We start from the raw sequence: 102,413 nt of genomic DNA, 5'->3' as shown, positions 1-102,413 counted from the left end.
TTGTACCGCCTATTTGGCCATTGGTAGGTTCTATAACTATTCCTGGCGGAGCGCCAATTATGCTATAACTTAAATTACCATCGCCCCCACTGGCGAAAACCACCAAACTGCCATCTAACACATCGCCCTCAAAATTAAACTGATCGTTAAGAGCCGTTACATTGATAGGCGTATCGGGCACCTGAGAAGACACCCCTAAAATCTCTATACCATTAATCAACGGATTTTCTACCGCACCGTGAATAAATGCAATCTCTAAAAGGCCATCGGTTACTTCTACTTCTTCTACAAACAACCCTCCTACCTGGTGACCAAATTGTGCAGAAAGGTCTATAGCCCCAAGGGAAGCAGGTAACACTCCTTCTATAGAAACATCAAAAATCCTTGTACCTGCTGCTGAAGTACCCGAATAGGAATTCCCCATATATAAACGAACTGCATAGGTGCCGGGACTATCCACCGGAAAAGCATAGGTCATATTGGGTTCGCCTTTGCCCCTATCAAAACGTTCAGTGTCATAAATACTTACCGGGGTCGTAGATTGATCGACCGCTGCGGTATAACTTGTCATTCCTCCGGAAAAGGTACTGTTAAGTCCGGGGTAGCTTAAATAAGCAGAATTGTTGTTAGCAGTATCTTCTTCCCAATCCAATTTCCCATCAATCGCCGTAATGGTAGGACCCCCAGCATTTACCCGGTATAAGACCTCAGCGATAGTCTGTTCCTCTATTACATTTACAGAAAAACTCTGCTCTATATATTTAGAATCGGCATCGGTAGCACGAATGGTAATCACTGAAACTGCCGGGGAATCGGGATAGCTTAGGCTAAGGTTACTGCCCGATATGACAGCACCGACAGCCGAATTGGTATTGCCCGAAACACTGTAAGTCAGGTTCCCTACACCGGCATCATCGTCAAAATATGGTAATAGACTAATAGTTTCTATAACCGCTCCTACATTACGTTCAATGTCGGAGAGCTCTGAGGCGATGGTAGGTCCTTCAGAAGTTACATTTAGAAAATCCCAGGTGCCTTCTAACTCTACACCGGGAGTATTGGAAGTACCTATCATGCCTACGGCCAAATCAATTTCAGTATTTTGCATAGCCTGTAAAATTGATCCTTCGGCAATAATACTACCTATGCTAACCTGGGGACCTGCATCTAAAGAATATTTTAAATCTACCTCTCCATTTGTAGGGTTTACAACAAAATAGAATGACACACTACTGCTTGGCCTTTCAATCTCAGGAATATTGATATTTAATGGGGATTGGGGAATATCGTTAATTTCCTGAAGCGCTATAAACCCTGTAGGGCTAATAACAAATTTTATATAATTGCTTTGGGTACCATCTCCTATAAAAAATCCGAGTTCTCCATTTGTGGGAGAATTAGCACCATAAAGCTGCACAGGCCCATTAAAATTGGCAATACCACCTTCTACCGTAAAATTACCAGCTTTAGCATGAACCTGAATGCCATATTGAAATGCCTTTTCCTGATTATTACTTGAACCCAATGCTGTACCGGAAGTCATTTGCATAGTCATTGCTCCAATCGCACCTCCAAGAATATCATTTTCATTAGGATCGTTTGGGTCATCACGTCTATCCAACCAATTTAACCAATTAGGGTTAGGATCTCCATTATTCATCAAACCGGTTAAACCAAGTCCCTTGTACCCTCCCAATTGGGTGTTACTGGTAAAAAGTTCATTAAATACCGGAAGCAAAAAAGCATCGCTTCCCGATTGCTTGGGGTTTCCTAATTGAAATACATCGCTTTCATCGGGTATACCGTCTGCGTCATCATCCAAATCATTTAAATCTGATAAATTATCTCCGGTATCAGACTTATCAAAATCGTTTGGCTGTGAGCCACCATTACAGGGGTCGGTACCATTATCTTCCTCATCCTGATTCTTATAACCGTCAAAATCATAGTCGGCATTCGCATCATAACCGGGATCTCCGGGTAATTTACACTCTCCAAAATCCTGAGGTTCCAAAACTATAAGTTTACCGTTCAAGGTAACTACCCATATGGTGCCCGGAAATATTTCATTATCGCTATTACAGGTAACACCCAAAGCGTCCCCTCCTAATCCTGATACAAAAGATGGAGTAAGTTTGTTAAGACTGCCATCGAGATTAAGTTCTACTCTTCTTAATTCGCCAGTATTTACACCAGCTATAAGATTCCCCTTCATCGTACCGTTAAAATTGCTGGCGGTGTATTCATCTATGCCGTTTGTATTGGTTCCCCAAATAGTTACTAGATCATCTACGGGCCCGTCGGGGTTTGCCAGGCCGGGTCCTCTCCAATCACCTTCAATAGGATTGGCAACCGTAACCGGGGGCCAGTCGGCCGGAAGCGCAACATCAGGATTATTTGTAAAGTCGCCGGAATTCTTCAATGGATGGTACTTTTTAGTTCTAAAAACAGCACCGGTAGTACCATTTTTAGAAGGATTTGTATATAATCCTGCTCCTAGCGGGTTAGCTCTAATTGGCGTGGGATGCCCTCCATAAAAGCTTCCGAAGTTATAATTTTGAATATCTGTGGTTACTAAGTGCAAATGATCTTCATTATTTATCTTTTCCCCTCCAGAGGAAACCGTGCTTCCAGGCTCATTCGGATCATAATCATTGGTTACTGCTCCTCCTCCTTCATTAAACGGAAAACCTCCCCAACCTCCGTTCGAGCCATTTTCTGTGACATATAAAGCTCCGGTTTCAGTTAAAACAAGGTCATAAGAATTTCTGTAGCCGGGAGAAAGAATTTGTACCGGTCCGCCGGGCACTATTTTAGCCTGATTTAAACCATCATTTCCTCCAAAAGGATCATTAACATCTATCCCATCATAACCAGCTGCATCGGGATTAGAAATACCATTTATATTTGGCCTTGTTGGGTCATCTACGGTAGGAAGATCGTATATGTATTTTCTGCCATTATCGGTTTTTACCGGCATACTATTTATCATATCTAAATTAACCGCCAGGATAGCCGCCGATAGAGCATATTCTGTAGTGTATGCGAAATTGACTGAAGGTGCACCCGCATTTGTGTGACCACCCTGCGCTACAATAAGATAATTTACACCATTTATATTTGCCAATTCCATCCCATTAGTAGCATGATTTTCTTCTGAACGCGGAAGACCACGAACAAGATCAACTACGTCCCAGGAATTTCCGTTCCAGCTAAACCGGGTAATAATACCTGAATTGGTATCTAGATTTGTATCTCCACTTCCGCCTCCACCACCTCCACCAATTCTAAAATCGCTGGAGGCTACATAAATTATAGGATTTGCTGCGGTACCTCCTACTGTAAGCCCGGTTGTTTCCCTAAAACTTGAGCTGTAAAGACTACCGTCGTCATTATGATCCTGAATGGTTGATATCCCCAAAAGGGTCTCCATATCAAGTACTTTATAATCTGTTACCGATATGCGCTCAATAGTTAAAATTTTGATAGCACCTGTATATTCAGCTACATATAGTCGCCCATCTGGTCCAAACATCAATGAAGTTCCATTAGATATAGAGCCATTTCCATTAAAGTCTAGGTTGCTTTGGGAAAAGCTTTGCGCATATAGACTAAGGTTAAAAAAACCTGCCCAGGATATTGCGAATAAAATAAAGGTACATCCCCTTAGAAAGTTATTATTTTTCATCCCTTTATATATTTAGTCAAAAAATTGATTCCAATAAATCACGATAGGTGCTAAATGGTCATTACTAAGGGGCAGATCTATATGGGTTACATGATATTAAGTCTTACGAATTACAAGAAGTTGTATAACTGTAAATTTCAAGACAAAAATTATTTGGGGATAGCAAATAAAACATTGTACCATTCAATAAAAAGCATACAAAATTTAAGAACTGTAATATTATGTGTTGGGGATAATCTGGGGAGAAAATTCTATACTAAATTTAGTGAAAAATTATTATTTAAAAAAATTATTGAGCTTCTCCCAAAAGGGTCAAGTAAAATATTGCTATAACACCTAGTCTGGTTTTTAGAATTGGCCAAGTCAATTTATTCAAAAATCTGAATATAACTATTGCGAAATCACCTTAAAACAGGTAACAATTTCTACTTTTAGTAAACCATCTCATGGAAAGCCTTCGGCAACGCATCCTTATTTTTGAGTAAATATATCCGGTTAATTGCTCGGTATACAATTATAGTTTAAAAGTAGTTTTAAAACTCTACAGCATAGAAATTCTATTATTTCATATGGATTCTTTAGTAAGCATATTTAAATAAACCTATCTTTCTTTGTTTAAACCTGTTTTATATGAAGCCTAAAATCATAATTTTTGATGTAAATCATACCCTTTTAAATATGTTTACTTTAAAAGAAGAGGTAAATGCTGCCCTGGAAAATGAAATGGGCTTTGAGATTTGGTTTCCTAAGTTATTGCATTATTCTTTGGTAGAAACCACTACCAAAAATTACAGGAATTTTACCGAAATAGCTCTGGAGACCTTTAGAATGATTTCAGATAAATTTGATAAATCCTTTACCAATTCGGAAGTAGCGAATATAATTTCAGAAATCACTAAACTCCCTCCCTTCCCAGATGTAAAACCGGGACTTGAGGAATTAAAAAACTCAGGTTACAGGCTTATCGCTTTCAGTAATGGTAAACCCGATGTTTTACAATCTCAACTGAAATTTGCTGAACTAAATTCTATTTTTGATGGAATTCATAGTGTTGAAGAAGTAAAAAAATATAAGCCACACCCTCGTAGCTATCAATATATTTTAAATAAGTATCGCGTTACAGCCCAAAAAGCATTAATGGTCGCTGCTCATCCCTGGGATATTCTCGGAGCAAAACGGGCTGGCCTTAAAACTTGTTTTATAGAAAGACCGGGAGAAATTTTTTATCAATTAGCGGATAAACCGGATCTAAGACTTAACGGGATTGATAAAATTTTACAAAACTTATAGAGGTTAAAACTCTAGAGAGATTAGGAGATCCTGAACTATAGTTTTCCCGTCTTTATCTAGCAAAACTCAAGTACGTATCAAATACTTCCTGTAACGTTAAATCCATTTAAAAATAATAGGATAATTCTTCTTTCTTCTTTGGGATGTTTATTTTTAGGAAAAAAGAAAGATGGAGAAAGTTAATTTAGGAAATTCAGGAATAAAATCTGCACCAATTATTTTTGGTGGAAATGTGTTTGGTTGGACATTAGATGAAAAAGAGTCATTTAAAATGCTCGATGAACTTTTTGAACTGGGTTTTACCACCATTGATACTGCCGATGTTTATTCTCGTTGGGCAGATGGCGTACCTCACGGGACTTCAGAGAGAATTATTGGTAAATGGATAAAAACCCGTAAAATAAGGGATAAAGTCACGCTTATTACCAAAGGTGGCTCTTGTTTGCAGCCCGGCGGACCAAAAAATAATTCCAGAGATTATCTTACCGGTGCGGCAAAAGATTCCCTTTTAAGACTTCAAACCGATTATATTGATCTTTATTTTACTCATTATGATGATAAAGAAACCCCTGTGGAAGAGGCCCTGGAAGCTTACCAGAGTTTTATATCAAGTGGCGAAATAAAGCATATTGGGGCTTCAAATTTTTCTGCGGAAAGATTACAAAAATCCCTTAGCATCGCTGCAGAAAAAGACCTGCCCCCTTATGAGGTTTTTCAACCGGAATATAATTTAATGGTACGCGACAAATTTGAAGGAGAAACAGAAGAAATTTGTTCTAAAAACCAATTAGGAGTCGTTCCTTATTTTTCTCTCGCCAGCGGATTTCTTACGGGAAAATATCGTAAAAAAGAAGATTTTGAAGGAAAAGACAGGAAAATATTTACAGAAAAGTTTTTAAACCCACGCGGAGAAAAAATCCTAAAAAGCCTGGACCAAATTTCTGAAAAACATCAGGTTTCTCAAGCCGGCATTGCGCTTGCCTGGTTAATGAAAAGACCCGGGGTGAGCGCACCAATTGCCAGTGCTACCAAATCTTCTCACCTTAAGTCCTTTATTGAGGCTATTGAAGTAAACCTATCTCAAGAAGATATGCAGGTTTTAAATAAAGCGAGTGAAACCCAGGATTAATATCCACCTATAAATTGAAATAAAAAAATAGTCCCGAAGAAATAGTTCCCCGGGACTGTTTTTATTGAAAATTAAATTCAGTTGTATTGAAACCGCCTGAAAGTATTTAGAATAAGAAAAACTTCTAATCTTAGCTATTAATTCTGCAAAAACAGTTTCTTAAACTATAATTAACTACCTCGGGATATTACACCCTTTGGCGGTGCCAATAAACGCTTAGGCTAGAGCCGAAACCAGTTCGGCAAAATCTACTTTTTGTTGCTCGCCTGTTTTCATATTTTTAAGGGTAAACTTCTTTGATTCTATTTCTTCTGCCCCTGCCAGAATCACAAAAGGTATTTCGCGCTTATTGGCGTAATTCATTTGCTTTTTCATCTTCGCCGCATCCGGAAACAACTCGGCAGTAATATTTTCACTTCTTAGTTTATTTACAGCCTTTAATGCATATAGCGCCTCGTTATCACCAAAGTTGATAAAAAGAGCCCTGGTGTTTTGGGTTACTGCTTTGGGAAAAAGATCAAGCTCCTCCAGAACAAGATAAATACGATCCAGGCCAAATGAAATTCCAACACCACTCATATCTTTTAGACCAAAAATTCCGGTTAAGTCATCGTATCTACCGCCACCACCAATAGAACCCATTTTTACATTTTCAGGTGCAGAAACTTCAAAAATAGCCCCGGTATAGTAGTTAAGTCCGCGGGCCAGGGTCACATTTAAATCAAGTTTCGCTGTCTTTAATGGCATTTCAGCCATTGCTTTTTCAATAAATTCCAATTCCTTAATACCTTCTTTTCCGGTTTCAGAATCAGCCAATATTTCTTTAATTCCAACAATTTTTTCAGTAAAAGAACCTTTTAGACTAAAGATTGGCTGAATTTTTTCAATGGCGTTTTCAGAAATTCCTTTTTGCAACATTTCTTTCTTTACGCCTTCTTCGCCTATCTTATCCAGTTTATCCAGCGCCACTGTAAAATCGATAAGTTTATCCTTTTCGCCAATAACTTCAGCAAAGCCAGAAAGTACCTTTCTATTATTAATTTTAATAGTAACACCTTCTAATTTTAAAGCTGAAAAAACGGCATCGTATAATTGTACGAACTCCACTTCCTGCCAAAGGCTTTTACTGCCAACTACATCTGCATCACATTGAAAAAACTCTCTAAAACGTCCTTTTTGTGGCCTATCGGCACGCCATACCGGTTGAATTTGGTAGCGTTTAAAAGGAAAATCTATTTCATTTTGATGTTGTACCACATAGCGGGCAAAAGGTACGGTAAGATCATATCGTAAGGCTTTTTCACTAATGGAAGAAGTAATCTTTAAACTGTCTTTAGCCTGATAAGCTTCAGCATTAGCCTTCTTTAGAAAATCGCCCGAATTCAAAATTTTAAAAATTAATCGATCTCCTTCTTCCCCATATTTTCCCATAAGGGTATCAGAGTTCTCAAAACTTGGGGTTTCTATTGGTTGAAAACCAAATTTTTTAAATTCGGTTTTAATTTTATCGAAAATAAAATTTCTTTTAGCAACTTCGGCCGGGTTAAAATCTCGAGTTCCCTTTGGGATAGAAGGTTTTTGTGCCATAAAATATGTAAGGTATAAGTACTTTTTTAGTTTAATTTGAACGCTACAATGCGCTTTAAACAGCGCTGCAAATATCTTAAATTTTAAATGAACCCAAACAAATTTCAGATTTTAAGTAACATTCTCCCACTTATGAAGTCTAACTAAATAGCACTGAAAACAATTTCTATGTTTGGGTTATTTAAGGAAAATGTAAGTATCGCTTTTAATTCAATTAAAAGTCAACTATTACGAACCATACTTACCGTATTAATTATCGCTATTGGCATCACAGCTTTGGTAGGGATTTTAAGTGCGGTAACTGCTTTAGAAAATACCATTAGTAGTGATTTTGCTTCTATGGGAGCCAACACCTTCAATATACAACGTTATGAATTTAATTCCCAACGTCGTGGCGGTGGTGAGATAGAAAAAGTAAACCCAATAATAAGCTATCGGGAAGTTAGAAAGTTTGAAGAGAATTATCAATATCCAAAAGCACAAACTGCAGTATCATTTACCGGAACTACAGTTGCCGAAGTAAAATATCTTAACGAAAAAACCGATCCCGAGGTAAGAGTGCTTGGTGTAAATGAGAACTTTCTTGAGAACTCTGGGCTAAACCTGGAAACCGGACGTGAATTTAATATTTTTGATATTCAAAACAATAATAATGTAGTAATTCTGGGCTCTGATTTTGCTAAACCCGAAGGCCTTTTTAAAGGAGAAGACCCTATAGACAAAGTAATTAGCATTAGAGGGGCGAAATTTAGGGTTATTGGAATACTTGAATCTAAAGGTTCTACTTTCGGGAATAATCAAGATCTAAGGGTTTTAATGCCTATACAGGTAGCACGCTCTATGTTTACCCAACCTCAAATTAACTATGCAGTAAGTGTAAAAGTTGATGATAAAGAGTTATTAGAAGGTGCGCAAGATGAGGCGATATTAACCTTTAGAAATATCAGGAAACTCAACCCTATAGAAGAAAATAATTTTGGGCTGGAACGAAGTGACGATCTCATTAATCGAATTTTTTCCATTACCAGCTATCTAAATTACGCTGCATGGATTATTTCTATCATCACCATATTTGGTTCTTCTATTGCCTTAATGAATATTATGTTGGTGAGTGTTACCGAAAGAACACGTGAAATTGGGGTTCGAAAAGCCCTGGGAGCAAAAAGACGAACAATTGCAACCCAATTTTTTATGGAAACCCTTATTATTGGACAATTAGGCGGTATCCTTGGAATTATTTTGGGTATATTAATTGGAATGGGGGTTTCGGCAGCAGCCGATTTTGATTTCACCACCCCCTGGGTTGCTATTCTTTGGGCCACCGCTATTACTATTTTGGTGGCTATTCTCGCCGGAAGTTACCCGGCAGCTAAAGCTGCAAAACAAGATCCTATAGAGTCACTTAGGTATGAATAAAGTTGAAATTAATACATTATTGAGAACTACCGGTTTTCTTCCCCCTCTAGTCCCATAAGTCGTTTTTGCCCAAAATTTTCTTACGTAACATACTTTTTTGCGTCACCAATAGATACTGCCATTAATGGCAGCAAATTCTCGGGAATTTCACCAAGTGGCCGACCTGGTTTGTGCTATTTCAAGATATTTTGATCTGATATTTATAAATCTCTTTTTGGGTCTAAGAGTTACTTAATTTCTAAAAATAGTCATTTCAAATTTTAAATGGTATTCTCTTTAAGAAAGGTTACACTGCCACCATAAATACCCTTTTAAAAAATTAGTTGGAAAAGAATTTCCTCTAAAAAAACTTGATGAAGCTTTTGAAGCGGCCAATAGCGGTAAATATTATAGAATAGGTATAAATCAAGATAATTAGAATTATAAAACTTCTGAAAATCAACAGCTCTTTTTGATTCTCAATTGCTGTAAAACATCAGCAAAGAATTCTGTTTCTATTTGGTATGTATTAACTAATTACTTGAAAAAAGATGCTCTTATGCTGAGCATCTTTTTTTGTATATAAGAATTCATCCAATTTTATGATGCCGGATAAAGATAATTCGCTTCAAAACTCAATGGAATTCCCAGCCACCAATAAACTAAAAGAAAAATAGTCCAGGCCACTAAAAAGATAGCCGAAAAAGGTAGCATCATAGATATTAGGGTTCCTATTCCCATACCTTTAACATAGCGCTGGCCAAAGACAACCACTAATGGAAAATAAGGTAAAAGAGGAGTAATAATATTAGACACCGAATCCCCTACTCTATAAGCCGCCTGAGTAAGGTCGGGCGAAATCCCCAATTGCATGAGCATAGGTACAAAAATAGGTGCTATAAGTGCCCATTTGGCCGATGCAGAACCCACCATTAAATTTACAAACGCACTTAAAATTACAATACCAACTATAGTTACCTGCCCCGGCAAATCTAATGCCTGAAGAAAATTAGCTCCTTTTATAGCTATTAAAAGCCCAATATTTGAACGAGAAAAAGCATCTATAAAAAGTGCCACAAAAAAGGCCATAACAATATAATAGCCCATGCTTTCCATAGATTTTGTCATACTCTTTATTAAATCTCCTGAAGATTTATACTTTCCAGATACAAAGCCAAAAACCAATCCGGGAATCAATAGTAATACAAATATTAAGGGAACTATTGCTTTCATTAAAGGTGCATGGAATGAAGTAAGAGATTTAGTCTCGGGATCAACCATTCCGGGACCTCTTAAAGCTGAATCTTCAGGATATGCCCATAGAAACAAACCAACCAATCCGAGAACCATTGCCAGGAACCCCAACCAAAAAGCTTTACTTTCTTTAGCCGAGACCTTTTCCATTTTTGGCATTTGATCTTCATCTCCATCTATTTTCACTTTGGCAAGCCTTGGTTCTACTATTTTATCGGTTATCCACCAACCCACAAGTACTATTAATAAAGTTGAAGCAGAGGTAAAATACCAATTATTTAATGGATTTAAATTAATATTAGGATCCATAATTCTGGCGGCTTCCAAAGTAAAGCTCATAATAAGCGGGTCTATAGCCGAAGGGATAAAATTTGCAGAAAAACCTCCAGACACCCCTGCAAAGGCAGCGGCAATACCAGCTAAAGGATGGCGCCCGGCTGCGTAAAAAATAACACCTCCCAATGGAATTACCAACACATAACCGGCATCTGCAGCGGTATGACTCACAATGGCTATTAAAATAAGCATTGGAGTTAGTAATTTCTTGGGTGTGAAATTTAGTAGCTTTTTAAGGCCAGCATCAATCCAGCCCGAATGTTCTGCCACCCCTACACCCAGCATAGCTACCAAGACTATTCCCAGAGGAGCAAAAAGCACAAAAGTATCTACCATATTGGCAAGAAATTCGGCTAATTGATTTCCGGTAAGTAAATTTTGAACATTAAGGCTATCACCGGTCATTGGATGAGTTTCCCCAAAATCAAAAGGAGATAGAAAAGCCGATAAAACCCATATAAAAATGAGTAAATAAAAAAATAAAATTGCGGGATCTGGTAATTTATTCCCCATCTTTTCAACTAAGTCAAGAGCCTTATTTAACATGCCCTTTTTAGGAGAATTAACTGCGTCTGCCATAATTTAAATTAGATAGAATGTTAATGAAGTGCTAAAATAGAAAATTATTAAAGAAGTATTCAGCAATCCTTAAGTGAAATCATAGAGGAAGCCTTCTTTATACCTTGGCCATTTCTATAACCTGATTTTTGTGCCAAAAATTAATTATAGCCCATTAGCCAAATTAAAAGAATAATGCTTTCTTTTTTTGGAGTTGCTTTACGTAGTTTATTTTTTAGTACAATGCCTTATTGAATCCAAAACAACAATTACATCCGAAACACGATAAACTAAAATACCTCGTTGCAAACCAACGAGGCATTAAATGGATTTTTTTTGTATTTCGAGTCAAGCCCCGGAAGATCCTATACTATCGGGATAAAACTTGGATGGTTCCGTAGAATCCAAGCTAATTAAATATTTCTCTTAAAGGCCCGGGATATCTTTCATCTTCCCATTTTCAGATTTTCCCAATACAACAACCTCTTTACTTTCTTTGTACTCCTCAATTGCTAATAACAATTGTTCCCTGGTGTCCCTTCGAATTTTTATTCCGGTTCGTTGGTTTTTATTGCGGACTTCAATATAATATCCATCTCTTAAATCTTTAGGTTTCGTAGAAGGTCTTCCCATAATTAACGTTTAAATATACTATAGTATTTAATCTTAAAACTGCTTTTTTATCCAAAACAATAAGATAAATCAGGAGATCATTTTTCTTAATTTTATTAGTTTCACCAACCTATAGTGAAAGGCAAAATCTCCTTATTAAAGCTTTTATCAATTTTTAGAATAAAAAAATAATCTCATAATTTTATAATTGGGTAACATACGAAAAAGAAATTATAAAACCTACTACCAAGCTTTCCTCCTACTTATTAAAGCCTTATAAAAGCGATTTATAAGAAATTTTTAACAAATTAGCATCCTTGTCTCTAAAACTCTATACATAGATAAGCTAAAACTAGTCTTGATTATTAACTACCTCTTTATCCATTTCATCCAGCAAGTCTATTAATGTTTCCAGTTTTATAGGTTTTACCACATAATTGTTCACATTATTAAAATGCCTTGCTTTCTCTCTATCGGCTTCATTAATGCTGCTGGTAAGTATATAAATAGTTATTTTAGATTGAATAGGAATGTCTTTAAATTTTTCTAGAAACTGCCAACCATCCCAAATGGGCATATTTAAATCCAGAAGAATCAACTCGGGAAGTATCTCTCCCGAAGTAAAGATAGCTTGAAGCTTATCATAAGCTTCTTTCCCGTTTTGGCAAATCATTATATTTTCAATTCTTCCGGTCATTTCCAGGTATTTCTTAGAAAGGAAAATATGAATTGGATCGTCTTCAATTAAGCAAGCTAAGTTAATTTTTTTCATAAGGTAGTTTTACTATAAATTTTGTTCCTACGTCAACTTTACTTTCAACCTCGATTTTCCCGTTCATAGTTTCAACTTGAGTTTTGGTGAGGAATAAGCCAATTCCGCGTGCGTCTTTATGATCGTGAAAAGTTTTGTACATTTTAAAGAGTCGTTCCCCGTGTAAATTCAAATCTATACCCAAACCATTATCCTCAAAAGTGATATTAATGGTTTGCGCAATATGATCTTTCTTGGCGTCTATATGAATAAAACTTTCTCTATTAGATGATTTATATTTTATTCCGTTGGTTATAAAATTAATAACAATACTCTCAAGATAAGATCTTAAACCATAAATCTCAATATCTTCGGGGATATTTGCCTGAATACTTACATTTTCTGACTCTAATTGTGCATAAACACTCTCAATCATTCTCGAAACTGTGGTTTTTAAGTTTACAAACTGAAAGTTTTGCTGCCCGGATATATTAACCTCAACTATCTCATTTAAATCCTGTATAGTAGTATCTAAATTTCGAGAAGCATTTTTTAAATGGGTAAACGATTCATCTTCATCAAGAAACTTATGTGAATCAAGCAGAAATTCTAACAACAAAGTAATACCACTGGAATGTGATCTTAAGTTGTGTGAAACAATATGGGCAAAATTCTTGAGCCTTTCATTTTGACTTTCTGTAATATTAAAAAGATTTTCAATACGAGCAAGTCTCTCTTCCTTTATTTTTTCATCATGCTTTCTTTCTGAAATATCTTCTACAAAGCTCCATATTCTCTTTTTTCCGGTTGCATCATACGTAAGCACTCCCTTTAACAATACAGGATACCTGGTTCCGTCTTTTTTAATATATTCCTTCTCATAGGGACCATAAAACCCAACTTTATCTAGTTGTTGTATTTGTTCTTTTTCAGAATTTGCATATTCCTCGGGAGTGAGATCCCAATAGCTTAAATTTATAAATTCTTTTTTAGTATAGCCTGTAGGTGCCACTAATTTTGAATTAACCTCCAGGAATTTTCCGGTTTCATAATCGTTCAGCGCAATTCCTAGAGGAGAAAGCTGATATAGTGCATCTAATAAATTTTGGCGATAAAGAGTCTCAAATTCTTTATCCTTTTTTGCTGTAACATCCTGATGTAAGCCATACATTTTAATAGGCCTGTTTCTTGCTCCCCAGGTAAAAACCTTTCCCTGACTGGAAATCCATATCCATTTACCTGTTTGATGCTTAAAACGAAATTCACAACTAAATATCTTTTCATCTCCATTAAAATGATCGTTAAGCCGTTGTTGTACCGTTTCTACATCGTCTGGATGCACCAGGCTCTTCCAAAATTTTATTCCCTTACCTTTAAAATAATCTTGCTGATAGCCTGATAGTTTTTGCCAAACATTGTTGAACTCAAGTTTATCTTTTTTAATGCTCCATTCAAAAGTAGCTGTCTCTGTACCTTTAGTAACGTACTGATACTTCTTTCTCTCTTGTATTAGGCTATCATTTAAGCGTTCTAACTCTAATGTTTTTCGCTTTAGTTCTAAAGATTTCATCACCTGGTTAGAGAGCTTTTTAAGCCGCTCTTGTTGTAAAGCACTTAGTTTTCCGGGTTTACTATCTATAGCACATAAAGTACCAACAGCAAAACCCCGCTCATTGATAAGCGGAACTCCAGAGTAAAAAATTACCGGATTCTCTCCAGTTACAAAAACATTATCTTTAAATCGTTCATCTTTTCTGGCATCTTCTACAATGGTAACTTCCTCTAAATTCGCTATGGTATAATTGCAGAAAGTAAACTCCCGTGGAAATTGCCTTACATCTAAGTCCATCCCATGCGTAGCTTTAATCCATTGTGTATCTTCTGCTATTAGTGAAACAAGGGCGCTTTGGGTTTTGCATATTTCAGCTGCCATGCTACTTAGAAACTTTAAGTCCTCCTCATCAATATTGGTAGATAAATCATAACGGTTTACTTCTTTAACACGTTGGGGATCGTGATTAAACAAAATATCTGTACTCATAAAACATGTAGGGTTTGGGGTATTAGCGCTTGAATATAACGTAAGTTCTACAACTAAACAACTACAAGTTAAAGCACCGTATAAAGTGCATACAACAACAAACTGAAATACAGTATAATGCAAATTTATTTTAGAAAATAAATTAAAGAACAAACAACCTAAAGAAACGAAGGTTTTTCTAAAAATAGTAATGAGACAATTTTTTTAAGCAATAAAGATGAAGAATAATTGACTATAAAAAACAAGATCCAAAAATATTGATGAGTTTTTAAGAGATTTGAAATGAGTTTCTAAAAATTAGATTTTAATAATGGACAAAAAAAACCACCGGATATCCGGTGGTTTTTATAGCTTATTTAAAGTTTAATTACTGTAATCTAGCTTTAAGTGCTTTAGCTTTCTCATCTTCTCCTAATTGGTTGTAGATGTTTATGGCTGTTCTTATAACATTAGTGTTTTCCGGGTCGGCTTCAATCACCTTTTCAAGGTAAGGAACAGCTTGTTTATATATTTTATTTCGTTCTTCTTCAAGCTCCTCATAACGTTTATTGTCTTCCTTACTCATTCCCAGACCGTTCATTTCGTCAATAATACTACGCTCCTTAGCAAGGATAGCAACTACAATATTCATCCTGGCATTGGTCATATCAGGATCTATCTCAAGTGCTTTTTTATAATACTCAATGGCTTTTTCGTTATCTCCCAATTCAGCAGCAGTTACACCAAGGTTGTAGTATATATTTGGATCATTAGGGTTTTTCTTAACCATTTCCTGCATCAACTCATTATACTTTTCTTTATCCCCCATTCGGTAATAAACGTCGGCTTCAGCTTGCAATAGTGCAACATTGTCAGGATTTTCTTCTTTAGCGTCCTTAATGGCAGCAATTGCTTTTTCGTCTTCACCTTCCTGAATGTAAATTAGAGCAATGTTCTTGGCTATCTCTCCCTTTTTAGATGGAATTTTTTGATCTCTAGGATCTTTATATTCACCTGTCTTAAGCATTAACTCTCTCTGTTCTTTATTCATTACCTCTTCCTCACCAGTTTCTACATTAGTGGCAAGATATTCTACACCAGAACCATCAAAACCTAACTCTTTTAATGTTTCATAATATTCTAATGCCGTAGTATAATCTTGCGCATTTAAAGAATTGGCTGCTGCATAATATAAATAAAGAGTATCCTGCTTATTTAACTGGTAACTATAATGTAGCTTGTCTGCTGCATTCTTATAGTTCTCTGTGTTTTGATCGTTAATAGCACTTTGCACCAAAGCATTTCTTACCTGATCAAATCCCTGAACAGCTTCATCACTATTTCCTAAATCCTGAGCCTGTTTAAAAGCTTCGGCGGCGATTTCCAAATCTTCAAGGGAAGCGTTTTCCCCGCTTCCTAAATAAGCCTGACCTTTATAGAGGTAGAACCTTTCCGTCCACTTCTCATTAGCTTCAGAAAGCAATGATTCAGCGGTTTTTAATTGAGTTTTAGCTTCAGCATATTTACCATCATCTATGGCATCACCAGCATCTTTAATTTCACTTTTTTGAGCAACCGCAGCCACTGATAAAAGTGACAAGGCTACAGTAAAAATATTACTTTTCATCTTGTTTTGGTTTTTATTTTAGTTATTCTTCACTATCGTTTACAATAGTTGTGCCATTCGAATTTTCTTCAGTATCTACAGTCTTTTCTGCATCATCCATTAAGTCTACATCATCTTCATCATGCATTACTTTTGCAACAGCAGCTATGGCGTCATTTCCTTTAAGGTTAATTAATCTAACACCCTGGGTTGCACGCCCCATAACTCTAAGATTAGCAACTTCCATTCTTATTACAATGCCAGATTTGTTGATAATCATAATATCCTCTTTATCCGAAACATTTTTAATAGCAACCAGGTTTCCGGTTTTTTCGGTAATAGATATTGTTTTCACACCTTTTCCACCACGGTTGGTTATTCTATAATCTTCCAGACTGGATCTTTTTCCGTATCCATTTTCAGAAACTACAAGAATATCAGAATCGAAATCTTCAACAGAAACCATTCCTACCACTTCATCCTTATCATCGGCCAGAGTAATACCTCTTACTCCTGAAGCGTTTCTTCCCATTGGTCTGGTTTTTCCTTCTTCAAACCTAATAGCCTTACCACTCCTTACGGCAAGCATTACCTGGCTATCACCATTGGTTAATTTTGCTTCTAGCAATTCATCATCTTCCTTAATGGTAATTGCATTAATACCATTGGTTCTAGGCCTTGAATATTGTTCTAAAGAGGTTTTCTTAACCTGGCCTTTCTTAGTGGCCATAATTACATAATGCTTATTGATGTAATCTTCATCTTTAAGATCTTGTGTACATATAAATGCTTTTACACGATCATCGGGGTCTATATTAATAAGGTTTTGAATAGCTCTACCCTTAGATGCTTTACTTCCTTCAGGAATTTCATAAACCCTCATCCAGAAACATTTTCCTTTTTGGGTAAAGAACAGCATATACTGATGATTTGTTCCAGAGAAAAGGTATTCCAGGAAGTCCTCATTTCTTGTATTAGAGCCTTTTTGACCAACTCCACCCCTATTTTGGGTTTTGTATTCGTTTAATGAAGTCCTTTTAATATATCCGGCGTGGGAAATAGTAATTACAACACGCTCATCTGGAATCATATCTTCAATACTTAAATCGCCACCTGAATATTCTATAGTAGAGCGTCTTTCGTCCCCATATTTTTCCTTAATTTCCAGAAGTTCGTCCTTAATTACTTGCATTCTGCGTTCCTTTCGCGCCAGAATGTCTTTAAGGTCTTCAATGGTTTTCATAATTTCATCATACTCGGCACGCAGTTTATCCTGCTCCAGGCCGGTAAGCTGGCGCAAACGCATTTCAACAATTGCTTTTGCCTGTACCTCTGTTAGCTCAAAACGTTCTATTAATTTGTTTCGGGCTTCTTCTGCATTGCTGGAAGAACGTATTAATGCAATAACTTCATCTATATTATCTGAAGCAATAATTAAGCCCTCCAGGATGTGTGCGCGATCTTCGGCTTTTTTAAGTTCAAACTCGGTTCTTCTTACAACCACTTCATGCCTATGCTCTACAAAATGATAAATAATATCTTTAAGATTAAGCATCTCTGGTCTACCGTTTACAAGCGCAATATTATTTACACTAAAAGAAGTTTGTAAAGCAGTATGTTTATAAAGAGTATTTAAAACAATATTAGGAATGGCGTCTCTTTTTAATTGATATACGATTCGCATTCCATTCCTATCAGACTCGTCCCTGATAAGACTAATTCCTTCAATTTTCTTTTCATTAACAAGGTCGGCAGTCTTTTTAATCATATCTGCCTTGTTTACCTGATAAGGGATTTCGGTAACAACAATAAATTCTTTACCATTAATCTCCTCCAGGCTAGACTTGGCTCGCATTACAATACGGCCTCTTCCTGTTTTAAAAGCTTCCCGAACCCCATCGTAACCATAAATTATTCCTCCGGTAGGAAAATCGGGAGCTTTAATATGCTCCATAAGCTCCTCTACCTCTATATCGTGATTATCTATATAGGCAACTGTACCGTCTATTACTTCCGAAATATTATGGGGAGCCATATTAGTTGCCATCCCAACGGCAATACCACTGGCACCATTTACAAGCAAATTGGGAATACGAGTTGGTAGTACAACCGGTTCGTTTATAGAATCATCAAAGTTCAGTTGCGTATCTACCGTTTCTTTATCTATATCGGCAAGCATATCCTCACTAATCTTACGCATCCTGGCCTCGGTATAACGCATTGCTGCAGGGCTGTCACCATCTACAGATCCAAAGTTACCCTGCCCATCTACCAGCATATACCGCATACTCCAATGCTGCGCCATACGTACCATGGTATCGTAAACCGAAGAATCACCATGAGGGTGAAACTTACCTAAAACTTCCCCAACTATCCTGGCAGATTTTTTATAGGAACGATTAGAAAGTACCCCCAGTTCATACATCCCATATAAAACCCGGCGATGCACCGGTTTTAAGCCGTCACGAACATCTGGTAAAGCACGTGACACAATGACCGACATTGAATAATCAATGTAGGCCGATTTCATTTCATCTTCAATATTTATAGGAATAAGCTTTTCTCCTTCAGCCATATTGTAAAATTTAATTTAGTTCACAAATCTAACGTGCCAATTTACATATTTTATAGCAGCTAACCCCCTGTTTGACGTATTGTTTAACCAGATTTTATTAACAAAAATTTAGTGCGCTATCGTTAATAAGTTCCTTATTTTAACCTTTGATTATTGAAAGTAATTTTGTCAATTAGCTAATATCATTGGATTAGGTACAATTTTTGAAATATTTGTACTGAATAAATCATAGAGAGAAAGGAAGATAAAGATGGATGATAATTTTTCACCAAGAGTAAAAGATGTAATCGCGTACAGCAAGGAAGAAGCATTGCGTTTAGGCCACGATTTTATTGGCACTGAACATCTTATGCTTGGCTTGCTTAGAGACGGAGATGGCAAGGCAATAGATATTTTAAATGCCTTAGACATAGACTTAAGTCATTTAAGGCGTAAAGTAGAAATTCTTAGCCCTGCTAATCCTGAATCTACCGTAATTTCTAACGAGAAAAGGAATTTACACCTTACCCGCCAGGCAGAGAGAGCCTTAAAAACAACATTTTTAGAAGCTAAGCTTTTTCAAAGCTCAAATATCAATACAGCGCATTTATTGCTTTGCATATTAAGAAACGAAAACGACCCTACCACTAAACTACTAAATAAGCTAAAAGTAGATTATGATGGCGTTAAAGATCAGTTTAAATATATGACCGCAAGCGATGAAAATGATTTTCAAGACAGCCCAACAGCCGAATCGTTTTCAGATGATGACAGCAATACAGGTGATGCAACAAAAGACAATCCGTTTAGCGGTGGTGGCAGTGGCCCGGGAAAAACTTCTAAAAAATCAAAAACTCCTGTTTTAGATAACTTTGGAAGGGATTTAACCGCCATGGCCGAAAATGATAAGCTCGACCCTGTTGTTGGAAGGGAAAAAGAGATTGAAAGGGTTTCGCAAATTTTAAGCAGAAGAAAGAAAAATAACCCATTATTAATCGGTGAACCCGGGGTAGGTAAATCGGCTATTGCCGAAGGACTGGCACTTAGAATCGTACAGCGAAAAGTTTCCAGAATACTTTTTGACAAACGCGTGGTAACTTTAGATCTTGCCAGTTTAGTAGCAGGAACAAAGTACCGTGGCCAGTTTGAAGAACGCATGAAAGCCGTGATGAACGAGCTTGAAAAGAACGATGACATTATTCTTTTTGTAGATGAAATTCATACCATTGTAGGTGCCGGTGGTGCCACAGGCAGCTTAGATGCGAGCAATATGTTTAAACCTGCGCTGGCTAGGGGAGAAATACAATGCATTGGTGCCACAACTTTAGATGAGTATCGCCAGTATATTGAAAAAGATGGTGCGCTTGAAAGAAGGTTTCAAAAGGTAATTGTAGAACCTACTTCGGTAGAAGAAACCATCGAAATTTTAAATAATATTAAAGACAAATACGAAGAACATCATAACGTTTCCTATACCGACGAGGCTATTGAAGCCTGTGTTAAACTAACTAACAGGTATTTAACCGATCGATTCTTACCAGATAAAGCTATAGATGCTTTAGATGAAGCCGGATCTCGCGTGCATATTACCAATATAGATGTTCCCAAGCAAATTTTAGACCTTGAGCGGAAACTTGAAGAGGTTCGCGCTAATAAAAACTCAGTTGTTAAAAAGCAGAAATATGAAGAAGCTGCCAAGCTTAGGGACGATGAGAAAAATCTTGAAAAAGAGCTTCAGGTAGCACAGGAGAAATGGGAAGAAGAATCTAAAAAGCATAAAGAAACGGTAGATGAAAACAGCGTTGCCGATGTGGTTTCAATGATGACTGGAGTGCCTGTAAACCGTATTGCCCAAACTGAAAGCAATAAATTGGTGGAACTTCCCCATAAAATTAAAGGTAAGGTTATTGGGCAGGATGATGCAGTTAGTAAAGTTGTAAAAGCTATTCAGAGAAACCGTGCAGGACTTAAAGATCCTAATAAACCCATTGGTTCATTCATATTTTTAGGCCAAACAGGGGTAGGTAAAACGCAATTAGCAAAGGTTTTAGCACGGGAATTATTTGATAATGACGATTCTCTTATACGAATAGACATGAGTGAGTATATGGAGAAATTTGCTATCTCCAGGTTAATTGGTGCACCTCCCGGATACGTTGGTTATGAAGAAGGTGGGCAACTAACGGAAAAGGTGCGCAGAAAGCCTTACGCAGTAATTTTGCTGGATGAAGTTGAAAAAGCACACCCAGATGTATTTAACATGCTCCTTCAGGTATTAGATGATGGGTATTTAACCGATAGCCTTGGAAGAAAAATAGATTTCCGAAATACTATTATTATCATGACCTCTAATATTGGAGCAAGAAAATTAAAAGATTTTGGACAGGGAGTAGGATTTGGTACTGCCTCCCAGCGTTCACAAGCCGATGAAAATGCCAAAGGCGTAATTGAAAACGCGCTAAAGAAAGCTTTTGCTCCAGAATTTTTGAACCGAATTGATGATGTAGTAATCTTTAACAGTCTTGAACGAGAAGATATTCATAAAATTATTGATATTGAATTAGTTAAATTATTCAGCAGGATAGGAAGTCTTGGATACAACCTCAGCTTAAGTGATAAAGCCAAAGATTTTATCGCTGAAAAAGGATTTGATAAACAGTATGGCGCAAGACCTTTAAACAGAGCTATTCAAAAATATATTGAAGATGCCCTGGCCGAAGAAATAATTACTTCTAAATTGAAAGAAGGAGACAGTATTTTTATGGATCTGGATGAAGATAAAAATGAATTGACCATAAAAATTGATAAAAAAATTGAAGAGCCGGAATCATAGGTTTTTTAAATATTAATACTTTTTATAGAGGTTATCTGAAGATTTATTTTCAGATAACCTTTTTTTATCAAATTCATTGAAAAATATTAAATTCGCACCCTATTAATCCCTACATTAATGATTACAGAAACTCTGGAATTAGAGTTTGGGCAGGTTCATATCCTGTCAAATATTCTAATCGCCGAATTAAAAGAAGGCGTTCTTTTTAATGCCGAAAACAACGCTAAATTATTAGAAATTGGCAAAGAAGTTTTTCAAAATAAACCTTATGGTTATATCTCACTAAGAAAGAACTCCTATGCAGTAGACCCACTCGTCTATAGGCACTCTGCCCTTGAAAAAAATTTAAAAGCTATTGCAGTGGTGAGTGAAAATGAGCTTATTAAACTGAATGCTAACAATGTAGAACGCCAATTCTACAACGATCCTGATTCTTTTGGGGTATTCGATAGTTTAGACCAGGCCATTAACTGGATACAGTTTAGAATCTAATCAAAAATATTTTCAGTAAAATTAAAATTGTTAAGATATCGCCTGGAAGCTTGTATATGGGGTGCCATAGTTACATCTGTATGTAATACGGGCACCACCTTTCTAAATCCGGCCAAAACTTCACTCAAAATTACTGAGGTTTTTGCCGGTTCTCTAAAGTGCATCGCCTGGGAAGCATTAAAAAGTTCTATAGCCAAAACACTGTTTAGGTTCTCCACCACTTTTAGAAGTTTTGTAGCGCTATTAGCCCCCATACTTACGTGATCTTCCTGCCCATTTGACGAAACAATAGAATCTACACTGGCAGGAACAGCAAGTTGCTTATTTTGGCTTACTATACTCGCAGCCGTATACTGCGGAATCATAAATCCGCTATTCAAACCCGGATTTTCTACTAGAAATGCCGGTAAGCCCCGAAGTCCCGAAACTAGTTGGTAAGTTCTTCTTTCTGAAATATTAGCCAATTCTGCCATCGCAATTGCCAGGTAATCTAACGCAAGTGCCAATGGTTGACCGTGAAAATTCCCCCCTGATATAATCTTATCTTTCTCAATAAATATATTGGGGTTATCGGTAACCGAATTAATCTCGGTTTTAATAGTTTTCCTTACAAAACTTAAGGTATCCTTACTTGCCCCGTGTACTTGTGGTATACATCTAAAACTGTAAGGATCCTGCACATTATCTTTTTCGCTTTTGGCAATTTGGCTATCGTCTAAAAATTTTCGAATCCGTTCAGCCGTTTTAATTTGCCCTCTATGCGGTCTGGCTAGATGCACCAATTCGTCAAATGGTGATAAATTACAATCAAAAGCATCTATAGATATAGAACCAATTAGATCGGCCAGATAAGATAGCTTAAAAGATTTAAGCAATGCATACACCCCATGGGCACTCATAAACTGTGTACCGTTAAGCAAAGCTAAGCCCTCCTTAGATTGTAACTTTAAAGCTTCCCAATTTTGAATTTTTAATAATTCAGACCCGCTTATTATTTTATCTTCAAAATAAACTTCTCCTTCTCCAATTAAAGGCAAGGCCAAATGCGCCAGCGGAGCAAGATCTCCGGAAGCTCCCAACGAACCCTGTTCGTAAACCACCGGTAAAATATCAAGATTGTAAAAATCTATTAGCCTTAAAACGGTTTCTAATGCAACACCCGAATTCCCATAACTTAAAGATTGAATTTTAAGCAAAAGCATTAATCTCACAATATCTTTATTCACTTTATCACCTGTACCGCAAGCGTGAGATTTAACCAAATTCTCCTGGAGCTCGGTTAATTTACCCGAACTTATTTTTACGTTACACAAAGCACCAAAACCGGTATTTATTCCATACACAGGAGTGTCGCTCTCGGTAATTTTTTTGTTTAAGTATATTCGGGACTTCTTAATGTTAGATTCGGCTTCTTCACTAAGTGCCAATTTTTTTCTATTCACCAAAATATCTTCAATTATTTCTAAGTCTAAAATGGCTGAACTGATATAATGATGAGATTGCATAAATTGTGGTTTTAAACACCATGACTTAACCTTAAGCCATTACAGTAGCAATAATAGCTGGCTAAACCCGGTTTTATAAGGATTGTTTATTTAATTATAAAAATAGAAAGTGTATAAAAGTTTTTAACTTCTTACAATTCTCTAAGATCTCTGCCAAAATTCTTATTTCTACTAATGTAATCCAAATTTAAAGCAGAATATTTAAGAATTTTTAAAAATAAAAGACCTAAACATTTATAAATATAACTAGCCTCTTTTCTCATCTTTCATTAAAGCCAAAAAAGCCTGTCCCAGATTATCGTTAATATCACCGGAGAGCATGGCTTCGTAACCAAGCTTTTTCACACAAATATCTCCTGAAAGCCCATGCAAATAAACGCCTAAAATAGCTGCTACCAAAGGTTCATATTTTTGTGACATTAAGCCCGCGATTATTCCTGAAAGCACATCGCCACTCCCGGCGGTAGCCATACCAGGGTTTCCTGAGTTATTGATATAAATATGCTTGCCGCTAAAAACAAAGCTATGGGCGCCTTTTAAAACCAGGATCACTTTATACTTTTTTGTAAAAGTTTCGATCTTTTTCATCTTATCAAAATCATCTTCCCACTCACCTATTAAGCGCTTAAGTTCTTTTGGATGCGGCGTTAAAACCGAGTTTTTAGGAAGCAATGCCAGTAATTCTTTATTTTCAGAAAGCATATTTAAACCGTCAGCGTCAATTAGCATAGAGCTTTTGGTTTGCCCCAACAAAGTTTTAAAAGCTTTCACCGTATTGGCCGATTTTCCTGCCCCCATTCCAAAACAAATAACATCTGGCTCAAAATCTGTTTCAATATTGGTGAGTTCGTGCTCACTTTTATCGGTAATTACCATCGCTTCCGGCAGCGTGGTTTGCAAAATGGTATAGCCGCATTTAGGTGAAAAAATACTGCACAAGCCTGCTCCGGCTCTTAAGCTTGCTCTGGCCGAAAGTGAAATGCTCCCTATTTTACCATAACTTCCACCTACCACAAGACAATGCCCATAGTCTCCTTTATGGGTATTCTTAGAGCGTGCTTTATAAAGTTGTCTTGCCTCACGTTTACCTATTAACTGGGCAAGCGGTTTAACTGCTTTTAAAAAAGTGCGGTCCAATCCAATATCCAAAACCTGTACTTCGCCAGCAAAATGCATTGTTTGCGGTAAATGAAAAACAAGCTTGGGAGTTTGAAAAGTAAGTGTATAATTCGCTTTAATAACTGCAGCATCCTTAGCGGGAGCTTTATCCGGAAACAAGCCCGAAGGCATATCTATTGCCAAACAAAAAGCACCAGACTGATTAATATGTCTCAGTAATTCTGCCAGCCAACCTTCGGCAGGGCGGTTTAAACCAATTCCAAAAATCGCGTCTACCACAAAATCACCCGGGGAAATTTCAGGGAAATCTTCGGCTCTTTTTATAAGGTTTGGCCATGTATTGCTTTCCTTTTTATATCTATCATAATTCACCAGAAAATCATCAGAGCGCTTATCGCTATAATTCACCACATACACGCTCACTTTATAGCCATATTTATGCAGCAAACGCGCAACTACAAGTCCGTCGCCACCATTGTTTCCTATTCCGCAGAAAATTTTAATAGCAATATCCGCACCCTCCAGCCTCTCATGAATTTCACCAAAAACCATACTTGCCGCTCGCTCCATTAAACGCGTACTGGAAATCCCTTCGGTTTCCATAGTAATTTTATCGGCTTCATTTAATTGTGCTGCAGATAATATTTTCATAATTAGATTGCTTGAATTTTACTTTAGATTTATCCCAATACGTATTTATCATGACTGCCTAGGGATAAAGAATCTTTCGACTTAATGATTTTTTGGGCTTGCCACGAGCTTACTTACTGTTATAAAATTACAAATTAAACACAGAAAGCTACTTTTTAAAAGACCAAACTTCAGCCACTGTAAACTAACACATTTAATTTTAAGCAATTGGAAACTAATTTTTCACCATTCATTGTAAGTATATCAGCATTTATTTTTAGTTGCAATAGATGCTTATAAAAGCTACTAATTTATAGTACAATCGTTAGTTTAATTTGTATTTAATGATTCTTCACAAAAACCCCATTTTAATATTATATTCAAACCGAAATCAATAAATTAGCGCAAATTTTAAAGAAAATGAAAGAGATTGCCCTAGCCGCAAGGCATAAAGAACTTAATGCCAAGATGATACCTTTTGCCGGTTACAATATGCCGGTTTCTTATGAAGGTGTGAATATTGAACATCAAAATGTTCGAGAAAATTTAGGTGTTTTTGATGTGTCACACATGGGAGAATTTCTCATTACCGGGGAGCACGCTTTAGAGCTTATTCAAAAAGTAACTACTAATGATGCATCAAAATTGGTAGATGGGAAAGCACAATACACTGTAATGCCCAACGAAAAAGGCGGGATTGTAGACGATTTAATTATTTATAGAATTAATGCCGAAAAGTATTTACTGGTAGTAAACGCTTCAAATATAGATAAAGACTGGAACTGGATTGCGCAACATAACACGATGGATGCTACTATGCGTGATATTTCAGACGAGTTTTCCCTACTGGCTATCCAGGGCCCAAAAGCCGCCGAAGCCATGCAAAAACTCACTGATGTAGATCTTAGCAATATGAAGTTCTACACTTTTGAAGTTGCCGAGTTTGCCGGAATTGACAAGGTAATTATTTCGGCTACGGGCTATACCGGTAGCGGCGGATTTGAAATTTATTTTAAAAATGAAGATGCCGAGCAAATTTGGGATCGCGTAATGGAAGCCGGAAAAGATTTTGGAATAAAACCAATTGGACTTGCCGCGCGTGATACTTTAAGGTTAGAGATGGGCTTTTGTCTTTATGGAAACGATATAGATGAAACTACCTCCCCTATTGAGGCAAAATTAGGATGGGTCACTAAATTTACCAAAGACTTTATTAGTGCTGAAATCTTAAAAAAAGAAAAGGAAGAAGGGCCAAAACGCAAGCTAATAGCTTTTGAATTGGAAGAACGCGGAATACCACGCCAGGGTTACGAAATTGAAGATGAAAATGGCAAGGTTATTGGCAAAGTAACATCTGGGACAATGTCACCTTCACTGGAAAAAGGAATTGGTTTAGGTTATGTAACTACCGAACTTGCTAAATTTGGCAACAAGATTTTTATAAAAGTCAGAAAAAAATCCATTCCTGCCGTACAGGTGAAATTACCCTTTTATAAAGGCTAATTTTTTTGGAACGAATATTAATTTTAGGAGCAAGCGGCTTTATAGGCAATGCCTTATATAAAGAGCTATGCTCCTTTTTTGATACACACGGCACCTACCATACACCCAACACAGGATTTGAAGAAAACCATCAGTTTCATCAATACGATATGGAAACTGAAAACATTGAAATCCTCCTGCAAAACTTAAAACCTACGGTAATAATTTCTGCCGTTCGGGGGAGCTTCGATGCTCAAATTAATACACATTTCGAGATTATAAATTACATCTTAACCCATCATTGTAAACTCTTATTTATCTCGTCGGCAAACGTATTTGATGCATTTACCAACTTCCCATCTTACGAATATGATAAAACCCTTTCGCAAAGTATCTATGGTAGGTTTAAAATTAAGATTGAAAATGCCTTATTAAGATTGCCTAACCATAAATACAATATTTTACGCCTCCCTATGGTGTTTGGGCATAATTCCCCACGTTTAAAATTAATTAAGTCGCAAATTGAATTTGGGCAGGCCCTGGAGGTTTTTCCCAATGTTGTTATTAATGTTACCGAAATTAAAAAACTAACCCAGCAAATACACTATATCATCAATAGAAAAAGACAGGGTGTTTTTCATTTGGGCAGCTCAGATTTAGTACATCAAAAAGATTTTATCGAAGAGGTTTGCGAGGTATTGGGGTATAAAAATTTAGTTTTCAAAAACATTTACAACTCTAATTTCGATAGGTTTTTAGCCGTTTTACCTAAAGAGAATTTACTTCCTGAAAATTTACAGGTTTCGGTACATCAAGTTGCTAAAGCTTCTGTAAAGCAATAGGTGTTAATCTTGTACTAAAAATAATTTAGATTAAAAATTCAGGTTTTAGTTGCTTAAATTTAAAGATGAATCATAAAAATAACTCTCATGACTAAACTAAGTGAAGAAGAAATCAACAAAAAACTGAAAAATCTTGAGGGTTGGGTTTACAATAATAACGCAATTCATACCTCTTTTCAGTTTGCAAATTTTAAAGAGGCATTTACGGTAATGACGCGAATAGCCTTTGAAGCTGAAGCACAACAACACCATCCTAATTGGGGCAATGTGTATAACGAATTAGAAATTTCGCTCACATCCCATGATGCCAACGGTGTTACCGAGAAAGATTTTAAACTGGCAAAAGCTATTGAAGAAATCGTAGAAGCATCAGCCTAAACACAGAAAAAAGTACATTAAAATTTAAAGCTTTCATTTTTTAAATTGAATTGGAAGCTTTTTTTTTATTTTTGTCTCAATTTTTTATTCAGAATAAATGGGAAGAGCATTTGAATTTAGAAAGGCACGTAAAATGAAACGTTGGTCTGCAATGGCCAAAGCCTTTACCCGCATTGGAAAAGATATTGTGATGGCCGTTAAAGAAGGCGGCCCTGATCCTGATACCAATGCTAAACTAAGGGCAGTTATCCAAAACGCGAAAAGTGTAAATATGCCCAAGGATAATATTGAACGTGCCATTAAAAGGGCAAGTGATAAAAACCAGGGGGATTATAAAATAGTACTTTTTGAAGGTTATGCACCGCACGGAATCGCTGTATTGGTGGAAACTGCCACAGATAATAACAATCGTACCGTAGCCAATGTTAGATCGCATTTTAATAAATGTGACGGAAACCTGGGAACTTCAGGATCGGTTGAATTTATGTTTGATCACACCTGCAATTTCAGATTAAACCCAGAAAGTTTGGATGTGGAAGAACTGGAGCTGGAATTTATAGATTTTGGGGCCGAAGAAGTTTTTAAAGATGAAGACGGCATACATATTTATGCCCCTTTCGAATATTTTGGGGCCATTCAGAAAGAATTGGAAAACCGGGATATAGAAATTCTTTCTTCAGGATTTGAAAGAATTCCACAAGTTACAAAACCGCTTTCCCCGGAAGAAGCTGCCGATGTAGAGAAATTATTGGAAAAACTGGAAGAAGATGATGATGTACAAAATGTATATCACACCATGGAAGAAACCGAAGCTTAATCGCTTCAACCAATAGATATAAAAAAGCTGTTTGGAAGTAAACTACCTCGGGGCAAGCCCACGAGGCATTCGTTGGAAACATTTTTTTAATTTCGAGGCAAGCCTCGGGGTATTACACCCTTTGGCGGTGCCAATAAATTTCTAAAACCGTCATTCTGAATTTATTTCAGAATCTAATATGTGGATAATTAAAATATGTTAAACCCTGAAACAAGTTCAGGGTGACGAGTATAATAATTAAAACTCCTAAACAGCTTTTTATTTTAATGCTCTCCCCTATCGTGTTTGGTAGGTTCGCCTTTTCTCCGTTTCTTTTCTTCTTGTAAAAGTGAAAGCTCACGACCCGTTTGGCCTTTCACAGAAGTATTTTCCTGCGCTCTTCTTAATAAATAAGGTACTACATCCCTTACAGGGCCAAAAGGTAATAGTTTTGCAGAATTATAGCCCTTTTTAGCCAGGTTATAACTAATATGATCACTCATACCATACAACTGACTAAACCAAATACGCTTATCGTTAAAGGGCAGGCCTTTATCTTCCATACTCTGCAAAGCCAAATAGTTACTAACCTCGTTATGGGTTCCAATAAACAAGTGGATATCATCAAGATTAGCTAAACAATAAGACATGACACTGTTAAAGTTAACATCGGTAGCCTCTTTATTTTCGCAAATTGGTGAAGTATATCCATATTTCTTCGCGCGTGCATTCTCTTTTTCCATATAAGCACCCCGCACAATTTTTGCCCCAATTTTAAAGCCCTCTTTTTTGGCCTTTTCATGTAGGTTTTTCACATACTCCAATCTGTCCCAACGGTAACACTGGAAGGTGTTATAAATAAGAATCTTATCTTTATTATATTTCTTCATCATGTCTTCCATCAGTTCGTCGGCAGCAAGTTGCATCCAACTTTCCTCGGCATCAGCGTATAATCGTACATTGTTTTCGTAAGCACATTTGCATAATGTATCCACTCTTTCCTTCACCCGTTCCCATTCTTGCTTTTCATCTTCGCTTAAATTAACGCGCTCGGTAATTTTCTCCCAGATAGCAAACCTTCCAATCCCGGTTGGTTTAAATAAAGAAAAAGGCAATTCTTCACTTTTAGCCGCAAACTTTATTAGTTTCATCTTTTTGTTTAATGCGGCATCAAACTGTTCATCGGTTTCTTTTCCCTCTACCGAATAATCCAGAATACTATGCAACTTCTTAGAATACATCTCTTTGATAAGCGGCTTACAATCTTCTTCGGTAATCCCCCCACAAAACTGTTCAAAAATGGTTTTTTTAATTATACCTTCTACCGGTAAATGTAGTTTCAATGAAAACTTAGTTAACCAGGAACCCGCATCTACCAACGTTTTCCTATTCATCATGCTAAACAAAAATATAGCACGGTCCAGCTCTAAATCAGATTTCAACTTAAAAGCTGTTTTTGTATCGTTAAAGATTTTTCTCTTGATCATGGGCGTATCTTAATGGTAGCAAATATAATTATTGAAGTTTGATTTTATTATGAATATTTCTGCTTATTTTCGAAGCCATATTTTAAATACTAAAAACGTTAAAAACTATGTCCCATAGTGCAGCAAATAAAGGTCCGGTATACTTCCAGGAAGATGGTTTTATTAAATTAAATACTTTTTTAAAAGAAGAAAACCCTTCAAAAATTTTTCTTTTGGTAGATAATAATACACACCGGGATTGCCTGGCCTTTTTTTCAGAAAAAATAGAATTTCAGGAAGCTATTGAAATTTTAGAAATTGAAGCGGGAGAAATAAATAAAAATCTGGAAACCTGTTCGGGACTATGGAATGCATTGTCTGATTTAGATGCCGATCGTAAAAGCCTTATGATTAACCTTGGCGGTGGCGTGGTAACCGATTTAGGTGGTTTTGTGGCTTCTACCTTTAAAAGAGGCATAAGCTATATAAATGTTCCCACCAGCCTACTGGCTATGGTAGACGCTTCTGTAGGGGGTAAAACCGGGGTTGATTTGGGTAATCTTAAAAATCAAATTGGCGTAATTAATCATGCTGAAATGGTGCTAATTGATCCTACATTTCTAGGTACCCTACCACAAACGGAAATGCGAAGCGGACTGGCAGAAATTTTAAAACACGCTTTAATTAGTAGCGAAGATTATTGGAATAAAGTGACTAATCTAAGTGGGCTTACGCTAGAGGATCTCGATGGCATAATTAAAGAATCGGTAGAAATTAAAGCAAAAGTAGTTACTGAAGACCCCGAAGAGAATGGCCTACGCAAAACATTAAATTATGGGCATACCCTGGGGCACGCTATAGAGTCTTACTTTTTAACCCATCCTGAAAAAACAACATTGCTTCATGGTGAAGCCATTGCCATTGGAATGATTTTAGCCACCTACCTATCTAAAGAACTTCAGGAGTTCCCGGAAGATAAATTAAAAGAAATTAGCCTTAAGATTCTAGACATTTATGATAGAGTTGAATTTTCTAAAGAAGACATTCAAAAGATCATAGATTTAATGAAATATGACAAGAAGAATTCTCATGGAAATATAAATTTTGTTCTCTTAAAAGATATTGGAAACACAGTGATAGACTGTAAAGTGCCCAACGAGTTAATTTGGAATGCTTTTGAATATTACCAAAAAGCTTGATTTATTACTTAAAAATGTTATTTTTAATATACTAACTACATCCTCATAAACACTTATTTATGAAACGAATTATTGTTGATTACAAAAAACTAACTCCAGAAATACTTGGACTCCTGGTAGAAAAGTACCCTGATGGTTATGACGACGACCATATAATTTCATTTAAAAATGCAAAAAATGAAACTATTGAAGCGGTTGAAGTAAAAACCGAAGATTCTATTTACCTGGTAAAAGTAAGTACACGCCTGGAAAATACTATGGCCAAGTTTGATGAAGACGATTATGACGATTCAGATTACAATGAACCCATTGTGGAAATTCCGGAAAAAAACGATGACGATGATGACGAGAAATAATCACTTTTTCTTATTCTAATAAGTTAAAAAACAAAAGAGGTTGTCTGAAAAGTCAACCTCTTTTGTTTTTTAGTTAGACTTTTGCAATAGACTCATGGAGATTCCTAAAATTTATAGCATAAAAAAAGTCTCTCATTAAAAAATGAAAGACTTTTAAACTTTGATTAGTCGGGGTGGCAGGATTCGAACCTGCGGCCTCCTGCTCCCAAAGCAGGCGCGATAACCGGGCTACGCTACACCCCGAATGGTGTAAAGTTGTAGTGTAGTTTTTCTCGAGCGAAGTCGAAAGACTACACCCCTAAACTCAATAGCTATTGCTATCCTAAACTTCAAAATTTCAACCTGCAGCGTTTATTATCCTGCAAAGCGGGTGCAAATATAAGAAAACTTATCACTCTACAAGAAAAAGTTTAGATTTTTTATATCTTAGTTAAAAACTTGCTCATAGTGCAAGCTAAGCCAAACACAAAAATATGATGAAACGAACTTTATTATTAGTAGGTCTAACCTTTGCATTTTTCGCCTGCGGGGAAAATCAAAAATCAGATGAAAAAGCTGTGGTAGAAGAAAAAACAGAAACCACTGAACAAGAGAGTAACCCGGTTCCCGAAAAACAGCCGGAAGCAGTTTCTCCCGATAAAGAATATGAGCATGAGGTAGTAATTGGAGATATGTCCATTCCCTGGGGCTTCGACTTCCTGCCAGATGGGAGCATCCTTGTTACCGAAAAAGGTGGAGATTTATACCATTTTAAAAACGGAGAAAAAACAGAAATTTCCGGAGTTCCCGAAATATACAACCAGGGACAGGGCGGCTTATTGGATATTGCCCTTCACCCCGATTTTGAAAGTAATAAGTGGGTATATATCAGCTATTCGTCTGAGTCAGGCGATGGTGAAGGCGGAAACACAGCCTTAATTCGTGCTAAGCTGGAAAATAATCAACTAACCAATCGCGAAGATCTTTATAAAGGAAAACCCAATTCTACCAAAGGACAGCACTTTGGCTCAAGGATAGTCTTTGACAATGAAGGTCACTTATTTTTTACCATTGGAGATAGAGGAAACAGAGATGTAAATCCGCAGGATATTACCAGAGATGGTGGGAAAGTATACCGACTTAATTTAGACGGAAGCATTCCTTCAGACAATCCTTTTGTGGGAGAAGAAAATGCCAAAGAAGCGATTTACTCGTATGGACATAGAAATCCGCAGGGAATGATCTTTAACAAAGAAACCGGAGAAGTATGGGTAAACGAGCACGGCCCAAAAGGCGGCGATGAAATAAACGTAGTAAAAGCCGGAAAAAACTATGGCTGGCCTGTAGTTACCTATGGCGAAAATTATGATGGCACCACTATTACCGAAGAAAGAACAGGGCCTAAATTCCAAAATCCGCTTACTTACTGGATTCCCTCTATTGCACCCAGCGGATTTGAAAAAGTTACTTCAGATAAATATCCAGAGCTAAAAGAAAACCTCTTAATAGGCTCTCTTAAATTTCAATACCTGGAACACATGGCTTTAGAGAATCAAAAAGTAGTTAAAAGAGAGAAATTACTGGAAGGTCTTGGAAGAATACGCGATGTTCAACAGGGGCCTGATGGGTTTATTTATGTTGCAGCCGAAGGAACAGGGATAGTGAAAATGCTACCTCTTGAAGAAACAGAATAGGTTGTTTCGTGACTAGCCCAAGCTCACATTAATCCAGGTTCTTTTACTCAAAAAAATCCTAAGACCGGGCTTAGAATTAAAAAACCATATTTATTTTTAGTTTGGGGCAAATGTTTAAATTTGCCCCAAACTTTTTTAGATGCTCATTATAGGGATTACAGGTGGAACCGGCAGCGGAAAAACTACGGTAGTAAGGCAAATTATAGACGAATTAAAAAATGAAGAAGTAGATGTTATTTCTCAAGATTCCTACTATAAAGATCTTAGCCATTTAGCCAAAGAGGAAAGGGTAAAAACCAATTTTGATCATCCAAAATCTATAGATTTTGACCTCCTGGTAGAACACCTAAAAGAACTAAAAGCGGGTAACACCATTCAGCAACCTGTTTATTCGTTTAAAGAGCATAACCGCACCAAAGAGACCCTGGAAACCCAACCTAGAAAAGTAGTAATTGTTGAAGGTATTTTAATTTTTGCTCATCCCGATATTAGAGAGATGTTCGATATTAAAATCTATGTTCACGCCGATAGTGATGAGCGGTTAATTCGCCGACTGAAACGAGATATTTCTGAACGTGGGCGCGACTTAGATGAAGTTTTATGGCGTTATCAAACTACACTAAAACCCATGCACCAGCAATTTATAGAGCCTACCAAAGAATTTGCCGATCTTATTATTCCTACCAATAAATATAATAGCGTTGCCGTTAATATTGTACAAACCATAATCAAGGAACGCTTAACCTAATTTTGTATCTTTATTCCAGAAAGCTGGAAAACCTTACAACCTGCCAGGTAAAGGCATAATCTTAATTAGTTACTGAATTTAAAAGATTTGAATTTAAAAGCTTTAAAAAACAAAAAATGGTTCAAAATTATGAGCAATAAGTATGTTTTGCTTATACTCATTTTTGGAGGCTGGATGCTTTTTTTAGATAGCAACTCCTGGTTAGTTCACAATGAACTCAACCAGGAAATAAACGAACTTGAAGAAAACAGGCAGTATTATAAAAATGAAATTGCTAAAGATAAAGCAACCATAGAACAACTTCAGGATTCAGTTGAAATGGAAAAATTTGCCAGGCAGCAGTACTATATGAAACGTCCAAATGAAGAAATATTTATAATTGAATACGACACTATTCAGGAGTAAACTACCTCGGGGCAAACCCACGAGGCATTCGTTGCAAACAATTTTTTAATTTCGAGGCAAGCCTCGGGGTATTACACCCTTTGGCGGTGCCAATAAAACAGATTTAATTTTCAGAAAAACCACAGCATGAAAGATTCTCTATTTCAGGAATTTAATGAAGTTTCTGCAAAAGAATGGAAGCAAAAAATACAGTTTGATTTAAAGGGGGCCGATTATAACGAGAAACTCGTATACAAATCACTTGATGGAATTCATATCAAACCTTTTTATTGCGCTGAAGATATTCAGGAAAGTGTAAAGACACCTTCACCCAAAAACTGGAATATTTGCGAACGCCTTTATGTAGTTTCTGCAGAAAAAAGCAACAACCGGGCCCGGGAAATCTTAACAAAAGGTACCGAAAGTCTTTGGTTTATTATTCCGAATGAAGAAATTGCTATTGAGGTTTTACTAAAGGAAATTAGCCTTGAAAATACACCTATTTATTTTAGCTTCAACTTTTTTTCTGAAGCATATTTCAAACGTTTGCGAAACTTTTTAAAAGACAAAAAGAATCAGGTTTTTCTTCAGCTAGATATTGTAGGAAACCTGGCCCGTTCCGGAAATTGGCATCAAAGTTTTCAAAAAAATTACGAAAGTTTGGAGCACATCTTCAGCTATTCAAAAGATTTTAAATCGGTAATAAGTATAGATACTACCTTATATCAAAATGCCGGTGCTACTATTCCGCAGCAATTGGCCTATGCCCTGGCCCACGTAAACGAATATTTGAACCCTTTTCAGGAAAATCTAAATTTAAAAGGATTTCAACCGCAATTTTTAACGGCTTCAGGCCCAAATTATTTTTTTGAAATCGCTAAACTAAAAGCTTTAAGATGGCTTTATGCCACTTTAGCTTCCGAATATAAAATTCCGGAAAACTGTCATATCCTGGCACAACCCACCAAAAGAAATAAAACGCTGTACGACTTTAATGTAAATCTTCTTAGAACCACTACCGAAAGTATGAGTGCAGTGCTAGGAGGTGCCAATGCGATTTATAATATTCCTTATGATGCCATTTATCATAAAAATAATGAGTTTGGAGACCGAATAGCCCGAAATCAATTATTGGTAATGAAACATGAGGCCTATCTCAATAAAGTTGCCAATGCTGCCGAAGGGGCTTACTATATAGAAAGCCTCACCAAACAGTTTGCAGAAATGGCACTGGACATTTTTAAGGAAATTGAAAAGAACGGTGGATTTTTAAAACAATTAAAAGAAGGCATTATTCAGCGAAAAATTAAAGAAAGTGCTAAAAAAGAACAGGAACAATTTGATAAGGGAGAATTGGTCTTAATAGGTACCAATAAATTCGAAAATACCCAGGACAGTATGAAAGATGAACTGGAATTATATCCTTTTTTAAAGCAAAATCCGCGTAAAACTTTAATTGAACCTATCCTGGAAAGAAGATTAAGTGAGCAAATTGAGCAGGAAAGAATAAACAAGGAAAAGGCCGAATAATTAAAAAAAGAGCAATGCAAAGAAAAGAGCTTCAACATATAAAACTTAGAGTGCCAGCACCTGGAAATGAGCAAAAGGAAGATAAAAACAACACCTATAAAACCCCGGAAGAAATAAATTTGCAGCCTTCTTATTCAAAAGAAGATATTAAAGGCTTAAACCATTTAAATTTTGCAGCAGGTATTCCACCCTATTTACGAGGACCATACAGCACAATGTATGTGAGCCGGCCCTGGACTATTCGCCAATATGCCGGATTTTCTACTGCCGAGGAAAGCAATGCTTTTTACCGAAGAAACCTTGCTGCGGGACAAAAAGGATTATCGGTGGCTTTTGATTTGCCCACCCACCGCGGTTATGATAGCGATCACGAACGTGTGGTTGGCGATGTTGGTAAAGCCGGGGTAGCCATAGACTCTGTTGAGGATATGAAGATACTTTTTGATCAAATTCCACTAGACAAAATGTCGGTCTCCATGACGATGAACGGCGCAGTTTTACCCATTTTAGCCTTTTATATTGTAGCTGCCGAAGAACAGGGCGTAAAACCAGAACAGCTTTCAGGAACCATACAAAATGATATTTTAAAGGAGTTTATGGTTAGAAATACTTATATCTATCCCCCTACTCCTTCTATGAAAATTATTTCAGATATTTTTGAATACACTTCTCAAAATATGCCGAAATTCAATAGTATTAGTATTTCTGGCTACCATATGCAGGAGGCCGGTGCTACTTGTGATATTGAACTCGCCTATACGTTGGCCGACGGGTTGGAATATATTCGAAAAGGCCTGGAAGCAGGTATGGATATAGATAGTTTTGCCCCCAGACTTTCCTTTTTTTGGGGGATTGGAATGAACCACTTTATGGAAATCGCCAAAATGCGCGCAGCAAGAATGCTTTGGGCAAAACTTGTAAAACAATTCAATCCTAAAAACCCTAAATCGCTTTCACTTAGAACGCATTCGCAAACCAGCGGCTGGAGTTTAACCGAACAGGATCCTTTTAATAATGTTGCTAGAACTTGCATTGAAGCCGCAGCAGCAGCTTTCGGAGGAACCCAAAGCTTACACACCAATGCTTTAGATGAAGCCATTGCCCTACCAACCGATTTTTCTGCTAGAATAGCCAGAAACACGCAGTTACACCTTCAACAGGAAACAAAAATTACCAAAACAGTAGATCCCTGGGCGGGTAGCTATTATGTTGAAAAACTTACTGATGAAATCGCTGAAAAAGCCTGGAAATTAATAGAAGAAGTTGAAGAATTGGGCGGAATGACCAAAGCCATTGAAGCAGGAATTCCGAAAATGCGCATTGAAGAAGCTGCGGCTAAAAAGCAAGCCAGGATAGACAGCGAAACAGATATTATTGTTGGCACCAATAAATACCGTCTTGACAAAGAAGATGAACTGGTTACTTTAGAGGTAGATAACCAAACCGTAAGAAAACAACAGATAGCACGCCTTGAAAAAATAAAAAAAGAAAGAGATAACAAAAGGTGTACTGATGCACTAAATGACCTAACTGAATGCGCCAAAAAAGAAAATGGAAATTTGCTTAGCTTAGCAGTAGAAGCGGCAAGACATCGAGCTACTTTAGGTGAAATTAGCGATGCGCTAGAAGAGGTGTATGGTAGGCATAAAGCAAAAGTACAAACCTTTAGCGGTGTATATTCTAAAGAGATGAAAGAAAACACTTCGTTTAAAAAGGCCAGGGAACTGGCCAATAAATTTGCGGAACAGGACGGGAGAAGACCCAGAATTTTAATCGCAAAAATGGGTCAGGATGGTCACGATCGTGGTGCAAAAGTAGTAGCCACCGGTTATGCCGATCTTGGCTTTGATGTAGATATTGGGCCACTGTTTCAAACCCCAAAAGAAGCAGCGAAACAAGCTGTGGAGAACGATGTGCATATACTTGGAGTTTCCTCTCTGGCAGCCGGGCATAAAACCCTGGTGCCACAGGTTTTGGAAGAACTAAAAAACCTGGGGAGAGAAGATATTATGGTAATTGTAGGTGGAGTAATTCCATCTCAGGATTATCAATATTTATTTGATGCCGGTGCCGTGGCCGTTTTCGGGCCTGGAACAAAGATTAGTGATGCGGCTATTCAACTTTTAGAAATTTTAATTGAAGAGTAAAATAAGTAAAACCGACAACTCAAAACTCATAACTGAAAAACCGATAACCGATAACTAAAAAAATTATGGATTTTAATAAAAAAATGCTCCGGGACGATGCTTTAAAAGGTAAAACTATAATTGTAACCGGGGGAGGTAGTGGTCTTGGAAAAGCAATGACCAAATACTTTATGGAACTTGGCGCAAGTGTTGCCATTACCTCAAGAAACCTTGAAAAACTTCAAAATACCGCCAAACAACTTGAAGAGGAAACAGGTGGCAAATGCCTTGCTGTGCAATGCGATGTTAGGCATTATGAGCAGGTGGAGAATATGCGAGACGAAGTTTTAAAAGAATTTGGAAGCGTGGATGTGTTGCTAAACAATGCCGCAGGGAATTTTATTTCCCCAACCGAAAGGTTAAGTGCCAACGCTTTTGATACAATTATTGATATTGTAGTTAAAGGAAGTAAAAATTGTACTATGGCCCTTGGAAAACATTGGATAGATGCAAAGCAAAAAGACAAAACGGTACTTAATATTGTTACCACCTATGCTTGGACCGGTTCTGCCTATGTTGTACCAAGTGCCACGGCAAAAGCCGGAGTATTGGCCATGACGCGTTCTTTGGCCGTAGAATGGGCAAAATATGGGATTAGGTTTAATGCCATTGCCCCCGGCCCCTTCCCTACCAAAGGGGCCTGGGACAGATTACTGCCCGGTGATTTAAAAGATAAGTTTGATCTCTCTAAAAAAGTACCACTAAAACGTGTTGGAGAACACCAGGAGTTGGCAAACCTTGCTGCTTATTTGGTTTCAGATTTTTCAGCTTATGTAAATGGCGAGGTAATTACCATAGACGGAGGCGAATGGCTTAAAGGTGCCGGACAATTTAATTTACTGGAAGCAATTCCGGAGGAAATGTGGGATCAATTAGAGGCCATGATAAAGGCTAAAAAGGGAAGTTAAGCCTTGTTGTTACAACCCTTACTTCAACTAAACATATATAATTTAAAACCGATTGTTAAGCTTTTATGGCAATAATCGGTTTTTTATGTATAAGCTGTTAACAAAATCATTTTATAAACCTGTAATAAATTGTATTTTTACCCTTCAAAAATCATAAAGACTTAATGGGTAAAATCATTGCTATTGCAAACCAAAAGGGAGGAGTGGGCAAAACCACTACCTCGGTAAACCTGGCCGCTGCGCTTGGAGTACTTGAAAAAAAAGTATTGTTAATAGATGCAGACCCACAGGCCAATGCAACTTCCGGATTGGGAATTGACGTGGAAGAGGTTCAGTTGGGTACCTATCAGCTTTTCGAAAATTCAATAGCTCCTAAAGAATGTATTCAAAAAACAAGCTCTCCAAACCTGGATATTATCCCTGCACATATAGACCTTGTTGCCATTGAAATTGAATTGGTAGATCAGGATGCAAGGGAATCTATGCTAAAAGAGGCGATTACTCCATTAAAAGAGCTTTACGATTTTATACTCATTGATTGTGCCCCTTCCCTGGGCCTATTAACCCTAAATGCCTTAACCGCTTCAGATGCTGTGGTTATCCCAATACAATGTGAGTATTTTGCCTTAGAAGGTTTAGGAAAATTACTAAACACGATTAAAAGTGTTCAAAAAATCCATAACAATAAATTAGATATTGAAGGCCTGCTACTCACTATGTACGATTCTCGTTTAAGATTATCCAACCAGGTAGTAGAAGAAGTACAGAAGCATTTTGGCGAGATGGTTTTTGATACAATCATTCAAAGAAATGTGCGTTTAAGTGAAGCCCCAAGTTATGGTGAAAGCATTATTAATTATGATGCGGGCAGCAAAGGAGCCAGTAATTATTTAAGCCTGGCACATGAAATTATAAAGAAAAACTCGTAGAAGATGGCGAAGGCGACCAAAAAACAAGCTTTAGGACGTGGACTTTCGGCTTTACTGAAAGATCCGCAAAACGATATACAATCGGCAGAAGACAAAAACGCCGATAAGCTGGTAGGGCATATTGTAGAATTGGATTTAAAATCTATAGAAGTAAATCCATTTCAACCCAGAACCAGTTTTAACGAAGATAGCCTTAAAGAATTGGCTACTTCCATAAACGAACTTGGTGTAATTCAACCAATTACAGTAAGAAAACTGGATTTCGACAAATACCAGCTAGTTTCGGGAGAAAGACGTTACAGGGCTTCAAAATTGGTAGGGCTAAAAACTATTCCTGCCTATATAAGAATTGCCAACGACCAGGAATCTTTAGAAATGGCCCTGGTTGAAAATATTCAGCGCCAGGACCTGGATCCCATTGAAATTTCGCTATCCTACCAACGATTAATAGACGAAATAAACCTTACTCAAGAGCAATTAAGTGAACGCATTGGGAAAAATAGGTCTACTATTGCCAACTACTTACGGCTTTTAAAGTTAGACCCAATTATTCAAACGGGCATGCGAGATGGTTTTATGAGTATGGGGCACGGCCGCGCACTTATTAATGTTAGCGATCCGCAAAAACAATTGGAGATTTACGAAAAAATTCTTCAAAAATCCTTATCGGTTAGGGAAACTGAGCAATTGGTACGAGAAGTAAACGAAGGTTCAAAAGCTTCTAAAACTGCCAGGAAAACAGCTGCAGTTCCTACCTCCTATAAAAAAGGAATCAAAGAGTTTTCAGAGTATTTAGGTACAAAAGTAGATGTAAAAGTGACTAAAAAAGGTTCGGGAAAACTCAGTATTCCTTTTTCTTCCGAAGAAGATTTTATTCGCTTAAAAAAACTTATTCAGGGTGAAGACTAATCGGGTTTTATCAGTTCTATTTTTCTTGTTGTTCGTTTGTAAACTTACAGCACAAAAAGACTCTTTAAGCCTTGAAAATACTGAAATAAAGGATAGTATTTCAAAAGAAAAAGACTATAAACCTTATAATGCCCTGGCACCGGCCAAAGCAGCATTTTATTCAGCGATTTTACCCGGATTAGGGCAAGCCTACAATGGTCGTTACTGGAAAATACCTATTGCCTATGCGGGACTTGGAGTTGGTGTTTATTTTTACATTAACAACGATAAGGAATGGAACCGTTACCGCGATGCCTACAAGGATCGACTTGCCGGAAGAGAGGATGAATTTGGAGATAGAATTAGTACCGAAGCTCTTGTTAGGGCCCAGGAATTCTATAGGCGGAATAAAGAAATTTCATTATTGGTAATTGCAGGGGTGTATGTTTTAAACATAATAGATGCCAATGTAGATGCACACTTACAACAATTTAATGTTAGTGAAGACCTAAGTCTAAAACCCAACATGCAATACGATAACTTTACAGGAAAGTCTAAATACGGAATCTCCTTAAATTTTAAATTTTAAATAAATAGCTTTAAAAAATACAAATGAAAATAGCACTATTAGGATACGGAAAAATGGGTAAGACCATAGAGGAAATAGCAGTAAATCGTGGTCACGAAATTGTTTTAAAGCTGGAAGATGATATCGACAATTTTGAGCTGGATAAAATGGATATAGATGTTGCTATAGATTTTAGTATTCCTAAAGCCGCCTTTAAAAATATTACGACTTGTTTTAAAAGTGATATTCCGGTAGTTTGCGGTACAACGGGCTGGCTAGACGATTACGAAAAAGCGATAGAGCTTTGTAAAAAGGAAAATTCTGCATTTATATATGCTTCCAACTTTAGTGTAGGTGTGAACCTTTTCTTTGAGCTTAATAGAAAGTTGGCTAAAATAATGAACGGTATGAGCGATTATGCGGTTGAAATTGAAGAAATTCACCATACCGAAAAACAAGATGCCCCCAGCGGAACAGCCATTAGCCTGGCCCAGCAAATTATAGCTGAAAACGACCAAAAGAATAATTGGCAGCTAGACCACGCTGAAGCTGATGAAATACCGATTAAAGCCAAAAGAATTGAAAATGTTCCAGGTACACATACGGTATCTTACGCATCTGAAATAGATACCATAGAAATTATGCACACTGCTAAATCCCGCCAGGGTTTTGCCCTTGGCGCCGTAGTCGCCGCCGAATGGATTAAAGGAAAAAAAGGTGTTTTCTCTATGAAAGACGTTCTTTCAGATCAACTTAAATAGGCTCTAAGCATTATAATACCTTAACAAAAAACAATATTCCCAATACAGGAAAATATAAAATGTTCATTTCTTAGTAACAATTTCCAAGTAATGTTACTAATACAGCAAAGAATAAAAATATGACGTTTACACAATGGTTTCTGTTTTTTCTGCTAGTGCAGGTTATTCACTTTGTAGGTACCTGGAAACTTTATAAAAAAGCCGGAAGACAAGCATGGGAGGCTGCTATCCCCGTTTATAACGCCGTAGTGCTTATGAAAATCATTAACCGACCCTGGTGGTGGGTTATTCTTCTTTTTATCCCTATTGTAAACCTAATCATGTTTCCGGTAGTTTGGGTTGAAACCATTAGAAGTTTTGGCCGCCATAGTACTACCGACACCCTTTTGGCTATTTTTACACTCGGTTTTTACATCTATTATATAAACTATGCCACCGATGTAAATTATATTGAAGACCGAAGCTTAAAACCCAGAACAGCTGCCGGGGAATGGATAAGTTCTATACTCTTCGCAGTAATTGCGGCTACTATTGTGCATACCTATGTAATGCAACCTTTTACCATTCCAACTTCTTCTTTAGAAAAAACTTTATTAGTTGGGGATTTTCTATTTGTAAGTAAGTTCCATTATGGTGCCAGACTGCCAAAAACTGCGGTAGCATTCCCCATGGTACACGATACTATTCCCGTTTTAGGAGTAAAATCTTACTTAACAAAACCTCAAATTCCGTATTTGAGATTACCAGGCTTTGAGGATATTGAGCGTAATGATATTGTGGTCTTTAACTGGCCGGTAGATACCGTAAATGCTTTTCAGCAATATGGTGATGGCAAATATTATTACAAACCCATAGATAAGAAATCTAACTATGTAAAACGTGCGGTTGGACTTCCGGGAGATTCTTTACAGGTAAGTGAAGGGAAAGTATTTATAAATAATAAGCCTTTACAACTTCCCGGCCGTGCAAAACCTCAATATACTTATTACGGTACTACCAACGGCCAGGGTTTTAATCCCAGATATTTATATGAAGAATATGACGTGACCGATGGTTATTATCACGATTCCAATACCAATCAATTCTATATAGCAGCCTTAACCGAAGCAGCCTATAACCGAATTAAAAATCATCCCAACGTTACCAGCATTCAAAGATATTCAGATTCCCTGGGTGCTAAAAATCCGAGCATATTCCCTAATGATGGAAAATTAAGCTGGAATAACGACCATATGGGACCAATCTATATCCCAAAAGAAGGTGTAACAGTAGATATTACTGCCGAATCTATGCCGTTCTACAAACGTATTATAGAAACCTATGAAGGAAGCGAAATGGGTATCAATAACACTCTAAGCTTAAACGGTACACAGGTGTTATTAAATGGGCAGCCCCTAAATTCTTACACATTTAAACAAAATTATTACTGGATGATGGGTGATAACCGCCATAACAGTGAAGATAGCCGCACCTGGGGCTTTGTACCCGAAAATCATGTAGTTGGAAAGCCTGTTTTTGTTTGGATGAGTTGGGACGCTAACGCCCAGGGCTTCTTTAATAAAATTAGATGGGATCGTGTTTTCACCACTGTAAAAGGTGATGCCACCCCTAACTCTTATTTACCATACTTTCTTATTTTTGTGGTTATTATTATTGCCTTTAATTATTTTAAAAAACGCCGAAAAAACGCTTAATTTAAGTCAATAGTATTTGGCATAACAAATTGGATATTTTACTTATATTCAATACTGGCATAAGAATTTTAAAGTTAGATGAAAGAAATATTATTACATCCGGCCTACTTTGGGCCGGTTTGTCAATTTATAGCCCTGGCAAAAGCCGATAAGGTTTGTTTTGAAAACGAAGACAATTACCAGAAGCAAACCTATAGAAACAGAATGTATATCTATGACTCTAATGGGAAATTGCTGCTTAATATTCCAATTAAACACCGTTCTGCTTTAACAGGGCAGCCCAAGGAAGCCGGAAAGCACCAGTTATATAAAGAAGTACGAATTGAGAACGATTTTGATTGGCAGAAACAGCATTGGCGAGCGCTAAAAGCTTCTTATCAAACTTCCCCTTTTTTCGAATTTTACGAAGATGAAATTTACCCTCTTTATCACAAGAAGTTCAATTACTTGCTTGACTTTAATTATGCCTGTTTAGAATTTGCCACGGAAGCACTTCAACTGGATTTTGATATCAATAAAACTTCAGAGTACATTTTTAATCCTAAAGATAAAGAAGACCTTAGAAACCTGATTAACGCCAAAGCAAAACCTAAGTTCGAGCACGGGCATTACACCCAGGTTTTTCAGGAAAAGCATGGTTTTTTACCAAATCTTAGCATTTTAGACCTAATATTTAACGAAGGGCCAAACAGCTTAAATTTTCTCGAAGCACAGGAAATTACATTCTAATACGCGTCATTATAGGATAATGGTCTGAGAATTGATTTTTAAAACGCTTGTAAGCATTAATTTGAATTTCGGTATCAATAAACATAAAGTCTATACGCAACGGAAAATAACTTAATTTAAAGGTTTGTCCAAAACCTTCGCCGGCTTCCAGGAAAGCATCTGTAAACCTCTCCTCGTCATTAATTATATCATAGATATAAGAAAAAGCCGTATTATTAAAGTCGCCGGCAATAATTGTTTTATACGAAGATTCCTTTACACTCTTCAACATCATTTCGGCCTGCTCCTGTTGCAAACTAAAGCCATGTCCTATTCTACCCAATAACTTTTTTGAATCTTCTTTCCGAAGGTCGTCAATTTCAGGCTTCACATTTAAAGATTGAAAATGCACATTATAAATACGCAGCGTATCTGCTTTTACAAGAAGATCGGTATAAATGGCATTGTTATTTCCATCGTGTGGAAAACCAATTGATTCCTGCTTAAGGATTGGGAATTTTGAAAAAATCGCAGAACCAAATTCAGAATTCTCCCCTTTTCTATGCACAAAATGATATGGATAGATTTCCTTTAAATTAGTCTCGTCTACGGTATGTTCCTGGGTAAGAAGAATATCAGGGTCGTTTTCTTTAATAAACCCTGTTATTTTTTCAGGAATATCTTTTTCTTCGGTCCAGCCATAATTATTAAATAACCTAACATTATAGCTCATAATACTTATTTCTTCTTCTGAAGATTGAGTATTACTGCTAAACTGATAAAGACTGGAAACATAGTTATAACCAACAAGTAACACGATAAAAGACAACAAAAATTGTCTTTTTAACCGAATAACCCAGTAAATTAAAAAAACGAGGTTCACCAGGATTAAAACAGGAACTCCCAGGCTTAATACCGAGAGCAACGGAAAAGATTTTGGAGGAATAAATGCCAGGAGATAAGAAAGCAATAAAGCAGTCCCGGCTAAAGCATTACAGATAAAAATAATCTTATCCAGAAACCCAAGCTTTCTCATTTAATCTTCTTTACCCGCTTTAAACAAAAAATCTTTTTCGCTTTTACTTAAGCTGTCATAACCACTTTTACTTATTTTGTCTAGAATGGCATCAATCTGTTTCTGCTTCTCATCTTTATCCAATTTTTGGGAGGAAGTAGCTTTATGTTGTTTGGTAGCCGTTTTTCTATTGGTATTTTTCCTATATACCGTTTTCATTTTGGCTTTGCGTTCACTTGGTTTAAACAAAGACACTAAACTATCCATTATTTTTTCAAACCAGGAACCAATATCATTGCCCTTTTGTAACTGTTTAGTGTACACATACCCCAATGCCGCACCCCCCAGGTGTGCCAAATGCCCCCCGGCATTGCTCATTGGAATTTGAATAATATCCAAAAGCACTAAAAAAGCAGCGATATACCAAAACTTTATACTTCCTATTAAAAGAAGCCTCACCCTCATATTAGGAATATAAGTTGCTATCCCTACCAGGACTGCCATTACCCCGGCCGAAGCACCTATTAAATAAGAGCGCCCCATAGATTGAAAAGCAGGGAATAAATTATAGCTTAACATATATACCAGAGCCCCCATAATAACACCTAGAAAAAAATAATTAAGCAGGCGTTTAGGCGAAAAATAGTTAAGAAAATATATTCCTGAAAAGTATAAGATTAGCATGTTAGAGAGAATGTGCCAAATCCCACCATGCAAAAAAGCATAGGTAATAATAGACCAGGGTTTAAAAATGAATTCTCCCGGTTCCTTCGGAAAAACAAACCATTCCAATAAAAAGTCTGAAGGCAACTGAAACAAGAAAGCGATAGTTCTAAACAAGAAGAACAGGAAGAAAACCAATACATTAATAGCGATTAGTTTTTCAACAACCGTAGCGGTTTGCAGCTTGTATCTTATTTTATCAGAGCCTTTCATTTAATCCCAGCGGTTTTGATTAAACTGGTTTTTCTTCCAGTACCACATCATTATAAATCCAAATAAAGCACCTCCTACGTGGGCAAAGTGAGCTATACCACCACCAAATAAAGAGTAGCCCGTAAATCCTGAAAACAAATCGATTAAAATAAGTACAGGAATAAAGTATTTTGCTTTAACAGGTACCGGTACAAATAACAAAAATAATTCAACATTGGGAAACATCATTCCAAAAGCAACCAGAATACCATAAATAGCCCCCGAAGCTCCAACAGCCGGAGTATTAACACTTTGATAAAGACTTTGTAGCGTTTCTTTAGGCACCGAATCCAGGATAGCAGTAGAATACTCTCCTGTTTTAAGCAATTGCTCTACGCTCCCCATACTCATTCCAGCATCTAACAAAGCATTATAACCGGTTTTAAACTCTATATAATTTACAAGTGTATGCAAAAACGCAGCTCCCAATCCTGCCGAAAAATAAAAGAATATAAATCGCTTTTGTCCCAACATTTGTTCAATAGGACCTCCAAAAGCCCATAATGCATACATATTAAAAATAATATGCATCAGGCTCCCATGCATAAACATATGGGTTACAAATTGCCAGGGCATAAAATTCCCGTTCTCAAAAAACCAGAGTGCGAATAATTGATAGGCATAGTCGCCCAGAAACTGGCTTCCAACAAAGAAAATAATGTTGATGATTAAAAGTACTTTTACAGTCTCGGTAATTCTTCCCATTTACATAAATTTTTTATCCAGCTCGTCTACCGTTAAAGTAACGAAAACCGATCTGTTAGACGGGCTTAACCCTGGTTCTTTACAAGCAAACAACCTGTTAACGATATGTTGCTGCTCGGTATTGTTTAAAAGTGTTCCAGATTTTACCGCCATCCCTTTTGCAAGCGATTTTGCCAGCAAATCGGTTTGAGAAAAACCATTATCGGGTACATCATTTTCAAAATCGGCAATAAGCTGCTCCAGTAAAATTTCTACTTCACTTTCTGAAATTAAAGTAGGAATACCTACAATTTCTACGGAATCGGTTTTTACCTCAGAAAATACAAATCCGGTTTGCTCCAAAGAATCTTTTAATTGTTTTATTATCTCAACTTCGTGCGTATTAAACTGAAGCTTAAGCGGAAACAATAATTGCTGGCTTACCGCAGCTGAAACGGTTATATTCTTCAGCATTTCTTCATACAAAATCCTGGTATGCGCCCGGTGTTGATCTATAACTAAGATTCCGCTCTTAAGCGTACTTACAATATATTTTTTGTGTAGCTGAAAGGTAGACTTTTCCTCTGTATCTTCAGAAGGCTGGAATAAATTCCCGGTTACTTCTTCACTCTCAAACTCTATCTCCCTAAAATTGGTATCCTGTTTAGGAATTTCTTCAGTTTGCAAGCCAGCATATAAGCTCTCCCAACTTTCTCTACGTTCTTTTTTAAAATTTGAGGAATAGGAATTAGAGCTTGTTTTATGGATCCTTGCATTTTCCTCCTGAAAAGGATTAAAGTTACGATCTACTTCTACCTGTGGCACCTCGGCCGATTTATTTTTATAATCGTAAGGTGTATCCAGGTTTGCATCCCTGTCGAAATCTAAAATAGGAGCTACATTAAATTGTCCCAGGCTATGTTTAATAGCACTTCTTAATATAGCATAAAGCGCATGTTCATCGTCAAACTTAATCTCAGTTTTAGTAGGATGAATGTTAATATCAATACTTTTAGGATCAACATTTAAGAAAAGAAAATAGCTGGGATAAGATTTATCTTTTAAAAGTCCTTCGAAAGCAGCTACTACAGCATGATTCAAATAAGGACTTTTTATAAAGCGATTATTTACAAAAAAGAATTGTTCTCCCCGGGATTTTTTAGCAAACTCAGGTTTCCCCACAAACCCCGAAATTTCTACAATTTCTGTCTCCTCGTTTACCGGCACCAGTTTTTCGTTGGTCTTACCACCAAAAATGTTGGTAATTCGCTGCCTATAATTTGTACCCGGAAGCTGAAAAAGTTCACTTCCATTATGAAATAGAGAGAAAGCAATTTGCGGATGTGCTAAAGCTACCCTTTGAAATTCATCTATAATATGCCTGGTTTCCACCGCGTCCGATTTCAGGAAATTTCTCCTGGCCGGAATATTATAAAAAAGGTTCTTTACACTCACCGAAGTTCCTTTTGGGCATACACAAACGTCCTGCCCGGCCACTTTACTTCCTTCCACTTTAATTTGCGTTCCTACCTCATCGGCTTCGGTCTTTGTCTTTAGCTCTACGTGGGCAATCGCTGCGATAGAAGCAAGTGCTTCTCCTCTAAAACCTTTAGTTTGCAAACTAAAAAGATCTTCAGCTGCCTTAATTTTTGAAGTAGCGTGACGTTCAAAACACATTCTGGCATCGGTTAGGCTCATCCCCTTCCCATCATCAACAACCTGTATAAGGGTTTTACCTGCATCTTTTATAACCACCTGGATGTTCCCAGAACCTGCATCAATGGCATTCTCCACTAGCTCTTTAATTACTGAAGCAGGCCTTTGCACCACTTCCCCCGCAGCAATTTGATTCGCTACATGGTCTGGTAAAAGTTGAATTATATCTGTCATTTAAGGATTATTGGAAAAGATGGACAGATCAAAATCTATTATCCATAAGAAAATTAAAACGAGCACCATAATTATAATAAGCAAGCGCTTATTAATTTCCCGGTTACCGCGAGTTCTACTTGATTTACGCGCTTCAGCCCATTGAGAACCAAAATCTATGGCGTTAGTAGCTTCTTTGTACTTACTGAATTTTGAATCAAAATCATAAATATTCCCTGTATCCTTACCCTTATAATAACGCGGGGTATAATTATAGCGGGCATTTTTTCTCGGTTTATAAATTTTGATCTTCAAAATATGCTGATTTTCTATGGTAGTTCAAATTTACTCAAATTGCTTCAAAAAAACGAAACAACGAGCTTAAAAAGAAATCAACAAGAATAATGCCGATAAAGCCTATATCCTAATATTTGGCATCCTGGCGCAATTTCGCCATTTTAATGGCTGCAATGGCAGCCTCAGTACCTTTATTACCGTGTTTCCCACCACTTCTATCTATGGCCTGCTGCATGTTTTGATCGGTTAGCACACAAAAAATAATTGGGGTATCGGTTTGTATATTAAGATCTTTTATTCCCTGGGTAACACCTTCACAAACAAAGTCAAAATGTTTGGTTTCCCCTTCTATTACACTTCCAATAGCAATAATAGCATCAAGCATATCAAAGGTTTCCTGCATTTTTTTACAGCCGTAAATAAGCTCAAAACTACCGGGAACATTCCAGCGAACAATTTTTTTAGGGGTTACGTTGTTTTCAATTAGCGCATTGTAAGCACCATTATAAAGACCTTCGGTAATCTGTTCATTCCATTCTGAAACAACAATCCCGATACGAAAATCACTCGCATCGGGAAGTTTGTCTTTATCGTATTCTGAAAGGTTATTTCCTGCTGTAGCCATACATTATTGTTTTGCAGCACGAGCCTGCCCCATATAGACAGATACCTGTTCAGCTTCAGGAGCTTCAGAGTACTCATCTTTTATTTGCTGAAGATACCCTTCAGCATCAGCGGCCTGCCCTAATTCTAAAGCGGTAATTGCTGCTTTTAATAAAAATTTTGGTGTTGTAAATTCGTTAGATCTCATAGAAGCTGCTTTCTCATAATAGTCTAAAGCTTCTTCCGGTTGCTCTAATTGCATAAATGCATCGCCAATTCCTCCGGTAGCCAAAGCTGCCAAAACCTCATCATCACTATTAAAATCTTCAAGGTAATTAATAGCTTCCTGGTAATTCCCGGTATTCAAGTAAGCAAAACCAGCATTATAAGTTGCAAGGTTTGCAGCATCTGTACTTCCGTAGTTATCAATAATATCAATAAAACCGTATTTCCCTTCACCTCCATTTAAAGATAGAGTGAAAAGCGAATCACGCTCAGCTCCGGAAGCATTTAGAGCAGATGCAAAATAGTTTTGCGCCTGCGCCATTTCATTGGCGGCTTCTTCCTGTTTTGGCTCACTTATAAAACGTTCGTAACCAAGGTAACCCAAAACGGCTACTATTGCTACGCCCACAATAATATAGATATAATTTTGATTCTCTGCTACCCAGGTTTCGGTTCTGCCCGCACCTTCGTCTAGCGTATTAAATACTTCAGCAGTTGTAGATTCTTCTTCCACATGCTTCTGCTGTTCTTCTTTATTAGATGGTTTATATCCCTTTTTCTTGTAAGTTGCCATAAAAACTGTTTAATGCGTGGCAAAAATATGATTTTTATTCAAAATTAAAAGGGAAATTATTTGTATTTTTTTAATATTTTCGGGTCATTCGCTTAACTTTCAGAATTCTATTATACAAATATCAAAAAGCTGAATAACAGCATTTTATGTTTCTAAAAAATCTTTCTTTAGTTAATTACAAGAACCTTCATTCAGCTTCTTTTGAGTTTGACAGGAAAATAAATTGCTTTGTAGGCAATAATGGCATTGGCAAAACCAACGTTTTAGACAGTATTTATCTACTGGCTTTTGGCAAAAGTTATTTTAATCCCATTACCAGCCAAAATATTAATCATGAAGCCGATTTTTTTGTGGTGGAAGGTCAATTTGAAAAATTACAAAAAGAAGAACAAATACTGGTTAGTGCCAAGCGCGGCCAGAAAAAAGTAATAAAAAGAAACAACAAGCCCTATGAAAAATTCAGTGAACATATTGGCTTTATTCCTACCGTAATTATATCTCCGGCAGACCGTGACCTCATAATAGAAGGAAGCGAAACCCGGCGCAAGTTTATAGATGGCGTGATTTCACAAAGCGATAAAGATTATCTTAACAAACTTATTCAATACGGAAAAATAAATGCACAACGTAATTCTTTACTAAAGTACTTTGCTGCAAATCATAGTTTTGATCGTGACACCTTAGAAGTATACAACTTACAGCTTAGCGAATTAGGGCACTATATTTTTGAAAAACGGAAAGCTTTTTTAGAAGATTTTATTCCCATTTTCAATAAGCGATATACAGATATCACCAACAATAAAGAACAGGTAGATATCACTTACAAAAGCCAGTTGTTTAAAACCTCTTTAGCTGCTTTACTTGAAGCAAATCTTCAAAAAGACATGGCTTTACAATATACAAGTGTAGGAACCCATAAAGACGATTTAAGTTTTGAAATAGAAGGTCATCCTATTAAAAGGTTTGGCTCCCAGGGGCAACAAAAATCATTTTTAGTAGCTTTAAAATTGGCTCAATTCGACTTTATTAAAGCTATTAGTAAGGTAAATCCAATTTTACTGCTTGATGATATTTTCGACAAATTAGACGAGCAAAGAGTAGCCCATATTGTAGCTTTGGTGGCTACCGACCAGTTAGGACAAATTTTTATTAGTGACACCCACGTAGATCGCACCGAAGCGGTGGTTAAAAGCAGTAATCAATCTTATAAAATTTTTAAATTGTGAGTAAAAAAATTCTTCTTTTCCTAGTCGGAATCGTACTTTTAGGATGCCAAAAACAGGATCCCGAGGAACAACTTCAATACCTTACCGGCTATTGGGAAATAGATCGCGTTGAAATTTCTGAAGACTCGGTAATTAAGTATAAGGTAAATGCCACTGTAGATTATATGGAGTTTGAGGGCAAAGAAGGTTTTCGGAAAAAGGTGAAACCACAATTTGACGGAAGTTTTAAAACAAGCGATCATAAAGAGGAGATTACAGCACGAATAGAAAACGATAGCTTACACCTATATTACAAAACTCCTTTTGATGAGTGGAAAGAAACAATAATTGTAGCCGAAGAAGAAAATTTTAGTGTGCTAAACCGAGACGGAAAAATATATCATTACACCAAATTCACCTCCCTATTAGATGAAGAAAATGAAGAAGAGAAATAACGAAAACCAAAGTTTAAGCGAAGTTTTAAAAGAATTTGTAGACCACAATAAACTTCAGGGCGGCTTAGATAAGGTAAGTGTTAAAGACGTATGGTACAGAGAAATGGGACCCGCAATTGAAAAGTACACTACTGCCATCAAATTGCAAAACGAAACACTTTATGTCCAGTTAAGTTCTTCTGTGCTTCGGGAAGAACTTAGTTATGGTAAAGGAAAAATAATAACCATGCTCAACAGAGAATTAGGAAAAGATCTTATCAAAAAATTGGTTTTACGTTAATGCAACATCGGTATTTTAAAATTTACAAACCCTACGGTTATTTAAGTCAGTTTATTACCAACGAACGCCCACGCAAGAAAAAGAAACTATTGGGAGAACTGGGTGATTTCCCGGAAGAAACCATGGCCGTGGGGCGTCTTGATCAGGATTCAGAAGGTTTACTATTTCTCACCACCAATGGCAAAGCCAGCGCTAAGGTTACCGGTAATAAAATTGAGAAAGAATATTATGTGCAACTAGATGGGCAAATTACCCCAACTGCTATTGAAAGGCTACAAGCCGGAATAGAAATAAGTATAAACGGCGAAATCTACAAAACCCTGCCTTGCAAAACTTTTATTTTAAAGGAAAGGCCGGTATTTCCAGAAAGGTCCAAGAAAATTAGGGATGAACGTCACGGCCCCACCAGTTGGATTTCTGTAACATTGGTTGAAGGTAAATTTCGTCAGGTAAAAAAGATGACTGCAGCTGTTGGTTTTCCAACTTTAAGGTTGGTAAGAGTAAGAATTGGAAATGAGAATTTAGATAATATGGATGCCGGAGAGGTTATTGAGCTCCCGTCTTTTTCTTATTAGAAATAAATACTTTAACTCGGTTTTATTTATTTCTTATTAAGCCTATAAAACCTAACTTTGCAGCTTCATATAAATCTATGCAAAACGCAGAATTAAGAACAGTAACCGTTACCAGGTACATCACCCCACTAAGAGAAGGCGGCTCCTTACCTGCCCTCACCGAAGCCGACGACGATTTTAAGTATGTGCTCAAATTTAAAGGAGCAGGGCATGGTGTAAAAGCACTTATTGCCGAGCTTCTTGGAAGTGAAATTGCCCGGGCATTGGGCTTTCGGGTACCGGAACTGGTTTATGCCAATTTAGACGAAGCCTTTGGAAGAACAGAAGGGGACGAAGAAATTCAAGACCTTTTACAGGCAAGCCAGGGCTTAAATCTTGCGCTACATTTTCTTTCCGGAGCTATTAATTTTGATCCTGTGGTTACCGAAGTTGAAGAATTTGAAGCATCAAAAATTGTCTGGCTAGATGCATTTATCACCAACGTAGACCGCACCTATAGAAATACCAATATGCTTATGTGGCATAAAGAGTTGTGGCTTATAGATCATGGGGCGTCTTTTTATTTTCATCACTCCTGGACTAATATAGAAGAAAAAGCAAAAACCCCCTTTAATTTTATCAAAGATCACGTATTACTTCCACAGGCAAGTAAAATAAAGGAGGCAAATGAATATGCAAAAAAAATAATTACTCCAGAAAAGATTGAAGAAATTGTATCCCTAATTCCTTCAGAATGGCTACAATGGCAAGATACCGATGAAGCGGAAGAAGAAATTAAAGCGGTGTACACCCAATTTCTTAAAACCAGGCTGGATTATTCAGAAATTTTCACAAAAGAGGCAGAAAATGCAAGAAAAGCACTTATATGAATATGCTGTAATAAGACTTGTGCCAAAGGTTGAGCGCGAAGAATTCTTAAACGTGGGCATTATTTTATTCAGTAAGAAAGAGAAATTCTTAAAAGCCGTATTCAATCTTGATGAAGAGCGACTGCGTATTTTTAGCAAAGATATGGATAGGGATGAAATTTGCTCTAACCTTGATTCTTTTAAAAAGATATGCGAGGGAAATAAAAATGGTGGTCCAATTGCTCAATTAGACCTGCCCTCTAGATTTAGATGGTTAACAGCAGTTCGTAGCTCTATTATTCAAACTTCACGACCGCATCCGGGTATGACAAATGATCTTGATGTAACGTTAAAACGGCTTTTTAAGGAACTTGTACTGTAAGTAGTAAACCTATTGAAACTTGAGTCTAAATAGAAAAATAAAAATTGATTCGTAAAATTGAATCTCAATTATTGAGTGAATTCTAATTTATTGCACAGAGCACTTTTTATCTAATGAAGTTTCCTTAATAATTAATCCAAAGAACTCAAATGTTTCTTTCGCCTTTCCCGAAGCCTCTTTTATTTGAATTTCGGTAAATTCTTTTGATTTTAATTCTTTTACAAAAGTGTTCCATGATTTAACCCCATCACGATCACGACTAAAAAAGTGCGGACCCGGAATTCCCTGTAAACTGCGGCAATTAGGAACTTCCTTTGAAATATACATACCGCCAAGCGCAGAACCCAGAACCACATAAGCAGCACCAAGGGCTTCTTCATAAGAGTTTAGCGCAAATTCTGGTTTAAATTCTTTATAAATAGATGCATCTACTTCCAATCCCTCGAGGTCTTTCGCCAGCTTTTCGCTTTTATCTGATTTATATGTGGGAATAAATTTTACAATTTCATCTTCAGTAATTTTATATGAAATATAGTTCTGAAGTAATAAGAGTTTGTAATTCTCCAGACTTATATCATTGGAAATAATTTGACCGGCAAGATTTTCCTTCTCCAAATCTTCATGAAGTTTTTTGGTAGAATCCCTAAGGTTATTCAGCATCTTCTATATTAAATTTATCCAGGTTATTTCTTATTTTTTCAATATTCTCTCGTTGCTCCAAATCATCGGCCTTCATATTATCTAAATAGCTATAAATTTGGTGAACTGCTATTTTATTTTTTCTAATTTGTTCCCTTAATTTATCATGCTGCACCATATTATAAACCACTTGCTTTAAAAGTGGTTCTAATTTTTCGCTAAGATTATCCATATGCTTTTTTAAGATAAACCCCGATGCTCCAGAGAGTATAGTATTTGCAGCAAGTTCGTCGTCATCTAAAGCTCCTGTAACAAAAATAAACGGGGTGTTCTCATCTATAGATTTCACCAACTCCATAATTTCAAGGCCTGTACCGCTTGGAAGATTATAATCTGAAATTACTAAATCTGGTAAAAAGTTGGTGAAAATATTTTTAAAACCGGGTAAGTCCTGTACTACTTTTATTTCAACTGTTTCTACAATCTTAGTTATTTGCCTTTCGATTAACACGGCATCGGTTTCCTCATCTTCAACCAAAATAATACGTAATGGAGTACTAATCATTATTTAGAATTTCCACAAAAATACTAAACTAGTTAATGCAAAAAGCCGCGGCTTTATAAATTTGGGTATATTTTATTATAAAAAATGGAGTTCAACTTCTCTCTATTCCGTCTTATAACCAAATTTCTTTCTTTTACCTCTATTTACAACTGGTTAGTTTGTTTAAAATCAGTCCTTCATCTATAAGTTAGCTTTTAAATAGGCTTTATCCCGTAAATATTAGGTAATTAGTAATACGGTTATTGCAAGTGATACACACGTATATAATCGAGTTCCATTACGGCGGGGAACAAAGCATCATCTACTCCATTATCACCAATATACTTACCACCAATAACCATATCTATTAAAAGGTAGAAGGGTTTATCGAAAGGCCAATTGTCTTCATTGGGAGAAGCAGGCCTATCTAAAGTATAAATTATATTTTCCAAATCATCAATATAGAACTTAATATAACGGTCTGTCCACAAGATACCGTAAATATGAAACTCTTCTTCTACTGTTTCAAGCTCATTATTTACTCGTATCAGGGAGCCGTTAAAGGAGTTGTTAGCGGTACTATGAACGTTAATATTGAATTCGTTAGGATTATGACTAAAATACTCCATAATATCAATTTCACCACATTGCGGCCATCCTACTTGAGCTTCATTATCTCCAATTAAAACCAATTTAGCCCAAATCCCACTTTTTTCCTGTTCTGGAAGTTTTGCGTTTATTTCAATACGACCATATTCAAAGGCATACTTACTACTTATTCTTGCCGATGAATATACATCAGCATTTTTTTCGGCCGTAATATTTAATATACCTCCATTTAAATTCACATTTTCTTTCCGGTAAGTTTGTAATTGATCTGCAACATCAGGATTAGTTGTGTTTTTAGGTTCAAAAACCCAAACGTCATCAGCTAAGGTTGTTCCATTAAATTCTTCATTCCAAACTAATGCAACGTTATTCCAATCAATATCACCATCGCCAGGAGAATCCATTGTAATCTTGGTTCTTTCCTGAACAGGTTCAGGCTCGGGGCCTCCAGATTCCTCTTTAGAATCACAACTTAGTAGAAATAAATTAAGAAGTATAACTACTATAATTCGATCAAAATAAAATTTATGCATTTTCATAACGTTGACTTTAAGTAGTATTTTTTATTACTCTTAAAGTTAACTAAAAGTGAGTAAAGTCTTACTCAAAAACATTAAAAATTATTGAAAATCAGAATTATACACCAAATTTTGCATTACAAAACTAAGTTCATCAAGAGTAATTTAAGTCTCACTCTCCCAGAAAACACGGCATTTTGCTTATATAATTAAGTCCCGTAGCTCAAAAAGGTTTGGATCGATTCAAATCTAAAAATTAAAGAAAAAGGTAGTGCCTTTGTTAGGTTCACTATCCAGCCAAATTTCTCCCCGGTGCTTTTCTATAATTCTGGCTACTATAGATAAACCAACCCCTGTACCTCTAAATTGACTTTTAGAAGCCCTTGAAAAGACTTTAAAAATTTTGTCTCTATCGCCGGCAGGAATTCCAACACCATTATCTTTTATATAAAAAACGTCCTTATCGTGCTGTAAAGTCGCTCCTATTTCAATCTTTGGATTTTTTGCCTGTTCAGAATATTTTAAAGCATTTCCTAAAAGGTTGCTCCATACTTGCCAAATCATTCGACGATCCCCAAAAGTTTCCGGTAAATTTTCTTCTATTACAACTTCTGAAGACGGATAATTATTCTCTATATTAAAACTCAACAAAAGTTCATCTATTAATTTACGAGTGCTAAAACTTGTTTTTTTAAGGTCTCCGCTAGTTATTTTTGAAAACGATAAAATATCATCTATTACCACTTCCATTTTATGAGAAGTGCTTAAAATAGTATTTATTGCCTTGGTAGCTTCGGCAGGTAATTCCCGGCTAAAATCTTCTTTTAGTATTTTCGCAAAACCATTAATGCCACGCAGAGGCCCCCTAAGATCGTGAGAAATACCAAAACTAAAAAGCTCCAGATCTTTATTGGCTTCCTGAAGCTCTCTATACAACCTGGCAATCTCTTCTTTTTGTTTGGCGAGCAGAAATTGATTTAAACCTTCACCAAAAGCTTTTACCGTTTCAATTTCATAATCTTTCCAGCTATGAGAGATACCGTCTAATTTCTCAGTCCATTTTTTAAAAGACTTTCGCGGACTTAAACGTTGTTTTTCCTGATTATAAGAAACTTTGTTATTGGGGTTTCCTCCCCAACTTACGGTCTCAGCCATTTCTGGCCTAAACCACATAATAAAACTATCCTTAGACTTTCCCAGCTTAAAACTTAATACCCCCGAAGCGACTTTTTTATAATTTTCAGCACTGTCATATTTATCTTTTAGACTTTTAGTATAGAAAACCGATTGGTTTTTGCCATTTAAAAAGCTACATAAGTCTATCACCTCTTCTTTACTGGGAGTTTTGCCAAAAAGTTCTATTTCCTGATTCAAAATTACTGCACCCCCTGTACTTTCCACTAAAGAAGTAAAAGGGAGGGAAGTTCCTAAAAGGTTCTCAATTAAAGAATCTTCTATATTTAATTCTTCCGTAATCTTTTGCCTTAAAGTAGATTTCTCATTAAACTTTTGATTGAATATTCCGGTTTGTATAGCCGAAACTTTATTAGAAAAAACCTGGGCTAAAAACTTACAGGTTTCCCTATGAAAATAATTAATAAATTTAGCCGAATAATGATGACAGGCTACCAGGCCCCATAAACTCCCGTTTACAATTATAGCAGCCGTTAAAGAGGCTCCTACTTTCATATTTTGTAAGTACTCAATATGAATAGGGGAAACTCCTCTTAATGATGACTTTGAAAGATCCAGGGCTTTACCGGTAATAGGTGAGATTTCCGGGGAGATAGGAACAGGTTCATAATTTACATCGGAAATAATCCTTACCTTATGTTTTAGAAATAATTCTCGTGATTGTGCGGGAATATCACTTGCAGGATAGCGCAAATCTAACCAGGTTTCTAAGTGCTCTTCCTTTTGTTCTGCCACCACTTCTCCATTCCATTCTTCATCAAACCGGTATACCATTACCCGGTCATAATTAAAAATGTCTTTTATTAACTTTGCGGCCTTAGCACATAAAGCTGTAGTTTCTTCAACGCCATCCAGGCCATTAATAATACTGGTTAATTGCTGCTGAAACTGTGAAGCCTTCCAGGTTGTGCCAAGCACCTCAAAATCAAGGATAAGGTTGTTTTCAGAGAAATGAGGCAACATTACAAACTCCTGCCCATTGATTTGCAAAGTTTCGGCATTAAAACCCGATTCTTTAGCAATTGCAGTTTCTAAACGTTCAAATGAAGGTTTACCTATTAGTCTCTCTAAAGAAGATCCCAAAAAATCTTCATGCGAAATTCCGAAGAATTTCAATGTATTTTCACTTGACTGGGTTACCTTAAAAGTTTTAGGATTCAGCACAACAACAACTCCGTGCGCCTGGGTTTTGCCAATTAGATGTATAGGTTCCTTTTCACAATTACGAACATCTAAATTAGCAGAAGACCACACCTGCTCTTCGCTCATATATAGCTATGCTTTTAATTTAAAATAAAATGTACTTCCCACACCTACCTGGCTTTCTACCCAAATAGTACCTTCGTGTAACTGAACAATCTTCTCTACGTGTGCTAAACCAACCCCGGTACCTTCATTTGTATCGGTTTCCTTTATTCGATTAAAAATTGTAAAAATGTTCTTTTTGTCTTCTTCCGAAATCCCATAGCCATTATCGGTTACAGAAAAGACCCAATGGGCACCTTCTTTGTAAGATGCAATACGAACGTCGGGATCTCTCTCTTTTGGGGTATATTTTATAGCATTGCTAATAAGGTTTTGGAATAGTAAACGTAATTCTACCTCATAGCCCATTATTTTTGGCAACTTACCGGCATTCACCCTGGCGTTGGTATCTTTAATTCTTTTACCAAGATCATATTTTACCACTTCTACAACTTCATTAATATTTACAAGGCTTTTTTGGCCGTTGCGCCCAATTCTTGAGTGTTCTAAAAGTGCCTTAATCTGTTCTGAAAGACGGGTAGAAGCATCTTTTATATACTTAATATAATCTTTACCCTTTTCATCTAATTTGGTAGCATATAATTTCCCTAACACATCACTACCAAATTTAATGGTAGAAAGTGGCTCCTGAAGGTCATGAGAGCAAATAGAAACGAATTGCTCGAGGTCCCTATTGGCGCGCTCCAGATCGTCATGCTGTTGTTTTAGTTGATTTTCAGCTTTCTTTAAAGCCGAAATATCTACACAGGTGTACCTTATAGTCATCACCCTACCATCCAAATCTTTTTCAGCTGTTGCATTTAAGATTACAGGAAGTAAATCTCCGTTAGCCATAAGCATATTTTGCTCCATATTTACGATGGTGCCGTTATTCTTAAACTCCTTATTCGTTTTTAAGGCTTTAAGCTGGGATTCTTCGTTGTAAAGATCGTAGATTGGCTTATCTATTAAATCGTCTTTAGTTTCATAACCCAATTTTGTTACCGCCATTTCATTGCATTGCACAATAAGCTGTGTTTGGGGATCTACACTAATATGAACTACCGGGTCTTCTTCATAGAAAGATTTAAAACGCTTCTCACTGGCTATTAGCTTTTCTTTAGATCTTTGCAATAAACCTACATCAATAAATGTAACTACTACTCCACTTATTTCATTATTAGAGTTTATGTATGGTGAGATTCTTCTTAGGAAATAAGAATTATCTTTGGTCATCACCTGCTTTTCAAGAATTTTACCTGTTCTAAGTACGCGCTTACAGCGAGTTATAAGGTTACTTTTCCCCATACTCGAGGTAAAGTGTTCTATAGGGCGACCTTCATCGGAGTCTATTAAATTAAAATGCCTTTGGATTGCCGGAGTGAATTTTCTTATTCTTAGACTTTTATCAAGGAAAATCACACCTATTTCGGTACTTTCCAGCAAATTGTTCATATCGGCATTTAAAGCTGCCAAATCCTCTACCTTCTGAAGATTTTCAGCATTTACCGTATTAATTTCTTCATTTACACTTTGCAGTTCTTCGTTGGTACTTTGCAACTCTTCATTAGAAGCCAATAATTCTTCATTGGCTGCCTGTAACTCTTCGTTACTGGTTTCTATTTCTTCTAATGAAGTATTAAGCTCTTCTTTAGTTTCCTTAAGTTCCTCTTCAAGATCTGCAACGTACTCTTTTGTGCGCTTTGTAAGAGTTAACTTTTCGAGTGTACCAACATCGTTTAAGTTTATTTCCTTTTCAACAAACGTAATTACAAAATTGGTATTATCATCTTCTCCTTTTTGCTGAAAAGGTTTTACGATAATATCTACTACACCCTGAGAATCATATTTTTCAAATGAGGCATCCTGGTACCTAAGTTTTTTATTATTCCTTTTCGCTTTTTTTAAGGTACTTTGAATAATATATTTTAAATCGGCCCCCAGCATGTCCAACAAGTTTACAGAAAAACCACTAACCGGTAAATTGGCATATTTCCTAAATTCACCAACAGCCTGTAAAATATTGAAGTCTTTATCTACAAACACACTAGCTCCCCCAAAAACCTCCAGGATGGTTTCATTAAGCTCTTCTGTAAGTTTCGCTTTTATAGGGTTTGTTGTTTTTCTAGGCGTGGGACGTTTAATTTCACGTGTATTTGCAGGTAAATGATTCGTTGGAGTTGACTCTGAGATATTTGTATTTAAACGCTTTTCTGCATTTTGGTTTTGAAAAATTTTTGCAGAGCGATCTATAACTTTAAAATTATTTTTTTGAGAAGATACATTTTCACTAGTCCCTAACACTAAAACACCTCCTACTTTTAAGGCATACTGTAGAAAATTTAATGCCTTATTTTGTATTCCGGGCTGAAAATAGATTAAAAGATTTCTACAGGCCACAATATCCATATTACTGAAAGGCGGATTTTTGATAATGTTATGTTTTGAAAACACTACCATTCGTCTCATTTTATCAATTACTTTATAACCGTGCGGTTTACTTATAAAGTACTTCAGTAATAATTCAGAATCGATATCGGCCACAATACTTTCGGGGTAAAGCCCCTCACTTCCAATATTCAAATGCTTCTCAGAAATATCAGTAGCAAAAATCTTTAAATCAATACTTTTATTCTGGCGTTCAATTTCTTCGCTAATAATCATTGCAAAAGAATATGCTTCTTCCCCACTACTACAGGCAACGTCCCATAGTTTAATAATTTCACCATTCTTTTTCTTGGCCACCAGTTTTGGAATAACATCTTCCCGTAGAACCTTCCAAACATTTTCATCTCTAAAAAACTTAGTAACTCCAATAAGAAACTCACGATGAAGTATTTCTGTCTCTTCCTCATTATGAATAAGGAATTCATAATAATCTGAAAGGCTTTTACATTTACAAACATTTACTCTTCTCGCTATTCTTCGCGCCAGGGTAGCGTGTTTATACTCCCTAAAGTCCAACCCGGTTTTTTCATCAACAAAGCGAAGAATTTTCATTAATTCGCTTTCGTTATAGTTTAAATCTCCATCTTTAAAATGAAAAACAGAAGGAGCGTCTATAAAGTTTTTAAGCTCTTTTCCCATTTGGGAAACCGGCAGCACATAATCTATAAGACCAGTGTTAATAGCACTTTGTGGCATTCCATCAAATTTTGCTTCTTCAGGGTCCTGTACCATAACCATTCCATCCCGGTCTTTTATTGCCCTTACTCCCCGTGTACCATCACTTCCGGTTCCACTTAAAATTACTCCAATGGCTTTTTCCTTTTTATGTTTTGCAAGGGATTCAAAAAACATATCTATAGGTAAGTTTAAACTTTGTCCCGTTGGTTTTTTTACAAGATGAAGTTTATTCTTATCTAAAATGAGATTGTTTGCGGGCGGAATTAAATAAATATGACCTTGTTCAATTTTCTTTCCATCCTTCACCTCACGAATAGGCAGGTTTGTATTCTTTTTAAGTAGCTCTCCCATCATACTTTTATAGTCTGGGGAAAGGTGCTGAATAACTACATAAGCATTTTTATCGGTTTCGGGTATGTTTCCAAAAAAAGCTTTTAAAGCTTCTAACCCCCCGGCACTTGCACCTACAGCTATAATGCGTGGTTCACTGATTTTAAGCTTGTTCTCCAACTCAGATTGGGAAGGGTAGTTATTTACTTTTGTCATTTAGAAATGATTAAGTCAGACGTATATAAAATTAATAATAGCGAAAGATCAAAAATATAGGTTACATCAAATAAATATGGCCTCATTTGCAATTTAAAATAACAAAATATCAATAAAAAAGTAGAATATCATCTTAAACAATTTATAAAGCTATTTTTTTTATAGATTTTTTAACTAACCACTTTAATAAAAAAACTGGACCACAAATTTTTATTTCCGGGTCAAAAATACACTAAAAATTAATTTCTAAGGAAGCAATATTTAAACTAAAAATTAGGTCTAAAAGCCAACCAATCACTTTTTCATAAACTGATAAATATCATTTCGGTAAAGCCAACCTAGGCTTAAATTTACTGTAATACAGCTTTATGAAGTTTTTTTCCTCATATCAATCAGGTTTTAATTCCTTTTTCATTGAAATAGGGGAAATGGGAAATTTTACGGGACGGTATTTCCGGGAGCTATTCAGTGGTCCATTTGAATTTAGGGAATTTCTAAAGCAATGTTACCAAATGGGAAATAAATCTTTGCTCCTGGTAAGTGTTACCGGATTTATTTTGGGCCTGGTATTTACCCTGCAATCCCGTCCTACCTTACTGGAGTTTGGGGCAGTTTCCTGGATGCCCTCCATGATAAGCATCTCTATTGTTAGGGAGATTGGCCCGGTAATAATTGCACTTATTTGTGCCGGAAGAATTGGCTCCAGTATAGGTGCCGAATTAGGTTCTATGAAGGTAACTGAACAAATAGATGCTATGGAGGTCTCCGGGACCAACCCGTTTAGGTTTCTGGTGGTTACCAGGATCCTTGCGGCAACCTGTATGCTTCCTATTTTGGTAATTGTAGGAGATTTTGTGGCACTAATAGGCTCTGCCCTTATAGAAAACACTAAAGGTGATGTTTCTTTTACCCTTTACTTTAACCAGGTTTTTGAAGCTCTTGAATTTACAGATTTACTTCCTGCTACCATAAAAACTTTCTTTTTTGGATTTGCCATTGGTCTGGTAGGCTGTTTTAAAGGTTACAATAGCAAAAAAGGAACCGCAGGAGTAGGAAAAGCTTCAAACTCTGCAGTGGTCTTTACCTCTATGCTCTTGTTTATATTAGATTTTATTGCCGTTTTTATAACCGATATTTTTTATAACTAAAGATGAAAAGCAACCCAGTAATAACGATAAATCATTTATATAAAAGCTTTGGAAAACTAGAAGTTCTAAAAGATTTTAATTTAAAGCTTTTTGAGGGAGAAAACCTTGTATTAATGGGAAAATCCGGTTCAGGGAAATCGGTGATGATTAAATGTCTTGTGGGCTTAATGGAAGCCGATAAAGGCGATATTAAAGTTCTGGGAAAGGATATCTCAAAATTAAAACAAAATGAGTTAGATGAATTACGAACAAAAATTGGTTTCTTATTCCAGGGCAGTGCTTTGTACGATTCTATGACCGTTCGGCAGAATCTAGAATTTCCTTTAAGAAGGCATAGTCATAACACCGAAAAGAAAACAGAGGAACTTGTAAAAGAAGCCCTGGCAAATGTTGGGTTACCAGATACTATAGATCTTATGCCCGCCGAGCTTTCTGGAGGGATGCAACGCCGTATTGCTTTGGCGAGGGCACTTATTTTAAAACCAAAGATTATTATTTATGACGAGCCTACTACAGGACTGGACCCAATAACCGCTAAGGAAATTATTTTATTGATGATGAATATTCAAAAGAAATATGCGACCTCATCACTAATAATTACCCATGATGTAGACTGTGCCCGGGTAATTTCAAATAGAATGATCTTGCTACTAGAGGGAAAAGATTATGCTGAAGGAAATTTTAAAGACCTGGCTACTTCTAAAGATCCAAAAATTAAAGCCTTTTTTAAATAGTATGCTATGAAATCTAATTCAAAACAAAATCTAAAATTAGGCCTTCTTATTATAGCAGGTATAATCATATTTAGCCTTGCCATTTTTTCAATTGGAAAAAAACAAAATCTTTTTGGCGATTCTATATTGATAAGTTCTGTTTTCAAAAATGTAAACGGCCTGCAACTTGGAAACAATGTTAGGTATTCTGGTGTGAATGTAGGAACTGTAAAAGACATTAAGTTCTTAAATGATACTGCCATTTGCGTAGATATGCTTATTAATCGTGAAACGGGGAGTTTAATTAAATATAGCTCCCTGGCAACTATAAATTCTGATGGTTTGGTGGGAAGCATGGTTTTAAATATTCTTCCTAACAGCCAGGCGGCTTCCAGAACAATACAGGAAGGAGACACCCTTGAATCTCTTAGCCAGGTAGCCACTGCCGATATGCTAAACACCTTAAGCCAAACCAACGAAAACGCTGCGCTTTTAACAGCCGATCTTCTAAAAATCACCAATAGTATAAATGCCGGTGAAGGTGTCCTTGGAGGTTTACTTAAAAATGATACCCTCGCAAAAAATTTACAGCAAACTACCGAAAATTTAAAAGAACTCACCCACTCTACTCGTATGGGAATTAATAAGATAAATGGCATTCTAAATTCAGTAGATTTTGAAAATAGTTTGGCCGGTCTGCTCCTTGCCGACTCCGCAGCTCAACACGACTTTAGTGTTATTGTTAAAGACCTAAAGATTTCTTCTTCACAAATAAAAGCCATAAGTACAGATTTGGAGATATTTTCAAATGATCTTACTTCAGAAAAAGGAGCCTTAAATTATATTATTAAAGATACTGCGTTTGTAGATCATCTGGATAATAGTATGCAGAATATTGAAGAAGCAACTCATAGGTTTAACGAGAATATGAAAGCCTTAAAACATAATATTCTATTTCGTGGATATTTTAGAAAACTGGAACGACAAAAAGCAAGGGAAGAAAAGAAAAAGCAATAAATTATATCTACTACCGAAAAAAGGGAGTATTAATTTAAATATTATCCATTCGCCATCTTTTTAGCTCTGGAAGTTTTTTTATGAGTTGGCGTGCTTCCTCAAGACTTATATCTTCCTGTACTTCTGCCATTTCCAGCAACTTGATTTCCAACTGGTGTAAATTAAGGGATTTATCAACAAATGCACCATCCTTATAGCAATCACGACAATAATCGGTATTTACCGACTTATCCCGATTTGTTCCGGCGTTAGCGGGCACAAAAGGCCATCCACAACTTTGGCAAATTAAAGTTTCCATAATATCATTTTTTATCTGCTAAGCAGTATTTTTAACTTTGAAAGCATTAACAGTTCGGCTTTGTTTTTTCCTGCAAAAGACGCTGCAATAGCATCAGCGGTTTCCCATATTAACTGTTTTATGTTTTGGGTAAATAATTGATGATGCTCTTTTTTATAATCCTTAAATTCGTTAAACGCCCAGTCTGCTGTGGGAGCATTTTCTTGCAACCAATCAAATACTATTTCAATTTGATAGGCTTCATCGGTTCCATACATATCGGTTGCGCTATCTACCGGCACCCATTGTTCTTTAACCAATTTCTTTAAAGTATTTATTTCTTCGGCACGTACTACTTTATCTGATGCTGCTATGGCATAGAAAAGTATCCCAATTTTAGTATAGAAATCTTCGGTGAGTATTGTTTTTTTAGAAATTTTCATATCTGGTTCTATTTTTTCACTTAAAGATACACTGGCTATAAGTGGTTAAAAATGATAAAAATCATTATTCATCTATATTTCTGAATAATCTCTTAAAGATATAGCAACCTAATTAATTGACTAAAAGAAATATATAATTTTTATGTTTTATGAATTTTTAAAATTACTTTGTATATTTAAGTGTTGTTTAATGCATTTCGCACTCCCCCATTGGAAATGCAAGGCAGTCTCCAAATCTTTTCTTTTTCTATTAATCGTAAGCTCATTTAGGATGAAGTGTATTGTATTTTGTTCAGAAAAAGTTAGTGATATTTTTAAACTAGAAAAATCGTCTATTTTAAAAGAGTACGCATTTGTGCATACAGCTACCTTAAAAGATTTAAACGACTTTCTAATTTCCCAAAGGCCAGAGCTAATTGTTTGGGATAAAAACACTAACATCCCTACTAGCATTTTTAGAAATAAGCAAAAATTACAGAGCATCCCGTTATTGTCTATTATCCCCGCAAAAAATCTTGATACCTGGCATCCGGTTCACAATAAGCATAAGTATGTACTGCGACCTTATTCCCTGGTTGAACTTCAACATAAAATAAAATCTTTAGTACCCATACAGCCACAAAAAAACCAAACAGTAAAAAACAGCAAAAGACCTATAATACCAGATATTAAATCTTTGAAAAACTATATCCAACAACAGGGAGAACCGGTAAAATGGGATAAAAATAAAATTATATTTAGGGAAAACAGGCATTCCAGCTTTATCTATTTGGTAAACAAGGGACTTCTTAAAACTTTTAGGATGGATCAGTTAGGAAAAGAACTAATTACCGGTATTTATCGTAAAAATGAGTTGCTGGGTCTTTATGGCTTCCACGATAATCTCATTTGTCCCGAAACCGCCAGTAGTATAGAAGCTTCTACAGCCTATCGCTTTCCATATAAAAGCTTTAAGGAACTTTTAGAGAACAATCCTAACCTCGGTTTAGATTTGGCACAACTTTTAACCGATACCGTGTTAAGGCTTAAATCACAACTTTTAGAAATGGCCTATGCTTCAGTTTTAAAAAAAACTTCTACTACCATACTACAATTTGCCGATGATTTAAAGCAACCCGACTTTAATGGCCTAAAAATTTCCAGAACAGATTTGGCCAGTATGGCAGGAATTTCACCTGAAAGCTTTATAAGAAGTCTTTCCTGTCTTAAAAAAGAAGGTATAATAGCCATAAAGGGAAAAAATATAAACATTTTAAACTCAGAAAGACTCCAGGAAATCATATAGCCTTAATTTTTTGTTAAAAATTAAGTTTCTGACATATATCATTATTTCTGAGCTTTTTATAAACTATTTTCATATCCTTGAAATAAAGCAAAATATAAATTTGATTTCCTTGTACTTTTGAGAGTATGGAATCAAATTTTAGAAGATATCAAAGGTATTTTTTAACCAGATATACAAATTTTACTTCGTGTAAGATCACTGATATCATCCAGGTGTTAAAGAGTAAACTTAATATCTTCTCTAGGAAACAGGAGGCAATGGTCTCCTGTTTCTGTGTTTAGATATCTTCCACACAGAACAAAAAAAACATAAAAACCTGATTTACATCATATTAAAACTAATTTTTTAAAAGTAATTTAATGTACTCTTTAGAGAAATTATTAACCATTAAATTCTAAATATTATGTCTATCACAAAAAGCAAACGTAGAACTCCAACTATGGAAAGTTCTTTATTGAGTTCGTATCCATTTTTCTCTGATTTAATGGATACTAAAAGAGGAATTTTTAACTTGAACCGTCTCTTTAACGGAGATTTTGATGAGGATCTTCCTGCGCTAAATGTAAAAGAAAAAGAAAACGAGTTTGAAATTGAACTTGCAGCTCCCGGACTCTCAAAAGAGGATTTTAAAATTTCTATTGAAAACGGCATTTTATCTATTTTGGCAGAAAAGGAAAATGAAGTTGAAGAAGAAAAAGAAAATTTTGTGAGAAAAGAGTTTAGCTACAACAGCTTTTCCAGAAATATAAGTTTACCAGACGAAGTAGATTTGGACAAAGATATAGAGGCGAAATACAAAGGAGGAATACTTAAGATGAATCTGAAAAAAAGAAAGGGCGAAAAGGCGAAAAAAGCAAAAACAGTAAATGTATCCTAAATTAACTCGTAGCAAGCCTATGAGGAACTACATCTCAATTATAAAATGGAGAAGTAAACTACCTTAAGGCAGTCTTGGGTATTATAAACTTTGGGATATCAATAAAAATGCAGGCTCGTAAAAACGGGGCTGCATTTTGCTTAAAGTTTATGAATCCTCCATTTTCCGTTAGGCCCTTTAACACTTAACAAATTTTCTCCTAGCCACTTTGCATTAATTTCAGGTGCATCCTTTAGTTTCTTTCTAGATACAGAGACCGGGAAAGGACCTTCCAGATATTTTAATATTTCACCTTCCCTATTCAGAAGCACTATATCATATTTATAAGAAATCACCCTTTTGCCTAAAAGCTGGTTTTCTCCTAGCTCCTCTTTTTCAAGTTTTATTGCAAGTGCCTTGCCATGAGAGAAGTTACTTAGGTTTAAGTAAACCGGTTCTATGATAGTTTTTCCTTCTGCATTGATAAAACCGTAATAATTAATACCGTTTTTTTGTTTTTTAATGATAGCCCGACCATCTTTTATTTGTGGATATTTTATTCCTGACACTCCAATTGTACCGGGTTTCGGATTTTCATTAGCAATAAGGTCGTTTCTAAAAGATACTACCATATTCCCGTTAGCGTCTAAAAAACCCCAGGTATTGGCATGCCTTACAGCGGTAAACCCATTTTCCTTATTGGCTACATAATCAAACTCTTTAGGCTCTTGTGCAAATAACACAATAGGAAAACTTAATAAGATTCCTAACAGTAAATTTTTCATCCCTAAAAGTTTTAAAACAACTTTTAAATATAACATAAAATACTGTAAATAAAACTGATAGACGTCATACTAAACAAAAAGCTTTTGTAGCTTTATATGTTTTAAATTGAGAAACAAACTGATTTTCCTCATAGTTTAAACTTAGTTCTTGGGTTAACTTTATAAATCAAAGGTTCAGAAAATGAGAAAGATAATTATACCCACAGATTTTTCGGAAAATGCAAACAATGCTTTGCGTTATGCCTGCCAACTTTTTAAATACGAAAAAAGTGAACTTATTCTTTTACATGCCTATGCCGAAAAGGTATATGCCGATGAAAATGTATTAAGCAATGCACTAATGGACGAATTAAAAACTGTTACAAAAATAAGATCTGAAGAAGAATTGGGTAAAATAAGTTTAAAGGTTCACGATGAATTTTGTAATCCCCGGCATAAAGTAAAATTGATAGCTGCTTTTGGAGACCTTGTAGATGAAGTAAACAGTTTAGTAAATTCAGAAAATGCCGATCTTGTAGTGATGGGAACACGCGGACTTACCAACGACAGCAGCCTGGGAATGGGCAGTAACACCCTAATGGTCTTAAAATACGTACAATGCCCGGTACTGGCTATCCCCGCTAATTTTACATATAACGAGCCTAAAAATATTCTGTTTCCAACCAATTTTTTAATTCCCTATCAAAAAAGAGAATTAAAGGTTGTGGGGGAGATTGCCCGGGATTTTAATTCAAAAATCCACTTTCTCTACTTGTCCAAACATAAAGCTACCTCTTCCCGCCAACAGGATAATTTAGAATTTTTAAAACAACAGTTCTACAATACAATAACCGAAGTACACCAAAAAGATGAACTGAGAAAGGAAAAAGCCATAGAAGATTTCATTGCTACCAATAAAATAGACCTTTTAGTTATGGTAAATTCCCGGCACACATATTTAGAAGACATGCTATTAACCTCCACAATAGATAAGGTAGGTTTACACCCAAGCGTACCCTTGCTTGCTTTACAAAATTTTAATAGAGAATGCGTTTAAAACTTAGAAATCATGAAAAAAATACTCTTACCCACCGACTTTTCTGAAAATGCATACAATGCTATTAAATATGCGCTTACTATTTATAAAAATGAGGAGTGTAGGTTTTATTTGTTAAACACCTATACACCGGTTTTATATGATACCGAATATATTTTATACAACAGTACACAACCTAATCTTGCCGAAGTTTACCAAAAAAATTCTCAAAACGGCTTAAAAAAGGTAGCACAAAAAATTAAACGTGATTTTAATAACCCAAATCATCATTTTGAACAAATTTCAGCTTTCAACCTTTTAATAGATGAGATGAAAGAGCAGGTTAAATCTAAAGAAATAGACCTTGTGGTTATGGGAACCCAGGGAGCTACCGGTGCCGAAGAAATATTAATTGGTACCAATACGGTACAGGCCATAAACAAACTAAGAATTCCATTACTTACTATCCCTTCTGGATATGAATATGAATCTCCAGCAAATATTCTGTTTCCAACAGATTTTCAATTGCATTTTAGCTCCCCACAGCTGGAACCCATTCTAAATGTTGCCAAAAATCATACATCTAAACTGGATATCCTACATGTTTTCTTCGGAAAAGATCTTGATGAAACCCAGGAAAAAAATAAAAAAAACCTAAATGAAGTCCTTGATGATTTTCCACATCAATTCCACTCTATAGAAGATAAAAGTATAACCAGCGCCATTAAAAATTTTCAGGAAAAAAATAAGGTAGATATGCTTTTTATGGTGAATAACAAACATAGCTTTTTTGAAAACTTACTCTTTAGACCGGTAGTTAACAAAATAGGCTTTCATATTAAAGTACCGTTTATGGTGATTCCCTCAGGAAAATTCAGCTAATTATGAAAAACATACTCATCCCCACCGATTTTTCAGTTAATGCCTGGAAAGCTACTGTTTATGCATTTCGTTTGTTTGAAAATGAACTATGTAATTTTTATTTTTTAAATGCATGCAAACCCGAATTCTATACGCCAGATATAAATGGCCATAGTTTATCTCAAGCAAAAGAAGATAATAAAGCATTAATGGGAAAACTATTAAAGGAAGTAGCTATAGTTAATAAAAACCCGCATCACAGGTTTAAATCTTTAATACTGGAATCCTGGTTAAACGATGCCATAACAGAAATTCAAAAGGATATAATTTTTGATCTCATAATTATGGGAACCAAAGGCGAAAATGAGCCCGACGACAAGATTTTTGGCACCAATAGCATGAATGTTGTAGAAACGGTAGAACATATGCCCGTTCTCTTAATTCCAGATCAAAGTGTATATGTGCCTGAAGTAAAAAAAGAAATGGTTTTGGCCACCCGTTTTGACAAATCTTTTTCTATTGCCGAAATCAATTTTTTAATAGATATGGCCAAAAAATTTAAAGCCAGTATTAGAATTCTCTACATTCAGGACACCGATAATCTTTCTGATGATCAGGAGACCAGAAAAGAAGAATTACATGAGTATTTTAAAGACATATCCCACAGCTTTCATACATTAACAGATATTGAAGTTGCGAAGGGTATTCATAGCTTTATTCAAAGCCGGGGCAGCGACATTTTGGTTTTAAACCATAAAAAAAGAGGTTTTATTAAAACACTTTTTTCTAAATCCCTGCTTAAAGAATTGGGAAGAAAACCACAAATTCCCACCATCTTTATGCCCACAAATTTATAATGTAGAATTCATTATTTTTAAATAAAAGAATAAAAATGGATGTCTCCAACTTACAGGTTATAAAAGCTTCCGGTGAAAAAGTTCAGTTTTCTATAGATAGGGTTGCTGAATCCCTAAAGCGATCTGGGGCCAATAATAAATTAATTAATAGTACACTAGAAAGTCTTAAGAAAGAACTGTATGATGGCATTACTACCAAAGAAATATACACGCGTGCTTTTAGTTTGCTTAAAAAAGGAAATAATACCAGCGCTTCTAAATACAAATTAAAGACAGCAATTTACGAATTGGGGCCAACAGGATTTCCGTTCGAAAAATTTATTGCCGCACTTTTAAACCATAGTGGTTATAAAACTGAAACCGGGAAAATATACCAGGGTAAATGCGTAACTCATGAAATTGACGTAGAGGCAAAATCAGATACAAAATTAATTCTTATAGAGTGTAAATTCCATAATGCCGGTAAAAATAGTGATGTAAAAATTCCATTATATATAGATTCAAGAATTCGGGATATAAAAAACTTTAGAAAAAACAATAATCATAAACTTGAATTGGAGGAGGCTTGGGTAGTTACCAACACCCGTTTTACTGCAGATGCTATACAGTATGGTAAGTGCAGTAATCTAAAGTTATTAAGTTGGGATTATCCAAAGGGGCAGGGTTTAAAAGATAGAATAGACAGGCTAGGTTTATACCCCATAACCGTTTCTACCCTACTTTCAGAAAGAGAAAAGAATTTTTTACTTAGCAGAGATATAGTTTTATGCCAGGATCTTATAAATGATAAATTCTATCTGGATCAACTGGAAGTTCATAATCCGCGTAAAAAAAGAATCCTAAAAGAAATGGAAGAGCTTTGCAAAAATTAAACCTATGGGAGAAAATATAAAAATCCATTTTTTAGGCGCAGCAGGTACAGTTACCGGCTCTAAATTTCTTTTGGAAACATCGGAATTAAATATTTTGATAGACTGCGGCCTTTTCCAGGGAATTAAAAGTTTAAGAGAGCTAAATTGGAAAGATTTTCCATTTAACCCCACCTCTATAGATATCATTTTATTAACTCACGGCCATCTAGACCATACAGGTTATTTACCGCGATTAGTAAAACAGGGCTATAGAAATCCAATTTTAGGAACACCTCCTACCTTGGGTATTACAGAAATCATCTTAAAAGATAGTGCAAAAATACAGGAAGAAGATGCCGAGAGGGCCAATAATGAAACCTATAGTAAGCACCAACCGGCCTTGCCCCTATATACCACGCCAGATGCTGAAAAAACTATTAATTTATTTGAAAGTATTAACCTAAATGAATGGTACCAGCTTTCAAAAAATATTAAATATCGGTATCAGGCAAATGGTCATATTCTAGGTTCTTCCTTCATTGAACTGGATATTTTCAATAAGCGCTTTGTATTTTCAGGTGACATTGGCAGAAAAAAAAATTTACTTCTAGATCCCCCCAGTAAGCCCGAAAAAGCAGATTACTTATTTCTGGAAAGTACTTACGGAGATAGACTACACCCCAACGATAAGTCGGACGAAATACTTACCAAAGCTATAAAAGAAACCCTATCTAATAAAGGGAGCCTCATTATTCCAAGCTTTGCAGTAGAACGTTTACAGGGAATCATGTATAAAATTTACTTATTAGCCAGAGAGAAAAAAATTCCCAAAATAGCCATTTATATAGATAGCCCAATGGGGAACAAGATTTTAGGCTTGTTTTACAGTTTTGCCGAATGGCATAAGCTAAGCACTAATGAAATGAAAGATATGCTTTCCTACTTTAATATTATCACTTCTTATCGTGATACCTGGAAAACCATAGACGAAAAACACCCTAAAATTGTTATTGCCGGAAGTGGAATGGTTACGGGAGGTAGGGTACTTACTTATTTGCGCTATTTAATAGATAAACCTCAAACAACAGTTTTATTAGTAGGATACCAGGCCGAAGGTACTCGTGGAAGACAGCTGGAAAATGGAGCCGCGGAAGTGAAAATCTTCGGGAAATACTGCCCTGTAAAAGCAAAAATTTTAAAAGTTGAAAGCCTCTCTGCTCATGCCGATCAGGAAGAATTATTAGACTGGCTTTCTAGCATAAAAAATAATCCCCGAAAAATATTCTTAACTCATGGAGAGCCCACAGCCCTCGACTCGTTAAGAGTTAAAATTAAAGATCTATATAATTCTGAATTAGTAATTCCCAATCTTTATGATATTACCAGCCTAAAACTTTAAAAATCCAGAAATTTCACGAAAACCTTTTCGTAAAATTTAGCACATATATTACTGCAATAATGGCAGAAATATGTCAGTTATTCTATAGAATCAATCTAAATTATCAGTTATAGTTTTTTTCTATGATTTAATCAGGACCGGTCTATAATTATAAAAAGAAAAAAGACTATTTCCTATCAGGGCTATTTTTTATAAGGAAAAAACTCACAGTCCAGTTAATCCCAGGTATAAAAGCTATAGGGGTTCCTAAAGTTTCTAAAAGCTCTCTTCTAAAAAAGCAAAAAGTATCTTTTAGATTAGTTTAACCATATATTTTCTTAGTTCCCACAAAAATAAATTAATTTAATCCTGATTTTAAGTCATAAAACCATTTTGGCAGGAATCGTCGTATGGTCTTTGTTCCCTATGTGAAGGATTTAGTAATCCAAAAGACGAAATAGAATTAATTAACCAAAAAATATAGAATGAAAGTATTAGTTATTGGAGCAGGAAATATGGGATTAACTTACGCTGAAGGAATGGCGAAGTCCAGTTTACTTAATCATCGTAACCTAATGATTTTTGACAAATCGGCTGAGGTAATAACCACCCTTAGCAAGCTAGATCATTTTGATGTATATGATGATATAGAGGAATGTCTTCCTGAAGCAGATATCGTATTTCTGGCTGTTAAACCATATCACTGCGATGCTTTGTTTGAAGAAATTAGACCATTGGTAAACGATCAGCAAATTTTTGTTTCACTAATGGCAGGTGTAACTATAGATAAAATACAGGAAGGTTTAGACGTTAAAAAAGTTGTGCGTTCTATGCCAAACCTTCCGGCCCAGGTGGGTAAAGGAGTTACCTCGTTTACAGAAGCCGAAGAAGTATCCAGGGTAGAACTATTAATGGTAAGAAACTTACTGGATACTACAGGAGCATCAATTCACGTACAAACAGAAGAATTTATAGATGCTTCTACAGGTATTTCAGGAAGTGGACCAGCATATGTATTTTATTTTATGAACTCCATGTTAGAGGCGGCCTTAAAAATGGGCTTCTCTAAAAACGATTCTAAAGTATTGGTTAGCCAAACTTTTGAGGGTGCTGTAAAACTATTTAATGAATCAGATCTTTCCCCGAGTACATGGATGGATCGTGTAGCCTCTAAAGGAGGGACAACCCGTGCCGCTTTAGATTCCATGGATGAAAATAATGTTGAAGAGCTTATTAAAGATGCCGCTTATGCTGCTTTTGACAGAGCCGTTGAGTTAGGTAAAGAATAGTTAATTTTAAATAGAAGTTTAAATATAACTTTATAAAATGAAAAAAAAGAGAATTGTAGTTAAGGTCGGAACGAATGTAATGACCAATAAAGATAATAGGATTTTAGGTCCCGTGCTAAAACATCTTGTAGAACAAATAGCTACTTTATATGAAGAAGATGTAATGGTAGTTCTGGTTTCATCAGGATCGGCCATTGCCGGAAAAGAAGTTTTGGGTGATGTAAATATTGAAGACCCCTCTAAAAGAAGGCAGGTATTTTCGGCCGTGGGCCAACCTCGTATGATGCGCCACTACTACAGCATTTTTCACGATTATGGAATGCGTTGCGCACAGGTACTTGCCACTAAAAGAGATTTTAGCCCGGGAATTCATCGTGAAAACATGATTAACTGTTACGAATCTTTACTATCGGAAGGAATAATTCCTATTGCTAATGAAGATGATGCCGTCTCAGTAACCATGTCTATGTTTTCTGATAATGATGAACTTGCAAGCCTGGTGGCCGAATTAATAGATGCAGATTCTTTAATTATCCTTAGTGATACAGACGGGCTTTACACCGGTCACCCAGAGGATGATGATTCTGAAAAACTAAACAAGGTACAGGTAGATGAAAATGTTGAAAAATATGTTCAGGAATCTGGTAAAGGCGAAGGTGAAGGTCGCGGCGGTATGGAGTCTAAAATAAAGATTGCAAAAGGTACTGCCAATAAAAACATTACCACTTATATAGCCAATGGGAAACAAAGAAATGTGATTTTAGATATCGTGGCCGGTAAGCCGGTAGGTACTAAATTCACCGCCTAAACTAATTTAAAGAACTCTTTTAGCTGTAGCTGCAAAATCAATAGATTTCAGCTAGACTTAAAAAATGTCCTAATGTTCATATTTGAACAATAAATTGAAGTTTAATCAAACTAAAATATAACTAAGTAATGAAATTAATAGATTCTAAAACCAAAAATAACGTGCTGCAATCCATGATAAATATCCTGGATAAAAGACGTGAAGAAATAGTTGCCGAGAATAAAAAGGATCTCGATGCCTTTGGTAATGGAGACCAGGCAATGTACGACAGGCTGGTTGTAAATAATGCCAAGGTAGATGATATGATTCGCTCCGTAAAAGAAGTAATGGAGCAGGAAGATCCTGTAGGCCAGGTTATAGAGCATAGAAAGTTAGACACCGGTTTAGATATCACCAATAAAACTGCACCTTTCGGGACCATCATGATTATTTATGAATCCCGCCCTGATGTTACTATTGAAGCTGCAGTGCTTGCGTTTAAAGCAAATAACAAGATTTATTTAAAAGGTGGTAAAGAAGCAAACCACTCTAATAAAATTCTTGAAGATTGCTGGCACGAGGCGCTTGTAGAAAACAATTTGGAGAAAGACTGGATCGAGCTGTTACAAATGAACAGAACCGAAACCCAGGATTTCCTTAAAAACCCACCGCAACATATAGACCTTGTGGTACCAAGAGGTGGAGAAAAACTTATTGCTTTTGTTAAAGAACACTCTACCGGAGCTGTATTGGTAAGTGGGCGCGGAAACAACTTCCTTTATGTATCTAAAAATGCCAATTTCGACACTGCAAAAAAAGTAATGTTGAACGCCAAAATAGATAAGATTTCAGGATGTAATGCCTTAGATAAGGTATTAATAGACAAAAATCTTCCTGATTTTGAAAAAAGAGTCCAGGAACTCTATGATATGTTCAAGGAAAATAAAGTACATATTCAGGTAGATGATGCTATCGCTGAAATCTTACCAAATGAAGAAAAGATAAGTTCAGAAGATACCTGGTACGAAGAATTTCTAGCCATGAGAATTGTTCTGGGTGCTATTGATGGAAATAACGCTGCCATTAACAAAATCAATAAATATTCAGGAGGACATTCTTCTGTGATTGTTACTGAAGATAAAAATGAAGCAGCCAATTTTATGGAACAGGTAGACAGTGCTGCCGTATACCATAATGCTTCTACTCGCTTTACCGATGGCGGTCAAATGGGAGTTGGAGCAGAGCTTGCTATTAGTACCGATAAACTTCACCACCGTGGGCCACTTGGTTTAAAACAATTGGTAACCAATAAATATTATGTGTTAGGTGAAGGCCATATTAGAGAATAAATATTTCTAATTTCAAAACATTTGGGCCATACCTGGCTTTTAATATAAAGACTGTCTTAACATAATTTAAGGCAGTCTTTTTTTATTGAACATTTCTTTTTTAATAAATGTAACTTTTACAGAGTTGGTGAGTCTTATTAAAAAAGAAAAGTTTATACATGAAAAAAGCAATTTATACGCTGGCCTTTATTGGCGCTCTCTACAGCTGTAAAACTACCCAAACCCCAAACCAGGATGAACCGGTAATTGCAAGCATAGATCTTGTAAATGTCGAAAACGATAAAGTTTCGGTAGAAATTAATCCAGATAAATTTACCACTGCAAACACTACTTTTTATATTCCCAAAACCGTACCCGGCACCTACTCTACCGATAACTACGGTAAATTCATTGAAAATTTTAAAGCCTTAGATTATAACGGCAATGAGCTGGAATTTGAAAAAGTAGACGATAATTCCTGGTTTGTTCCTAATGCCAAAGACTTAGATAAAGTAAGTTACCAGGTTAACGACACCTACGATATTGAAGGCGAAGAAGGAGTTTTCTCCCCATCGGGTACAAATATTGAAGCCGGTAAAAATTTTATGCTCAATCTTCACGGATTTGTAGGCTATTTTGAAAATGAAAAAGAAGAAGCATACCAATTACAAATAAAAAGGCCACACAGCCTTATTCCCGGAACTGCTCTAAGTAAAACAGTGGCAGCTTCTACCAGTATGGAATTCAAAGAAGACATCTTTTCCTTAAAAAGATACTTTGAGGTTATTGATAACCCAATTATGTATGCCACTCCCGATACTACAAGCTTTATGGTAGAAGGAATGGAAGTGCTTATTAATGTGTATTCGCCAAACAAAAAATACACTTCAAAAAGTATAAAACCCGGAATTGAAAAAATGATAAGTGCCCAAAAACAATTCCTGGGCGAGATAGATAATACCGGAAAATATGCCATCCTGCTATATCTTTCAGATAGCGAGACTCAAGATGCCCGTGGTTTTGGAGCTTTAGAGCACCATACTTCTACCGTGGTAGTACTTCCCGAGTCTATGCAACCGCAACAATTAGAGGAAACAATGACAGATGTGGTTTCTCACGAATTTTTTCACATATTAACCCCTCTTAATGTCCACTCAAAAGAAGTACATTATTTTGATTATAATGATCCAAAAATGTCTCAGCATTTATGGATGTATGAAGGAGTAACCGAATATTTCGCCAACCTGTTTCAAATAAATCAGGGGCTTATAGATAAGCAGGATTTCTATGGTAGGATATCAGATAAAATAAAAACTGCACAACAGTTTGACGATACAATGCCATTTACTGAAATGAGCAAAAATATCCTTGAAGAACCTTATAAAGACAGTTATTACAATGTGTACCTAAAAGGCGCCTTAATTGGTATGGCCCTGGATATTCGTTTAAGGGAACTAAGCGATGGCGATATGGGAATTCTAGACCTTATGAAAGCTCTTAGCAATAAATATGGTATGGATAAACCTTTTAACGACGAAGAACTTTTTAATGACATTGTAAGCCTTACTTATCCTGAAATAAGAACGTTTTTAGAAACTTATATTAGTGGATCTACCCCTATTCCCTACCAGGAATTTTTCGAGAAAGTAGGTTTAACAGAATCTGAAGCGCAGGTAAACACCGGCTATTTTATTAAAGGTCAAATTCCTTATATAGATGGTGACCCTGCCACTAAAGAGTTGTTTTTTAGAGAAAACATTGAATTTAATTCCTTTCTTAAAAAACTTGGGGTAAAAGGTGGAGATATTATTAAGTCTGTAAACGATGAGGAGTACAATATTCAAAATGTTTACAATTTAATCATGACAGCTGAATCCTGGGAAGAAGGAGAAAAAGTAAATTTTGTAGTAGTACGAAATGGCGAAGAATTACAGCTTAGCACAACTGCTTCCCAACCAACAGATACTGAAACTACACTTACCGAAGAAGAATTATCAGAGAATAGTCAAGAAGTTAAACTTAGAAATGCTTGGTTAAAAGGTTAATAGATTTTAATGTAAGTATTCTGGGCGGCGGGAGATTCCCGCCGCTTTTTTATTTCCATAATCGGGTTATATCCTTTAAATTAGGGCGGCCAACTATCTTTAAAATTAATTTATGGAAATACCTATTTTACAGGACATTGTAATTATTCTTGGACTATCAATTTTGATAATTCTTTTATTTCAAAAAATAAAAGTGCCTTCTATTCTAGGCTTTCTTCTGGCAGGAATAATTGCAGGCCCCCATGCTTTTAACCTTATTAGTTCTTCGCATGAGGTAGAATTGCTTTCTGAAATAGGTATTATTTTTCTCTTGTTTGTTATTGGAATTGAGCTGTCTGTAAAAGAGCTCATTTCTATGAAAAACACGGTACTAATTGGGGGAGGACTCCAGGTTGGGGGTACCATTCTGTTTACTAGCCTAATTGCTTACTTTCTAGGTTTACCATTAAATTCGGCCATCTTTTTAGGGTTTTTATTCTCTTTAAGTAGTACGGCCATTGTTTTAAAGCTCATACAGGAACGGGGAGAAATTACAGCGCCACATGGAAGGGTAGCTCTTGGGATTCTTATCTTCCAGGATATCATTGTGGTTCCTATGATGCTGCTAACTCCTATTTTAGCAGGTGATGGCGGCGATATTGCAACTACCGTACTGTTTCTTATTCTTAAAATCTTGGGGGTTGGAGCCGTAATATTTTTATTGGCGCGGTATATTGTACCACGTATTTTTAGTATGGTGGTAAAAACAAAGAGTAAAGAACTTTTTATTTTAACTACAGTCGTTTTCTGTTTTGCAATTGCATGGCTTACTTCTTCTGTTGGATTATCCCTGGCATTGGGTGCTTTTTTCGCCGGACTTATTATTTCGGAATCTGAATATAGTCACCAGGCAACCGCAAATGTATTACCGTTTCGTGAAATATTTATTAGTTTCTTTTTTATCTCTGTAGGAACGCTGCTGAATTTAGAATTTTTCATCCAAAACATTTTCATAATCCTGGCCCTTGTTATTGGCGTTGTTTTACTAAAAATGCTGGTTGTAGGCGCTACCGTTCTATTGCTAAAATACCCTCCCAGAACCATCTTTTTAAGTTTGTTTAGTCTTTTCCAGGTTGGGGAATTTTCTTTATTGCTCTCGGGAGTAGGCCTGGACAATAATATTATTCCAGATAGTATTTACCAGTACTTCCTGGCAATCTCTATTATTACCATGGGCCTTACCCCCTTTCTTATTGATGCCGCACCAAAAATCACCTACGCTATTTTAAAGGCACGGGTACCTTCTACGGTAAGGCATAGATTAGAAAGATTTAATAAACAAAAATCTGCGGAAGAAAATACTACTGAACCAAAAAAATTAGAAGACCACCTAATTATTATCGGCTACGGTATAAATGGTGAAAACATTGCAAAAGCAGCCAGAAATGCCGAAATACCTTATGTTGTTCTAGATACCGATCCCGTAACTTTTAAAAAGGCAAAAAATAACAACGAACCCGTTATTTTTGGAGATGCAACCAATTCGCTTATCCTAAAACACCTTCACGTACAGGAAGCACGGGTGGTGGTAATTGCCATTTCGGACCCGGGAGCGACTAAAAAAATTATAAATAATGTTCGGTTATTTACTAAAACAGCTTTTATAATTGTAAGAACCCGCTATGTAAGGGAGATTGAAGAAAATATTAAACTGGGAGCAGACGAGGTAATTCCAGAGGAATTCGAAACATCTATAGAAATCTTTACCCGGGTGCTAAAACAATATCTGGTTCCCTATAACGAAATAATGGATTTTACAGCTAATATCAGGTCATCAGATTACGAAATGCTTACTTCTGTAAAAGGAAGACCACATAAGCCTTCGCTACAACACCTTCATATCCCAAATCGGGAAATTGTAACCTTAAGCGTTCAACAAAACAATAGGGAAATTGTAGGTAAAAGCATTGAAAGTTCAGGAATTGGTAAAAACTTCAGGGTTACCGTATTGGCCATTAAAAGAGACACCCAATATATTACCGAAGTACTTCCCGACACTAAGATAAAACAAGGAGATTTACTTTATATTTTTGGGAATCCAATAAACATAAGCAGGTTAAACGAAAAGCTTTCTTATTAAATACACTAAAGTAAACTACCTCGTAGCAAGCCCACGAGGCATTCGTTGGAAACAAATTTTTAATTTCAAGGCAAACCTCGAGGTATTACACCCTTGGCGGTGCCAATAAAAGGCTTGTAAATTGCTTATAATAAGCACAAATTAGAAGTTTTAAAACTTAATAACCAAATAGCAACAAAAAGCTTTCTTAAATATTAGCAAAAAACACGTATGTGTTCCTGAACCTATTGGTGTTATAATTTTAAATAAATATCTTTAATAATTAGATAACCTAACACCAATAAACTATATGTCTGTACTCCCCGATCATCTTTTACGCTATCAGAAATTTATAGGCTTTATGCTTAAATACTGGAATAGCGATTTGTTTGGAAATGCTGCTTCTAAGGCGATGGAAGGGAATACAGCAAATTCTGAAAACAGCTACGAGCAAACGCCCAACGAGCTGGTAGAAGACCTAAAAAATATGGGGCCTACCTATATAAAAATGGGGCAATTGCTTTCTACCCGCCCCGATCTTTTACCCGATGATTACTTAAAAGCTTTGGCCACTTTACAGGACGATGTCCCTGCCATTCCTTATAACGAGGTTCAACAAATTGTTGAAGAAGAAATAGGGACCAAAATTTCAAAAGCATTTAAAAGTTTTGAAGAAAAACCACTGGCAAGCGCATCTATTGGGCAGGTACATAAAGCTAGTTTAAGATCGGGAAAACCGGTAGCGGTTAAAATACAACGCCCGGGAATAAAAAAGCAATTCCTGTTAGACCTTGATACCTTAAAAGAATTGGCCGAACTAGCCGTTAAACACAGTACCACCGCGAAAAAATATGCTTTCGACGATGTTTTAGCTGAATTGAGACGAATTTTATTGCAGGAGCTGGATTACAACAGGGAAGCGCAAAACCTAATTACCCTGGGTGAAAATTTAAAAAGCTTTAAAGATCTAATCGTTCCTCAACCTATTCAGGATTATTCTTCGGGTAAGGTGCTTACTATGGAATATATTGAAGGGCAAAAAATAACTTCTATTTCACCGCTTAAACAAATTGAAGTAGACTATGCTCCTTTGGTAGATCAATTGGTGAATGCCTATTTAAAGCAGGTTATCAATGATGGATTTGTACATGCCGATCCGCATCCCGGTAATATTCAATTTACAAAAGACGATAAAATTGCACTTATAGATTTGGGCATGGTGGCCAGGTTTAGCCCTGCCATGAAAAATTATATTTTAGAACTTTTATTGGCTATTAGCAGCAATAATGGCGAAGAAACGGCCAGGATACTCCTAAACATGAGTGAGGTAACCGAAAATGCTAATCTAAAATATTTTAAAAAGACCATTAGCGATATTATTATGGCCAGTGAGCATAGTACGGCAAAAGATATGCAAACCGGCCGTTTGCTAATTCAGTTAAATCGACTCGCTGCTGAAAACGGGATTCACCTCCCGGTTGAAGTTAATATTCTTGGTAAGATTCTTTTGAATATGGATCAGATTATTGCGGTATTAGACCCCGATTTTGATCTTAGGGATGCCATTAAAAGACACGCCAATAAAATAATGCGAGATAAAATGTATGAAGAGTTGAAGCCTGAAAATTTCTTTTCTTCGGTATTGGCTTCCAAGAAGTTTATAGAATATTTGCCCGATAGATTAAACACCATTTCAAAGAATCTTTCAGAGAATGAATTCAGTATTAAAATAGATGCTTTTGACGAGAAACGGGTTACCGATGGTTTCCAAAAGGTTGCCAACCGTATCACACTGGGATTAATTATAGCCGCGATGATTATTGGAGCCGCCATGTTAATGCAGGTGCCCTCAGATTTTATGATATTGGGATATCCGGGACTGGCCATGATTTTCTTTCTATTGGCCGCTATTGGCGGAATTATTCTAAGCTATATTATCGTTTTTAGAGATGAAAACCTTAATAATAAAGATTGAGGTATTTGGGTAATTGTGCTTTTCAGTGTATTTTTCGATTCTAAAAATTAGAGCACATGAAAAACATCTTTACCCCAGTATTTTTACTTGTATTTATAGCTACGGCCTGGAGCCAAAAAGTTGAAATTCCTGTAGATACAAGTATCACTACCAAACATTCGGTGAACATTAATTCAAAGAATATAGATTATACCGCTACCACCGGAATGCAGCCGCTTTGGAATAATGATGGTGATCCTATTGCCAGCCTTTTTTATACCTATTATAAAAGAAGCGATATAAAAAATACCGAAAATCGTCCCCTGGTAATTTCATTTAATGGGGGCCCCGGTTCGGCCTCGGTATGGATGCATATTGCATATACCGGCCCAAGAGTTTTAAAAATTGATGATGAAGGATTCCCTATTCAACCCTACGGAATTAAAGAAAATCCGCATTCTATTTTAGATATCGCTGATATCGTTTATGTAAATCCAGTAAATACAGGCTTTTCCCGCCCTATCCCAAATAAGGAAGGAAATGTTCATAAAGAAAAATTCTTTGGCGTAGATGCCGATATTAAATATCTGGCCGAATGGTTAAATACTTTTGTAAGCAGAAATAACCGCTGGTTATCACCAAAATATCTTATTGGAGAAAGCTATGGCACTACCCGTGTTTCAGGATTGGCCTTAGAACTTCAAAACAGTCAATGGATGTACCTTAACGGAGTAATTTTAGTTTCTCCAACCGAATTAGGAATTAAACGCGACGGACCAGTAGAAGTTGCCAATAGGCTTCCATATTTCGCAGCCGCTGCCTGGTATCACGATGCTTTGCCGACAGAACTTCAAAATAAAGAATTAAAAGACTTACTGGAAGAAGTTGAAGATTACACAATTAACGAGTTAACCCCGGTACTTGTAAAAGGAGGATTTACCGAACCTGCAATAAAACAAGCTGCCGCCGAAAAAATGGCTTATTATTCCGGAATTTCCAAAGAAGTAATTCTTCAAAATAACCTGGATGTTGGCTATCGTTATTTTTGGAAAGAATTAAAAAGAAAAGATGGGGTTACCGTAGGAAGACTGGACTCCAGGTATTTAGGAATAGATGCTAAAGAAGCCGGAGATTCACCAGATTACAATGCTGAGCTAACTTCCTGGCTGCATTCCTTTACACCGGCAATTAACCATTACTTGCGTAATGATCTTAAATTTAAAACCGATCTAAAGTACTATATGTTCGGGCCTGTGCATCCCTGGGACCGTAGCGGTAATAATACCGGTGAAAATTTAAGGCAGGCCATGGCACAAAACCCAAACCTGGATGTACTGGTACAGGCCGGATACTTTGATGGTGCTACCACTTATTTTAATGCCAAGTATAGCATGTGGCAATTAGACCCGAGCGGTAAAATGAAAGACCGTTTAAGTTTTAAAGGCTATGAAAGCGGCCACATGATGTATTTGAGAGCCGAAGATCTTAAAAATGCCAATGAAGATATTCGGGAATTTATAGAAAACAGCCTCCCTGAAGAAGGTGCTCCTGCAAAGTATTAATAATTAAGCTGTTTGGGAAGTCTTTAAAACTTGTAATGCTCGTCATTCTGAATTTATTTCAGAATCTAAGTTGAAAATACATATTAGACCCTGAAACGAGTTCAGGGTGACGTTACATTCAAAAGACTTACCAAACAGCTTTTACTTTATACTACTGCATCAAATACTCCTTCAATTCAGCGTAATCTGAAATCTCTATAGATTTTTTCTCTTTTTGCATCACCTCTCTAATCGATGCGGGAATTTCTACCTTCTCTTCTATTACTTCTTCTACGGTTTCAAGAAATTTTACCGGGTGTGCAGTTTCTAAAAACGTCCCATAATATTTAGGGTTTTCAGCTAAAAAGTCCTGGAGTCCTAAATATCCAACTGCACCGTGAGGATCCATGACATAATTATACTTTTGCTTTACCTCTTTTATAGCTTTTCGAGTTTCTTCATCTGAATAACTAAAGGAAGAAAGTTGCTGTGACAGCGAATCAAATTCATTATCAAACAATTCCATTATCCGTACAAAATTACTGGGATTTCCAACATCCATCGCGTTAGAGATGGTTTGTACGCTTGGTTTTGGAGCGTATTCTTTAGATTTCAAATAACGTGTCACCACATTATTTTCGTTATTGGCAGCGATAAAATGAGCTATGGGCAAGCCCATCTTTTTAGCCAGCATCCCGGCACAAATATTCCCAAAGTTCCCACTAGGCACCGAGAAAGCCAGTTTCTTATTTTTTCCTGCTAATTGTTTATACGCGAAAAAGTAGTAGAACATTTGCGGTAACCAACGAGCTACATTTATAGAATTAGCAGAGGTTAATTGTCGTTTCTCACTTATTTCCTCATCGGAAAAAGCTTTTTTCACCATATCCTGGCAATCGTCAAAATTACCGTTTACTTCCAGAGCTGTAATATTCTGTCCTAAAGTTGTAAGTTGTTTTTCCTGAATTTCACTAACTTTTTCTTTAGGGTATAAAATTACTACATCTATACCTTCTACTCCTAAAAATCCGTTGGCCACTGCCCCACCGGTATCGCCTGAAGTAGCTACCAAAACGGTAATTTTACCCAGGTTTCCTTTTTTTACAAAATACCCAAGGCAACCGGCCATAAACCCGGCTCCTACATCTTTAAAAGCCAGGGTTGGACCGTGAAAAAGTTCCAGGGTACCGGTATTTTCAGAAACTGGTACCACCGGAAAGTCAAAATCTAATGTTTTGCTTAAAATATTACGCAAGCCATCTTCATCAATCTCATTGCCCACAAAAGTTTTTATAGCTTTATAAGCAATTTCCTCTTTAGAAAGTTTATCCAGATTCTGAAAAAATTCTTTAGGTAAAGCTGGAATTTCCTCAGGAAAGTAAAGAGCTTTTCCCGGCGCCAGGCCTTTAACAACGGCCTTCTCAAAAGAAACTTTATGATTTTTATCGTTTAAACTAAAATATTTCATCTATATATTATTTAAGCCAAAATTAGTACTGAACACAGCTCAAAAATGGAAGCCTGTTTCATTCTAATTATTGGGTTTAGCATTTTAAATTTCAATCGGATACTATTTTTATTCCTTCTGCATTAATTTTAGACAGGTGTAGATCAAAATCAATATTTTTATCCTGGTAAAACTCCTGAAATTCGGATTTTAGCTTTTGAGCGACAACATCTCCTTTACACATGGCAAAAACCGAAGGTCCCGAACCTGAAATGCCAAAACCCAGGGCTCCGTTTGCTATAGCTAAAGCTTTAAGCTCGTCGAAATAGGGAATTAATATAGAGCGTACTGGCTCTATAATCTCGTCTTTTAAACTTCTTCCAAATAGTTCATAATCCTTAGTGTATAGTGCACTTACCAACGCGCCCAGGTTTCCCCATTGATTAATCGCCTTAGTCAATGCCACATTCTGCCTAATAATTGAACGAGAATCTTTTGTTTTAAGCTCGATTAAAGGATGCAAGACCAATATTCGGAATTCTGGTAAACTCGGTAAACTCAATATTTCTAAAGGCTCGTAACTTCTTACCAGGCTAAAATTGCCCAATAAAGCCGGGGCTACATTATCGGCGTGCGCATTTCCGCTGGCAAGACGTTCCCCTTCCATAGCAAATTTTATCAATTGATTTGTGGAAAAAGGTTCTCCCAAGAGTTTATTGATTCCAAAAACAGCACCGGCAGCACTAGCTGCGCTACTACCAATTCCGCTGCCTGCCTTAATATTCTTTTTTATTTCTATATCAAAACCCTGTTTTTCACCTAATTCATCTAGTAAAGCTTTGGCAGCAACACCTGCTACATTCTTATCTACTTCCAATGGCAAGTCCTGCCCGGTAATTTTGGGTATTCTAAGCTTTTGTTCTGAATTCTTAGAAATAAGCATTTCATCGCCCACTTCATTTAAACAACATCCAAGTACGTCAAATCCGCAAGAAAGATTGGCCACAGTTGCCGGGGCAAAAAGTTTTATCTTATCCATAAGCCTACTTTTTTCCTATTCTTATTACATCGGCAAAAATCCCTGATGCCGTAACCTCAGCTCCTGCCCCGGCACCTTTTACAATTAAAGGTTGCTCTGGGTACCTTTCGGTAAAGAACAATACTATATTATCGCTCCCGCTTAAGTTATAGAAAGGATGTTCTGAGCCTACCGATTGTAAACCTACCACGGCTTTTCCATCTTCTAATTGGGCGACATATTTAAGTTGTTCAGCTTTTTCTTCCGCCGACTTATATATTTCCTGAAATTTTGGCTCATCTCTCTGTAGCAATTCAAAAAAGTCGTCATTATTAGTGGTGGCCAAACTTTCTTTCGATAAAAAATCTTCGCTTTCAATATCTTCCAGTTCCATCTCATAACCACATTCCCGGGCTAGAATCAAGACTTTACGGGCTACATCTACCCCACTCAAATCAATTTTAGGATCGGGTTCGGTATAGCCTTCTTTCATGGCCATTTCTACGGTTTTATAAAAAGGCTCTTTGGCTTTATAAGTGTTAAAAACAAAGTTTAAACTACCGGAAAGTACTGCCTGAATTTTGGTGATCCTATCTCCGGAAGCGACCAGGTTTTTAAGGGTGTCTATAATTGGCAATCCTGCACCAACATTGGTTTCATATAAAAATGACGCCCCATATTCCCGAGCCAGGTTTTGCAATTCGAGGTAATTTTCAAAACTATCTGCACAGGCAATTTTATTGCAGGTTACCACAGAAACCGAATTAGCCAAATATTCTTTATACCAGGCAGAAATATCGGCACTTGCAGTGTTATCTACAAAAATGCTGTTGCGTAGGTTAAAAGTGTTCACTTTTTTGAAAAATTCAGCTTTATCGGCTTTTTCTCCATTTTCCAAGGCTTTTTCCCAATTATCCAGGTCAATTCCATTTTCATCAAAAAGCATTTTTCTTGAGTTTGATAATCCGTGTACGCGAACTTTCAACCTTAAATTTTCCAAAAGAAATTGTTCCTGCTTCTTTAACTGACCCAGTAGTTTACTACCCACATTACCCACACCGGTTATAAATAGATTTAATTCTTTAGAGGGTACTTCAAAGAACTGTTCGTGCAGGGTATTTAGCGCTTTTTTCACATCTTTTTTGGCTATTACAGCTGAAATATTTCGCTCTGAAGAACCCTGGGCGATGGCGCGTATATTAATATTATTATTTCCTAATGCACTAAACATTTTACCACTTAAGCCATGATGACTTTTCATTCTGTCACCAACCAACGCAATAATGGCTACATTTTCTTCAATTGTTACGGGCTTAATTTTTTTATACTGAATTTCAACCTCAAAAGCTTCGTCTATTGCTTCCTTTGCAAATTGAGCCTCATCGTCTTTTACCGCAATACAAATACTATGTTCTGAAGAAGCCTGGGTAATTAAAACCACATTTATATTTTCCTGAAATAAAACTTCAAAAAAGCGTTTGGAAAAACCGGGGATACCCACCATGCCACTTCCTTCTATATTGAGTAGTTTTATGGAATCTATATGGGTAATTCCGGTAACCCAGCGAAAATTCTTTTCAGAAGACCTGGAGATTAAAGTTCCATCCTCATCGGGCTTAAAAGTATTTTTAATACGGATACTAATTTGTTTATCCAACAAAGGCTGTAAAGTTGGCGGGTATAGCACTTTAGCCCCAAAATGTGATAATTCCATCGCTTCCTGGTAAGAAATATCTTTTAACGGATAAGCGTGCGGTACAATTTGAGGGTTTGCCGTGTACATCCCGTTCACATCGGTATAAATATCTACTTCTTTTACCGCTAAAGCACCACCAAACAAGGCTGCGGTAAAGTCTGATCCGCCTCGACCAAGAGTACTGGGAACTCCCTGTTCATTTCGGGAAACAAAGCCCGGAACAATATACAATGAAGCCTCATTTTCGTTAAAATAGTGCTCGATATTAACATAGGTTAGTTGATAATTTACCTGTACTTTCTCGTTGGTGTTTTTGCAAACAATTAATTCCCGGGAATCTACATATTGGGAGTTAATTCCTAAATTTTTAAAATATTCAGCAATAATTATTGAGGATAAAATCTCCCCAAATCCAGACACTACGTGGCGGGTTTTATTGGAAAGCTCGTTAAGTAAGTACACACCCTCATATAAGGTTTCCAACCTATTAAGCTCGGTTTTTACTTTACTTAAAATACTACTTTGAGCCTGTACAGGAATTAATTCTTTTACTGCTTGAAGGTGACGTTTTTCATTTTCCAGTAGTAAATCTTTATAAGATGGATCTTCTTTGGAAGCCAAATCTGCCATTTTAAGCAAATTGTTGGTTACCCCACCAAAGGCAGAAAAAACTACCAGCGTTTTATCTTTTTTTAAATGTTTTTGAACTGTTTTAGCTACAAGTTTTATGCGTTCTGGAGATGCCAAAGAGCTACCTCCGAATTTAAGGACTTTCATAAGTCAAGATGGTTAAATTAGAATGATTGTGTTTTAAAAAAACAGGTGTATACCGAAGCGCTATGTAGAATTATACCCCAAAAGGGGTAATACGAATAATTGTCATACCACCAATGCTCAAGCCAGGAATGCTTGCTGCAATATTGAAAAGTATATTTTTTGTGGTCTTCATCTATGACTTTATTCTGTTGTTAAAAGTATATATTTTAATGGGTAACACAAATAAAATTTAGCATTTGAGGAAAGAATTATGAATTTCCTTCTATATCACAAAAAAAATTCCCCGATTATTAAAATAACCGGGGAATCATCTTCTTGAATTATCAAATAACTAAAGATCACTTATATAGCTTCCATAGAGATCTTTAAATTGAAGGCTTTTAGCAAACCTATGCTTGCTCAATTTTTTAAATTCTACCAAAGCCCAAAGCAAAAACTCTTTTAAAAAGTAACTATCCTTTTCTGAAATTTCCAGATGGTATTTTTTGATAAGCTCATTTAAAGGCTTCACAGAATTAAGTTTTTGTTTGTATTCTGCATCTGAGAGATCATCGGGTAATTCGAAACCGCTTTGTTCAAAAAACCAGGCTATCAAATCGTCGTAAGGTGTGGTTTCATCTGGTCTTTGCAACTTTTCAATTTTAGGAAAATACTGCGGGAATAATGTCTTTATCGCATTGCCAATTAACTGTAAAGCTACGCTGGCTGCTCCTTCTTCTTCCCCTTCATACACCAACTCTACTTTTCCGGTAATAGCCGGTACAACCCCAATAAAATCGCTTAGTCGCAAGAAAGTACTATCGTCTCCAGAATTTAAAGACCTCCTCTCTGCGGTACTTAAAAGATTCTCGTAAGCAGTAATACTTAACCTGGCACTAATTCCACTTTTTTCGTCTATAAATTCACTCTCCCTGGCTTCAAAGCTAATTTGTTCCAATACATCTTTGGCCAGTTCCGGAATATAAACCAAATCACTTTGCCTTTTATCTAGTTTGGCTTCCTGTTCGGTAATGGCTTTAGCAATCTCAATATTTTCTGGATAATGTGTTAGAATTTGAGACCCAATTCGGTCCTTTAATGGGGTAACAATGCTTCCCCGGTTGGTATAATCTTCCGGATTAGCGGTAAAAACAAACTGCAAGTCTAACGGCAGCCTTAGCTTAAACCCGCGAATTTGAATATCGCCTTCCTGTAGGATATTAAAAAGGGCTACCTGAATGCGTGCCTGTAAATCGGGTAGCTCGTTAATTACAAAAATACTTCTATTGGCACGGGGAATCATCCCGAAGTGAATTACGCGGTCATCGGCATAGCTTAATTTTAAATTTGCGGCTTTAATTGGGTCTACATCACCTATCAAATCAGCTACTGTTACATCTGGGGTGGCCAGTTTTTCAAAAAACCTATCTTCTCGGTGCACCCATTTAATTGGAGTTTCATCGCCTTTTTCGTTAATCAATTCTCTGGCGTACCTGGAAATTGGATTTAAAGGATCATCATTAATTTCCGATCCTGCTACAACCGGCATAAACTCATCTAACAGATTAACCATTAGACGGGCTAATCTCGTTTTAGCCTGCCCTCTTAAACCAAGTAAATTAATATTATGGCGAGACAGAATAGCCCTTTCTAATTCTGGGATCACACTATCTTCGTAGCCGTGAATACCTGAAAAAGTTTGCTTTTTATTTTTAATTCTTTCAATTAAATTTCCCCTAAGTTCTTCTTTAATCCCCCGGCTTTTATAGCCGGCTTTCTTTAATTCCCCTAAGGTTTTTATGTTTTCAATTTTCATATTTTTTATTTTTCATTCTGTTTGAAATCTGAAGAAAATTTTCCTGATAATCAATTAGATCAAATTGAACCTGCTCAATCATTCAGGCAGAAATACAATTATAAATTATCAAAAACTCAATATTATAAGATTAAAATAGGTGAACTTTATTTTCTCTCAAGCTTACTAAGCCCTTTTCCTATATTGATTTATAAACTTTTCGTCCTATAAATTATATTTTTTAGATTGAATTTAGAAACATAAGTTCACCAGAATTAATTTCTACTGCTCGTTAGTTTACCCATACTAAAAACTAACTCCACTAATTGCCCCTAATTCTTTTTTTCCTATTGGTCTCATAATCTTCAAAAATCATTTCACCCAAACCTTTAAGTCCGGTATAAAAAGCCTTTCCCTGGTTGGCATAAGTAAACTCCCTAACAAACTGCATCAAATAAGGGTCTTGCGCTATCATAAATGTGGTAATTGGAATATGTAATTTACGAGCTTGCCGGGCCATGGTATAGCATTTTCCGATAATATATGGATCAAGCCCCATACTGTTTTTATAATAAGAACCATCTCGCTCTCTTAGGCAACTGGGTTTACCATCGGTAATCATAAAAATTTGCCGGTTAGTACTTCGCTTTCTTCTTAAAATATCCATAGCTAATTTTAAACCTGCTACCGTATTGGTATGATAAGGCCCTACTTTAAGATAAGGAAGATCTGCTATGGAGACCGGCCAGGCGTCATTTCCAAAAACAATAATATCCAGACTGTCTTTTGGATACCTGGTCGTTATTAATTCGGCAAGTGCCATAGCCACTTTTTTGGCAGGGGTAATACGGTCTTCGCCATAAAGTATCATACTATGGCTAAGGTCTATCATTAGCACTGTGCTCATTCGGGATTTATAGTGCGTTTCTTCTACCACCAGGTCTTCTTCACTCATGTTAAAATCACCTATCCCGTGATTAATTTGAGCGTTACGCAAGCTTTCGGTAATTGAAATTTTATCGGGTGCATCTCCAAACTGAAATGCTTTAAAATCTCCGGTATGTTCATCGCCCCTACCTACGTGGTTAGTTCTATGGCTTCCTGAGGCACTTTTCTTTAGTTTTCCAAAAATTTGATCTAAAGCCTGCTTTCTAATAGCACGTTCGGTTTTAGCCGTAATTGCCATCCCACCACCATCATCTTCATTTTCTTCTTTTATATAACCCTTCTTTTTAAGGTCTTCTACAAAATCATCTAACTTATAATCTTCAGTGGTTAATTTATACTCTTCATCAAGTTGTTTTAGCCAGTCTAAAGCTTCATCTAAATCGCCTGAAGTATGCGTAATCAATTCCTTAAAAACCTCAAATAACCTATCAAAAGGCGACTTTTCCGGTGCTTCAAACTTATTAAAGACAAATCCTCTGCCCTGTCTGTAATCTTTCTTTTTCATAATCTTAAAATTACAGTATTTTGGGTAGAATTGGAAAATCTTTAGCTGCAACAGAAACTAAACTTATGTTAATCTATAAGTTTAATCCTTATAAAACTCTTTTTGAAAGCCTGCTTCTTTTCTCAATTAATATTGTTTTAAAAACTAACTAGCGTAATACTATAAGGGAAATTGAAAAAATCACGACCAACTTATAAAGTGAACAGCATTAACTTACAAGAGATAAGAGCAAGCTGAAATAGCGTGTTAGACACCTACATTCTATGTTTTATAACTTAATTTAGAGTGATTAAGGCTAAATAATTGCTTCCAGAATTTTAAATGGAACGTGAAAAAAAGATAAAGGTTTACCACACCTAATCTCAACTCCAAATTCAAAAAGTTCACTCAAAACATCTGGTTGACTTGCCTCTCTTATTTTACTTAAGGCTCATCATTCATCATTCTATTTGATTTACCTAATTATTGTATAGCCCTGCATTTGGTAAGTGGGAATATCTATTAAAGCAGATAAAGTTAATTTGATTAAGGGATTCATTTCGGTTTCCGGGTTAATACCTCTTTCGGCAGCTGCCTGTCCGCAAATATTAATAGGAACCCCATAATCTGTCAATTTTTTAATAAGATCCAGGTTAGGATTGCTCTTCCCTTTTTTTAGCTTATAAGCTTTTTCGGTAAGAACAATAGGCGAAGCTTCGCCACTGATAACCGCTGCTACCTGAATGTTCTCTTTAGGAACATGGTTAGCTTCCAACAGATTAATAAGTCGGGCTATTTTCCACAGTGAAGCATTTACTCCATCACGTTCCTTTTTATTTGTTATATGGAAGAACATTTTATATTCCTTTTGTGGGTTAGGCTTTATAGCAACCTCTTCATATTCTATAATTCTACCGTAACCCTCAATAGCCGGTGTTTTCCAACTTTGTGCCTGTATAGGTAAGCTTATAATTACTAATAGAAAGAAAACAAATCTTATCATTTTTTACTTGAATTTATATTTTTAAGATACTTATCAACTCCTACCGGTTTATTTCCCATAATTCTTTAAGGATTTACCGCCTCACTTAAAATAACATTTTATTGATCGTAAAAGTGATAAAATCCTCTTATCTCTCAATAGCGATTAATTTATATACTTTCGGCAAAAATATATTCAAATTTAAATCGTCAGCTATGTTACAAAAGTGCAATAAAAACTAGTTTAGACCGAGACAGTTCCTACTTTTCTTAAATAAATTACCGTAATATTAATGAGACTATAGTTAATTTCGAGGCAAGGCTAGGAGTATTAAATCCTGAGTATGGAGTAAAAATATACACTAAGCATAATTTTAGGTTTATAGTAGTTTTCTCTCAGCAAATATGCGATTCTTTTAATAAGTTTTTCAGCTTTAAAATTTATTTTCTGGGTATCGCTGGCCATGATTTTTTTTTAAACTTATATACCCTTGTCCAAACAGGATATTAGATTTGAGTTTTATAGTGTTATTCTTTTCTTAAATGCTTCAACAATTCCTAAAGAGTTTAGAGATTTGACTGTTATAATATACAGATACATGAAAAAAATAATATTAAGTATTTTTTGCTTAGGCCTGGTTTTTAATTTTTATGGCCAGAACTCACCTTACGAGACCAATACCTGGAAAGACGGTGCTTACATTGCAGGAACTGTGGGTATAAATATCTTAGGCCTCACTTTAATTCAAAATAAGGATGCGCTCACAGAGTCCGAACTACAGGCACTCAATAAAAATGATATATGGAAAATAGACCGATGGGCTGCCGGAAATTATTCTGAAAAAGCAGATGCCATAAGTTATATTCCTTTTTATGCGGCCTTAGGAATGCCCCTGGCGTTTTTACCCGGAGAAAACGAACGCAAGAATTTTGGACAAATAAGCGTTCTATTTATTGAAACAATGGCTACAACAGGGGTGTTTTATACTATGACTGCCGGTTTAATAGATAAAAGCAGACCTCTAGTGTACAATAAAAACCTTCCTGTAGACACACGTGCCGAGGGAGGTGCACAACGATCTTTTATTGCAGGACATACTGCCGTGGCAGCAGCGGGTACATTCTTTGCTGCAAAGGTCTTTAATGATTTTCATCCAGATTCTAAAGCAGTACCTTACATATGGGGAGGTGCCGTTGGAGTTTCGGCACTTATGGGGTATTTAAGAACAAAAGCCGGCAAACACTTTTTAACAGATAATATTGCCGGTTTTATAGTAGGAGCAGCTAGTGGTATTTTAATACCTGAACTACATAAGAAAGACAAGAAACACATTGATCTTTATCCCACTGCAAGTTTTAATATTAATGGTACGGGCATAAACACTAAAGGACTGGCATTAAGCTATAAATTTTAATTGAATTCGCCATGGAGATTTCAGAACTAATAATGCTGGTGGCTTGTGCCGTTTTATTAATTCCCAGTATAGCCTCTGCAACACGTTTTGATAAATGGTGGATAAGGGCTTTTGACTTTCCGCGTATCCAAATTTCAATACTAATTAGTATTGTGCTTGTGATAGCTATTTTTGTTTTTGATTTTTCTGAGGTAATTCATTTTATAGCAATAGGCTTACTAATTTTAAGCTTATTATACCAATTAGATAAGATCTACCCATATACCTGGTTTGCAAAAAAAGAAGTAATGCAATTTGAAGATGGAGATCCTACCGATAATATTTCTATTCTAGTAAGTAATGTTCTTACCCCAAACAAAGACTATCATAAACTTCTTGAAATTGTAAACAGAAGACAACCGGATATTTTATTAACGCTGGAATCTGATAAAAAATGGGAAGAAGCGCTTAAAGATCTTGAAAAAGACTACAAATATTGTGTAAAAGTGCCCCAGGATAATCTTTATGGAATGCATTTATATTCTAAACTTAAATTAGAGGAAACTGAAGTAAGATATCTGGTAAAAGAAGATATTCCTTCTATTCACGGGTTTGTACGCTTAGATGACAACTCAAAAATTAGAATACATTGTATGCATCCCAGGCCACCCAGTCCTTCTGAAGCTCAAACATCTACTAACCGTGATGCTGAATTATTGATGTTGGGCAGAGACGTAAGAAAACAAGATGAGAGTGTCCTGGTATTTGGAGATTTAAACGACGTTGCCTGGTCCAGGACCACCAGGTTATTTCAACAAATGAGCGGCTTAATGGACCCCAGGATTGGAAGGGGCTTTTTTAACACCTTTCACGCCGATTATTTGTTCTTTAGATGGCCACTTGACCATGTCTTTCATAGCAATGATTTTACCCTTATTGATATTGCCAGGGAAAAACATATAGGATCCGATCATTTCCCTATGTATATTAAGTTGAATTTTGAGCGGAAAGCAGAGCTGGAACAAAATAAACCGGAAGCCGAAGACGAAGAGAAAGAATGGGCTCAAAAAAAGATTGATGATGCTAAACCTCGCGAAAACGGAGTTTAAACCCGCTCAAAAAAATGGCTTATTTCAGGAATTTCTTTAATCTTTTCACAATCTAAAGACGCTATTGGCTTTTCAATAAAAGACCGCACCATACTATATTTTTCGACTTCTTTTCTATCTTTATCGTTAATTGAAGAGGTTACCATTACCACATGATAATTAGAGTTTTCCTTATGCGACTCCAAATGTTTTAGAAAATCCCATCCATTTATATTCGGCATGTTGATATCTAAAAAAATCAGAAAGTTTTTATTTTCATTTCGCTGTTGTTGCTCATCTAAATAATTTAAAGCAACCGTAGCCTTGCGGAAACTAATAGGGTTTGAGGCAATATCATGGTTTATTATCATTTTCTCCTGAATAAAAATCACAATCTGGTCGTCATCTACAATAATTACTTCAAGCATTTTAAAGGATTTAGGACAAAAGCTTATAATTCTTCTTCAGTTTTATTGGTAATTTTTCTAATTACCTTATCTAGCTCTTCCGACGAATTTAATATATTATCTATAACTTCATCTATATTGTCCAGGTTATTTCTTTGATTTTTTAGTAAATCAATAAGCCCCATTATTCTGGCCAGAGGCGCCCTAACCACATGAGATTGTGTCCAGGCTATTTCCCGAAGCCTTTCGTTACTGCGCTCTATGGCATTAATATACTGTCTTCTTTCAGTAATATCCTGTATAGAGCCAATAATTCGGGAGGGCTTGTTGTTAGCATCGGTTATTACATAACTTCGATCCAGAATATATTTATAGTTTCCATCGGCACATTTAAAACGATATTCAATATTCAATAGCTTTTTATGGTTTGTGAATATTTCGGAAGTAGCGTTAATTACCCGTTGGTAATCGTCTGGATGGAGTTTCTGTTTCCACCAGGATCTAGATACATCGAGTTCCTTTGGACTATAACCGAAGATATCATAAATAGCATTGCTAAATTGAAAAGAATCTTTTTCTATATCGTAATCTGTAATTAAATCGGTAGTAGCTTTAGCAACAATATCGTAACGCTCTAAACTTTCCCTCAGCTCCTTTTCCTGTAACTTAAAACGGGTAATATCTCTCGAGTTTGCTACCAAACCATTTACGGCAGGATCGTCTCTTAGGTCACTAATAATTGTTTCCAGCCATCGCCAATTACCCGCTACATCTTGATGCCTGTAAGAAGGCAATTGATAAGATTTAACTTTACCGATAAATTTAATCTTATCTTCAATGAGAGGGCGATCTTCTTTATGAATAAATTGAAAAACATTTGTTCCTTCCAGTTTTTCCGGGCTTACGCCTAGAATGTTCTTAGCGCTCGGACTGATGTAAGAGTAATGAAAATTTTCATCTATAATACTTATTACATCACTGCCGTCTTGCACCAGTGCTTTAAAACGCTGCTGGCTATGTCTAAGTTTTTCTTCCGCCTTGAGTTTTTCGGTTATATCGTGAGCCAGGGTAACCCTTGCTTCACGCCCACCAAACATAATTGGATTGCTTTGTACAGCTATATGGAGTACTTTTCCTGCCTTAGTGAAATGTTTTACATTTATAACAAAAAAATCATGGAAATTATTTTCTACGGTTCTTTCAATTCTATCTTCATCCTCTACCCAAAGATCTCTAACCGTCATTTGCATAAACTCCTCCCGTGAATAGCCATAAAGATTAATTGCAGCCTGGTTTACACTTAAAAACTCAAGAGTATTCCTATCTAGAACCCACATAGGCAAAGGGCTAGATTCAAATAGGGTACGATATTTTTCTTCAGATTCGTACAACTGTCGTTGTACTCTACTACGCTCTATACTATAGTGAATGCTTTTTGAAAGATTGGACGCATTAATTTCATCTTTTAAAAGATAATCTGAAACTCCCCAGGAAAGGGTTTTCATTCCATAATCTTTATTTGCATATCCTGTAAGAACTACCACGGGTGTAGCATTAGCTAAAGCCAGCACCTCCTTAACAAGAACTTCAGGGCTCTTAATATCTGGAAGCGATAGATCTAATATTACGGTGTCAAAGACTGTTGAATAAAGGAATTCTATTGCATCCTTAAAGTTTTTAGCATGCTTTATTTCCAGGCTTGCATGCTCTTCAGAAAGATAATCCTCAATAAGAATAAAGTCACCAGGGTTGTCTTCAATAACTAATATCTTTAATTGCCCGGTTTTTCTTTTCATTTAATTAAAATATACCTATAATATATTGATAAACGTAAAATTATTCTGTGATTAGAAAACAATATTAAGTAAAGATACTAAAATTGTTCTTGCGTTATAAATTAAAACTTTTTATCAGACCAAAATTTGGACGTCATCATTTTCTGTATTAATCATCAATACCTATCATTTATTAAACGTCCTCTACACTTTATGGATATCGCTTTATAAAAACACTTTAGAGATAGAAACACCGGCACCAAAATTAGGGGTAGCAATTTCACTAAAATCACCACCTAAATGAAGATTCAAATTCACTATATTCTGCAGCAAATTTAAATCTATATAAGTAGAAAACACGTGCTTACCATTTATGTTTGAACTACCTTTCACTCCGTAGTTTTTTCTAAAACTGCCTAAAAATCTATATGGGATTTTATTAAAAGCCATTCCGCTTAAACCTAAATGATGTGCAATTATTTTATTATTGGCAATCCTAAACCTGTCCGGGCCAAGGCTAATAAATGGAAGCCCTAAAACCCTATTTTCATAAGTCCAACCAGATCTATAAAGATTATTATTAAAATAATTATCCTCTCCATCGGTAGTTGGCGTGTTTCTACTTTGATTTTTGGTATAGTAAAATTCGTACATTAAAGCTTGAAGCCAGGAATCTAATGGAGCCCTTGTATTTTCTACAAAAACACCATATCGGCCATCGGGTGTATTTCTAAGTAAACTTCCAGAGCCGTCTTCAAACAAATGATTATAAATTAGCTCAACATTATACCCCGATAATTTGGTTTTAATATTGATCTCATAACTTCCAAGATGATTTCCCAACCCATTAATTTCCTGTTCAGAAATTGCATCTCCGGTATTATTGCCTACACCTCTTCCGGTTACCACTCTTGTATATGCTTCAAAATTAGAAGGTAGGTCTCCATATTCAGGATGGGTTCCTCCCCATTGCACAAAATGTCTTAAACCTGCAGAAATCTGGAATTTAGGTGATGACTTATACACCAAGTGAAAGCTTTTATGATGTAATCGGGTATTATCTACAAAGCGTTCATCGTCCATAAGATATTCTTCCAGTGAGGCCCTGAATCCTAATCCTGTATTATTTTTAAAAAATATTGGACGCTTTGTAAAAAACCGAATTCCGGGAAGAGGTCTGGCGTTTAAAGACCATAATACACTTTGATTCGTGGCACTTAAACCTTTATACAAATCTCTTCGCTGTTTACGACCAATTACTACTCCCAACCAGGAATTATTAAAAGTAAGGTAAGACTCGTCTAATTGTAGTTTATCGGTATACCCATCCTGATAGAGCGCAGCAAGACCAAGTTCTAAGGTAGCGTTTTCAGAAATTTTATAAACTCCATTTGTGCTTATAAAACCGGAAAAATTGGTACGTTCATCTACTCTCCCTCTTTTATTGGTATGAAACCAAAAAGGAGAATCTTTTCCAGTGTATGTTAAACCAAAACTATGCACCTCGCCACTAAAGTCGATTTCTTGCGAATGTAGGCTTAGAAAAAATGAGAGAAATAAGAATATTAGTAATTTTTGTTTCATAAGTAGGCATTAAGGCTTTTAAAAGATGCTAAATTCGATTTAAAATTATGTAATTTTATACTTCTAAAACTTAGAAATGCTATCTATTTTTCAGAAAAAATTTTTTTTGGCCGATTTGTTGGGCGGTTTTACCGATTTTCATAACCATTTATTACCGGGCATAGACGATGGAGCAATTAGCGTAGAAGATTCTATAGCTATGATTCAGAAGTTTAATGAATATGGGGTCACAAATTTTGTAGCCAGCCCGCACGTGATGGGCGAATTTTATCAAAATACCCCTGAAACCATTTTCCCGGCTTTAGAAAAAGTAAAGAAAGCATTACCCAAAGGAAATTCTATTAAGGCAGCAGGTGAGTATATGATGGACTTGTATCTCATAGAGCAACTGGAAAAAAACAAGGTACTGCCAGTTACAAGTAATTATGTTTTAGTAGAAATGTCTTATTTCCAGGCTCCAATAAATTTAACCGAGATCTTATTTAAAATACAGAATAGTAATTTAAGACCAATACTTGCACACCCAGAACGTTATGCTTTTTATCACGACAGCAATTTTAGCAAATATAAGGATCTAAAAGAAAGAGGCTGTGATTTTCAATTAAACATGCTGTCCTTAAGTTCTCATTATGGAAGCAGTATACAGAGAAAAGCCTTTCAACTATTTGAAAACGGAATGATAGATTTTATTAGTAGCGACGCACACCGAATGGAACACCTGGAAAAAATTGGAAATATAAAATTAAATAAAAAGCAAGTTTCTGCCCTGGAGCCTATAATTGAAAAATCCAAAGCCTTATTTCAATAAAAATTTGAATCTATAATTAGATATAAAACTAAGATAGCTAACTACAAAACACTTCGACTTTCGACTCCTGTGGCGTCGGCTGAGTGTGACAATACGTTTTAATAATTAGCTTCTCAGAAACCAGGAATGTAGGTTCACCCAACTGCAATGCGGAAAAGTTTGTTCTGAAGGCATAGCAGGCGAAGAATCAAAGCGATGTCAGGCTGAGCCCGAATAGACGGCCGGGAGGACGAATATTAGGAAGGTCGAAGCCGGCTTTTTAAAAACATCAAATCTAGTGACTTACGACCAGGCACTTCGACTTTCCACTCCTGTGGCGTCGGCTAGCTTTAAAACCAGTTCAAGGTAACTTTAGCCTCTTAAAGTACGACTACTTTTTGTAGATATTCAAAAAATATAGCCTGAAAACCCTTATTTACTTCCAGACATTTTATTCTTTAT

General features: G+C 36.2%; 85 protein-coding genes and 1 tRNA gene (1 of these 86 running past the window's edge). 49 read left to right on the top strand and 37 right to left on the bottom strand.

The window, feature by feature from the left end; translation table 11 throughout:
- The coding region (locus I6U50_RS07500) for a malectin domain-containing carbohydrate-binding protein (protein ID WP_232805894.1) at positions 1–3,688 on the bottom strand (3,688 nt) is incomplete at its 3' end.
- Positions 3,689–4,318: 630 nt separating this feature from the next.
- Between I6U50_RS07500 and I6U50_RS07495 the strand changes: the two genes are divergently transcribed.
- Together I6U50_RS07495 and I6U50_RS07490 are read left to right on the top strand one after the other, a co-directional pair.
- Positions 4,319–4,978 (top strand): haloacid dehalogenase type II, encoded by a 660-nt coding sequence (locus tag I6U50_RS07495; protein ID WP_198638393.1) that lies wholly within the window; start codon positions 4,319–4,321, stop codon positions 4,976–4,978.
- A gap of 169 nt (positions 4,979–5,147) precedes the next feature.
- Positions 5,148–6,107 carry an aldo/keto reductase gene (locus I6U50_RS07490; RefSeq protein ID WP_198638392.1) on the top strand — a complete coding sequence of 320 codons (960 nt, stop codon included), beginning with the start codon at positions 5,148–5,150 and terminating at the stop codon, positions 6,105–6,107.
- A gap of 216 nt (positions 6,108–6,323) precedes the next feature.
- Here I6U50_RS07490 and hisS read toward each other — a convergent pair whose 3' ends face one another.
- A complete protein-coding gene (gene hisS / locus I6U50_RS07485; protein ID WP_198638391.1) occupies positions 6,324–7,694 on the bottom strand; it encodes a histidine--tRNA ligase in 1,371 nt (456 codons plus the stop codon).
- A 168-nt stretch (positions 7,695–7,862) separates the two neighbouring features.
- Between hisS and I6U50_RS07480 the strand changes: the two genes are divergently transcribed.
- Complete coding sequence (locus I6U50_RS07480) at positions 7,863–9,110, top strand: ABC transporter permease (protein WP_193709798.1); 1,248 nt, start codon at positions 7,863–7,865, stop codon at positions 9,108–9,110.
- A gap of 579 nt (positions 9,111–9,689) precedes the next feature.
- Here the strand turns inward: I6U50_RS07480 and I6U50_RS07475 are convergent.
- From I6U50_RS07475 to gyrA, 6 genes are all read right to left on the bottom strand, one after another.
- Positions 9,690–11,258: an AbgT family transporter gene (locus I6U50_RS07475; RefSeq protein ID WP_193709799.1), complete on the bottom strand. Its 1,569-nt coding sequence runs from the start codon at positions 11,256–11,258 to the stop codon at positions 9,690–9,692.
- Positions 11,259–11,663: 405 nt separating this feature from the next.
- Positions 11,664–11,870 carry a hypothetical protein gene (locus I6U50_RS07470; RefSeq protein ID WP_193709800.1) on the bottom strand — a complete coding sequence of 69 codons (207 nt, stop codon included), beginning with the start codon at positions 11,868–11,870 and terminating at the stop codon, positions 11,664–11,666.
- 331 nt (positions 11,871–12,201) lie between these two features.
- Positions 12,202–12,621, bottom strand: coding sequence for a response regulator (locus tag I6U50_RS07465; protein ID WP_198638390.1), 420 nt, complete (start codon positions 12,619–12,621; stop codon positions 12,202–12,204).
- Positions 12,608–14,641, bottom strand: coding sequence for a PAS domain S-box protein (locus I6U50_RS07460; RefSeq protein ID WP_198638389.1), 2,034 nt, complete (start codon positions 14,639–14,641; stop codon positions 12,608–12,610). The genes I6U50_RS07465 and I6U50_RS07460 overlap by 14 nt, the downstream gene beginning before the upstream one ends.
- A gap of 367 nt (positions 14,642–15,008) precedes the next feature.
- Positions 15,009–16,247, bottom strand: a complete 1,239-nt coding sequence (locus I6U50_RS07455; RefSeq protein ID WP_193709803.1) for a tetratricopeptide repeat protein — start codon at positions 16,245–16,247, stop codon at positions 15,009–15,011.
- A 22-nt stretch (positions 16,248–16,269) separates the two neighbouring features.
- Entirely contained in the window at positions 16,270–18,801 is a 2,532-nt protein-coding gene (gene gyrA, locus I6U50_RS07450) for a DNA gyrase subunit A (RefSeq protein WP_198638388.1), read from the bottom strand.
- A gap of 250 nt (positions 18,802–19,051) precedes the next feature.
- On the opposite strand from gyrA, the gene I6U50_RS07445 reads away from it, so the two are divergent.
- Positions 19,052–21,613, top strand: a complete 2,562-nt coding sequence (locus I6U50_RS07445) for an ATP-dependent Clp protease ATP-binding subunit (protein ID WP_198638387.1) — start codon at positions 19,052–19,054, stop codon at positions 21,611–21,613.
- 117 nt (positions 21,614–21,730) lie between these two features.
- Positions 21,731–22,105: a hypothetical protein gene (locus I6U50_RS07440; protein ID WP_198638386.1), complete on the top strand. Its 375-nt coding sequence runs from the start codon at positions 21,731–21,733 to the stop codon at positions 22,103–22,105.
- Here the strand turns inward: I6U50_RS07440 and hutH are convergent.
- Both hutH and I6U50_RS07430 read right to left on the bottom strand, forming a co-directional pair.
- Complete coding sequence (hutH, locus tag I6U50_RS07435; protein WP_198638385.1) at positions 22,102–23,610, bottom strand: histidine ammonia-lyase; 1,509 nt, start codon at positions 23,608–23,610, stop codon at positions 22,102–22,104. The two genes, I6U50_RS07440 and hutH, sit on opposite strands and share 4 nt — an antisense overlap.
- Positions 23,611–23,856: 246 nt before the next feature.
- On the bottom strand, positions 23,857–25,380 hold the full coding sequence (locus tag I6U50_RS07430; RefSeq protein ID WP_198638384.1) for an NAD(P)H-hydrate dehydratase: 1,524 nt from the start codon (positions 25,378–25,380) through the stop codon (positions 23,857–23,859).
- Between the two features lie 399 nt (positions 25,381–25,779).
- Between I6U50_RS07430 and gcvT the strand changes: the two genes are divergently transcribed.
- The 4 genes from gcvT (at position 25,780) to I6U50_RS07410 (ending at position 28,878) form a co-directional block, all read left to right on the top strand.
- Positions 25,780–26,862 (top strand): glycine cleavage system aminomethyltransferase GcvT, encoded by a 1,083-nt coding sequence (gene gcvT, locus I6U50_RS07425; RefSeq protein ID WP_193709809.1) that lies wholly within the window; start codon positions 25,780–25,782, stop codon positions 26,860–26,862.
- Positions 26,863–26,867: 5 nt separating this feature from the next.
- Positions 26,868–27,683, top strand: a complete 816-nt coding sequence (locus I6U50_RS07420; protein WP_198638383.1) for a sugar nucleotide-binding protein — start codon at positions 26,868–26,870, stop codon at positions 27,681–27,683.
- Positions 27,684–27,770: 87 nt separating this feature from the next.
- Complete coding sequence (locus I6U50_RS07415; protein ID WP_193709811.1) at positions 27,771–28,061, top strand: 4a-hydroxytetrahydrobiopterin dehydratase; 291 nt, start codon at positions 27,771–27,773, stop codon at positions 28,059–28,061.
- 97 nt (positions 28,062–28,158) lie between these two features.
- Positions 28,159–28,878 carry a YebC/PmpR family DNA-binding transcriptional regulator gene (locus tag I6U50_RS07410; protein WP_198638382.1) on the top strand — a complete coding sequence of 240 codons (720 nt, stop codon included), beginning with the start codon at positions 28,159–28,161 and terminating at the stop codon, positions 28,876–28,878.
- A 263-nt stretch (positions 28,879–29,141) separates the two neighbouring features.
- Here I6U50_RS07410 and I6U50_RS07405 read toward each other — a convergent pair whose 3' ends face one another.
- Positions 29,142–30,344: a proline dehydrogenase family protein gene (locus I6U50_RS07405; RefSeq protein ID WP_198638381.1), complete on the bottom strand. Its 1,203-nt coding sequence runs from the start codon at positions 30,342–30,344 to the stop codon at positions 29,142–29,144.
- A gap of 107 nt (positions 30,345–30,451) precedes the next feature.
- On the opposite strand from I6U50_RS07405, the gene aroB reads away from it, so the two are divergent.
- The gene (aroB, locus tag I6U50_RS07400) at positions 30,452–31,522 is read left to right on the top strand and encodes a 3-dehydroquinate synthase (RefSeq protein WP_198638380.1); all 1,071 of its coding nucleotides are present in this window, start codon (positions 30,452–30,454) and stop codon (positions 31,520–31,522) included.
- A 59-nt stretch (positions 31,523–31,581) separates the two neighbouring features.
- On the top strand, positions 31,582–31,878 hold the full coding sequence (locus I6U50_RS07395; protein WP_198638379.1) for a hypothetical protein: 297 nt from the start codon (positions 31,582–31,584) through the stop codon (positions 31,876–31,878).
- 168 nt (positions 31,879–32,046) lie between these two features.
- Here the strand turns inward: I6U50_RS07395 and I6U50_RS07390 are convergent.
- Positions 32,047–32,121, bottom strand: a tRNA-Pro gene (locus tag I6U50_RS07390).
- 233 nt (positions 32,122–32,354) lie between these two features.
- On the opposite strand from I6U50_RS07390, the gene I6U50_RS07385 reads away from it, so the two are divergent.
- The 12 genes from I6U50_RS07385 (at position 32,355) to I6U50_RS07330 (ending at position 44,876) form a co-directional block, all read left to right on the top strand.
- Positions 32,355–33,551 carry a PQQ-dependent sugar dehydrogenase gene (locus tag I6U50_RS07385; protein ID WP_198638400.1) on the top strand — a complete coding sequence of 399 codons (1,197 nt, stop codon included), beginning with the start codon at positions 32,355–32,357 and terminating at the stop codon, positions 33,549–33,551.
- A 139-nt stretch (positions 33,552–33,690) separates the two neighbouring features.
- Positions 33,691–34,299: a uridine kinase gene (gene udk / locus I6U50_RS07380; RefSeq protein ID WP_193709818.1), complete on the top strand. Its 609-nt coding sequence runs from the start codon at positions 33,691–33,693 to the stop codon at positions 34,297–34,299.
- Positions 34,300–34,386: 87 nt separating this feature from the next.
- A complete protein-coding gene (locus I6U50_RS07375) occupies positions 34,387–34,704 on the top strand; it encodes an FtsB family cell division protein (protein WP_193709819.1) in 318 nt (105 codons plus the stop codon).
- A gap of 126 nt (positions 34,705–34,830) precedes the next feature.
- Entirely contained in the window at positions 34,831–36,213 is a 1,383-nt protein-coding gene (locus I6U50_RS07370) for a methylmalonyl-CoA mutase subunit beta (RefSeq protein WP_198638378.1), read from the top strand.
- Between the two features lie 14 nt (positions 36,214–36,227).
- Positions 36,228–38,360, top strand: a complete 2,133-nt coding sequence (scpA, locus tag I6U50_RS07365) for a methylmalonyl-CoA mutase (protein WP_198638377.1) — start codon at positions 36,228–36,230, stop codon at positions 38,358–38,360.
- A gap of 65 nt (positions 38,361–38,425) precedes the next feature.
- A complete protein-coding gene (locus I6U50_RS07360) occupies positions 38,426–39,307 on the top strand; it encodes an SDR family oxidoreductase (RefSeq protein ID WP_198638376.1) in 882 nt (293 codons plus the stop codon).
- A 164-nt stretch (positions 39,308–39,471) separates the two neighbouring features.
- Complete coding sequence (locus I6U50_RS07355; protein ID WP_193709823.1) at positions 39,472–40,236, top strand: ParA family protein; 765 nt, start codon at positions 39,472–39,474, stop codon at positions 40,234–40,236.
- Between the two features lie 3 nt (positions 40,237–40,239).
- On the top strand, positions 40,240–41,145 hold the full coding sequence (locus I6U50_RS07350) for a ParB/RepB/Spo0J family partition protein (RefSeq protein ID WP_193709824.1): 906 nt from the start codon (positions 40,240–40,242) through the stop codon (positions 41,143–41,145).
- Complete coding sequence (locus I6U50_RS07345) at positions 41,135–41,713, top strand: DUF5683 domain-containing protein (protein ID WP_198638375.1); 579 nt, start codon at positions 41,135–41,137, stop codon at positions 41,711–41,713. Before I6U50_RS07350 ends, I6U50_RS07345 begins: the two co-directional genes overlap by 11 nt.
- Positions 41,714–41,736: 23 nt before the next feature.
- Positions 41,737–42,453, top strand: a complete 717-nt coding sequence (dapB, locus tag I6U50_RS07340; protein WP_198638374.1) for a 4-hydroxy-tetrahydrodipicolinate reductase — start codon at positions 41,737–41,739, stop codon at positions 42,451–42,453.
- Between the two features lie 119 nt (positions 42,454–42,572).
- Complete coding sequence (gene lepB, locus I6U50_RS07335; protein WP_198638373.1) at positions 42,573–44,147, top strand: signal peptidase I; 1,575 nt, start codon at positions 42,573–42,575, stop codon at positions 44,145–44,147.
- Positions 44,148–44,225: 78 nt separating this feature from the next.
- Positions 44,226–44,876: a WbqC family protein gene (locus tag I6U50_RS07330; RefSeq protein ID WP_198638372.1), complete on the top strand. Its 651-nt coding sequence runs from the start codon at positions 44,226–44,228 to the stop codon at positions 44,874–44,876.
- On the opposite strand, the gene I6U50_RS07325 is transcribed toward I6U50_RS07330, so the two are convergent.
- The 7 genes from I6U50_RS07325 to I6U50_RS07295 form a co-directional block, all read right to left on the bottom strand.
- Positions 44,866–45,891, bottom strand: coding sequence for an endonuclease/exonuclease/phosphatase family protein (locus I6U50_RS07325; RefSeq protein ID WP_198638371.1), 1,026 nt, complete (start codon positions 45,889–45,891; stop codon positions 44,866–44,868). The genes I6U50_RS07330 and I6U50_RS07325 overlap by 11 nt on opposite strands.
- Positions 45,892–46,806, bottom strand: coding sequence for a rhomboid family protein (locus tag I6U50_RS07320; protein WP_193709830.1), 915 nt, complete (start codon positions 46,804–46,806; stop codon positions 45,892–45,894).
- On the bottom strand, positions 46,807–47,550 hold the full coding sequence (locus I6U50_RS07315) for a rhomboid family intramembrane serine protease (RefSeq protein WP_193709831.1): 744 nt from the start codon (positions 47,548–47,550) through the stop codon (positions 46,807–46,809).
- Complete coding sequence (gene mutL / locus I6U50_RS07310) at positions 47,551–49,419, bottom strand: DNA mismatch repair endonuclease MutL (RefSeq protein ID WP_198638370.1); 1,869 nt, start codon at positions 49,417–49,419, stop codon at positions 47,551–47,553.
- On the bottom strand, positions 49,420–49,713 hold the full coding sequence (locus I6U50_RS07305) for a hypothetical protein (protein ID WP_193709833.1): 294 nt from the start codon (positions 49,711–49,713) through the stop codon (positions 49,420–49,422).
- A 109-nt stretch (positions 49,714–49,822) separates the two neighbouring features.
- Positions 49,823–50,320, bottom strand: a complete 498-nt coding sequence (ribH, locus tag I6U50_RS07300) for a 6,7-dimethyl-8-ribityllumazine synthase (RefSeq protein ID WP_193709834.1) — start codon at positions 50,318–50,320, stop codon at positions 49,823–49,825.
- 3 nt (positions 50,321–50,323) lie between these two features.
- Complete coding sequence (locus I6U50_RS07295) at positions 50,324–51,097, bottom strand: tetratricopeptide repeat protein (RefSeq protein ID WP_198638369.1); 774 nt, start codon at positions 51,095–51,097, stop codon at positions 50,324–50,326.
- A gap of 146 nt (positions 51,098–51,243) precedes the next feature.
- Between I6U50_RS07295 and recF the strand changes: the two genes are divergently transcribed.
- From recF to I6U50_RS07265, 6 genes are all read left to right on the top strand, one after another.
- A complete protein-coding gene (gene recF, locus I6U50_RS07290; RefSeq protein ID WP_198638368.1) occupies positions 51,244–52,323 on the top strand; it encodes a DNA replication/repair protein RecF in 1,080 nt (359 codons plus the stop codon).
- Entirely contained in the window at positions 52,320–52,757 is a 438-nt protein-coding gene (locus I6U50_RS07285) for a lipocalin family protein (protein WP_193709837.1), read from the top strand. Before recF ends, I6U50_RS07285 begins: the two co-directional genes overlap by 4 nt.
- On the top strand, positions 52,741–53,037 hold the full coding sequence (locus tag I6U50_RS07280) for a DUF721 domain-containing protein (RefSeq protein ID WP_193709838.1): 297 nt from the start codon (positions 52,741–52,743) through the stop codon (positions 53,035–53,037). The genes I6U50_RS07285 and I6U50_RS07280 overlap by 17 nt, the downstream gene beginning before the upstream one ends.
- On the top strand, positions 53,037–53,612 hold the full coding sequence (locus tag I6U50_RS07275; protein WP_198638367.1) for a pseudouridine synthase: 576 nt from the start codon (positions 53,037–53,039) through the stop codon (positions 53,610–53,612). Before I6U50_RS07280 ends, I6U50_RS07275 begins: the two co-directional genes overlap by 1 nt.
- Positions 53,613–53,689: 77 nt before the next feature.
- Positions 53,690–54,481, top strand: coding sequence for a HipA family kinase (locus tag I6U50_RS07270; protein ID WP_198638366.1), 792 nt, complete (start codon positions 53,690–53,692; stop codon positions 54,479–54,481).
- Complete coding sequence (locus I6U50_RS07265; RefSeq protein WP_193709841.1) at positions 54,459–54,842, top strand: DUF3037 domain-containing protein; 384 nt, start codon at positions 54,459–54,461, stop codon at positions 54,840–54,842. The genes I6U50_RS07270 and I6U50_RS07265 overlap by 23 nt, the downstream gene beginning before the upstream one ends.
- 87 nt (positions 54,843–54,929) lie before the next feature.
- On the opposite strand, the gene I6U50_RS07260 is transcribed toward I6U50_RS07265, so the two are convergent.
- The 5 genes from I6U50_RS07260 to I6U50_RS07240 all read right to left on the bottom strand — a co-directional run bounded on the left by I6U50_RS07260 (position 54,930) and on the right by I6U50_RS07240 (position 63,263).
- Positions 54,930–55,502, bottom strand: a complete 573-nt coding sequence (locus I6U50_RS07260; RefSeq protein ID WP_198638365.1) for a biliverdin-producing heme oxygenase — start codon at positions 55,500–55,502, stop codon at positions 54,930–54,932.
- Positions 55,492–56,046, bottom strand: a complete 555-nt coding sequence (locus I6U50_RS07255; RefSeq protein ID WP_198638364.1) for a response regulator — start codon at positions 56,044–56,046, stop codon at positions 55,492–55,494. Before I6U50_RS07255 ends, I6U50_RS07260 begins: the two co-directional genes overlap by 11 nt.
- Positions 56,047–56,285: 239 nt before the next feature.
- On the bottom strand, positions 56,286–57,173 hold the full coding sequence (locus tag I6U50_RS07250) for a glycoside hydrolase family 16 protein (protein WP_198638363.1): 888 nt from the start codon (positions 57,171–57,173) through the stop codon (positions 56,286–56,288).
- Positions 57,174–57,401: 228 nt separating this feature from the next.
- On the bottom strand, positions 57,402–59,615 hold the full coding sequence (locus I6U50_RS07245) for an ATP-binding protein (RefSeq protein WP_198638362.1): 2,214 nt from the start codon (positions 59,613–59,615) through the stop codon (positions 57,402–57,404).
- Between the two features lie 6 nt (positions 59,616–59,621).
- On the bottom strand, positions 59,622–63,263 hold the full coding sequence (locus tag I6U50_RS07240) for a chemotaxis protein CheB (protein WP_198638361.1): 3,642 nt from the start codon (positions 63,261–63,263) through the stop codon (positions 59,622–59,624).
- Between the two features lie 368 nt (positions 63,264–63,631).
- Here I6U50_RS07240 and I6U50_RS07235 point away from each other — a divergent pair, with 368 nt between their 5' ends.
- Genes I6U50_RS07235 through I6U50_RS07225 form a run of 3 tightly spaced genes read left to right on the top strand, consistent with a single transcriptional unit; the run spans position 63,632 to position 66,141 of the window.
- Complete coding sequence (locus tag I6U50_RS07235; protein ID WP_193709847.1) at positions 63,632–64,411, top strand: MlaE family ABC transporter permease; 780 nt, start codon at positions 63,632–63,634, stop codon at positions 64,409–64,411.
- Between the two features lie 2 nt (positions 64,412–64,413).
- Positions 64,414–65,145 carry an ABC transporter ATP-binding protein gene (locus I6U50_RS07230; RefSeq protein WP_198638360.1) on the top strand — a complete coding sequence of 244 codons (732 nt, stop codon included), beginning with the start codon at positions 64,414–64,416 and terminating at the stop codon, positions 65,143–65,145.
- Positions 65,146–65,151: 6 nt separating this feature from the next.
- Complete coding sequence (locus I6U50_RS07225) at positions 65,152–66,141, top strand: MlaD family protein (protein WP_198638359.1); 990 nt, start codon at positions 65,152–65,154, stop codon at positions 66,139–66,141.
- A gap of 34 nt (positions 66,142–66,175) precedes the next feature.
- Here I6U50_RS07225 and I6U50_RS07220 read toward each other — a convergent pair whose 3' ends face one another.
- Together I6U50_RS07220 and I6U50_RS07215 are read right to left on the bottom strand one after the other, a co-directional pair.
- A complete protein-coding gene (locus I6U50_RS07220; RefSeq protein ID WP_193709850.1) occupies positions 66,176–66,439 on the bottom strand; it encodes a zinc ribbon domain-containing protein in 264 nt (87 codons plus the stop codon).
- An 11-nt stretch (positions 66,440–66,450) separates the two neighbouring features.
- Entirely contained in the window at positions 66,451–66,861 is a 411-nt protein-coding gene (locus I6U50_RS07215) for a hypothetical protein (protein WP_193709851.1), read from the bottom strand.
- Between the two features lie 271 nt (positions 66,862–67,132).
- Here I6U50_RS07215 and I6U50_RS07210 point away from each other — a divergent pair, with 271 nt between their 5' ends.
- Entirely contained in the window at positions 67,133–68,146 is a 1,014-nt protein-coding gene (locus I6U50_RS07210) for a Crp/Fnr family transcriptional regulator (protein ID WP_198638358.1), read from the top strand.
- A gap of 403 nt (positions 68,147–68,549) precedes the next feature.
- A complete protein-coding gene (locus I6U50_RS07205) occupies positions 68,550–69,023 on the top strand; it encodes an Hsp20/alpha crystallin family protein (protein WP_198638357.1) in 474 nt (157 codons plus the stop codon).
- 140 nt (positions 69,024–69,163) lie between these two features.
- Here the strand turns inward: I6U50_RS07205 and I6U50_RS07200 are convergent, their stop codons facing one another.
- Entirely contained in the window at positions 69,164–69,787 is a 624-nt protein-coding gene (locus I6U50_RS07200) for a WG repeat-containing protein (protein ID WP_198638356.1), read from the bottom strand.
- A 181-nt stretch (positions 69,788–69,968) separates the two neighbouring features.
- On the opposite strand from I6U50_RS07200, the gene I6U50_RS07195 reads away from it, so the two are divergent.
- From I6U50_RS07195 to I6U50_RS07140, 12 genes are all read left to right on the top strand, one after another.
- Positions 69,969–70,823, top strand: a complete 855-nt coding sequence (locus tag I6U50_RS07195) for a universal stress protein (protein WP_198638355.1) — start codon at positions 69,969–69,971, stop codon at positions 70,821–70,823.
- A 12-nt stretch (positions 70,824–70,835) separates the two neighbouring features.
- On the top strand, positions 70,836–71,684 hold the full coding sequence (locus I6U50_RS07190) for a universal stress protein (protein WP_198638354.1): 849 nt from the start codon (positions 70,836–70,838) through the stop codon (positions 71,682–71,684).
- A 2-nt stretch (positions 71,685–71,686) separates the two neighbouring features.
- Positions 71,687–72,520, top strand: a complete 834-nt coding sequence (locus I6U50_RS07185; protein ID WP_198628721.1) for a universal stress protein — start codon at positions 71,687–71,689, stop codon at positions 72,518–72,520.
- Between the two features lie 35 nt (positions 72,521–72,555).
- Positions 72,556–73,392, top strand: coding sequence for a restriction endonuclease (locus I6U50_RS07180; protein WP_198638353.1), 837 nt, complete (start codon positions 72,556–72,558; stop codon positions 73,390–73,392).
- A 4-nt stretch (positions 73,393–73,396) separates the two neighbouring features.
- Positions 73,397–74,770 (top strand): MBL fold metallo-hydrolase RNA specificity domain-containing protein, encoded by a 1,374-nt coding sequence (locus I6U50_RS07175; protein WP_198638352.1) that lies wholly within the window; start codon positions 73,397–73,399, stop codon positions 74,768–74,770.
- A gap of 464 nt (positions 74,771–75,234) precedes the next feature.
- Entirely contained in the window at positions 75,235–76,038 is an 804-nt protein-coding gene (gene proC / locus I6U50_RS07170; protein ID WP_193709860.1) for a pyrroline-5-carboxylate reductase, read from the top strand.
- Between the two features lie 37 nt (positions 76,039–76,075).
- Positions 76,076–76,846 carry a glutamate 5-kinase gene (gene proB, locus I6U50_RS07165; protein ID WP_193709861.1) on the top strand — a complete coding sequence of 257 codons (771 nt, stop codon included), beginning with the start codon at positions 76,076–76,078 and terminating at the stop codon, positions 76,844–76,846.
- A gap of 128 nt (positions 76,847–76,974) precedes the next feature.
- A complete protein-coding gene (locus I6U50_RS07160) occupies positions 76,975–78,174 on the top strand; it encodes a glutamate-5-semialdehyde dehydrogenase (RefSeq protein ID WP_198638351.1) in 1,200 nt (399 codons plus the stop codon).
- Between the two features lie 158 nt (positions 78,175–78,332).
- Positions 78,333–80,198, top strand: a complete 1,866-nt coding sequence (locus tag I6U50_RS07155; RefSeq protein ID WP_198638350.1) for a M61 family metallopeptidase — start codon at positions 78,333–78,335, stop codon at positions 80,196–80,198.
- 112 nt (positions 80,199–80,310) lie between these two features.
- Positions 80,311–82,317 (top strand): monovalent cation:proton antiporter family protein, encoded by a 2,007-nt coding sequence (locus tag I6U50_RS07150; protein ID WP_198638349.1) that lies wholly within the window; start codon positions 80,311–80,313, stop codon positions 82,315–82,317.
- 289 nt (positions 82,318–82,606) lie between these two features.
- On the top strand, positions 82,607–84,271 hold the full coding sequence (locus I6U50_RS07145) for an ABC1 kinase family protein (protein WP_198628726.1): 1,665 nt from the start codon (positions 82,607–82,609) through the stop codon (positions 84,269–84,271).
- 56 nt (positions 84,272–84,327) lie between these two features.
- Positions 84,328–85,812, top strand: coding sequence for a S10 family peptidase (locus I6U50_RS07140; RefSeq protein ID WP_198638348.1), 1,485 nt, complete (start codon positions 84,328–84,330; stop codon positions 85,810–85,812).
- 151 nt (positions 85,813–85,963) lie between these two features.
- Here I6U50_RS07140 and thrC read toward each other — a convergent pair whose 3' ends face one another.
- The 6 genes from thrC to I6U50_RS07110 form a co-directional block, all read right to left on the bottom strand.
- Positions 85,964–87,259, bottom strand: a complete 1,296-nt coding sequence (thrC, locus tag I6U50_RS07135) for a threonine synthase (RefSeq protein WP_198638347.1) — start codon at positions 87,257–87,259, stop codon at positions 85,964–85,966.
- A 91-nt stretch (positions 87,260–87,350) separates the two neighbouring features.
- Positions 87,351–88,277, bottom strand: a complete 927-nt coding sequence (locus I6U50_RS07130; protein ID WP_198638346.1) for a homoserine kinase — start codon at positions 88,275–88,277, stop codon at positions 87,351–87,353.
- Between the two features lie 4 nt (positions 88,278–88,281).
- Entirely contained in the window at positions 88,282–90,729 is a 2,448-nt protein-coding gene (thrA, locus tag I6U50_RS07125) for a bifunctional aspartate kinase/homoserine dehydrogenase I (RefSeq protein ID WP_198638345.1), read from the bottom strand.
- A gap of 331 nt (positions 90,730–91,060) precedes the next feature.
- Positions 91,061–92,524: a magnesium chelatase gene (locus tag I6U50_RS07120; RefSeq protein ID WP_198638344.1), complete on the bottom strand. Its 1,464-nt coding sequence runs from the start codon at positions 92,522–92,524 to the stop codon at positions 91,061–91,063.
- Positions 92,525–92,825: 301 nt separating this feature from the next.
- The gene (locus tag I6U50_RS07115; RefSeq protein WP_198638343.1) at positions 92,826–93,956 is read right to left on the bottom strand and encodes a vWA domain-containing protein; all 1,131 of its coding nucleotides are present in this window, start codon (positions 93,954–93,956) and stop codon (positions 92,826–92,828) included.
- A 454-nt stretch (positions 93,957–94,410) separates the two neighbouring features.
- Positions 94,411–94,938, bottom strand: coding sequence for a DsrE family protein (locus I6U50_RS07110; RefSeq protein WP_193709872.1), 528 nt, complete (start codon positions 94,936–94,938; stop codon positions 94,411–94,413).
- 577 nt (positions 94,939–95,515) lie between these two features.
- Between I6U50_RS07110 and I6U50_RS07105 the strand changes: the two genes are divergently transcribed.
- Together I6U50_RS07105 and I6U50_RS07100 are read left to right on the top strand one after the other, a co-directional pair.
- Positions 95,516–96,331, top strand: a complete 816-nt coding sequence (locus I6U50_RS07105) for a phosphatase PAP2 family protein (protein WP_193709873.1) — start codon at positions 95,516–95,518, stop codon at positions 96,329–96,331.
- An 11-nt stretch (positions 96,332–96,342) separates the two neighbouring features.
- Complete coding sequence (locus I6U50_RS07100) at positions 96,343–97,419, top strand: endonuclease/exonuclease/phosphatase family protein (RefSeq protein WP_198638342.1); 1,077 nt, start codon at positions 96,343–96,345, stop codon at positions 97,417–97,419.
- Here the strand turns inward: I6U50_RS07100 and I6U50_RS07095 are convergent.
- From I6U50_RS07095 to I6U50_RS07085, 3 genes are all read right to left on the bottom strand, one after another.
- The gene (locus I6U50_RS07095) at positions 97,416–97,826 is read right to left on the bottom strand and encodes a response regulator (protein WP_193709875.1); all 411 of its coding nucleotides are present in this window, start codon (positions 97,824–97,826) and stop codon (positions 97,416–97,418) included. The genes I6U50_RS07100 and I6U50_RS07095 overlap by 4 nt on opposite strands.
- Positions 97,827–97,849: 23 nt before the next feature.
- Complete coding sequence (locus I6U50_RS07090; protein WP_198638341.1) at positions 97,850–99,601, bottom strand: PAS domain S-box protein; 1,752 nt, start codon at positions 99,599–99,601, stop codon at positions 97,850–97,852.
- Between the two features lie 204 nt (positions 99,602–99,805).
- A complete protein-coding gene (locus tag I6U50_RS07085; protein ID WP_198638340.1) occupies positions 99,806–101,164 on the bottom strand; it encodes a capsule assembly Wzi family protein in 1,359 nt (452 codons plus the stop codon).
- Between the two features lie 76 nt (positions 101,165–101,240).
- Here I6U50_RS07085 and I6U50_RS07080 point away from each other — a divergent pair, with 76 nt between their 5' ends.
- Positions 101,241–101,972, top strand: coding sequence for a tyrosine-protein phosphatase (locus I6U50_RS07080; protein ID WP_198638339.1), 732 nt, complete (start codon positions 101,241–101,243; stop codon positions 101,970–101,972).
- Positions 101,973–102,383: 411 nt separating this feature from the next.
- Here I6U50_RS07080 and I6U50_RS07075 read toward each other — a convergent pair whose 3' ends face one another.
- Positions 102,384–102,413 carry the 3' end of a GumC family protein gene (locus I6U50_RS07075; protein WP_198638338.1) on the bottom strand. It continues 2,376 nt past the right edge of the window, so only the last 30 of its 2,406 coding nucleotides appear in the window; its start codon lies off the right edge, out of view; its stop codon occupies positions 102,384–102,386.

The sequence above is a fragment of the Salegentibacter maritimus genome, assembly GCF_016236975.1.
Taxonomy (GTDB): Bacteria; Bacteroidota; Bacteroidia; order Flavobacteriales; family Flavobacteriaceae; genus Salegentibacter; species Salegentibacter maritimus.
Note: the sequence above shows the minus strand (reverse complement) of the source record. Positions and strands in the feature narration are given on the sequence as shown.

Excerpts from the sequence above, each read along its gene's own strand:
- I6U50_RS07495 (WP_198638393.1), top strand. The coding sequence starts at position 4,319 with ATGAAGCCTAAAATCATAATTTTTGATGTAAATCATACCCTTTTAAAT.
- I6U50_RS07490 (WP_198638392.1), top strand. The coding sequence starts at position 5,148 with ATGGAGAAAGTTAATTTAGGAAATTCAGGAATAAAATCTGCACCAATT.
- hisS (WP_198638391.1), bottom strand. The coding sequence starts at position 7,694 with ATGGCACAAAAACCTTCTATCCCAAAGGGAACTCGAGATTTTAACCCG.
- I6U50_RS07480 (WP_193709798.1), top strand. The coding sequence starts at position 7,863 with ATGTTTGGGTTATTTAAGGAAAATGTAAGTATCGCTTTTAATTCAATT.
- I6U50_RS07475 (WP_193709799.1), bottom strand. The coding sequence starts at position 11,258 with ATGGCAGACGCAGTTAATTCTCCTAAAAAGGGCATGTTAAATAAGGCT.
- I6U50_RS07470 (WP_193709800.1), bottom strand. The coding sequence starts at position 11,870 with ATGGGAAGACCTTCTACGAAACCTAAAGATTTAAGAGATGGATATTAT.
- I6U50_RS07465 (WP_198638390.1), bottom strand. The coding sequence starts at position 12,621 with ATGAAAAAAATTAACTTAGCTTGCTTAATTGAAGACGATCCAATTCAT.
- I6U50_RS07460 (WP_198638389.1), bottom strand. The coding sequence starts at position 14,641 with ATGAGTACAGATATTTTGTTTAATCACGATCCCCAACGTGTTAAAGAA.
- I6U50_RS07455 (WP_193709803.1), bottom strand. The coding sequence starts at position 16,247 with ATGAAAAGTAATATTTTTACTGTAGCCTTGTCACTTTTATCAGTGGCT.
- gyrA (WP_198638388.1), bottom strand. The coding sequence starts at position 18,801 with ATGGCTGAAGGAGAAAAGCTTATTCCTATAAATATTGAAGATGAAATG.
- I6U50_RS07445 (WP_198638387.1), top strand. The coding sequence starts at position 19,052 with ATGGATGATAATTTTTCACCAAGAGTAAAAGATGTAATCGCGTACAGC.
- I6U50_RS07440 (WP_198638386.1), top strand. The coding sequence starts at position 21,731 with ATGATTACAGAAACTCTGGAATTAGAGTTTGGGCAGGTTCATATCCTG.
- hutH (WP_198638385.1), bottom strand. The coding sequence starts at position 23,610 with ATGCAATCTCATCATTATATCAGTTCAGCCATTTTAGACTTAGAAATA.
- I6U50_RS07430 (WP_198638384.1), bottom strand. The coding sequence starts at position 25,380 with ATGAAAATATTATCTGCAGCACAATTAAATGAAGCCGATAAAATTACT.
- gcvT (WP_193709809.1), top strand. The coding sequence starts at position 25,780 with ATGAAAGAGATTGCCCTAGCCGCAAGGCATAAAGAACTTAATGCCAAG.
- I6U50_RS07415 (WP_193709811.1), top strand. The coding sequence starts at position 27,771 with ATGACTAAACTAAGTGAAGAAGAAATCAACAAAAAACTGAAAAATCTT.
- I6U50_RS07410 (WP_198638382.1), top strand. The coding sequence starts at position 28,159 with ATGGGAAGAGCATTTGAATTTAGAAAGGCACGTAAAATGAAACGTTGG.
- I6U50_RS07405 (WP_198638381.1), bottom strand. The coding sequence starts at position 30,344 with ATGATCAAGAGAAAAATCTTTAACGATACAAAAACAGCTTTTAAGTTG.
- aroB (WP_198638380.1), top strand. The coding sequence starts at position 30,452 with ATGTCCCATAGTGCAGCAAATAAAGGTCCGGTATACTTCCAGGAAGAT.
- I6U50_RS07395 (WP_198638379.1), top strand. The coding sequence starts at position 31,582 with ATGAAACGAATTATTGTTGATTACAAAAAACTAACTCCAGAAATACTT.
- I6U50_RS07385 (WP_198638400.1), top strand. The coding sequence starts at position 32,355 with ATGAAACGAACTTTATTATTAGTAGGTCTAACCTTTGCATTTTTCGCC.
- udk (WP_193709818.1), top strand. The coding sequence starts at position 33,691 with ATGCTCATTATAGGGATTACAGGTGGAACCGGCAGCGGAAAAACTACG.
- I6U50_RS07370 (WP_198638378.1), top strand. The coding sequence starts at position 34,831 with ATGAAAGATTCTCTATTTCAGGAATTTAATGAAGTTTCTGCAAAAGAA.
- scpA (WP_198638377.1), top strand. The coding sequence starts at position 36,228 with ATGCAAAGAAAAGAGCTTCAACATATAAAACTTAGAGTGCCAGCACCT.
- I6U50_RS07360 (WP_198638376.1), top strand. The coding sequence starts at position 38,426 with ATGGATTTTAATAAAAAAATGCTCCGGGACGATGCTTTAAAAGGTAAA.
- I6U50_RS07355 (WP_193709823.1), top strand. The coding sequence starts at position 39,472 with ATGGGTAAAATCATTGCTATTGCAAACCAAAAGGGAGGAGTGGGCAAA.
- I6U50_RS07350 (WP_193709824.1), top strand. The coding sequence starts at position 40,240 with ATGGCGAAGGCGACCAAAAAACAAGCTTTAGGACGTGGACTTTCGGCT.
- dapB (WP_198638374.1), top strand. The coding sequence starts at position 41,737 with ATGAAAATAGCACTATTAGGATACGGAAAAATGGGTAAGACCATAGAG.
- lepB (WP_198638373.1), top strand. The coding sequence starts at position 42,573 with ATGACGTTTACACAATGGTTTCTGTTTTTTCTGCTAGTGCAGGTTATT.
- I6U50_RS07330 (WP_198638372.1), top strand. The coding sequence starts at position 44,226 with ATGAAAGAAATATTATTACATCCGGCCTACTTTGGGCCGGTTTGTCAA.
- I6U50_RS07325 (WP_198638371.1), bottom strand. The coding sequence starts at position 45,891 with ATGAGAAAGCTTGGGTTTCTGGATAAGATTATTTTTATCTGTAATGCT.
- I6U50_RS07320 (WP_193709830.1), bottom strand. The coding sequence starts at position 46,806 with ATGAAAGGCTCTGATAAAATAAGATACAAGCTGCAAACCGCTACGGTT.
- I6U50_RS07315 (WP_193709831.1), bottom strand. The coding sequence starts at position 47,550 with ATGGGAAGAATTACCGAGACTGTAAAAGTACTTTTAATCATCAACATT.
- mutL (WP_198638370.1), bottom strand. The coding sequence starts at position 49,419 with ATGACAGATATAATTCAACTTTTACCAGACCATGTAGCGAATCAAATT.
- ribH (WP_193709834.1), bottom strand. The coding sequence starts at position 50,320 with ATGGCTACAGCAGGAAATAACCTTTCAGAATACGATAAAGACAAACTT.
- I6U50_RS07295 (WP_198638369.1), bottom strand. The coding sequence starts at position 51,097 with ATGGCAACTTACAAGAAAAAGGGATATAAACCATCTAATAAAGAAGAA.
- recF (WP_198638368.1), top strand. The coding sequence starts at position 51,244 with ATGTTTCTAAAAAATCTTTCTTTAGTTAATTACAAGAACCTTCATTCA.
- I6U50_RS07280 (WP_193709838.1), top strand. The coding sequence starts at position 52,741 with ATGAAGAAGAGAAATAACGAAAACCAAAGTTTAAGCGAAGTTTTAAAA.
- I6U50_RS07275 (WP_198638367.1), top strand. The coding sequence starts at position 53,037 with ATGCAACATCGGTATTTTAAAATTTACAAACCCTACGGTTATTTAAGT.
- I6U50_RS07270 (WP_198638366.1), top strand. The coding sequence starts at position 53,690 with ATGCAAAACGCAGAATTAAGAACAGTAACCGTTACCAGGTACATCACC.
- I6U50_RS07265 (WP_193709841.1), top strand. The coding sequence starts at position 54,459 with ATGCAAGAAAAGCACTTATATGAATATGCTGTAATAAGACTTGTGCCA.
- I6U50_RS07260 (WP_198638365.1), bottom strand. The coding sequence starts at position 55,502 with ATGCTGAATAACCTTAGGGATTCTACCAAAAAACTTCATGAAGATTTG.
- I6U50_RS07255 (WP_198638364.1), bottom strand. The coding sequence starts at position 56,046 with ATGATTAGTACTCCATTACGTATTATTTTGGTTGAAGATGAGGAAACC.
- I6U50_RS07250 (WP_198638363.1), bottom strand. The coding sequence starts at position 57,173 with ATGAAAATGCATAAATTTTATTTTGATCGAATTATAGTAGTTATACTT.
- I6U50_RS07245 (WP_198638362.1), bottom strand. The coding sequence starts at position 59,615 with ATGAGCGAAGAGCAGGTGTGGTCTTCTGCTAATTTAGATGTTCGTAAT.
- I6U50_RS07240 (WP_198638361.1), bottom strand. The coding sequence starts at position 63,263 with ATGACAAAAGTAAATAACTACCCTTCCCAATCTGAGTTGGAGAACAAG.
- I6U50_RS07235 (WP_193709847.1), top strand. The coding sequence starts at position 63,632 with ATGAAGTTTTTTTCCTCATATCAATCAGGTTTTAATTCCTTTTTCATT.
- I6U50_RS07230 (WP_198638360.1), top strand. The coding sequence starts at position 64,414 with ATGAAAAGCAACCCAGTAATAACGATAAATCATTTATATAAAAGCTTT.
- I6U50_RS07225 (WP_198638359.1), top strand. The coding sequence starts at position 65,152 with ATGAAATCTAATTCAAAACAAAATCTAAAATTAGGCCTTCTTATTATA.
- I6U50_RS07220 (WP_193709850.1), bottom strand. The coding sequence starts at position 66,439 with ATGGAAACTTTAATTTGCCAAAGTTGTGGATGGCCTTTTGTGCCCGCT.
- I6U50_RS07215 (WP_193709851.1), bottom strand. The coding sequence starts at position 66,861 with ATGAAAATTTCTAAAAAAACAATACTCACCGAAGATTTCTATACTAAA.
- I6U50_RS07210 (WP_198638358.1), top strand. The coding sequence starts at position 67,133 with ATGAAGTGTATTGTATTTTGTTCAGAAAAAGTTAGTGATATTTTTAAA.
- I6U50_RS07205 (WP_198638357.1), top strand. The coding sequence starts at position 68,550 with ATGTCTATCACAAAAAGCAAACGTAGAACTCCAACTATGGAAAGTTCT.
- I6U50_RS07200 (WP_198638356.1), bottom strand. The coding sequence starts at position 69,787 with ATGAAAAATTTACTGTTAGGAATCTTATTAAGTTTTCCTATTGTGTTA.
- I6U50_RS07195 (WP_198638355.1), top strand. The coding sequence starts at position 69,969 with ATGAGAAAGATAATTATACCCACAGATTTTTCGGAAAATGCAAACAAT.
- I6U50_RS07190 (WP_198638354.1), top strand. The coding sequence starts at position 70,836 with ATGAAAAAAATACTCTTACCCACCGACTTTTCTGAAAATGCATACAAT.
- I6U50_RS07185 (WP_198628721.1), top strand. The coding sequence starts at position 71,687 with ATGAAAAACATACTCATCCCCACCGATTTTTCAGTTAATGCCTGGAAA.
- I6U50_RS07180 (WP_198638353.1), top strand. The coding sequence starts at position 72,556 with ATGGATGTCTCCAACTTACAGGTTATAAAAGCTTCCGGTGAAAAAGTT.
- I6U50_RS07175 (WP_198638352.1), top strand. The coding sequence starts at position 73,397 with ATGGGAGAAAATATAAAAATCCATTTTTTAGGCGCAGCAGGTACAGTT.
- proC (WP_193709860.1), top strand. The coding sequence starts at position 75,235 with ATGAAAGTATTAGTTATTGGAGCAGGAAATATGGGATTAACTTACGCT.
- proB (WP_193709861.1), top strand. The coding sequence starts at position 76,076 with ATGAAAAAAAAGAGAATTGTAGTTAAGGTCGGAACGAATGTAATGACC.
- I6U50_RS07160 (WP_198638351.1), top strand. The coding sequence starts at position 76,975 with ATGAAATTAATAGATTCTAAAACCAAAAATAACGTGCTGCAATCCATG.
- I6U50_RS07155 (WP_198638350.1), top strand. The coding sequence starts at position 78,333 with ATGAAAAAAGCAATTTATACGCTGGCCTTTATTGGCGCTCTCTACAGC.
- I6U50_RS07150 (WP_198638349.1), top strand. The coding sequence starts at position 80,311 with ATGGAAATACCTATTTTACAGGACATTGTAATTATTCTTGGACTATCA.
- I6U50_RS07145 (WP_198628726.1), top strand. The coding sequence starts at position 82,607 with ATGTCTGTACTCCCCGATCATCTTTTACGCTATCAGAAATTTATAGGC.
- I6U50_RS07140 (WP_198638348.1), top strand. The coding sequence starts at position 84,328 with ATGAAAAACATCTTTACCCCAGTATTTTTACTTGTATTTATAGCTACG.
- thrC (WP_198638347.1), bottom strand. The coding sequence starts at position 87,259 with ATGAAATATTTTAGTTTAAACGATAAAAATCATAAAGTTTCTTTTGAG.
- I6U50_RS07130 (WP_198638346.1), bottom strand. The coding sequence starts at position 88,277 with ATGGATAAGATAAAACTTTTTGCCCCGGCAACTGTGGCCAATCTTTCT.
- thrA (WP_198638345.1), bottom strand. The coding sequence starts at position 90,729 with ATGAAAGTCCTTAAATTCGGAGGTAGCTCTTTGGCATCTCCAGAACGC.
- I6U50_RS07120 (WP_198638344.1), bottom strand. The coding sequence starts at position 92,524 with ATGAAAATTGAAAACATAAAAACCTTAGGGGAATTAAAGAAAGCCGGC.
- I6U50_RS07115 (WP_198638343.1), bottom strand. The coding sequence starts at position 93,956 with ATGAAAAAGAAAGATTACAGACAGGGCAGAGGATTTGTCTTTAATAAG.
- I6U50_RS07110 (WP_193709872.1), bottom strand. The coding sequence starts at position 94,938 with ATGATAAGATTTGTTTTCTTTCTATTAGTAATTATAAGCTTACCTATA.
- I6U50_RS07105 (WP_193709873.1), top strand. The coding sequence starts at position 95,516 with ATGAAAAAAATAATATTAAGTATTTTTTGCTTAGGCCTGGTTTTTAAT.
- I6U50_RS07100 (WP_198638342.1), top strand. The coding sequence starts at position 96,343 with ATGGAGATTTCAGAACTAATAATGCTGGTGGCTTGTGCCGTTTTATTA.
- I6U50_RS07095 (WP_193709875.1), bottom strand. The coding sequence starts at position 97,826 with ATGCTTGAAGTAATTATTGTAGATGACGACCAGATTGTGATTTTTATT.
- I6U50_RS07090 (WP_198638341.1), bottom strand. The coding sequence starts at position 99,601 with ATGAAAAGAAAAACCGGGCAATTAAAGATATTAGTTATTGAAGACAAC.
- I6U50_RS07085 (WP_198638340.1), bottom strand. The coding sequence starts at position 101,164 with ATGAAACAAAAATTACTAATATTCTTATTTCTCTCATTTTTTCTAAGC.
- I6U50_RS07080 (WP_198638339.1), top strand. The coding sequence starts at position 101,241 with ATGCTATCTATTTTTCAGAAAAAATTTTTTTTGGCCGATTTGTTGGGC.